The 96,610-nt window shown below is 55.9% G+C and carries 97 protein-coding genes and 1 tRNA gene (1 of these 98 running past the window's edge); 57 read left to right on the forward strand and 41 right to left on the reverse strand.

All coding sequences use genetic code 11. From position 1 onward, the window contains the following. The 5 genes from AC2TEM_RS09670 to miaB all read right to left on the reverse strand — a co-directional run. Positions 1-59, reverse strand: partial view of a hemolysin family protein gene (locus AC2TEM_RS09670; RefSeq protein ID WP_170424405.1) — the 5' portion only. 826 nt of this gene lie to the left of the window's left edge; 59 of the gene's 885 nt are visible here — the first part of the coding sequence; the start codon lies at positions 57-59; its stop codon lies beyond the left edge, outside the window. Between the two features lie 36 nt (positions 60-95). Further along, positions 96-590: an rRNA maturation RNase YbeY gene (gene ybeY, locus AC2TEM_RS09675; RefSeq protein ID WP_170424406.1), complete on the reverse strand. Its 495-nt coding sequence runs from the start codon at positions 588-590 to the stop codon at positions 96-98. Between the two features lie 41 nt (positions 591-631). After that, positions 632-1,654: a PhoH family protein gene (locus AC2TEM_RS09680; protein ID WP_170404555.1), complete on the reverse strand. Its 1,023-nt coding sequence runs from the start codon at positions 1,652-1,654 to the stop codon at positions 632-634. 146 nt (positions 1,655-1,800) lie between these two features. Next, complete coding sequence (locus tag AC2TEM_RS09685) at positions 1,801-2,565, reverse strand: outer membrane beta-barrel protein (RefSeq protein WP_170564561.1); 765 nt, start codon at positions 2,563-2,565, stop codon at positions 1,801-1,803. A 165-nt stretch (positions 2,566-2,730) separates the two neighbouring features. Continuing rightward, complete coding sequence (gene miaB / locus AC2TEM_RS09690) at positions 2,731-4,050, reverse strand: tRNA (N6-isopentenyl adenosine(37)-C2)-methylthiotransferase MiaB (protein ID WP_170609066.1); 1,320 nt, start codon at positions 4,048-4,050, stop codon at positions 2,731-2,733. A 120-nt stretch (positions 4,051-4,170) separates the two neighbouring features. Between miaB and AC2TEM_RS09695 the strand changes: the two genes are divergently transcribed. Next, positions 4,171-5,034, forward strand: coding sequence for a hypothetical protein (locus tag AC2TEM_RS09695; RefSeq protein ID WP_170609068.1), 864 nt, complete (start codon positions 4,171-4,173; stop codon positions 5,032-5,034). Positions 5,035-5,037: 3 nt separating this feature from the next. Here the strand turns inward: AC2TEM_RS09695 and AC2TEM_RS09700 are convergent, their stop codons facing one another. Beyond that, complete coding sequence (locus AC2TEM_RS09700; RefSeq protein WP_170511488.1) at positions 5,038-5,835, reverse strand: phytanoyl-CoA dioxygenase family protein; 798 nt, start codon at positions 5,833-5,835, stop codon at positions 5,038-5,040. Between the two features lie 85 nt (positions 5,836-5,920). Between AC2TEM_RS09700 and AC2TEM_RS09705 the strand changes: the two genes are divergently transcribed. Further along, positions 5,921-6,817 (forward strand): LysR family transcriptional regulator, encoded by an 897-nt coding sequence (locus AC2TEM_RS09705; protein WP_170609070.1) that lies wholly within the window; start codon positions 5,921-5,923, stop codon positions 6,815-6,817. Positions 6,818-6,820: 3 nt separating this feature from the next. Here AC2TEM_RS09705 and irrA read toward each other — a convergent pair whose 3' ends face one another. Continuing rightward, on the reverse strand, positions 6,821-7,237 hold the full coding sequence (irrA, locus tag AC2TEM_RS09710) for an iron response transcriptional regulator IrrA (protein WP_170397577.1): 417 nt from the start codon (positions 7,235-7,237) through the stop codon (positions 6,821-6,823). 187 nt (positions 7,238-7,424) lie between these two features. Between irrA and fabA the strand changes: the two genes are divergently transcribed. The 4 genes from fabA to AC2TEM_RS09730 are packed head-to-tail and all read left to right on the forward strand — an operon-like array spanning position 7,425 to position 10,239. Next, a complete protein-coding gene (fabA, locus tag AC2TEM_RS09715) occupies positions 7,425-7,934 on the forward strand; it encodes a bifunctional 3-hydroxydecanoyl-ACP dehydratase/trans-2-decenoyl-ACP isomerase (protein ID WP_480856155.1) in 510 nt (169 codons plus the stop codon). A 30-nt stretch (positions 7,935-7,964) separates the two neighbouring features. Continuing rightward, positions 7,965-9,194, forward strand: coding sequence for a beta-ketoacyl-ACP synthase I (gene fabB, locus AC2TEM_RS09720; RefSeq protein WP_170397584.1), 1,230 nt, complete (start codon positions 7,965-7,967; stop codon positions 9,192-9,194). Between the two features lie 5 nt (positions 9,195-9,199). Then, complete coding sequence (locus tag AC2TEM_RS09725) at positions 9,200-9,991, forward strand: enoyl-ACP reductase FabI (RefSeq protein ID WP_170397587.1); 792 nt, start codon at positions 9,200-9,202, stop codon at positions 9,989-9,991. A gap of 59 nt (positions 9,992-10,050) precedes the next feature. Then, positions 10,051-10,239, forward strand: coding sequence for a hypothetical protein (locus AC2TEM_RS09730; protein ID WP_170397589.1), 189 nt, complete (start codon positions 10,051-10,053; stop codon positions 10,237-10,239). Positions 10,240-10,250: 11 nt separating this feature from the next. On the opposite strand, the gene AC2TEM_RS09735 is transcribed toward AC2TEM_RS09730, so the two are convergent. Beyond that, positions 10,251-10,679 carry an FKBP-type peptidyl-prolyl cis-trans isomerase gene (locus AC2TEM_RS09735; protein WP_170424418.1) on the reverse strand — a complete coding sequence of 143 codons (429 nt, stop codon included), beginning with the start codon at positions 10,677-10,679 and terminating at the stop codon, positions 10,251-10,253. Between the two features lie 124 nt (positions 10,680-10,803). Between AC2TEM_RS09735 and AC2TEM_RS09740 the strand changes: the two genes are divergently transcribed. The 7 genes from AC2TEM_RS09740 to AC2TEM_RS09770 all read left to right on the forward strand — a co-directional run bounded on the left by AC2TEM_RS09740 (position 10,804) and on the right by AC2TEM_RS09770 (position 17,440). Next, entirely contained in the window at positions 10,804-11,490 is a 687-nt protein-coding gene (locus tag AC2TEM_RS09740) for a haloacid dehalogenase type II (RefSeq protein WP_480754604.1), read from the forward strand. Then, complete coding sequence (locus tag AC2TEM_RS09745) at positions 11,490-12,317, forward strand: alpha/beta fold hydrolase (RefSeq protein WP_480856156.1); 828 nt, start codon at positions 11,490-11,492, stop codon at positions 12,315-12,317. The genes AC2TEM_RS09740 and AC2TEM_RS09745 overlap by 1 nt, the downstream gene beginning before the upstream one ends. Then, a complete protein-coding gene (locus AC2TEM_RS09750; protein ID WP_170424423.1) occupies positions 12,314-13,288 on the forward strand; it encodes a threonine/serine dehydratase family protein in 975 nt (324 codons plus the stop codon). The genes AC2TEM_RS09745 and AC2TEM_RS09750 overlap by 4 nt, the downstream gene beginning before the upstream one ends. Positions 13,289-13,363: 75 nt before the next feature. Continuing rightward, positions 13,364-14,152 carry a 3-oxoadipate enol-lactonase gene (pcaD, locus tag AC2TEM_RS09755; protein WP_170424425.1) on the forward strand — a complete coding sequence of 263 codons (789 nt, stop codon included), beginning with the start codon at positions 13,364-13,366 and terminating at the stop codon, positions 14,150-14,152. A gap of 11 nt (positions 14,153-14,163) precedes the next feature. Then, positions 14,164-14,877, forward strand: coding sequence for an alpha/beta fold hydrolase (locus AC2TEM_RS09760; RefSeq protein WP_170397608.1), 714 nt, complete (start codon positions 14,164-14,166; stop codon positions 14,875-14,877). 214 nt (positions 14,878-15,091) lie between these two features. Next, entirely contained in the window at positions 15,092-16,186 is a 1,095-nt protein-coding gene (locus tag AC2TEM_RS09765) for a Zn-dependent alcohol dehydrogenase (RefSeq protein WP_170397613.1), read from the forward strand. Positions 16,187-16,207: 21 nt separating this feature from the next. Beyond that, positions 16,208-17,440, forward strand: coding sequence for a mandelate racemase/muconate lactonizing enzyme family protein (locus tag AC2TEM_RS09770; RefSeq protein WP_170424427.1), 1,233 nt, complete (start codon positions 16,208-16,210; stop codon positions 17,438-17,440). Between the two features lie 23 nt (positions 17,441-17,463). Here AC2TEM_RS09770 and AC2TEM_RS09775 read toward each other — a convergent pair whose 3' ends face one another. Then, positions 17,464-20,505, reverse strand: a complete 3,042-nt coding sequence (locus AC2TEM_RS09775; protein ID WP_170424429.1) for an ABC transporter transmembrane domain-containing protein — start codon at positions 20,503-20,505, stop codon at positions 17,464-17,466. Between the two features lie 169 nt (positions 20,506-20,674). Here AC2TEM_RS09775 and AC2TEM_RS09780 point away from each other — a divergent pair, with 169 nt between their 5' ends. Continuing rightward, the gene (locus tag AC2TEM_RS09780; RefSeq protein WP_170397621.1) at positions 20,675-21,064 is read left to right on the forward strand and encodes a DUF3307 domain-containing protein; all 390 of its coding nucleotides are present in this window, start codon (positions 20,675-20,677) and stop codon (positions 21,062-21,064) included. Positions 21,065-21,067: 3 nt separating this feature from the next. Here AC2TEM_RS09780 and AC2TEM_RS09785 read toward each other — a convergent pair whose 3' ends face one another. Next, positions 21,068-21,529 (reverse strand): Lrp/AsnC family transcriptional regulator, encoded by a 462-nt coding sequence (locus AC2TEM_RS09785; RefSeq protein WP_170424431.1) that lies wholly within the window; start codon positions 21,527-21,529, stop codon positions 21,068-21,070. Between the two features lie 146 nt (positions 21,530-21,675). Here AC2TEM_RS09785 and AC2TEM_RS09790 point away from each other — a divergent pair, with 146 nt between their 5' ends. Continuing rightward, positions 21,676-25,071 (forward strand): indolepyruvate ferredoxin oxidoreductase family protein, encoded by a 3,396-nt coding sequence (locus AC2TEM_RS09790; RefSeq protein ID WP_480856157.1) that lies wholly within the window; start codon positions 21,676-21,678, stop codon positions 25,069-25,071. On the opposite strand, the gene AC2TEM_RS09795 is transcribed toward AC2TEM_RS09790, so the two are convergent. From AC2TEM_RS09795 to AC2TEM_RS09820, 6 genes are all read right to left on the reverse strand, one after another. Next, a complete protein-coding gene (locus AC2TEM_RS09795) occupies positions 25,068-26,372 on the reverse strand; it encodes an FAD-dependent oxidoreductase (RefSeq protein WP_170799713.1) in 1,305 nt (434 codons plus the stop codon). The genes AC2TEM_RS09790 and AC2TEM_RS09795 overlap by 4 nt on opposite strands. Beyond that, positions 26,359-27,042, reverse strand: coding sequence for a TetR/AcrR family transcriptional regulator (locus AC2TEM_RS09800; RefSeq protein ID WP_170424436.1), 684 nt, complete (start codon positions 27,040-27,042; stop codon positions 26,359-26,361). Before AC2TEM_RS09800 ends, AC2TEM_RS09795 begins: the two co-directional genes overlap by 14 nt. Then, a complete protein-coding gene (locus AC2TEM_RS09805) occupies positions 27,043-28,587 on the reverse strand; it encodes a trimethylamine methyltransferase family protein (protein WP_170424438.1) in 1,545 nt (514 codons plus the stop codon). It abuts the gene before it with no gap. A 2-nt stretch (positions 28,588-28,589) separates the two neighbouring features. Then, positions 28,590-30,992, reverse strand: coding sequence for a GcvT family protein (locus AC2TEM_RS09810; protein WP_170424440.1), 2,403 nt, complete (start codon positions 30,990-30,992; stop codon positions 28,590-28,592). A 98-nt stretch (positions 30,993-31,090) separates the two neighbouring features. Continuing rightward, a complete protein-coding gene (locus tag AC2TEM_RS09815) occupies positions 31,091-31,720 on the reverse strand; it encodes a glutathione S-transferase (RefSeq protein ID WP_170511511.1) in 630 nt (209 codons plus the stop codon). A gap of 93 nt (positions 31,721-31,813) precedes the next feature. Next, entirely contained in the window at positions 31,814-32,311 is a 498-nt protein-coding gene (locus AC2TEM_RS09820; RefSeq protein ID WP_170424445.1) for a class I SAM-dependent methyltransferase, read from the reverse strand. A 228-nt stretch (positions 32,312-32,539) separates the two neighbouring features. Here AC2TEM_RS09820 and AC2TEM_RS09825 point away from each other — a divergent pair, with 228 nt between their 5' ends. Genes AC2TEM_RS09825 through AC2TEM_RS09845 form a run of 5 tightly spaced genes read left to right on the forward strand, consistent with a single transcriptional unit; the run spans position 32,540 to position 39,765 of the window. Next, positions 32,540-34,312 (forward strand): ABC transporter ATP-binding protein, encoded by a 1,773-nt coding sequence (locus AC2TEM_RS09825; protein WP_170404616.1) that lies wholly within the window; start codon positions 32,540-32,542, stop codon positions 34,310-34,312. Then, the gene (locus AC2TEM_RS09830; RefSeq protein WP_480856158.1) at positions 34,305-36,218 is read left to right on the forward strand and encodes an ABC transporter substrate-binding protein; all 1,914 of its coding nucleotides are present in this window, start codon (positions 34,305-34,307) and stop codon (positions 36,216-36,218) included. The genes AC2TEM_RS09825 and AC2TEM_RS09830 overlap by 8 nt, the downstream gene beginning before the upstream one ends. Positions 36,219-36,233: 15 nt before the next feature. After that, the gene (locus AC2TEM_RS09835; RefSeq protein WP_170397654.1) at positions 36,234-37,262 is read left to right on the forward strand and encodes an ABC transporter permease; all 1,029 of its coding nucleotides are present in this window, start codon (positions 36,234-36,236) and stop codon (positions 37,260-37,262) included. Continuing rightward, on the forward strand, positions 37,259-38,413 hold the full coding sequence (locus AC2TEM_RS09840; RefSeq protein ID WP_170397657.1) for an ABC transporter permease: 1,155 nt from the start codon (positions 37,259-37,261) through the stop codon (positions 38,411-38,413). Before AC2TEM_RS09835 ends, AC2TEM_RS09840 begins: the two co-directional genes overlap by 4 nt. Beyond that, a complete protein-coding gene (locus tag AC2TEM_RS09845; RefSeq protein WP_480856159.1) occupies positions 38,410-39,765 on the forward strand; it encodes a CoA transferase in 1,356 nt (451 codons plus the stop codon). Before AC2TEM_RS09840 ends, AC2TEM_RS09845 begins: the two co-directional genes overlap by 4 nt. Before the next feature lie 87 nt (positions 39,766-39,852). On the opposite strand, the gene AC2TEM_RS09850 is transcribed toward AC2TEM_RS09845, so the two are convergent. Further along, entirely contained in the window at positions 39,853-42,249 is a 2,397-nt protein-coding gene (locus AC2TEM_RS09850; protein ID WP_170424453.1) for a mechanosensitive ion channel family protein, read from the reverse strand. A 382-nt stretch (positions 42,250-42,631) separates the two neighbouring features. On the opposite strand from AC2TEM_RS09850, the gene AC2TEM_RS09855 reads away from it, so the two are divergent. The 8 genes from AC2TEM_RS09855 (at position 42,632) to rpe (ending at position 49,946) form a co-directional block, all read left to right on the forward strand. Continuing rightward, positions 42,632-43,846 (forward strand): hypothetical protein, encoded by a 1,215-nt coding sequence (locus tag AC2TEM_RS09855; RefSeq protein WP_170424455.1) that lies wholly within the window; start codon positions 42,632-42,634, stop codon positions 43,844-43,846. Next, positions 43,843-45,090, forward strand: coding sequence for a glycosyltransferase (locus AC2TEM_RS09860; protein ID WP_170424457.1), 1,248 nt, complete (start codon positions 43,843-43,845; stop codon positions 45,088-45,090). Before AC2TEM_RS09855 ends, AC2TEM_RS09860 begins: the two co-directional genes overlap by 4 nt. Continuing rightward, positions 45,090-46,166 (forward strand): glycosyltransferase, encoded by a 1,077-nt coding sequence (locus tag AC2TEM_RS09865; protein WP_170424459.1) that lies wholly within the window; start codon positions 45,090-45,092, stop codon positions 46,164-46,166. The genes AC2TEM_RS09860 and AC2TEM_RS09865 overlap by 1 nt, the downstream gene beginning before the upstream one ends. Beyond that, positions 46,163-46,741, forward strand: coding sequence for a histidine phosphatase family protein (locus AC2TEM_RS09870; protein WP_170424461.1), 579 nt, complete (start codon positions 46,163-46,165; stop codon positions 46,739-46,741). The genes AC2TEM_RS09865 and AC2TEM_RS09870 overlap by 4 nt, the downstream gene beginning before the upstream one ends. 2 nt (positions 46,742-46,743) lie before the next feature. Beyond that, positions 46,744-47,886: a glycosyltransferase gene (locus AC2TEM_RS09875; protein WP_170424463.1), complete on the forward strand. Its 1,143-nt coding sequence runs from the start codon at positions 46,744-46,746 to the stop codon at positions 47,884-47,886. Further along, complete coding sequence (locus AC2TEM_RS09880; RefSeq protein ID WP_170424465.1) at positions 47,883-48,635, forward strand: polysaccharide deacetylase family protein; 753 nt, start codon at positions 47,883-47,885, stop codon at positions 48,633-48,635. Before AC2TEM_RS09875 ends, AC2TEM_RS09880 begins: the two co-directional genes overlap by 4 nt. Positions 48,636-48,654: 19 nt before the next feature. Beyond that, positions 48,655-49,131 (forward strand): class I SAM-dependent methyltransferase, encoded by a 477-nt coding sequence (locus AC2TEM_RS09885; RefSeq protein ID WP_170397683.1) that lies wholly within the window; start codon positions 48,655-48,657, stop codon positions 49,129-49,131. Between the two features lie 125 nt (positions 49,132-49,256). Continuing rightward, positions 49,257-49,946 carry a ribulose-phosphate 3-epimerase gene (rpe, locus tag AC2TEM_RS09890; protein ID WP_170424467.1) on the forward strand — a complete coding sequence of 230 codons (690 nt, stop codon included), beginning with the start codon at positions 49,257-49,259 and terminating at the stop codon, positions 49,944-49,946. Between the two features lie 153 nt (positions 49,947-50,099). Here the strand turns inward: rpe and AC2TEM_RS09895 are convergent, their stop codons facing one another. Then, positions 50,100-52,193 carry a 3-hydroxyacyl-CoA dehydrogenase NAD-binding domain-containing protein gene (locus AC2TEM_RS09895; RefSeq protein WP_170424469.1) on the reverse strand — a complete coding sequence of 698 codons (2,094 nt, stop codon included), beginning with the start codon at positions 52,191-52,193 and terminating at the stop codon, positions 50,100-50,102. 567 nt (positions 52,194-52,760) lie between these two features. On the opposite strand from AC2TEM_RS09895, the gene AC2TEM_RS09900 reads away from it, so the two are divergent. The 8 genes from AC2TEM_RS09900 (at position 52,761) to AC2TEM_RS09935 (ending at position 57,282) form a co-directional block, all read left to right on the forward strand. Beyond that, positions 52,761-53,987 (forward strand): tyrosine-type recombinase/integrase, encoded by a 1,227-nt coding sequence (locus AC2TEM_RS09900; RefSeq protein ID WP_480790597.1) that lies wholly within the window; start codon positions 52,761-52,763, stop codon positions 53,985-53,987. Further along, on the forward strand, positions 53,980-54,678 hold the full coding sequence (locus tag AC2TEM_RS09905; protein WP_480790596.1) for a hypothetical protein: 699 nt from the start codon (positions 53,980-53,982) through the stop codon (positions 54,676-54,678). Before AC2TEM_RS09900 ends, AC2TEM_RS09905 begins: the two co-directional genes overlap by 8 nt. A gap of 73 nt (positions 54,679-54,751) precedes the next feature. Continuing rightward, entirely contained in the window at positions 54,752-54,955 is a 204-nt protein-coding gene (locus AC2TEM_RS09910) for a helix-turn-helix domain-containing protein (protein ID WP_480783467.1), read from the forward strand. Positions 54,956-55,267: 312 nt separating this feature from the next. Beyond that, positions 55,268-55,480, forward strand: coding sequence for a transcriptional coactivator p15/PC4 family protein (locus tag AC2TEM_RS09915; protein ID WP_480790595.1), 213 nt, complete (start codon positions 55,268-55,270; stop codon positions 55,478-55,480). Further along, on the forward strand, positions 55,480-56,004 hold the full coding sequence (locus tag AC2TEM_RS09920) for a hypothetical protein (RefSeq protein ID WP_480790594.1): 525 nt from the start codon (positions 55,480-55,482) through the stop codon (positions 56,002-56,004). The genes AC2TEM_RS09915 and AC2TEM_RS09920 overlap by 1 nt, the downstream gene beginning before the upstream one ends. 150 nt (positions 56,005-56,154) lie before the next feature. Further along, the gene (locus tag AC2TEM_RS09925) at positions 56,155-56,601 is read left to right on the forward strand and encodes a DUF5681 domain-containing protein (protein WP_480790593.1); all 447 of its coding nucleotides are present in this window, start codon (positions 56,155-56,157) and stop codon (positions 56,599-56,601) included. After that, positions 56,598-56,912 carry a hypothetical protein gene (locus tag AC2TEM_RS09930; protein ID WP_480790592.1) on the forward strand — a complete coding sequence of 105 codons (315 nt, stop codon included), beginning with the start codon at positions 56,598-56,600 and terminating at the stop codon, positions 56,910-56,912. Before AC2TEM_RS09925 ends, AC2TEM_RS09930 begins: the two co-directional genes overlap by 4 nt. 13 nt (positions 56,913-56,925) lie before the next feature. After that, positions 56,926-57,282, forward strand: a complete 357-nt coding sequence (locus AC2TEM_RS09935) for a hypothetical protein (protein ID WP_480856160.1) — start codon at positions 56,926-56,928, stop codon at positions 57,280-57,282. Between the two features lie 115 nt (positions 57,283-57,397). Here AC2TEM_RS09935 and AC2TEM_RS09940 read toward each other — a convergent pair whose 3' ends face one another. Together AC2TEM_RS09940 and AC2TEM_RS09945 are read right to left on the reverse strand one after the other, a co-directional pair. Then, positions 57,398-57,823 carry a CAP domain-containing protein gene (locus tag AC2TEM_RS09940; RefSeq protein ID WP_480856161.1) on the reverse strand — a complete coding sequence of 142 codons (426 nt, stop codon included), beginning with the start codon at positions 57,821-57,823 and terminating at the stop codon, positions 57,398-57,400. A gap of 689 nt (positions 57,824-58,512) precedes the next feature. Beyond that, entirely contained in the window at positions 58,513-59,856 is a 1,344-nt protein-coding gene (locus tag AC2TEM_RS09945; protein WP_170425476.1) for a tetratricopeptide repeat protein, read from the reverse strand. Positions 59,857-59,888: 32 nt separating this feature from the next. Here AC2TEM_RS09945 and AC2TEM_RS09950 point away from each other — a divergent pair, with 32 nt between their 5' ends. The 6 genes from AC2TEM_RS09950 to AC2TEM_RS09975 all read left to right on the forward strand — a co-directional run bounded on the left by AC2TEM_RS09950 (position 59,889) and on the right by AC2TEM_RS09975 (position 65,299). Next, a complete protein-coding gene (locus AC2TEM_RS09950) occupies positions 59,889-60,173 on the forward strand; it encodes a hypothetical protein (protein ID WP_170425473.1) in 285 nt (94 codons plus the stop codon). A 25-nt stretch (positions 60,174-60,198) separates the two neighbouring features. Beyond that, a complete protein-coding gene (gntH, locus tag AC2TEM_RS09955) occupies positions 60,199-61,665 on the forward strand; it encodes a guanitoxin biosynthesis MBL fold metallo-hydrolase GntH (protein ID WP_480439619.1) in 1,467 nt (488 codons plus the stop codon). A 14-nt stretch (positions 61,666-61,679) separates the two neighbouring features. Continuing rightward, positions 61,680-62,660, forward strand: a complete 981-nt coding sequence (locus tag AC2TEM_RS09960) for a CobW family GTP-binding protein (RefSeq protein ID WP_170425470.1) — start codon at positions 61,680-61,682, stop codon at positions 62,658-62,660. Between the two features lie 385 nt (positions 62,661-63,045). After that, complete coding sequence (locus AC2TEM_RS09965) at positions 63,046-64,155, forward strand: HlyD family secretion protein (protein WP_170425467.1); 1,110 nt, start codon at positions 63,046-63,048, stop codon at positions 64,153-64,155. Between the two features lie 119 nt (positions 64,156-64,274). After that, positions 64,275-64,967 carry an SOS response-associated peptidase gene (locus AC2TEM_RS09970; protein WP_170425465.1) on the forward strand — a complete coding sequence of 231 codons (693 nt, stop codon included), beginning with the start codon at positions 64,275-64,277 and terminating at the stop codon, positions 64,965-64,967. After that, a complete protein-coding gene (locus tag AC2TEM_RS09975) occupies positions 64,967-65,299 on the forward strand; it encodes a hypothetical protein (RefSeq protein WP_480856162.1) in 333 nt (110 codons plus the stop codon). Before AC2TEM_RS09970 ends, AC2TEM_RS09975 begins: the two co-directional genes overlap by 1 nt. On the opposite strand, the gene AC2TEM_RS09980 is transcribed toward AC2TEM_RS09975, so the two are convergent. Continuing rightward, positions 65,300-65,614 carry a hypothetical protein gene (locus AC2TEM_RS09980; protein WP_480572420.1) on the reverse strand — a complete coding sequence of 105 codons (315 nt, stop codon included), beginning with the start codon at positions 65,612-65,614 and terminating at the stop codon, positions 65,300-65,302. Positions 65,615-65,631: 17 nt separating this feature from the next. After that, positions 65,632-66,006 (reverse strand): thermonuclease family protein, encoded by a 375-nt coding sequence (locus tag AC2TEM_RS09985; RefSeq protein ID WP_480856163.1) that lies wholly within the window; start codon positions 66,004-66,006, stop codon positions 65,632-65,634. Positions 66,007-66,165: 159 nt separating this feature from the next. On the opposite strand from AC2TEM_RS09985, the gene AC2TEM_RS09990 reads away from it, so the two are divergent. Beyond that, entirely contained in the window at positions 66,166-66,819 is a 654-nt protein-coding gene (locus AC2TEM_RS09990) for a cysteine peptidase family C39 domain-containing protein (protein ID WP_480856164.1), read from the forward strand. A 53-nt stretch (positions 66,820-66,872) separates the two neighbouring features. On the opposite strand, the gene radC is transcribed toward AC2TEM_RS09990, so the two are convergent. Further along, the gene (gene radC, locus AC2TEM_RS09995; protein WP_480856165.1) at positions 66,873-67,814 is read right to left on the reverse strand and encodes a RadC family protein; all 942 of its coding nucleotides are present in this window, start codon (positions 67,812-67,814) and stop codon (positions 66,873-66,875) included. 671 nt (positions 67,815-68,485) lie between these two features. Further along, on the reverse strand, positions 68,486-69,013 hold the full coding sequence (locus tag AC2TEM_RS10000) for a hypothetical protein (RefSeq protein WP_480856166.1): 528 nt from the start codon (positions 69,011-69,013) through the stop codon (positions 68,486-68,488). Positions 69,014-69,275: 262 nt separating this feature from the next. On the opposite strand from AC2TEM_RS10000, the gene AC2TEM_RS10005 reads away from it, so the two are divergent. The 5 genes from AC2TEM_RS10005 (at position 69,276) to AC2TEM_RS10025 (ending at position 74,612) form a co-directional block, all read left to right on the forward strand. Then, the gene (locus AC2TEM_RS10005) at positions 69,276-69,539 is read left to right on the forward strand and encodes an HGGxSTG domain-containing protein (RefSeq protein ID WP_480856173.1); all 264 of its coding nucleotides are present in this window, start codon (positions 69,276-69,278) and stop codon (positions 69,537-69,539) included. Next, positions 69,536-69,769, forward strand: a complete 234-nt coding sequence (locus AC2TEM_RS10010) for a hypothetical protein (protein WP_480790582.1) — start codon at positions 69,536-69,538, stop codon at positions 69,767-69,769. The genes AC2TEM_RS10005 and AC2TEM_RS10010 overlap by 4 nt, the downstream gene beginning before the upstream one ends. A 14-nt stretch (positions 69,770-69,783) precedes the next feature. Continuing rightward, positions 69,784-70,962, forward strand: coding sequence for a hypothetical protein (locus tag AC2TEM_RS10015; protein ID WP_480856167.1), 1,179 nt, complete (start codon positions 69,784-69,786; stop codon positions 70,960-70,962). Beyond that, on the forward strand, positions 70,955-72,931 hold the full coding sequence (locus AC2TEM_RS10020) for a hypothetical protein (protein ID WP_480790580.1): 1,977 nt from the start codon (positions 70,955-70,957) through the stop codon (positions 72,929-72,931). Before AC2TEM_RS10015 ends, AC2TEM_RS10020 begins: the two co-directional genes overlap by 8 nt. Positions 72,932-73,373: 442 nt before the next feature. Beyond that, positions 73,374-74,612 (forward strand): zinc-dependent metalloprotease family protein, encoded by a 1,239-nt coding sequence (locus AC2TEM_RS10025; RefSeq protein WP_480856168.1) that lies wholly within the window; start codon positions 73,374-73,376, stop codon positions 74,610-74,612. A 142-nt stretch (positions 74,613-74,754) separates the two neighbouring features. On the opposite strand, the gene AC2TEM_RS10030 is transcribed toward AC2TEM_RS10025, so the two are convergent. Continuing rightward, positions 74,755-74,961 carry a hypothetical protein gene (locus AC2TEM_RS10030; RefSeq protein WP_170648244.1) on the reverse strand — a complete coding sequence of 69 codons (207 nt, stop codon included), beginning with the start codon at positions 74,959-74,961 and terminating at the stop codon, positions 74,755-74,757. A gap of 295 nt (positions 74,962-75,256) precedes the next feature. Here AC2TEM_RS10030 and AC2TEM_RS10035 point away from each other — a divergent pair, with 295 nt between their 5' ends. Next, positions 75,257-76,282, forward strand: a complete 1,026-nt coding sequence (locus tag AC2TEM_RS10035) for a Hint domain-containing protein (protein ID WP_480856169.1) — start codon at positions 75,257-75,259, stop codon at positions 76,280-76,282. 127 nt (positions 76,283-76,409) lie between these two features. Here the strand turns inward: AC2TEM_RS10035 and AC2TEM_RS10040 are convergent, their stop codons facing one another. Next, positions 76,410-76,670, reverse strand: a complete 261-nt coding sequence (locus tag AC2TEM_RS10040; RefSeq protein WP_170398010.1) for a helix-turn-helix domain-containing protein — start codon at positions 76,668-76,670, stop codon at positions 76,410-76,412. Between the two features lie 56 nt (positions 76,671-76,726). On the opposite strand from AC2TEM_RS10040, the gene AC2TEM_RS10045 reads away from it, so the two are divergent. From AC2TEM_RS10045 to AC2TEM_RS10055, 3 genes are read left to right on the forward strand one after another with little or no spacing between them, the layout of a single operon-like run. Then, entirely contained in the window at positions 76,727-76,990 is a 264-nt protein-coding gene (locus AC2TEM_RS10045) for a hypothetical protein (RefSeq protein ID WP_170648236.1), read from the forward strand. Then, entirely contained in the window at positions 76,987-77,418 is a 432-nt protein-coding gene (locus AC2TEM_RS10050) for a hypothetical protein (RefSeq protein ID WP_480790577.1), read from the forward strand. The genes AC2TEM_RS10045 and AC2TEM_RS10050 overlap by 4 nt, the downstream gene beginning before the upstream one ends. 59 nt (positions 77,419-77,477) lie before the next feature. Continuing rightward, the gene (locus AC2TEM_RS10055) at positions 77,478-77,969 is read left to right on the forward strand and encodes a hypothetical protein (protein WP_480856170.1); all 492 of its coding nucleotides are present in this window, start codon (positions 77,478-77,480) and stop codon (positions 77,967-77,969) included. Between the two features lie 234 nt (positions 77,970-78,203). On the opposite strand, the gene AC2TEM_RS10060 is transcribed toward AC2TEM_RS10055, so the two are convergent. The 8 genes from AC2TEM_RS10060 to AC2TEM_RS10095 form a co-directional block, all read right to left on the reverse strand. Continuing rightward, positions 78,204-78,890 carry a phage tail protein gene (locus AC2TEM_RS10060; protein ID WP_480790575.1) on the reverse strand — a complete coding sequence of 229 codons (687 nt, stop codon included), beginning with the start codon at positions 78,888-78,890 and terminating at the stop codon, positions 78,204-78,206. 502 nt (positions 78,891-79,392) lie between these two features. Next, positions 79,393-79,469: transfer RNA gene (locus tag AC2TEM_RS10065), tRNA-Met, on the reverse strand. An 82-nt stretch (positions 79,470-79,551) separates the two neighbouring features. Next, positions 79,552-80,523 carry an alpha/beta fold hydrolase gene (locus tag AC2TEM_RS10070; protein WP_170424486.1) on the reverse strand — a complete coding sequence of 324 codons (972 nt, stop codon included), beginning with the start codon at positions 80,521-80,523 and terminating at the stop codon, positions 79,552-79,554. Positions 80,524-80,725: 202 nt separating this feature from the next. Beyond that, the gene (locus tag AC2TEM_RS10075) at positions 80,726-81,529 is read right to left on the reverse strand and encodes a PaaX family transcriptional regulator C-terminal domain-containing protein (protein ID WP_170424488.1); all 804 of its coding nucleotides are present in this window, start codon (positions 81,527-81,529) and stop codon (positions 80,726-80,728) included. A gap of 52 nt (positions 81,530-81,581) precedes the next feature. Then, positions 81,582-83,606, reverse strand: a complete 2,025-nt coding sequence (gene paaZ / locus AC2TEM_RS10080; protein WP_480856171.1) for a phenylacetic acid degradation bifunctional protein PaaZ — start codon at positions 83,604-83,606, stop codon at positions 81,582-81,584. Positions 83,607-83,633: 27 nt separating this feature from the next. Next, positions 83,634-84,986: a TRAP transporter large permease gene (locus AC2TEM_RS10085; protein ID WP_170397698.1), complete on the reverse strand. Its 1,353-nt coding sequence runs from the start codon at positions 84,984-84,986 to the stop codon at positions 83,634-83,636. After that, a complete protein-coding gene (locus tag AC2TEM_RS10090; RefSeq protein ID WP_170397701.1) occupies positions 84,986-85,489 on the reverse strand; it encodes a TRAP transporter small permease in 504 nt (167 codons plus the stop codon). The genes AC2TEM_RS10085 and AC2TEM_RS10090 overlap by 1 nt, the downstream gene beginning before the upstream one ends. Before the next feature lie 54 nt (positions 85,490-85,543). After that, positions 85,544-86,563 carry a TRAP transporter substrate-binding protein gene (locus tag AC2TEM_RS10095; RefSeq protein ID WP_170424492.1) on the reverse strand — a complete coding sequence of 340 codons (1,020 nt, stop codon included), beginning with the start codon at positions 86,561-86,563 and terminating at the stop codon, positions 85,544-85,546. Between the two features lie 200 nt (positions 86,564-86,763). On the opposite strand from AC2TEM_RS10095, the gene paaG reads away from it, so the two are divergent. The 5 genes from paaG to AC2TEM_RS10120 all read left to right on the forward strand — a co-directional run bounded on the left by paaG (position 86,764) and on the right by AC2TEM_RS10120 (position 90,206). Then, the gene (gene paaG, locus AC2TEM_RS10100; protein ID WP_170424494.1) at positions 86,764-87,549 is read left to right on the forward strand and encodes a 2-(1,2-epoxy-1,2-dihydrophenyl)acetyl-CoA isomerase PaaG; all 786 of its coding nucleotides are present in this window, start codon (positions 86,764-86,766) and stop codon (positions 87,547-87,549) included. Between the two features lies 1 nt (position 87,550). After that, positions 87,551-87,979 carry a hydroxyphenylacetyl-CoA thioesterase PaaI gene (paaI, locus tag AC2TEM_RS10105; RefSeq protein WP_170397710.1) on the forward strand — a complete coding sequence of 143 codons (429 nt, stop codon included), beginning with the start codon at positions 87,551-87,553 and terminating at the stop codon, positions 87,977-87,979. 15 nt (positions 87,980-87,994) lie between these two features. Further along, the gene (gene paaK / locus AC2TEM_RS10110) at positions 87,995-89,302 is read left to right on the forward strand and encodes a phenylacetate--CoA ligase PaaK (RefSeq protein WP_170397713.1); all 1,308 of its coding nucleotides are present in this window, start codon (positions 87,995-87,997) and stop codon (positions 89,300-89,302) included. Between the two features lie 22 nt (positions 89,303-89,324). Beyond that, a complete protein-coding gene (locus AC2TEM_RS10115) occupies positions 89,325-89,921 on the forward strand; it encodes a TetR/AcrR family transcriptional regulator (RefSeq protein ID WP_170397716.1) in 597 nt (198 codons plus the stop codon). Between the two features lie 69 nt (positions 89,922-89,990). Beyond that, complete coding sequence (locus AC2TEM_RS10120; protein ID WP_170397719.1) at positions 89,991-90,206, forward strand: hypothetical protein; 216 nt, start codon at positions 89,991-89,993, stop codon at positions 90,204-90,206. A 3-nt stretch (positions 90,207-90,209) separates the two neighbouring features. Here the strand turns inward: AC2TEM_RS10120 and AC2TEM_RS10125 are convergent, their stop codons facing one another. From AC2TEM_RS10125 to pcaF, 7 genes are read right to left on the reverse strand one after another with little or no spacing between them, the layout of a single operon-like run. Next, on the reverse strand, positions 90,210-90,968 hold the full coding sequence (locus AC2TEM_RS10125; RefSeq protein ID WP_170397722.1) for a Phenylacetic acid catabolic protein: 759 nt from the start codon (positions 90,966-90,968) through the stop codon (positions 90,210-90,212). Positions 90,969-90,980: 12 nt separating this feature from the next. Next, positions 90,981-92,054: a 1,2-phenylacetyl-CoA epoxidase subunit PaaE gene (gene paaE, locus AC2TEM_RS10130; protein WP_170424496.1), complete on the reverse strand. Its 1,074-nt coding sequence runs from the start codon at positions 92,052-92,054 to the stop codon at positions 90,981-90,983. A gap of 14 nt (positions 92,055-92,068) precedes the next feature. After that, the gene (gene paaD / locus AC2TEM_RS10135; RefSeq protein ID WP_170397728.1) at positions 92,069-92,527 is read right to left on the reverse strand and encodes a 1,2-phenylacetyl-CoA epoxidase subunit PaaD; all 459 of its coding nucleotides are present in this window, start codon (positions 92,525-92,527) and stop codon (positions 92,069-92,071) included. Between the two features lie 6 nt (positions 92,528-92,533). Further along, a complete protein-coding gene (gene paaC, locus AC2TEM_RS10140; protein WP_170397730.1) occupies positions 92,534-93,301 on the reverse strand; it encodes a 1,2-phenylacetyl-CoA epoxidase subunit PaaC in 768 nt (255 codons plus the stop codon). Beyond that, positions 93,301-93,585: a 1,2-phenylacetyl-CoA epoxidase subunit PaaB gene (gene paaB / locus AC2TEM_RS10145; RefSeq protein ID WP_170404692.1), complete on the reverse strand. Its 285-nt coding sequence runs from the start codon at positions 93,583-93,585 to the stop codon at positions 93,301-93,303. Before paaB ends, paaC begins: the two co-directional genes overlap by 1 nt. A gap of 23 nt (positions 93,586-93,608) precedes the next feature. Beyond that, entirely contained in the window at positions 93,609-94,601 is a 993-nt protein-coding gene (paaA, locus tag AC2TEM_RS10150; RefSeq protein ID WP_170397736.1) for a 1,2-phenylacetyl-CoA epoxidase subunit PaaA, read from the reverse strand. A 15-nt stretch (positions 94,602-94,616) separates the two neighbouring features. Then, the gene (pcaF, locus tag AC2TEM_RS10155) at positions 94,617-95,819 is read right to left on the reverse strand and encodes a 3-oxoadipyl-CoA thiolase (RefSeq protein ID WP_170424500.1); all 1,203 of its coding nucleotides are present in this window, start codon (positions 95,817-95,819) and stop codon (positions 94,617-94,619) included. Between the last annotated feature and the right edge of the window lie 791 nt (positions 95,820-96,610).

The following is a 96,610-nucleotide window of genomic DNA, read 5'->3' on the forward strand; positions in this document are numbered from 1 at the left end:
CTGCTGTTCTGAGAATGCGCGCCATGCGCCGCCCTAGAACTGCCGTCTGTTTCGCCCATTATCCTGTTCCAAATGATCGGGCAAAGGTGCCCATGTCATACATTATATGGGTCATCTATACCCAGTTTGCCAAGTATCTCGACCTCGACCCTTTCCATCAAAGTGGCGTCGAGGTCACGAATGTGATCATACCCCAGCAAATGTAGTGTACCGTGAACGACCAGATGCGTCACGTGATCGTCGGTGCTTTTGCCGGCTTCAGCTGCTTCGCGCGCGCAGGTGTCATAAGAGATCGCAATGTCGCCCAGCGCAATTTCGCCAGTAAAGTCAGGTTGCGGAGCCGGCGGAATGTCGCCCTCCCGTTCCGGGGCCAGTTCTTCGGCAGGCCAGCTGAGGACGTTGGTCGGCGTGGATTTTTCACGAAATTCAGCATTCAATTCAGCGATCCGTGTATCATCGCAGCCCAGCAAGCTGATCTCGCATTGATCCGCCTCAAGATCGCAATACTCCAGAACAGCAGCAATTGCGCGCGTGGCCAAAGGCTCCAGCCCGCGCCAGCGATCATCCTCAAGCGTGATTTCCAGATTCATACCTTTGGCTCCGAGCCCAGCTTCAATCGGCGCCTTGAAAGTTATCCGGTTTCGCGCCCCGCATCGGCCTCATACGCCTCGATAATGGCGGCGACAAGCGGATGGCGGACGACATCTTTCGAGGTGAAATAGTTGAAGCTGATATTCGGGATCGTTTTCAGCAACCGTTCGGCATCCTTGAGACCCGACTGCACACCGCGCGGCAGATCAACCTGAGACCGGTCGCCGGTGATAACCATCCGGCTACCTTCACCAAGCCGTGTCAGGAACATCTTCATCTGCATCGTTGTGGCATTCTGCGCTTCGTCCAGCACCACAAATGCATTTGCCAGCGTACGACCGCGCATGAAGGCAAGCGGAGCAATCTCGATCCGCTTTTCTTCGATCAGCTTGGCAAGTTGTTTTCCGGGCAGGAAATCATTCAGCGCGTCATAAAGCGGCTGCATGTAGGGATCGACCTTATCCTTCATGTCACCGGGCAGGTAACCAAGCTTTTCACCGGCCTCGACCGCCGGACGGCTGAGAATGATGCGGTCAACGTGCCCGCCAATGAACATGGACACCCCGACCGCAACGGCCAGATAGGTTTTGCCGGTGCCCGCGGGTCCAATGCCAAAGGCCAGTTCGTTGTTGAACAGCGACTGCACATAGGCCTTCTGGGCGTCGGTGCGCGGCTCGACCAGTTTTTTGCGTGTCTTGATCTCGACCGTGCCACCCTTGAACATCTCAAGCTGGTCACCATCGCGCGTGCCAGTTCCGACCTCGGAATTGCCCATGCGCAACTCGCGGTCGACATCTGCGGCTTCCACATCACGCCCACCTTCGAGCCGTGTATAGAGGGCCTGTAGAACCTCAATCGCCTGCTTTTGCGAATCCTCGTCGCCCAGCACGACAAGCTGATTGCCGCGTCGCACAATCTGCACCGAGAGCTTCTGTTCGATATCGGTCAAGTTGCGGTCATACTCTCCGCACAAATCGATCAATAATCTGTTGTCTGGAAATTCAACAAGCGCCTCACGCTGGGGCATGTCATCTTGCGGTGGGGTCAGGGCACCGATGGCCAATCCGTTCTCCTGTCTTGGCGGTTCACCTTGAGCGTAGACAAACTGAAGAGGTAGACGCAAGCGGCAGTTTCAAAATTTGCACACCTCATGACAAATGCGCCGATGAACGCTGAAACAGCCAACTTTAAACGCCAATCGCGCGGATATCAGAATGTATAGTTCAACCCGATCCGCAGTCCGCGATAGCTTGGCGTCGATTTGGTCGAGAATGACGGACCCAGTTCGACCGTTTTTGATTCGAACTGCAGATACTCGATCTCGCCGGTGATCGACCAATTTTCGTTCAGTTTGTGTTCAGCGCCCAAGCTGGCCGAGAAACCTTGTCGGCGGTCCTCGCTCTCAAATCGGCTTGTCCCGCTTGCATCAGTTAGTGAGCCTGACGTGGTGATATCGCCGCGGACATAACCCACAGTCACGAAATAGAGGACACTGCCGCTGCGGTTGGTAAGCCCGTTCCGCAGGCGGATGGACAATACATCCGATATCGCGGATCTGCCGCTGACCTCTGCCCCACCGGACCGGGAGGACGTGCTGTCATCGAGCGTGCCAAAGTCATAACCGACTTCCAGCCCATACACATAGTCGCGCCCACCTCTGGCTGGCAGAATGCCGCGCCAGCCACCGCGAAAACCTGCGAAATTTCCGCTTGGCTTAAGGTCGCCCGCAGCAAACGTGTCTCCGTCGTTCACGCGCAGGCCAAACTCGTCCGAACCGCCCGAGGCATGTCCGGCGCTGACCCCCAGATAGAACGCATTGACGTCGCGCGCGAAACGCTGAGACGAGATTACGTCGGGCTCAGTGACTTCCCCGACGACATCGCCGGCCAAAGTCGGGGCAGCGCAAGATAGCAACACGACAGTCGCCGACAAAACACGGGAAAGGTTTACACTCGGAAAACGTATCCAGCTCACTACTCGTACCCTCCGCAAAGGCGGGCCGTCAGGCGGGGTCGGTGCGTTTGTCGACACCCAAAATTCGGCCCAGAAAAATCTAGCCTTCCTCGGAACATAGTTCCAAGCCATAAATCAAGGGTTAAATTTCAAGGCGAAAACCCTTTGCGGGCAAGCCACAAGGGATCAGACCAACTCACCACCCAGCGAGTTCGCGCCAGACGATTTTATCCTTACCTTACGTAAGTCGCCGCTCGCGATATCAGCGTCCGCGACGTGAACCGCATGCAGATACTCGGATTTTCCAACCATCTGGCCCGGTTGCCGCCCAGGCTTTTCAAACAGGACATTAACTGTCTTTCCGACCATCGAGTCCTGAATCTCGCGCTGGTGGCGCGTGATCAACCCTTGCAAGCGCTGCAGGCGTGCATCCGCCACTTCGGCCTCGACCTGTGGCCGTTCTGCTGCAGGTGTGCCGGGTCGCGTCGAGTATTTGAAGGAATAGGCGTAGCCGTATTTGACCTCGTCGACCAAATCCAGAGTAGCCTGAAAATCCTCTTCCGTTTCTTCCGGGAAGCCCACGATGAAATCGCCGGACATCAGAATATCGGGGCGCGCTTCTCGGATACGCTCGATCAATCGCAGATAGCTTTCAGCAGTATGGCTGCGGTTCATCCGCTTCAGAATTTTGTCCGACCCCGACTGCACCGGCAAATGCAGATATGGCATCAACTTCTCACAGGTGCCATGCGCTTCGATCAGCGCATCATCCATGTCGTTCGGGTGCGAGGTGGTAAAGCGTATGCGCTCTAGCCCGTCGACCTTGTTCAATTCCCAGATCAGACCGGCAAGGGTCATGTCTCCGTCCGGTCCAGCCCCGTGATAGGCATTGACGTTCTGCCCCAGCAGCGTGATCTCACGCACACCGCGCTCAACCAGATCGCGGGCCTCACGCAGGATGCGATCTGCCGGGCGGCTGACCTCGGCCCCGCGTGTATAGGGCACAACGCAGAAGGCACAGAACTTGTCACACCCCTCCTGCACGGTCAGAAATGCCGTCGGTCCGCGCTTGGCCTTGGGGCGGTTCTTGAGCTTTTCGAATTTGTCTTCTTCGGGGAACTCGGTATCAAGCGCCTTTTCACCCGCGCGCGTCTTCGCCTCCATCTCGGGCAGGCGATGATAGCTTTGCGGCCCCACCACCAGATCGACAAGCGGCTGGCGGCGGATGATTTCCTCGCCTTCGGCCTGAGCGACGCAACCCGCGACACCGATTTTAAGGTCCGGCTTTTCCGCCTTGAGGCCCTTGAAACGGCCCAGTTCGGAATAGACTTTCTCAGCTGCCTTTTCTCGAATGTGGCAGGTATTGAGCAGGATCATATCCGCATCATCGGGCGATTTGGTCTCGACATAGCCCTGTCCGCCCAGTGCTTCGGCCATGCGTTCGCTGTCATAGACGTTCATCTGACAGCCATAGGTCTTGATAAACAGCTTTTTCGGTTCAGACATGGGTTGGCCTTTGCAGTCGCTGGATCGGCGTCGTCTATACGTATCGAACGCCGCTTGCAATGCTGGCGCAATTACCCGAATTTGGCGGGAATTTCCAGCAAGGCGGCAACGAAACCAACGATGCAGTACGAATCCCTTGATCACCTTCTGAAATCCGATCGGTCGATCCTGAGCAAGGGACCCGTGGCACTGATATTTGCCGAAGATAATGTCGAGCTAGAAGGGACGCTGCACCATCATTTGAAGCTGGGGTTCAAATCCGTGATCACATTCCTGCCCCAGGAATTCACGCTGGATGAAGCGCTGGGGGAAAGAGTTCATCGAGTGACGATGACCTGCGCGCCCAGAACCGTCGTATTTGAGGCCGTCAATCGGATCATTCAGGCGGCTCAAGGCACATGGGTATACTACTGCTACAACTCTGAATATCTGTTCTACCCTTTCTGCGAGACCCGCTCGGTCGGAGAGTTACTGGCCTTCCATTCTGAAGAACGGCGCCAGGCCATGCTGACCCATGTGATCGATCTTTATGCGAATGATCTGACGGCCTATCCAAACGGAGTGGCCCCCGATCACGCAATGCTGGACAAGACCGGATACTACGCCCACACGCGGCATGACGCATCTGGCAAGCCGCTAGAGCGGCAACTGGATATGTCCGGTGGTCTGCGTTGGCGGTTCGAAGATCATATCCCGTATGAACGACGCCGTATCGATCGGATTTCGCTGTTCAAAGCAAAAGCCGATCTGAAACTTCTGCCTGATCACACTTTCAATGAACCGGAATACAATACCTATGCCTGCCCGTGGCACAACAACCTGACCGCCGCGATCTGTTCGTTCCGGGCGGCCAAAGCATTGAAGACGAACGCCGGATCGACGTTTGATATCTCCAACTTCTGCTGGAACCATTCAACTCCGTTCGAGTGGGATTCGCGCCAATTGCTGGATCTGGGCCTGATCGAATCGGGCCAGTGGTTCTAGGTTCTAACGCTGTAACAGAACTGGGAACCAGTCCTCGCGCAGCCGCTGCCCCGGCACCATTTCATGTCCCGGAAATGGCGGCGAAGTCCGGCCTGGACGCTCGACATAACGTGCATCATCACCAACCAATCGCAGCGAAAATGCCCTGCGTCGGCCATCGGAAGTATTGCCTCGGGCCCCGTGTAGCGTGCGATAGTTGAAGGCCACTGCGTCACCGGGCTCCATTTCAAATTCTACAATCTTCATCCCTTCGGCATCTGGGTCCGGAATCGGCATGTACTGCCCCTCGTCGGGGAAGAAACCTTCTTCCGAGACCCAGCGGGTTGGTAGCACTTCTTTTTCCCAGCGGTGCGAACCGGCAACGCAGCGCAAGGTCGCTTGTTTCACCGGGTCCAACGGTGACCAGAAGCTGATATTCTGTTGACCATCAACAAAATAGTACGGCCCATCCTGATGCCACGGCGTTGCCATCGAGGTTCCGGGCTCCTTCACCAGAACATGGTCATGGAACATTTGCACGGATTGCGACTGCATGAGATCGGCCGCTACTTCAGCAGCAGGAGATTTTTCGATCACTTCACGAAACTGCGGGATACGGGACCAGTTGCAATAGTCGTCAAAAAAACGGCCGGTTTCGCCATCTTTCCTGTTCTCCGAAGCATAAGGACCCGGCTCGGCCATATTCGCGGCAACCCCGGCCCGCAGGGTTTCAATATGATCGGCGAACAGGCCTTTGACCAACACAACGCCGTCCGTCTGGAAGTTGTCGATCATGGCCTGAGAAACAAGAGGGTGAGTCATTGCGGTCTCCTTAGATTTGTCGCCCGATCTGCGCATGAATAAGACATCTGTTCAAATCATATCTTTCAATTTAGGTATTAACTCTATGTTATACCTCACTCTGCGCCAGTACGAATATGTTTGCGCCATCGGTCGGCATGGCAGCCTGTCTGCTGCGGCACAACGCCTAAATGTATCGCAACCTGCCTTGTCCAATGCGCTGACCCGGGTCGAATCACGTTTGGGATATCCACTGTTTGCCCGAAGACGGGGTGCCGCGATGGCGCTGACCCCGCAGGGCCGCAAATTCATCGAAGAGGCCGAGACCTTGTTGAAGCGAGCAGCGCTTTTGGAACAGTCAAAGCAGCCGATAACCGGCGAGCGCCGATTGCGCCTGGGATGCTTTGTCGATCTGGCACCCTTTCTTCTGGCCCAATCTCTGCACCGCCTGCAAGAAGCTTTGCCCGACGTCGTCCTGACACACGGGGTTGAGACGTTCGAAGGCCTGATTTCCGGCTTGATCGATGGCAGATACGATTTTGCACTCACCTATGACCTCGGCATGGATGCCGGTTTTTCCTGCAAGAAGTTGTTCGACAGCACCCCACACGCACTGCTTTCACCTGATCATACACTGGCGGCGGCCAATCAGGTCACCCTGACCGAGCTAGCGTCATATCCACTGATTCTGTCTAAAGAGGGTTTGTCTGCACAGCATGTACTCGCGCTTTTCAGACGCAAAGGTCTGAACCCCACAATCTCGCACCGAGCGGAATCATTGGAGCTTTCGCGCAGTCTGGCCGCTCATGGGGAAGGCATCGGGATAAGCTATACCAGCCCTAAAAACGGCTTCAGTTATGATCAGGTCCGCGTGATAAGCCTGCCGATCACCGATCCAGACGCAACCGAATCTGTTGTATTGGCACGGCATGGCACGGGGCCGGCTGATCCGCTGATCACGCAGGCTGAGCATGCGTTGGTTACGTTGTTATGTAAGGATTAGAGGTTACTTCTTCCGCAGGCGGATCACCACATCGACCGATGCGATTTCGACGCCTTCAGGAGCTTCCGGCAATTGTTGGATTACCAATTGATCGGATGGTGCATCGCTCAGACGGCTTTCGTCTTCCCAATAGAAATGCGGATGGTCATGCGTGTTGGTGTCGAAATAGCTTTTGGACCCGTCAACAGTGATCTCTTGAAGCACCCCGGCATCGCAAAACGCCCGCAATGTGTTGTATACGGTCGCCAGCGAAACCGCGTCACCTTTGGCTTTTGCGGATTCAAACAGGCTTTCCGCTGTCACATGACGATGCAGACCGTCGCCCACAAGCAATTCGGCCAAAGCAACCCTTTGGCGCGTGGGGCGCAAACCTGCGTCAACCAACCAATTTGCAGCGATCTCACGGCTCTGAGGTGTCATGAATCCGATACCTGTGTTTTGCTGCCCTTAATATAAGTGCGCCCTGCCTGCAATTTCAAATGAAATTCATTCGCAAAGAATATTGTAGTCACAACAAGATATGGAGTGCTGGTCTTGCAGGACCTTGCATACGGGTGATAGACGAGGCCAGATGTAATAAACGGACCCAGGCAGGAGAGGCGGCAGAATGGCCCAATTCCCGAGCAGTTTTGACAAGGACGATCTGCTGAAATGCGCCCGCGGCGAACTATTTGGCCCTGGCAACGCGCAGTTGCCGGCTCCGCCGATGTTGATGATGGACCGCATTATCGAGATTTCCGGCGACGGTGGAGCGCATGGCAAGGGTCATGTGCTGGCCGAATTCGATATCACACCTGAGCTTTGGTTCTTTGACTGCCATTTCCCTGGCAATCCGATCATGCCCGGCTGCCTGGGCCTGGACGGTTTGTGGCAACTGACCGGCTTCAACCTCGGCTGGCGCGGCTGGCAAGGACGTGGCATGGCCGTTGGCGTCGGAGAGGTCAAGTTGACCGGCATGGTGCGCCCGGACCGGAAGATGCTGACCTATAAGATTGATTTCAAAAAGGCGATCCAGACGCGCCGCCTGACCATGGGTGTGGCAGATGGCATCGTCGAAGCCGATGGCGAATTGATATACGACGTCAAGGATATGAAGGTCGTTCTGTCAGACGCCTGAGCCTGACCGGCCGCAATAAGGAGTACGCACATGCGTCGAGTAGTCGTCACCGGTCTGGGGGTTGTGTCCTCGATCGGGAACAATGCCGAAGAGGTGCTCGCCTCGCTCAAAGCAGGCAAATCCGGCATCGTAGCAAGCGAACAGATGGTCGAGCACGGCTTTCGCAGCCAGATCGCCGGTTCGCTGAAAATCGATGTGGCCGATCACGTGGACAAGCGGACCCTGCGGTTCATGGGTCCGGGTGCTGCCTATGCCCATATCGCGATGAATCAGGCCATCGCGGACGCCGGGCTGACCGAAGATCAGGTGGTCAATCCGCGCACAGGTCTGGTGGCAGGTTCGGGTGGACCATCGACCAGCGCGATGTTGACTGCGCACCAAACCGTGCTGAAAACCGGCGCAACCAAACGGATCGGCCCGTTTGCAGTGCCAAAGTGCATGTGTTCGACGATTTCTGCGAACTTGGCGACCGCGTTCAAAATCAAAGGTATCAACTACTCGATCACCTCGGCCTGCTCGACCTCGCTGCACTGCATCGGCAATGCGGCTGAACAGATCATGCTGGGAAAGCAGGATGTGATGTTCGCAGGTGGAGGAGAAGAGCTGGACTGGACCCTGTCCTGCCTGTTCGACGCGATGGGTGCGATGTCGTCCAAGTACAACGACACACCTGATAAAGCCTCGCGCGCATTCGATCAGAACCGCGACGGATTTGTGATTTCCGGCGGTGGCGGCATCGTGGTTCTGGAAGACCTCGAGCATGCGCTGGCGCGCGGTGCGAAAATCTATGCCGAAGTAACCGGCTATGCCGCGACATCTGATGGGCACGACATGGTGGCACCATCCGGCGAAGGCGGCGAGCGCGCGATGCGTCTGGCGCTGTCGACCGTGCCCGAAGGCCGCAAGGTCGGCTATATCAATGCCCACGGCACCTCGACCCCAGTGGGCGACGTCGGAGAAGTCGAAGCCGTACGCCGTATCTTTGGTGAAGGCAGTGTGCCTCCGATTTCATCGACAAAATCGATGACCGGTCACGCGCAAGGCGCAGCGGGGGCGCTTGAGGCGATCTTCTGCCTGCTCATGCTGGAACATGATTTCATTACTCCGTCGATCAATGTCGACACACTTGCCGACGGCATCCTGCCCGGTGAAATTGCAACTCAAGTGGTTGAAAACGCAGGCTTGGACAGCGTGATGACCAATAGCTTCGGCTTTGGCGGCACCAACGGATCCATGGTTCTGTCGAAGTATAACGGGTGAACAAGATGTCGGATATTCTCAAGGGTAAACGCGGCCTGATCATGGGCGTGGCTAATGACCGCTCTATCGCGTGGGGCATCGCCAAAGCCATGCACGAAGCGGGCGCTGAGCTGGCTTTCACCTATCAGGGCGAGGCATTTGGCAAACGGCTCGAACCGCTGGCCCAAAGCTTGGGCAGCGACTTCATGGTCGATGCGGATGTGACCGATGATGATTCACTGGATCGCGCGTTTGGCGAGTTGTCCGCCCGCTGGCCAACAATAGATTTTGTTGTCCACGCTATCGCTTATTCGGACAAGTCCGAACTGACCGGTCGATTCTTGAACACCACGCGGGCAAACTTCAAACACTCGCTGGATGTGTCGGCCTATTCGTTCATCGAAGTTGCCCGTCGCGCTTATCCGCTGATGAAGGACAATGGCGGCACGTTGTTGACCCTGACCTATCAGGGGTCGAACAAGGTTGTACCAAACTACAATGTCATGGGCGTCGCCAAGGCTGCGCTGGAATCGGCGACGCGCTATCTGGCGAACGATCTGGGCCCCGAGGGTATTCGCGTGAACGCCATCTCGCCCGGCCCGATGAAAACATTGGCAGGTGCGGCTATTGGTGGTGCACGCAAGACCTACAAGTTCTGCGACCAGAACGCACCTATGCGTTCGAATGCCACGCTGGAGGCCGTCGGAGGCACCGCCGTGTATCTTGCGTCCGACGCCGGCAGCTATACTTCGGGTGAGATCATCCGCGTCGATGGCGGGTATCATATTCTGGGCATGCCCCAGCCAGAGGCCATGTGACCATATCTTTCCCTGCGGCTGCCAAGATTTGAACATCTTTGCCCCGCAGGGATTACGATATGAGCAAACTTGAACAGATCCTTGCGAGCAACACGCGCTCGCCAGCTTTGAAACGCAAATCAGGAAGCGGACGTGCGCGTCTTTTGCTGCTGATTCTCACATCGCTGCTGATTGCCTTTGTGTTTCTGACCCAACCGCCCGTGCGCGATGCGATTGAGCCGTTGTTGTCACATATCCCGGGCCTTTGATCCAATCAGCATCAGTTGATCGAAACGATTTCGATCTCGAAGACCAGATCTTGCCCCGCTAGTGGATGATTTGCATCCAAGGTCACTGTCGCCTCATCTACCTCGACGACAGTCACTGGCAATGCCTGACCGTCAGGAGTTTGCATCTGTAACTGCGTGCCCGGTTCAAGCGGAATGTCATCCGGGATGCCTTCACGCGGGATCTGCTGCCGCATGCCCGGATTGATCGGGCCATAGGCGTCAACGCAATCGATCTCGACACGCTTCTTCTCGCCAATCTCCATGCCCGGCAGGGCAGCGTCCAGACCGGGTATGATCTGCCCGGAACCAACCGCAAACTCCAACGGATCGCGCCCCTCGGAACTGTCGAAGACTTTGCCGTCCAGCAGAGTTCCGGTGTAGTGGATGCGAACCGTGTCGCCTTGTTTGATTGCGGTCATGATGGCCTCCGGCCTGAAAAGAAATGAACGGCGCAGCCTAGAGGCTGACACAGCATTGTAAACCCTGCCCTCTTTAACCCCGGAACCGGTTGTGATTACCTGCGCCCGATCAGGGGAGGATCGGATGGCTATCACCACGTGTGTATTCGACGCTTATGGCACTCTGTTTGACGTGGCCGCCGCCGCAAGGCAGGCCGCAGCAGAACCGGAGTTCGAAACGTTGGCTGATAAATGGCCCGAGTTGGCCAATCACTGGCGTTTAAAGCAACTGCAATATACTTGGTTGCGTGCTGTCGCTGATGCGCATTGTGACTTTTGGGATGTCACGCAAGATGGGCTGGATTGGGCCTTGGAAGCGGTTGGCCTTCAGGGGGATAACACCCTTCGGCAGCGTCTGCTAGATTTGTATTGGGAATTGCAGGCCTATCCCGAGGTCCCCGATATGTTGAAGGCGCTGAAGGCCGGTGGGTTGCAGACCGCCATCCTATCCAACGGTTCACCCCCGATGCTGAACGGGGCGGTGCAGTCTGCCGGGATCGGTGATGTGCTGGATGATGTTCTGTCGGTCGAAAGCGTGGGGGTCTTCAAACCCCATGCCAGCGTATACGACCTGGTGCAGAACCGCTTCGGCTGCGCGCGCGATGAAGTGCTGTTCGTCAGCTCAAACGGGTGGGACGCTGCCGGGGCCAGTGGCTATGGATTTGTCACAGCTTGGGTCAACCGCGCTGGCGAGCCAATGGACCGTCTGCCGTGGAAACCTGCACATGTGCTGCCAGACCTGACGACGATCCCGCAATTGGCAGGGCTTTGATGGCATATTTCACCACCTCGGACGGCAAACGCCTGTACTATGAAGATTCCGGCACGGGCCATCCTCTGCTTTGCTTGGCTGGCTTGACGCGCAACTGCCGCGACTTTTCATTTCTTGCGCCACATATGCGTGATCTTCGTATGATTGCGATGGATTATCGCGGGCGCGGCAAGTCCGATTTTGATGCGAACTACATGAATTACAACATCCTGCGCGAGGGGCTGGATGCGGTTGATCTGCTGGATCAACTGGGCTTGAAGAAAGTGACCCTGTTGGGCACATCACGCGGGGGGCTGATCGCCATGGCCTTGGCCGCCAGCCATCCTGACCGGCTGGCAGGTGTGATATTAAATGACGTTGGCCCGGTAATCGAACCCGCCGGCATTGCCAAGATTATGGACTTTGTCGGCAATCCCCCAAGTTCACAATCCTATGATGAGGCTGCGCAGGTCCTGCAAACGATGATGGCGCCACAGTTCCCGAGCATCGCTCAGGACGTCTGGAAACTGCAGGTAGAACATCAATACATTCAAACCGATACCGGGCTACAGCTGCGTTATGACCCCGCATTGCGACAAGCGCTGATCGAGCAGGCCGCCATCACCCCGGCACCGGACCTGTGGCCTTTGTTCGACGCCCTGCGTACGATCCCCACCGGTGTGATCCGCGGCGCAAATTCCGACTTGTTGAGCAAAGCCACGGTGCAGAAGATGCACGCACACCACCCCGAATTGATCTCGACCGAAGTGCCGGACCGAGGACATGTCCCGTTCCTGAACGAGCCTCAATCCCTAGACCTGATCCGCAAAATACTGGACGCCAAATGAGCAACATAGACATGATCGAAGCCGCCGCCGAGCGGCTGAAAGGTCACGTGCGCGAGACGCCGCTTCTGTCATCACCCTTCCTGGATGAAATCGCGGGTCGCCGCGTTCTGATCAAACCCGAATGCCTGCAACACACCGGCAGCTTCAAATTTCGCGGCGCGTGGTCAGCTATTTCGGCACTGGATGAGGCGGCGCGCAACCGGGGCGTCATCGCCTACTCCTCGGGCAATCACGCACAGGGTGTTGCCTATGCAGCGGCTCAACATGGAATCTCGTCCGTCATCGTCATGCCCTCGGATGCGCCGAAGCTGAAGATTGAAAACACCCGCGCGCTGGGCGGTGAGGTCGTCCTTTATGACCGCGCCAGCGAAAGCCGCGAAGACATCGGCGAGGCATTGGCTGCCGAGCGCGGTTTGACCTTGATCCGGCCTTATGACGAACCGCAAGTGATCGCTGGCCAGGGAACAACGGGACTGGAGCTGGCACGTCAGGCACGGGCGCTGGGCGTGACCGAAGGTGACGTTCTGATCTGCTGTGGCGGCGGCGGGCTGACATCTGGTATCGCGCTGGCGTTAGAGCGTCACGCGCCCGGTCTGCGCCCTCGTCCATGCGAGCCTGAAGGGTTCGAAGACGTGAAACGCTCGCTGGCAAGCGGGACGATCCAAAGCAACGACGCTACTTCGGGAAACATCTGCGACGCAATCCTGACGCCACAGCCGGGGCAGATAACCTTTCCCATCCTGCAGCGGCTTTGCGGCCCTGGTCTGTCGGTATCTGAACAGGAATCCCTACGCGCCATGGCCTTTGCGTTTCTGCGTCTGAAGATCGTGCTGGAACCGGGCGGAGCGGTTTCGCTGGCCTCTGCCCTGTTTCGCAAGGATCAGATTGATGGGAATGCGGTGATCGTAGTCGCCTCGGGCGGCAACGTGGATCCGCAGATCTTTGAACGGGCGTTGGAATTCCTTACCTGACAATCGCTTACAGCCGGTGCAAAATCCGGTCGTAGTCGTTTTAATCGACACCCTGAGCAGACGGGGACGCTAAACATGCATATCGCTGACCTCAAAGATATTCGGATACACTACCGAATTGATGGCGACGCCGCTGGCGCCCCCATCGTGTTTGCTAATTCACTGGGCACGGATATGCGGCTGTGGGACCCGATATTGCCGCTACTGCCCAAAGGCCTGCGCATCATTAGGTACGACAAACGCGGGCACGGATTGTCAACAGCACCCTCAGCGCCCTATTCCATGGGAAATCTGGTGCGCGACGCCGAGCAATTGCTGGATTATCTAGAGGTCAAGGATTGCGTATTCGTGGGTCTGTCCGTCGGTGGCATGATTGCGCAGGGTCTGGCGGTCAAGCGTATGGATCAGATCCGCGCGCTGGTGCTGTCGAATACGGCCGCCAAGATCGGCACTCCCAAGATGTGGCAGCAGCGTATGGATGCTGTCCGTAAAGGTGGGATCGAGGCACTGGCGGATGCCACCATGGATCGGTGGTTCTCGAAATCATTCCGGGCCAGCGCCGAGATGACGCTTTGGCGCAACATGATGGTCCGACAACCGGTCGATGGCTATCTGGGCTGCTGCGCTGCAATCTCTGGCACCGATTTCTATACGCCAACCAGCGGATTGCGCCTGCCGACCTTGGGGATTGCGGGCAGCGAAGACGGCTCAACCCCGCCCGATCTGGTGCGCGAAACGGTCGATCTGATCCCTGGTTCAGGCTTTGCGCTGATCCGAAAGGCAGGCCACCTGCCCTGCGTCGAGCGCCCTCAGGACTTTGCCCAATTGATTGGTGATTTTCTGACCGAGATCGGACATATTTGAAGGAGGGATTGTTGGCAGATTTCTTGCTTGTACATGGCTCGTGGCACGGTGCCTGGTGCTGGCGCGATCTGATCCCGGAATTGACCACATTCGGACATACCGCCCGCGCCATCGATATGCCAAGCCACGGCTCGGACCCGACGCCTATCCGCGATGTAACCCTTGGAACGTGCAGAGATGCCGTGCTGAAGGCTTCGACACCAAAGACCATCATCTTAGGGCACTCGTGGGGTGGATATCCCGTAAGTGCGGCTGCCGAGACCGACCCGAACGCCATGCGTGGTGTGATTTATCTAAGTGCCTATGTTCCGAAATCCGGGCTATCTATGGTCGAAATGCGCAAACGAGCCCCACGCCAACTGATCGGAAATGCCGTCGAAGTATCCGGCGACGGGTTGTCGTATTCGGTGGTACCGGATCAGGTGCACGACCTGCTTTATCACGACTGCGCGCGCGAGGTGGTTGCCTATGCATTCGCGCGCCTGTGCCCCCAGGCGATTGCACCGCAGACTACCCCCCTAGACGTCGGCGATAACTTCGCGCGCGTTCCGAAAGGGTACATCAGAACTACCGATGACCGAATCGTTCCGACCGAATATCAGGCCGAGATGGCGGGCTGCGCGGACCCTGATATGCACCTTACGATAGACAGCTCTCATTCGCCGTTTTTTTCGCATCCTGAGCATCTTGCCGGGTTGATGCACCAGATCTCGCAACGAATGTAGCCAGCCACCGTCGATGTCCCGACCCCGATACGCCGTGCGCCGATCTGTTTGGTTGTCGCACACTGAACCGATGACCCACACAATGCTTATCAATAGGTGGATTCTTTTGCGTCTACCCCACTTTGGCAGAACAACGACACATCCGTGACGGTTTCCACCTTGCAGGTCCCGCCGGGACGGGTCACCGTGATCCCGTTAGGGAGCGGGAAAACACATGCAAACCATCAAAGCAGCCGTATGCCGGGCCTTCGGCGAACCTCTGGTCATCGAAGACATCCTGATTGCACCACCCGGCATGGGCGAGGTCGAGGTCACGCTGGATGCAGTGGCGATTTGCCATTCGGACATTTCCTTTGCAAGCGGCGCATGGGGCGGCCACTTGCCCGCGGTTTACGGGCACGAAGCGGCTGGCATCGTTTCTGCTGTTGGTGAAGGCGCAGGGGATTTCAAACTTGGTGATCCCGTTGTGGTAACCTTGATCCGCGCCTGCGGGTCCTGCCCGTCCTGTGCCGGTGGCATGCCCACCATTTGTGAAACACCTTATGACACGGTGAAAGGTCCGCTGCAGACTGCCGACGGTGATGCGCTGGAACAGGCCATGGCATGCGGGGCCTTTGCCGAAAAGGTAGTTGTCAGCCACCGACAAATCGTCCGCATTCCCGAAACGCTGCCCAAGGACCTTGCCAGCCTGCTGTCCTGCGGGGTGATCACCGGTGTTGGTGCAGCAGTCAACGCCGCCCAGCTTCGCCCCGGGCAGGACGTGGTTGTCATCGGCGCCGGGGGCGTCGGCTTGAACGCAATCCAAGGCGCACGTATCGCCGGAGCTCGCCGTATCGTTGCGGTCGATATGACACAGGATAAGCTGGATATCGCAATGGAGTTCGGCGCGACCCATGGTGTTTTGGCCAGCCAGAAAGAGCCGTGGAAAGCCGCCTACAAGGCGCTGGGCGGACGTGGCGCAGACGCCGTCTTGATTACTGTTGGTGCAATCCCCGCCTATGATCAGGCCCCGCGTTATCTTGGTCGGGGCGGTAAGGCGATCATGATCGGGATGCCCCATTCTGGTGACATGTCCAGCTACGAACCCGTGGTGCTGGCCGCGCTTGGCCAGGGCATGGTGGGCTCAAAAATGGGCGATGTAGTGATCCAGCGAGACATCCCCTGGATGATCGATCTGTATGAACAGGGGCGGCTGAAACTGGACGAGTTGATCTCGGGTCGCTGGACCCTGTCACAGATCAATGAGGCCATCGAAGACACCAAGTCCGGTGCGGCCAAACGCAATGTAATCTTGTTTGATCGCGACTGAACCCCGCAAAAGGAACACCCGATGAAACTGCAAGATCTCGATGTCATTGTCACCGCGCCTCCGGCACCGGGTTGGGGTGGGCGCTATTGGATTTTGGTCAAGGTCACCACGGATACGGGCGTGATCGGTTGGGGGGAATGCTACGCGTCCTCGGTTGGTCCCGAAGCCATGACCCATGTCATTCGCGATGTATTCGAACGGCACATGCAGGGCGAAAACCCCGAGAATATCGAGTTGATGTTCCGCCGCGCCTATTCCAGCGGCTTCACTCAGCGACCAGACCTGACCGTCATGGGTGCGTTCTCAGGGCTCGAAATTGCCTGCTGGGACATTTTGGGCAAGGATCGTGATCGTCCGGTCTATGCGCTGCTGGGTGGGCGGATGAACGACCGTATCCGGGCGTACACCTATCTCTACCCACTTCCTCAGCATAACCTGACGGACTTCTGGACTTCACCTGAGCAGGCCGGAGAAAGTGCTGCTGAAATGGTCCGGCGCGGCTATACCGCCGTCAAGTTTGATCCCGCCGGGCCTTATACAATCCGCGGCGGGCACATGCCCGCGATGTCCGATATCTCAATGTCGATAGCGTTTTGCAAAGCGATCCGTGAGGCAGTTGGAGAGAAGGCCGATCTGCTGTTCGGTACTCATGGCCAGTTCAACACAGCCGGAGCTATACGTCTGGGCCAAGCGCTGGAACCCTTTTCGCCGCTGTGGTTCGAAGAACCCACACCCCCCGACATGATCGAGGATATGGCCCGTGTGGCGCGCAATGTCCGTATCCCTGTCGCGACCGGTGAACGGATGACAACCAAAGCGGAATTTGGCACGGTCCTGCGCGCCGGGGCCGCCGAAATCCTTCAGCCTGCGTTGGGACGCGCTGGTGGTATCTGGGAGATGAAGAAAGTCGCCGCGATGGCCGAGGTTTTCAACGCCCAGATGGCACCCCATCTGTATGCGGGACCGATCGAGTGGGCGGCGAATATTCATCTGGCGGCGTCGATCCCGAACCTGCTGCTGCTTGAAAGCATCGAGACCCCATTCCACGATCAACTGATAAAGGGAAGCATCCGCGTCGAGAAGGGGTTCGTCACTCCTCCGACCGAGCCCGGCCTTGGTATCGAGGTCGATGAAGGCCTTGCCCGAGCCCATCCCTACAAAGGTGACGGGCTGCACCTACAGATGCAGGAAACCCCATGTGACTATGCAAATGGGAATGCGTTTCAAGGCGGGGCACCCGCAACCGAAGGGTAACAATCGACAGGCGAGCAAGCCGATCAGTTCGAGACATACCCCGCGATGACCTGCAACAGTTTAAAGGCTGTGGCTGCATCGTTCTCGACGACCGCCAGAAATTCCTCCTCACCGATCCGTAGGCAGGACAGTTCCGTTTCAGCCACCATGCTCAACGCCCGAGGCTCTTTTCGGATCAACCCCAGCTCTCCCACCAACGCGCCCGCACCAACCGTTGTGATCAATTGATCGGCCTCGCCCGAACGCGGCAGGTACAATCCTGCCTCGCCCTCAAGGATGACATAGGCGCCATCGGTTGGCTGATCATCCTTCAGAAACACCACCTGGCCAGGTTTCGCTTCGAACCAGCGCGCACCAAAGGCCAGCAGTCGAAGCTGGCGACGGTCGAGCCCAGAGAACAACGGGGTCTGCTCAAGCGCACGCAATTTGCGTACCAGATCGGCAGACGCCGCACCGTCGCCGTCGACGTCGGTTGGGCCTTCACCCGTCACGACCCGGCCCTGACGGATTTCAACATACATGTCGAAAACATCTGGATTTTCGAACGCATCATTTAGATAGATTACAGTAGTTTCGGGCAGCAATTCACGCAGATTTTTATAAACTGCGACCTGTGTCTCCATATCATAGCTGGCAAGCGCGGTTTCCAGGATCAGAATATCTGGCTTTTTGATCGCAGCGCGGGTAAAGGCCAGCGGTTCGGCAAATACGGCAGGCAAGTTCTGGCCGCCAATCGAGACCGGAACATCATAGATCAGTTCCACCACCATCGGTCGCGCCCCGTTTTCAGCCAGAACATCGACGATCAGTTTGCGCGCCTCGTCGGTCCGCGCACCGCCGATCTGGCTGACCTTGCCAAACAGTGCGTTTTCCATAACCGTCAAACCGGGTGCAAAGGCATTTTCGTCCAACGGGACGAATACATCGTGCAAGGGTTCCAGCAATTTGGCCGAATGGCTGTGGCGAAGCTCAAGAATGCGGTTCTTCAGCTCATCCGAAAACGCCGGGCCAATCTGCTCGGCCGAGATCACAAATGGCACCGAAAGCAAGCTAGCCAATTGTTCGTCATCCAGCCCGTTTGCGCCTTCCTTCCGGGTTTGCTCGACCAATTCAACCGCGGCCTCGTAGGTCTGGGCCTCAAGCCCCAGCTTGCGAAACAAAGGATGATCTGTTCCATCAAGCCCAAATATCTGGCGCAGCATCTCAATTACGTCGCGTGTCAGGCTGATCAGGGTTTCATCCAACCCCAACTCGCGCAACTGGCCCAGAAACACGGTCTGCTGTGCCAGCAATTGTCGCGTCACCGGAACGCAGGGGGTGGCAAACAACAGGTTCTCAGCAACGGGTAGCGCAGGGTTATACGCGCAGCGATCGAAAATCAGCGCCTGCTGATCAAGCCCGGCCTCGCGCACCGCCTTCTGAACCCGAGGGCGCAATTCGACCAGCTTTGCTGCCAGTTCCGGGCGCTCATTCGCATCAAACACCTGCTCGGCACCGCGCTGAAACAACGCCGCGCCCGAGCCCATGCCATCGATCAGTTTCAGCCACCAATCGCGCAGCCGCGCCGTATCGTCAAAACCCGCCATTCCGGGGTCAAGCCATTCGGCGTTGAATGGATCAGCACTATTGCCTGCCCTCAGCGTCTCGGGGAAATCCGGATCCTCGGTGGACTTGGACAATGGATGTGACCGCATCGGCATCATCACATTTTCACCCAACGTGCCCTGAAACATTATGGGGCGCGAGGTTGCTAGACCTATTCGTTGGGCAACAACGCTTTGATGCAGGCCAGCCATATTGATGCCGCCGATTTCAATACGGCCAGAGGTTGGCAGTATCTCGCGGGTCAGCAACTCGGTCAGCGCATGGCGATCTTCCTCGCTGGTGGCCGAAATGCCGACCGTTTTACCTGCTGGGAACGTCAGGTCCAGATCATCCAAAACCTGATTGCCGTCGATATCACGAACCGAGACTTGATTCAGTACGATATCGCCATTCAGATGTGGACGATCCGCTGGCTCTCCGTCAAACAGGGCCTCATCAATCATTCCATCCGGTGCGAAACGATCAATCACAACATCCCATCGCAGCGACATGTCCTGCGTTTGATTATAATAGGTCAGCAGTTCTTTCCAGGGTGAGCTCAAGTCTTTGTAAGCCGCCAGCGCAGCCACCAGAGCACCCAGCGAAACAGACCCCTGCAACACCAGCAGGCCACCGACAAGGTAGAACATGAATGGCGTCAGCTGCGATATGAAGTTGTTGATGAACTTCATAAAGAACTTCTTCTGATAGATCTCAAAGCGGATGGCGAACAGGCGCCCCAGCTGATCCGAGATCATCGCCCGCCGATAACGCCAACCGCCATTGGCGCGCAGGGTCGAAGCACCGGCAGCGTTCTCGCCGATCTGGGCAGCCAAAACGCGGACCTCTTGAATGCGCTTCTTGTTCAGAAGATTGATCTGGCGTTGCAATCGCGGGATCAGCCAGGCCTGCAGCGGGATCAACGCCACCGCGGCCAGTCCGAACCAAACGCTTTGGAGGAACAGAAAGGACAGGATCGTGATCATTTGTCCGGCCTGCAGCACGGGCTGACTGATCGCATCCCCCATCAGCCCACCCATCGGTTCGCTTTCAGCGGTTATCATCGAGACCATTTCGCCCTGACTGACCCGCTCAAAATATGGTTGTGGGAAGCGAAGCGCGCGGTTGATCAACTGATAGCGAAAGCGACGCAGCATACGCTCGCTCAGAACACCCTTCATGGTGTTGATACGCATCTTCATCAGCCCGTGCGCCAGCACCGCAGCCAGAAAGGCAAAGCACAGGATCATCAGAAAAGTGGTCTGCGTCAGGCTATAACCCCAGACATCGACAATCTGACTTGTCGCGCCGATTGCGTCATTGATGATGCGCTTGGGCAGCTCCAACGTCAGGTAAAGCAAAGGAAACAAGGTCGACGTCACGGCCAGCAAAATCAACTGGTCGCGCTTCGAGTATTTCCAGATGAACTGAAAGATCGATCGTTCTATTGAACCCGCCCCTACTAACGATCCGCCGCTCAAATCACTGATTTTGGCGTGAATACAACGGGCCGAATTTACCGCAATCGTATCCTCGGAAGCAAATGAATTTCCGATTTGCGCCTAATTTGCGTTGTGTGAACAAGTTCATTTGCGCGTTTCGCGTTTACCCCCTAATCTCCTGATTCAGGACGATATCGGGAGGATTCATTTGCCTGCCAGCTTTGGCGCTGTGTTTCTGTTGCTGTGCCTGCTTCAGATCAAACACATGTTCGCCGACTATTATTTACAGACGCCCAAGATGCTTTCCGGGCGAGGCACGTATTTCCACATGGGGCGCGCGCAACATGCTGCTGTGCATGTTGTGGGTTCGGTCGTGATTTTCGCGCTCTTTCGCGCCCCGATTGAATTCATACTGATCATCGCTGCGTTGGAATGGATCGTGCATTTCCACATCGACTTTGCCAAAGCCAACTATTCTGACCGCAAACAGTTGCAACCCAATCAGGCCGCTTTTTGGCGTGCCGCTGGTCTGGATCAGTTGTTTCACAACCTTACTTATATTGGCATGGCCTGGGCTTGGGTGGCTTTCGCGGCTTAAGCTTCAGGGTACCACCGGTCGGTTCCGCTTGATCGTCCGCAGCACGACATTCGTTTGCGCGCTGGCGACGGCGGGCAATCGAAACAAGAAATCTTCCAGAAACGTGTTGTAAGCAGACAGATTCCTGCACAAGACACGCAGATGATAATCGGCCTGACCAGTCGTGGCGTAGCATTCCTGCACTTCGGGGCTGATCTCGACGGCCCGGATGAAGTCGACAATCTTGTCCGGGTCATGCCGGGTCAGGTGAACATGCACGATTGCTTCGAACGTCAACCCCATCTCGGCAGGATTCACCAAAGCGCCGTACCGTTCGATCACCCCAGCCTCTTCCAGCGCGCGCACCCTGCGCCATAGGGCTGAGGCCGACATGCCGACTGCATCTGCCAATTCGGCATTTGAAACCCGGCTGTCATTTTGAAGCAGCGTCAGAATGCGGCGGTCCCGATCATCAAGAGCGGTCATCTTGGAAAGATTCATCCGTAATTTTAACTAAATCTGGTGAATCCTATCATATTTTGCAGAACTCGCACAAACTCTGAAACAGAAATTCACCTGCGGGGGGTTAAAATAACCGAACACCAAGGACAAAAACCCATGGACGCGCAGCAATGAGCCACCACGAACCCTCTCCCCGCACCTATCGGCTTGAAGACCGCTATACCCTGACGCAGGGCCGGGTTTTTCTAACAGGCACGCAAGCCTTGGCGCGGATTATGATGGACCAGGCCCGACGCGACCGTCAGGCCGGGCTGAACACGGCGGGGTTTGTCTCGGGCTATCGCGGATCGCCACTGGGCGGGCTGGATCTTGAGCTATGGCGCGCAAAGGACCGGCTGAAGACGGATCGCATCACGTTCATGCCCGCCGTGAACGAAGACCTCGGCGCAACGGCGGTTCTTGGTGCGCAACAGGCCATTTTGGACCCGCATTGCGAGGTCGAGGGCATCTTTTCGATGTGGTACGGTAAAGGCCCCGGTGTCGACCGATCAGGCGATGCATTGAAACATGGAAACGCATATGGGTCTGCGCCAAAAGGTGGCGTGCTAGTCGTGGCAGGCGATGATCATGGTTGCGTCAGTTCTTCGATGCCGCATCAGTCGGATGTGGCCTTCATGTCGTGGTTCATGCCGACATTGAACCCAGCCTCGGTCGAGGAATATTTGGAATTCGGCGAGTACGGGTTCGCTCTGTCCCGTTTCTCAGGCACCTGGGTCGGGTTCAAGGCGGTCTCGGAAACGGTCGAAAGCGCACGGTCCGTCGATCTGCACCCGGATCGCAGCTTTTCCCTGCCGCAGATCGACTTGCCCGAACGCGGCTTGCACGTCCGCACCGCCGATTTGCCCTCGCCCGAGATCGAGACCCGCATCCAACACAAGTTGCGCGCCGTTCGGGCCTTTGCCGAAGAAAACCCCATCGACCGGCGTATTTATGACATCGACAACGCGAAGTTCGGCTTCGTGACCACCGGCAAGGGGCACCTCGATCTGATGGAGGCGCTGCGTTTGCTGGACCTTGATGAAGCCGCCTGTCGCCGCTTGGGGATCGACATCTACAAGGTTGGCATGGTCTGGCCGCTGGCCCGTCGCAACGCGTTGCGCTTTGTGAAAGGCAAGGCCGAAGTTCTGGTCGTCGAGGAAAAGCGCGGCATCATCGAAAGCCAGTTCAAAGAATATTTCTATGACTGGCCCGGCGACAAACCCCAAAAGATGGTAGGAAAATATGACAGCCATGGCGAACCGCTGATCCCATGGACCGGGGAACTCAGCCCTTTGATGCTGGCCCCTATTGTTGCCGCCCGACTTAACACGTTCTTCCCTGAAGAAAACCTGCCTGCCAAAGCGCGTGCACTGACTGAGACAGAACCGCCCGTGATCAATGTCCCGGGCGCAACACGGACACCCTATTTCTGCTCGGGCTGCCCGCACAATACATCAACCAAAGTTCCAGAAGGCTCTACCGCTGCCAGCGGCATTGGTTGCCACGTAATGGCATCTTGGATGGATCGCGAGACGGTCGGGTATGCACAGATGGGAGGCGAAGGCGTACCCCATGTGGTGGCCTCACAATTCAATGGCGGAAAGCATATCTTCCAGAACCTTGGCGAAGGGACGTGGTACCATTCTGGATCACTCGCGATCCGTCAGGCGGTCGCGGCAGGGACAAATATCACCTATAAAATCCTCTACAATGATGCGGTCGCAATGACCGGAGGGCAACCAGTGGATGGACCTGTCAGCGTTGCAGGCATTGCCCAAACCTGCCGGGCTGAAGGCGTTGCGCGGATCGCGCTGGTCTCGGACAACATTGCCAAGTTTCACCGATCCGATTTCCCGGCTGGCACCACATTCCACGACCGGGCAAAGATGGACAGCCTGCAACGCGAACTGCGCGACATACCCGGAGTCACGGTCCTGATCTATGAACAGACGTGCGCCACCGAGAAACGCCGCCGCCGCAAGCGTGGGACAATGGAGGACCCCTCGACGTTCGTCTGGATCAATGATCTTGTCTGCGAAGGTTGCGGCGATTGTTCGGTCGCATCGAATTGCCTGAGCGTTGAGCCGCGAGAAACCCCGCTGGGGCGCAAGCGCAAGATCAATCTAAGTTCGTGCAACAAGGATTTTTCGTGCTTGAACGGGTTCTGTCCGAGTTTTGTGACCGTTGAGGGCGCAACCCGACGAAAGCGCGCCATCGAAATGGACTTCAATGCGCTTGAAACAGGCCTGCCGGACCCAAAGCTTCCATCTTTGGATACACCGTTTGATCTGCTTGTGACAGGCGTGGGTGGCACTGGGGTTGTCACGGTTGGGGCCCTGATCACTATGGCCGCGCACCTGGAAGGCAAAGGTGCCTCGGTCCTGGATTTCACCGGATTTGCGCAGAAATTCGGCACGGTACTCAGTTATATCCGCCTTGGCGCAGCTCCGGATGCGCTTAACCAAGTACGCATAGATCAAGGCGCTGCGGATGCGGTGATTGGCTGTGATGTGGTGGTGAGTTCGGCCCCCAAAGCCTCAGCTCATTATGCCCGCGGGACACGCGTTGTGCTGAACAGGGCTGAGATGCCCACCGGCGATCTTGTCCTGCGTCGCGATGCCCAATTGCGGGTCGATAAGCGGGAACAGGCGATCGCAGATGTGGTTGGGGTGGACAATCTCGCCAGCCTTGACGCAAATGCAATAGCTGAGGCGCTACTGGGGGATTCCGTCTTCGCCAACGTCATTTTGCTGGGTTATGCATGGCAAAACGAGCTGGTTCCGGTGTCGCATCTTGCATTGGCTCAGGCCATCTTGCTTAACGGTGTTGCCGTCGAAAAAAACCGGCTGGCCTTTGCTCTTGGGCGTTGTCTGGCGGCTGACCCCGACCGCATTCACGCGCTGGCACTACCCGAAGAGGCAAACGGCACCTTGGATCAGGTGATTGCGCGTCGGGTGGCGTTTTTGACAGATTATCAGGATGCCGCATATGCGGATCGCTATGCGCAACAGCTTGAAGCAATCCGCGCGTCAAACCCGAAAATATCCGACGATATTCTAGAATCCGTAGCCCGCAACCTGTTCCGTTTTATGGCCTATAAGGACGAGTTCGAAGTGGCCCGGCTGCAAACGTCCCAAAACTTCGACAACGAACTGAAGCAACAGTTCGAGGGAGATTTCAAAACCAGTTACCACTTCGCCCCGCCAATGCTCAGCTGGCGCAAGGACGAACGGGGCCGCCCCCTCAAGTTTGCACTGGGCCCATGGATGCGCCCGGTTCTGCGGGGACTGTCCCGTCTACGTGGTTTGCGCGGCTCGGTCCTGAACCCCTTCGGCTATCACGCCGAAGCGCGACTGCATCGAGATATCCTAAACTGGTACCAATCGCTGTTGGACATGTATCTGACAAACCCCTCCGCCCATTCCGAGGCCGAGTGGCTGGACGTGCTGTCAGCTGCAGACCAGATACGCGGTTTCGGTCCAGTACGGGAAGAAAGCTATGAGAACGCGCGCGCGATGGCGCGTTAACCAAGCACCGAGAAACTGCTATCGGTATTGACCGGTCGCTTGCGGGAATAGAAACCGGTGTCGATTGTGCGCCCAATGTAAGGCAGTTCAAACTGCATCGGCTTGTCGTCATGATCCGCACCGCCTTCGACGTAGTCGATCAGCGCAGCCATCATTTTGCCCGCAATCGGCGCGTTCTTGTATTGGTTACCGCTGGTGCCGCAGGCCATGTAAAACCCCGGCAGGCTGGACTTGTCATAGATCGGAATCCAGTCAGTCGAGGCATCATACAAATCCACCACTCCACGGGTTCTGGAGGGTATCCCCAAGCTAGGGATCCGTTGGGCATAACGCATGGCCTGCGTGGTCCATTGATCCGTAAAATCGTGGTTATAGCTTACATCATCTTCGCACCATTGATGCGGATCACAAGCCGGATCCTCGGAACCGATCAGAATATGATTGCCATGTTCTGGACGGCAATACAGCGCGATATCACTATCCGAGACAATTGTTCCTTGCGTTTCGAAATCAAATCCTTCGGGCGCGGGTACATGCACCACCTCCTGCCGCAGCGGGCGGGTCCGAATTGTCATGTCGCCCAGAACCCCGGCCATTTCGTTGACAAGCGCTGACCCGGGACCGGCAACATTCACCACCACTTTGGCGTGGATTTCTTCACCAGAGGCAAGTCTGACACCTGCGACGCGCCCCTGCTGCGACAGGATTTCGCGCACGTCTGCGCCCGTTCGCACTTCGGCACCATGCAGCTTGGCGGCATCCATCAGGTTTTGCGCCGACAAGGCCGGATCTGTCACATAGCCTGCTTTCGGCCAGAACACTGCGCCCTGAATCCGATCTCCGTTCGGTTGGCCGAACTCCGGATCATCCATGCGCCGCGCCGGGGCAAAGCTGTCCAGAGAATAGATCGGCAGACGTTCGGTAATCCGCTCAGGTGTCCATTCTTCAAACGGACAATCCAGTTCGGCGCTGTATTTCTTATGTTTCTCAAGAAACCCATTGGCCTCGGTCTTGACGACCAAACAACCGGTCTCACGAAACTGCGCCAAATCGGCTGTGTCGGGCAAGCCCAGATAGTTCGCCCAATCACGCCAATAGTGATAGCCTTCCCAAGCGAACGCGGTTCCATCGAGGGTCGAATAATGCATCCGAATTATCGCGCAAGAGCCTGCGGTCGAGCCATGCCCAACCTGCGCATTGCGATCCAACGACAGAGTTTTCCAACCGGCCTTGGACATCTCGAACGCGATGGCGGCTCCGATCACACCGGTGCCAATGATGATTGCGTCAGGTTGGTTCATGTCCTGCCCCTTCCCAGAGACGTTTCGCATACGCGCTGAATTCGGTGATTTCCTCGGGTCGCGGTTCGACCCCTGTAAAAACATAAAGGTAGTGTGGAACCATCGACAGCCTGATCGCCAATGGTTCGTTTAACTGCGCCAGATCATATCCGATCTGCATATAATATAGCACCCGCGCCCGCGTCTCTGCCTCGGTCTCATCATAGTTGAACCGGATGAACATCGCGCGCAGCGCGGCCAGGCGACGGGCATCGGACTGGTCCAGCATACGCCGCACCTTTCCCGATCTTCGTGCCCAATCCCGCACAGCAAAATCAAGCGCCGTTTCGAATAGTTCGGTATTCACAACGCAGCGCTGAACATTGCAAACCGCAGCCGTGATCGTTTCAGCAGGCAATTCGGATTGAGCGATCAAGGCCGCCGTATTTGTCGCCTGCCATCGCGCCAGCAGCGCATCCAGTAATTCCTGCCGCGACTTGAAGTACCAGTAGAATGATGAGCGCGAGACCGCCATCCGCTCGGCAAGGTTCATGACTTTCACCTGCTCGACCCCGTCCGAAATCAGGACGTCCATGGCCACGTTCAGCCAATCATCGCGCGTGACCTTGACGTTACCAATCAGTGGTTCAGCTTCGGGATCGTCCCGGTGCAGGATGGGTTTGGTGTTCATTCAACTCTCCGGCGGTGCGCCGCCCTCTTCTGTACGGCGCGCTATGAAATCCTTCAACGCACCAAGGCGATCCGTATCTGATGCCGGTGCTTTGAAATTTGCCAGGATTTCCTTCCAAACACCGGTCGCGCGGTGGTTGGCGTCGATCGCACCACGCTCGGTCCAGGTGCCGAAATTGGCGTAGTCATGCAGGTGCGGTTCATAAAACGCGGTATTATAGCGCTCCATTGTCTGGCTCGTGGCGAAGAAATGTCCGCTGGGTTCAACCTCGCTCAGCGCTGAGTCAAAGCCGATCTCAGCCCCACGGGCCTGTGCCCCTGCACAAAGCTCGGCCACCATGTTCAACACTTCGGCATCGCAGATCATCTTCTCGAAAGATACGGTCAGGCCACCTTCGAGCCATCCGGCCGAATGAATGATCACCGTCGCCCCGGCCATCAGGCAGCCCCACAGGCCGAACTGGTTTTCATTGGCGGCCTGAACGTCGTTGATATTTGCCGCAGACCCCGCCGCAGACCGCCAGGGCAGGCCCAGATACCGGGCCAACTGGCCCGCCGCCAAAGACGCCTGAAAATGCGAGGGTGTCCCGAATGCAGGCGCCCCTGATTTCATGTCGACATTGCTGGTAAAGGTCCCATAGCACACCGGCGCACCGGGGTTGGTCAGCTGGGTCAGCGTCAAGGCCGCAAGCGCCTCGGCATGGGACAGCGTGATGGCCCCGGCCACCGTGATCGGAGCCATTGCGCCCATCAGGGTAAAGGGTGTGATGATCGACATCTGACCATGGCGCGCAAAGTCGATCAGCCCCTGAGCCATTGGAATATCCAGCGTCCGCGGGCTGTTGGTGTTGATAATCGTGTAACAATGGGCGTTAGCGCGGAACTCCTTGTCAGACAGACCTCGCGCCGTCGAGAGCATCTCGAAGCAGTCCATCACTTGCGGCGTGCCTCGCGAGAAGAAGAACGGGAACTTATCCGTCAGCTCCATCTGCGCTTGTGTGGTGAAATAGTGCCGCACATTGGTTGGCACGTCCTGCGGTTCGACCTGCGGTGAGATCATCTGGAAGACATCAAAGTGATGAGTGAGCTTTAGGAACTCCAGATAATCCTGCCCACTCGCTGGCCGCCGACCGCGTTCCAGATCGGTCGCGTTTGGAGCGCCAGCCCCGGGTTGGAACACCAAAGAGCCCAGCTCCAAAGTGAAATCCCGGTGCCGCGCGCCCGCCCGGCAGCCGATGGATTTCGGAGCTGAGGCCACCGCAGCCTCAACCATATCCCGCCCGATGAAGACCATTTCGCTGTCTTCATCCACGCGGGCGCCACCCTGCGCGTAGATTCGCCGCGCTTCGGGCAATAGAACTTTCACGCCCAACTCTTCCAGTGTGCGCAATGCGGTGTCGTGCATATCTGCAATCTGATCCGTCGGGAACACTTCCATCTGTGGAAACGGATTGCGCAACTGGCGATAATTCACCTCGCGACTAGATTGCGGGGCGGCATCGGTCCCGCGCCCGCGCCGTCGGCGTCTTTGGCCCAAGTCCGACATGGTCAACCTCGCATCGCTTTGCCCAGCGGGTCATAAGGCGACGGCGCAATTACGCGGGCGGGTCGTTCCACACCGACCACATGCACCGACAACTCGGTGCCCGGTTCAGCCTTGTCGCGGTTGACCAAAGCCATGGCCAGCGACTTGCCCGTGTAGTGGCCATAGCCACCCGAAGTCACAAATCCAACGCGCTCATCCCCAGCCCAGATCGGTTCATACCCACTGGCATCTGCGTCCAGCGCATCAACCTCAAGCGTCACTTGAACTTGCGCCGGACCGTTGCCATCGCGTTCAGCCAGCGCAGCCTCTTTGCCAACGAAATCCTTGTTCCAGTCGATCCAGCGATCCATTCCGGTCATGCCTGGCGTGTAAAGCTGAGTGAATTCTGCAGACCAGATACCAAAGCTCTTCTCAAGCCGCGTCGACAGCATCGCGTTGAATCCGCATTCGCGGATACCGTCCCCGGCCCCAGCCTCAAGCAGCATCCGGCGCAGTTTGATGTGGTCGCCATAGCGGCAGTTTATCTCATACCCTTTTTCGCCCGTCACCGACATACGCGCCACACGGGCACGCACCAGACCGATATCAAAGTCGCCGCAGCCCATGAATTTCAGGCCTGAGATATCCTGTTCTGCCAGTTTCTCGACCACAGCCTGCGATTTCGGCCCAACCACGGCAAAACCGCAATATTCTTCGCCCAGATCGCGGATATTCACGGCGTCCATCATGTGATCATTGAACCAGCGCATATGCCATGCGCGCAGATAATAGCTGCCCATGATCCACCAGGTCCCGTCGCCCCAGTTCAGCACGGTCAGATCACCCTTGAGGCGGCCGTTTTCACCCAGCATCGGAGCCAGTTTGGCACGCCCCGGTGCAGGCAGTTCCGACGCCATGATCCTATCCAGCCAAGCCTCGGCATTTGGCCCTGTGACCTCGAAGCGCGAAAAGCCCGAGATATCCAGTAGTCCCACGCCTTCGCGGATGGTTTTGCACTCCTCAGCCACGATGTCGTGCGCGTTCGAGCGTTTCAGCGTCGGCGTCTCTTCAAAGCCTTCGGGCGCAAAGTAAAGCGGCACTTCCAGATCCCAACTGACGCCCCATTTGCACCCCGCCTCGGTCATTGCATCATGGGCTGGGGCCATCTTCAGCGGGCGACCTGCGGGCAGTTGCTCGTTCGGGTAAGTCATCACGAAACGACGGGAATAGAACTGACCGGTTGTTTCGCGGATGTAGCGTTTGTTCTGAGCGAAATCGCCATAGCGCGCCACGTCCATAGGCCATGCGTCGGCCTCAGGCTCGCCATGAATCATCCACTCGGCCAGCGTCTTACCGACGCCGCCACCCTGCAGGAATCCGGCCATCACCGCACAGGCTGACCAATAACCGCGCTTGCCTGGGACCGGACCGACCAGCGGGTTACCATCGGGTGAGAAGGTGAACGCGCCGTTCACCCATGTTTTGATGCCAACATTCTGGATCGACGGGTACCGTTCAAAGCCCAGCGTCAGCTCGTTCTCGATCCGGTCGAGCTGTTCCTGGAACAATTCTTCACCGTAATTCCACGGCGCACCGTCCATAGCCCAGTGCTCGTGATCGACCTCGTAGATGCCCACCAGAACGCCCTTCTGGTCCTGTCGCATATAGGTGAAGCCTTCAAGATCAACCGTCATCGGCATCTCGAAATCCGCCTCGGCCACCTCAGGCACCGTATCGGTGATCAGATAGTGGTGTTTCAGCGGCGAAACCGGCAGCTCCACTCCGGCCATGCGCCCCACCTGTTTGGCCCAGAGGCCAGCGGCGTTGACCACATGTTCACAAGTGATAGTGCCTTTGTCGGTCACAACTTCCCAACCATCCGCAGTCTGCGTCAGGCTTTCGACCTTGGTTTCTTCGTAGTATTCCGCGCCACGTTTCTTGGCCGCTGTTGCATAAGCCTGAACCGTACCGGTTGTATCGATGTAACCTTCGCGATCCGCCCACATTGCGCCCAGCACGCCGTCGGTGGACATGATCGGGCAGCGTTTCTGCGCCTCCTCTGGCGACAACAACTCACAGTCGTCGATGCCGATAGACTGGAAAATGCGGTAGTTGGCCTGCAGCCACTCCCACCGTTCGGGCGTGCCCGCCAGCGTCAGGCCGCCGGTCATGTGCAGGCCGATATTTTGGCCCGATTCTTTTTCGATCTCGCTCAGCAGATCGATCGTATAGGCCTGCAGCGACGCCATGTTCGGATCTGCGTTCAGCGCATGGATGCCTCCCGCCGCGTGCCACGAAGACCCCGAGGCCAAACGCCGCCTCTCCAGCATGACCACATCTGACCAGCCAAACTTGGCGAGATGGTACAGAACCGAGGCGCCGACAACGCCGCCACCGATGACTACGACACGATACTGAGATTTCATCCTGCGCTCCCCTGCATGACTCGCAGAGGACGCTAGAGGCACTGTTCACTTCTGTCTAGACATTTCTGTACAGTTCGAGGGACAGCACCCGGATCAGCTTAAAGCCGGGCGCTCGGGCGTGTCTGAACGGCATCAAACCAGGCGCGTGTGGCCGTGTTCTTTTCTGGGATACGCATCTTGATGACACGTGCGAAATCGACAAACACAAATGTGGTGATGTCGGCCAGAGAGAACATATCACCCGCAACGAAACCGCTGACTTGCAGACGGGCTTCTAGCAAATCGAAGAAGGCGCGCACCCGCTCAGCCCCCCGCTGCGCTAGTTCAGGGATTTGGGCGTGGTTTGCAGGCCCGGTAATCGCGCGGTCTCTGAACGAAGGATGGGTGTTGCGCAAAGTTTCCGCGATTGGTGCGCCACATTGCTGTTCGGCGATGGCATTCCACATCAGAATTTCGCCTTTTTCATCCGGCGTATGCCCCATCAAGGCAGGTTCCGGAAAGCGCGCTTCGAGATAGGCGGCGATGCCAAGATTTTCGGTCAGCGTGGTGCCTTCATCCGTGACAAGAACAGGGATCGTTGCACCGGGGTTCACGGCCCGGAAGGCATCGCTAAACTGTTCACCTTTGGCGATTGAGATATCGCGGGTTTCAATCTCCAGCCCCTTTTCCGCAATAAACATCCGGGCACGGCGCGGGCTTGGCGCGGTTGAGCAATCGTAGAACAACATATTTGACGGTCCCCTCCAAAGCATCACACCTCAGACGTTAGACCGGCCCGGCACTACAGCGCGAGTCGGATCACACAGTGACCCTACGGCAGATCAACGCCGGTAGATGAAACAGCGCCCCTCCACCGCGCCTGCAGGCAGCGGCACTTCGGTCAGCGTTTCAAAATACATGCGATCGCTGGATACCATCAGCCCGCCCTGCGCCAGAAGCGGTTCGATCAAAGGTGAGACGAGGCGGGCAAAAGCATCATTCTTTTGCCGGTTGTGTCCCCCAAGATCGGCATGGATCAGACTGGCTGACGCGCCAAATCGCGTAACCGAAGCAGGCAATGTTTCGCGCACATCACCGAGAATCACCAGATCATCGGGCGGAGTCGAATCGGGATGAGACGCAACGGCCCGTTCAAAAACATAAACAGGACGGTCCTGAATGTGCTTAACCATGTGGTGATATGTGCGCCCATTTCCCAATCCCAGCTCAAAAACCGGACCGGGCTGCCCCGTGGTCTGCGCGATGGCAAAGTCCAGACAAGCACGTTGCGAGACCATTCGGTCAATGAACAGATCCAATCGGCTTTGTTGCTCGGACACGGGGCACCTCTTTCAAAATCATTCGACACCAGTCGGGGGGCGATTGCGCCTTTGATGGCAAAAACTCAAGACTTTGTGTAGCCATACGGCCCGAGTTTCACGATTCCGCGACAATTCGGGTGAAGAAGGTGTTTGACTACGCCGCCCCAACCGCGCGAAACTGCTCAAAAAAGACAGGGAGTTCACAAAGCCGATGTTTTTTAGCGGCCAGACGGGTGGAAAACCCGCATGAGTGCGTTGTTGTCCGTTCGGGATCTCAGCATCGGCTTTGGCACGGGTCCATCCGTTGTCCAAGATGTCAGCTTCGAGGTCGAACCCGGGCAGACACTTGCATTGGTTGGAGAATCCGGTTCGGGCAAAACGATTTCCTGTCGCGCTGCACTGCGTATTCTGCCGCGTACCGCCCAGATCCGTAGCGGAACGATCACGCTGAACGATTCCAAAGGCACCGCTAATCTGATCGAACTGAGTGAAAGACAGATGCGTGGTATTCGCGGCAATCGGGTTTCTATGATTTTTCAGGAACCGATGCGATCTCTGTCACCGCTTCACAAAATCGGAAATCAGGTCAGCGAAGTTCTTTGGTTGCATCGCGGCGCATCCGATGCACAGGCCCGCAAAGAAGTTCTGACCCAGTTTGAGAGGGTTGGTTTCCCCGACCCTGCCCGCGCCTACGACAGCTATCCGTTCGAGCTGTCCGGCGGCATGCGCCAGCGTGCCATGATTGCCATGGCCATGGTGTCCAAGCCTGAATTGCTCATCGCGGACGAGCCGACAACAGCGCTGGATGTTACCACCCAAGCGCAGGTTCTTGGGCTGATCAAAGAGCTGCAGCGCGAGACCGGTATGGCGCTGATCCTTGTCACCCATGATCTGGGTGTAGTTGCTAACATGGCCGAGCGGGTGGTCGTCATGCACAAAGGCCGCGTGATGGAAGCTGGCCCGGCAGCACCAATTCTGAACGATCCGGCGCACCCCTATACGCAGCAGCTGTTCGACGCTGCGCCTGAGATACCCGATCAGGATGCCGTCGGCATACCGATGCCCGATGAGGACCTAATTCTGCAGATGACCGGGGTCTCAAAGACCTACACGATGCGATCGAGCAAAGGTTGGAAAGCCGACAAACTGATCCATGCCTGCCGGGGCGTAGATATGAAGCTGGCGCGCGGCAAGACGCTTGCAATCGTTGGCGAAAGCGGGTCTGGCAAGACAACCGCCGCCAGAATCGCTCTGGGCGCTGAACTGCCCGACCCGGGCGGCGAAGTTCTGTTCAGAACAACAAGGGATTCCGAACCGATAACGGTTCACAGTATGACACGGACCGAACGCACCGCGTTTCAGCGCAAGGCGCAAATGGTGTTTCAGGATCCCTACAGCTCTCTTAGCCCCCGTATGCGCATTCAGGATGCCATGACCGAGCCGTTGGAGATACACCGCCTCGGCACCGTGGCAGAGCAGCGCGACAAAGCGGCCGCGATGTTGCAGCGGGTCGGGCTGAATGCCGATATGCTCAAACGCTATCCGCATGCGTTTTCTGGAGGACAACGACAGCGCCTATCTATCGCCCGCGCGATGATGCTGGACCCGGCGCTGATCGTTTGTGACGAGCCAACCTCGGCACTGGATGTATCCGTTCAAGAGCAAATTTTGACCCTGCTCGAAGAACTGCAGGACAGTCTGAACCTGTCTTACCTGTTCATCTCGCATGATCTGGCCGTCGTCGCACGCATTGCCGACGAGGTCGCCGTCATGCGCCGGGGTCTTGTGGTGGAACAAGCCCCACCCGAAACCCTGTTCTACAATCCACGTCATCCCTATACCAAGGCACTGATTGCCGCCCAGCCCGAACCGGATATCAATCGCCCGATTGATCTGAAACTGGTTGCGCTTGGTGCCGGTTCACCCGACAGTTGGGATGACGCCTTTCGATTTTCCGACTCCGTGATACCTTCTTTGATAGAGTTGGAGCCCGGCCATAAGGTACGTTGCCATGTTTGAGACCACTCACCGATTGATTTTGGCCGCGACGCTGGCCTTCGCAGGAATGCTGCCCGCTGCGGCAGAAATTCCGTCTAATCTTCAGGAAAACGCGTTCTGGCAAACCGAGGTTGAAAGCGGCGACCTGCCACCGGTTGCTGAACGTATTCCGCAAGATCCGCTGATCGTGGACTTAGCCGCCAAAGGTCGCGAATTCGGCGTACCCGGCGGTACACTGCGCACGATGGTCACCCGGTCCAAAGACATTCGGCAAATGGTGGTCTATGGCTACGCAAGGCTTGTGGGCTTCGATCAGGATTACAACATCGTCCCGGATTTGCTGGCTTCTTTCGAAAACGAAGACAATCGCAAATTTACTTTGAACCTGCGACCCGGCCACAAATGGTCAAACGGATCCGCGTTCACATCCGAAGACTTCCGGTATTGGTGGGAGGATGTGGCCAACAACGAATTGCTCAGCCCTTCAGGCCCACCAGATTTCCTGCTGGTTGAAGGCAGAACACCCACCGTCACCTTCCCCGACGAAACAACAGTTGTATTCGAATGGGATGACCCCAACCCGAATTTCCTGCAATCACTTGCTCAGGCGCGGCCGCCCTTTATCTATCGACCGTCTGAGTTCCTTAAGCAATATCACGAGAAGTTTGCAGACCCCGAAGAACTGGCATTCAAGGTCGAAGATGCGCGGGTAAAAAGCTGGGCGGCGCTGCATAACAAGTTGGACAATCTATATAAGTACGACAATCATGAACTGCCGACGTTGCAGCCATGGCTCAACGCAAGTTCGGGCAAGAAAATCCGGCACAACTTTGTCCGTAACCCTTATTACCATCGGGTGGATTCAAATGGGGTTCAGCTGCCCTATATCGACGTAGTCGAAATGGAAATCGTCGCACCGGGTTTGGTCGCGGCCAAAGCAAATGCGGGTGAAACCGACTTGCAAGGTCGCGGATTGGCATTCCGCGATGCCTCGATCTTGAAAAAGGGCGAGGCTGAAGGTGGATACAAGACGCTTTTGTGGAAAACAGGCGTCGCGTCGCAGATCGCGATTTATCCCAATTTGAACTACACTGACGATGCGTGGCGCGAGGTTCTGCGCGATGTACGTGTACGCAGGGCACTGTCGCTCGCCATTGATCGCAAGACGATCAATCAGGCGCTCTATTTCAAGCTGGCCCAACCCGGCGCGATGTCGGTTCTGCCCGCATCGCCCTTCTACGACGAAGCGAATGCGCAGGCTTGGGCACAGTATGACATCGACAAGGCGAATGCTCTGCTTGATGAGGCTGGGCTGACCGAGCGTGACAAAGATGGTATCCGATTGTTGCCCGACGGGCGTCCGATGGAGCTGATCATCGAAACCGCAGGTGAGCGGCAAGAGGTTGAAAATGCCCTGCAGATCGTCACGGATACCTGGCGTGAGATCGGAGTCGAACTGGTCATGCGACCATTGGATCGAGACATTCTGCGCAACCGGGTCTTCTCGGGCAATACAATGGCGTCGGTCTGGTTCGGCTGGGATGACGGCATTCCGCAAAGCCACACATCGCCGGCCTATCTCGCCCCGACCGATCAGGTCTTTCTGGCGTGGCCTAAATGGGGCCAATACTATCAGACAAATGGAGGGTCGGGCGAACCACCAGACATGCCCGAGGCCGAACTTCTCATGAAGCTTGCCCACGATTGGGAAATCGCCTCCACGGATGAAGAACGCAGAGCTGTTTGGTCTGAGATGCTAAAAATTCACGCCGACCAGCTTTATGCGATCGGCATCCTGAACGGTGCACCGCAGCCTATTGTCGTATCGAACCGCCTGCGCAATGTGCCTGAGCAGGCCATGTGGGCATGGGAACCCGGCGCACACTTCGGCATTCACCGTCCCGACGAGTTCTTCTTCGCCGACTGATTCAGGAGCAGCTAAATGGTCATGCTGCGCTACGCGGTGTATCGCTTTTTCACGATGCTGCTGACATTGCTGGTGGTGTCGGTTCTGATTTTCGTGATCATCAACCTGCCCCCCGGCGACTATCTCAGCAACCAGATCGCCGAACTGCAGGCTTCGGGACAGTCCGCCGGTGTCGCCAAGGCCGAGTTTCTGCGCAAGGAATACTCATTGGACCGGTCGTTGCCCGAGCAGTACCTGATCTGGATGGGCTTCTGGCCCGGACCGCATGGGTTCGAAGGCTTGTTACAGGGCAATTATGGCTGGTCCTTCGAATTTGACCGCCCCGTGCGCGAGATCGTGGGCGATACGCTGTGGTTGACGGTTGTGGTCAATCTGGCTGCCATTCTATTCGTCTATGCCGTTGCTCTGCCATTGGGGGTCATCGCTGCGGCCAGATCACGGACGTGGATTGACTATACCTCGGCCTTTGTAGGCTATCTGGGTCTTGCGACCCCGAACTTCCTGTTGGCGCTGATCCTGTTCTACTATGGCCATCGCTATTTCAACCTGCCCATCGGCGGACTGATGGACCCTTCCTTTGAGGGACAACCGATGAGTTGGGACAAGTTGAAATCCATCCTTGTCCACCTGATCGTTCCGACCTTCGTCATCGGAACCTCGGGTGCTTCGGCCATGATGCAGCGCCTGCGCGCCAATATGCTGGATGAACTAGGGAAACCTTATGTCGAAACAGCAATCGCCAAGGGCATGTCCCCATCGCGGATGCTGACGAAATACCCATTGCGCGTGGCCTTCAACCCGTTTGTCGCCGACATTGGAAACCTGCTGCCCTCGATGGTTTCCGGGTCGGTTTTGGTCTCGGTGGTTCTGGGTCTGCAAACAATCGGCCCGACCCTGCTGACTGCCTTGAAAACGCAGGACCAGTTCCTGTCGGCCTTCATTCTTATGTTCGTGGCTCTGCTGACGCTGATCGGCACCATGATTTCCGATATCCTGCTGGTCATGCTTGATCCGCGCATTCGTTACGAGGGGCGCGAAGCATGACCGATAAACCCGATGGTCGCTATGTCGACGACGCACCATTTGACCCGCAGGCCTCTATTCAGCAGCTTGAGCGCGCAGATCTCGATGCCCCTAATTGGGTGCTGGTCTGGCGCAAGTTCAGGACCCACAAGCTGGGTCTGATTTCTGGCCTCTTCTTACTGCTCTGCTACTTGATGCTGCCTTTTGCGGGCTTTATTGCCCCCTACGGCCCCAATGATCGGAACGGAGAGCACCTGTATGCTCCACCCCAGTCGGTCAACTGGTTTCATGAGGGGAAGTTCATCGGCCCCTACGTTTATCCAATAGTTGCAGAGGCGGACCTTGAAACTTTCCAGTGGAAATTCGTCGCTGACACGGAAGACCCGCGCCCAATCCGGTTCTTCTGCGAAGGGTCAGAATACAAACTCGCAGGCCTGATAAAATCCGATACGCACCTGTTTTGCGCACCCGAAGGGGCCACGCTGTTTCTGTGGGGCTCGGACCGTCTGGGCCGCGATGTATTCAGCCGCATCCTATATGGCGCGCAACTGTCGCTGACAGTGGGCCTGATCGGCATTTCGGTATCCTTCTTCCTCGGCATCCTGTTCGGGTCAATGGCCGGGTATTTCGGAGGGCGCATCGACTGGACCATCAACCGTGTGATCGAAATCTTGCGCTCTCTGCCGGAACTTCCCCTCTGGCTGGCCTTATCCGCCGCGGTGCCATCAAATTGGAGCCCGGTCGCGGTATTCTTCATCATCTCGATCATCCTCGGTATTCTCGATTGGCCAGGCCTTGCCCGATCTGTCCGCGCAAAATTCCTGTCTCTCAGGGAAGAGGAATACGTACGTGCGGCCGAGATGATGGGCGCAAGTTCCGGTCGTGTGATCCGAAAGCACCTGCTACCCAATTTCATGTCGCATCTGATTGCCTCGGCCACGCTATCAATCCCTGCGATGATCTTGGGCGAAACCGCCCTCAGCTTCCTTGGCCTTGGACTGCGGGCCCCGGCGGTCAGTTGGGGCGTGATGCTGAACGATGCGCAGAACCTCGCCTCAATCGAAATCTATCCATGGACCGCGATCCCGATGCTGCCAATCATCGTCGTCGTGCTGGCCTTCAACTTCCTTGGCGACGGGTTGCGCGACAGCCTTGATCCCTATCAGCAATGAGCTTGCTGTCCGCCCTCCCCTCACCTGACACCTACAGGGTCAATGGGGCGGGTGCGCGGCCCAGCGCCTTTGCGGTCTCGGAACTGGCGACGGCCAGTTTTGCGGCAGTCGGGCAGGAGCTGTCGCGCCTTGTGACAGCCTTGAACCTGGCGCCAGCGCCTCCGGAGGTGGCCGTAGATCATCGACTGGCCTCCTTGTGGTATGGCTTTTCCTTCAAACCCGAAGGGTGGGATATGCCCAGCCTTTGGGACGCGATTGCTGGCGACTATCAGGCCTCTGATGGGTGGATCAGGCTGCACACCAACCTGCCCAGTCATCGCGCCGCCGCCCTGAACGTTTTGCAAGTCGCGTCGGACCGTGCGCTGGTATCGCGCGCGGTTCGGGATTGGAGCATCTCTGAACTGGAAGCCGCGATTGTCGCCGAGGGCGGCGTCGCTGCCGCAATGCGCAGCCGCTCTGAGTGGCATGACCATCCGCAAGGACGCATATTGGCCCGCGAGCCGTTGATCGGATGGCAGGGGCCACGCAATATTCAACTACGTGATCGGCCTCAGGCGACTGCCGCGCGACCTCTTGCTGGGCTGCGTGTGCTCGATCTGACCCGCATTCTGGCCGGGCCAGTCTCGACACGAACACTTGCGGGTTTTGGCGCCGAGGTCCTGAGGATCGATCCACCCGGCTGGGATGAACCTGGCGTCATTCCTGACATTTCTCTCGGCAAGCACTGCGCCTATCTGAACCTGAAATCACCCGATGGAAAATTAAAACTGCAAGAGCTGCTGGCCCAAGCGGACATATTTGTCCACGGGTATCGGCCCGGCGCTTTGGACGCACTCGGTCTGGGCAAAAACACGCGGGATCAGCTTGCCCCCAACAGGGTTGAAGTCACGCTCGACGCTTATGGCTGGCAAGGACCATGGGCAGCGCGCCGCGGTTTTGACAGCCTTGTACAGATGAGTTCCGGAATCGCACATGCAGGGATGGGTTGGGCGGGGGTCGACAAGCCAACTCCGTTGCCTGTTCAGGCACTGGATCACGCAACTGGCTACTTGATGGCAGCCGCCCTGCTCTCGGCGCTCGCCGAAGCCGCATCCGGTCAGGCCGTCATGGATGCCCGGCTCTCGCTGGCGCGCACCGCCGAATTGCTGGCCACCCTCGCCAAGAGCGAGCCCGGTGACGAAATTACCGAGTCGCTGCCTGTCGATTATGCGGATGCGCTCGAACCTTCCGGGTGGGGGCCCGGCTATCGATTGAAGCCGGCGCTAACCGTTGGATCCGCAAAGATGCACTGGGCTTTGCCTGCGTCCAAACTGGGAACTTCGCAGCCCACTTGGCCGTCACTTACCGCTTAAAGCTGCCGCCGCGCGGGACGCGCGGCCCGGCCCAACGCTTTGGTTGACGTCTCGCCAGAGACGCAAACCAAAGGGGCGGGAGCCCTCCTAGCGATCATCACCACCGCCGGGGCCGATATCGTCCAGATAGTCTTCGTCAATCGCGGCCTGAACGGCCCCTGTGACAGCCTCGCGTTGTTTGGGAGTCAGGTCCTCGGCCTCTTTGTCATCCGCCAGTCGCACGGTGACTTCCCGATGCGCAAACCGGATGCCTTCACGGGCAAACAGCTCACGAATATCCTGATAGACTTTCTTGCGCACCAGCCACTGATCACCCGGTTTGGTCATGAACTTGACCCGGATAATCATCGCCGAATCCTGCATCTCGATCACACCCTGCGATTTCAGCGGCTGAATGAAGTTATCACCAATCACCGGATCGCTCAGCAGCTCTTGACCCAGCTTCTTGATCAGCTTCCGCACCTTTTCGACATCGGTGTCATAGGTCACCCGCAACGGCAGCTTCATGATTACCCAGTCGCGGGAATAGTTTGTCAGAACCTTGATCTCTCCAAATGGGATCGTGTTGAGCGCACCAAGGTGGTGGCGCAGTTGGAAGGACCGGACCGATATCTTTTCGACCGTCCCTTTCACATCACCAATGTCGATGTATTCACCCTTTCGGAAAGCATCATCCATCAGGAAGAACGCACCCGAGAAGATGTCGCGGACCAGGGTTTGCGACCCGAAACCAACGGCCAGACCCACAACACCTGCACCGGCAAACAGCGGGCTGACATTGATCCCCAGTTCCATCAATACAATCAGCGCGATGGTCACAACGACCACAGCCAGAATGGCCCCGCGGAACAGAGGCAACAAAGTTGCAAGACGGCTCTGCCCACCTTCGCCTCCTTCGTCGCCCAGCTCGGCTTCAGCACCGCCGTCATCCGTCTCTTCCGCGATCTTGCTATCGATCCAGACGCGGAAGAAGTGAAACAGAATGTAACCCATAAACAGGATCACCATCACATCCAGCGCCCGCTCGATCGGCAAGTCATCCGACCAATTGGCCTGCGGGTTCCAGATCACTACCAGCGCATAGAGACCCACCACAAAGGCCAGAATGCCTGCCACACGACGGGCAAGGTCTTCGTACGTCAGAATGGCGTGTTTGCGCTTTTCGGCCTGCGGCGTATCAGCCACCAGCTCATCCTCGATCTGCTCAGCCGCTTCTGCGTCGGCATTCATCACCTCAATTCTGCGATTGCGATCAAAATACCTTTCAAGCAGATAGTTCATCGCGCCGTAGGCCACGACGACGGACATAAAGATGGCATAGCTGCTGGCCACGATCGGGATCGAATCCTGAACCTCGAGCACCAGATCAACGGCCAGTTTGAACCAGCTGAACACCATATAAAGCACCAGAACCGGCGCCCAGGCGAAAGAGATGAACTTCAGTATCCAAGACACCTGATCCGGAGCACGCCCGCCACGAATAGCGTTCGAGATCGCGCGTGCATTGAACAGGATCATCAGTATGTTGCCCAGCGCCCCGATCAGCGTCAGGCTACCATAGACCATGGCATAGACGTTATAGTTCAGCCCAAAATCCGCGACCCATGTCGAGAACAGAACAACCGAGATGTCATAGGTCGCCAGTGCTGACGCCCAAACATACAGGCGCTTGGCGTCCCGGTCTGAAAAAGGCGGCAAGCGATACTGGCTGAGGTAAGGCGACAGAACCATCCGCCACAAGTCCGAGACAGTGCGCGAAAGGAAAAATGCGGTAAAGATTGCCGTAACGGTAAACTGGATTGATATGTCTTCCGCTTCACCAAAGAACAGATAGCCAACGATCAGCGCCATAAGCATGGCAAAGATCGTTCCGCCAATGCCCATCACGAAACGATACACAAGGAAAGGCATCTTTTCACGATAGCCAACCGGGTTTTCCTTGATGCGCGCAACCACCAAACGCTTCGCGATGCGCTTGCCGTAGATTTCGATCGACAACCAACGCCCCAGCAAAAGGAACAACACGTTCAGGACCAACACCTCGACATAGGTCTGGATCCGCCCGTCCGGACTGGTCTGTCTGAGGATGTATTGCACCTCAAAGACCGAATAGGGCAGCGCCTCCATCCGCGAGCGCACGGAATCCCGGAACTTTGAGAACCGCTCTTGCGCCTTCATCAGCTGAGAACCCTCAGCCATGTGATCAATGCTATCTGCCTCTGGCGTCGCGTCGGCGCTATTGCCCGCTGCCGATACAACCTGCCCGGCGCTGTCGATTACGATTACGCTTGCGCCCGCCTCGGAAGCGGATCGAATGGCCGCCGCCAGATCGCTGTCAGCGGCAGAGCTTGAAGAACCGGTTTCCTCGCTTGATCCTATTGGGTATCCCGGAATAAGCGAAGTTTGCGCAACCGCGTCGGTTGCACTGGCCAGCATCGCCGCCCAAATCACCAAAATCAGCCCGGCCAGAACATTCGTTTTCATCGTATATCGCATCCAATTCGTAGCTGCGTCCAAGACTATAGAACCTCAGAAGGCTGTTCAAATCATCCGCACACGCGGTGTCAACATCGTGAGAGCCCGTGTTCCTGACGCAATGGATGGGATAAAGTGTTTCCAAGACAACAAAAATTGAATATGACCACCTAAGGCGTCCAGCCTCCGAATTGGCTTGTGCATGAAGAACCATCGGCCTGCATATCGCAAGGTGCGCCTGTTGCCGGCGGTGGCATTATGCTGTTGCCAATTCGCAATGTTTGGCGCATTTGGACGGCGGAATCTGTGCCATTGGCAAGAAGGTCTGGCAGAATTACGATAATCAGGTGCAGACGCGCGGAGTTGCACCGGAACCGAAACAGGCGAAGGCATGAGCCTAGGGATCAAAAACGAAAATCACGGCCGCGCACCGCGCATCCTGCTATATAGTCACGACACGTTCGGCCTGGGTCACCTGCGCCGGTCACGCGCGCTGGCTGCGGCCATAACACAAGCCGATCAACGCGCTTCGGCCCTCATATTGACCGGTTCACCCATTGCCGGACGGTTTACTTTTCCGCGTCGCGTTGACCATGTCCGTCTACCCGGGGTCACCAAACGCGCCGACGGCTCGTATGCTTCGCAGACCATCGGCATGGGCATCGATGATGTGACCGAGTTGCGCGCAAGCCTGATCCAGACATCTGTCGAACAGTTCGACCCCGATGTGCTGATCGTCGACAAAGAGCCTACCGGTTTTCGCGGTGAGTTGCTGCCGACGCTTGAGTATCTTGAAAACTCCTGCTCAACCAAATTGGTTCTGGGCCTGCGCGACGTTCTGGATGAGCCCGAAGTACTGGCCGCCGAATGGGAGCGTAAGGACGCGATCTCGGCGACTGAACGATTCTATGATGAGATCTGGGTATATGGGTTGCGATCGGTCTACGATCCTACACAAGGCCTTCCCCTCAGCCCGGCGACGCAACAGCGCATTCATTGGACAGGGTATCTACGTCGCGATCTTGGGCCGGTTGGTGAGCCACCAGAACAACCGTATATCCTGATCACCCCTGGTGGCGGCGGCGATGGCAAGGCGATGGTCAATTTGGTGCTGTCCGCATATGAAAAAGACCCGGATCTGTCACCCCGCGCTGTGCTGGTCTATGGGCCCTTCCTGTCAGGCGAACTACGCGAAGATTTTGAAACCCGTGTCGCCGCCCTAAATGGCCGTGTGACCGCCGTTGGCTTTGAATCGCAGATCGAAACGCTGTTCGCGGGCGCTGCCGGTGTGGTCTGCATGGGCGGGTACAATACCTTCTGCGAGGTTTTGTCCTTCGACAAACGCGCCGTCATTGTTCCGCGCACGACGCCGCGGCTGGAGCAATGGATTCGTGCCTCGCGCGCCGAGGATCTGGGTCTGGTACGCATGCTGGATGAAAACCGTGACGGTCTGACAGCGGATGCAATGATCCGCGCGATCCGCGCCTTGCCCCATCAGCCGCTGCCTTCGCAGGCCATTCGCGCAGGGTTGTTGGACGGGCTAAGCTACGTCACTCATCGCATAAACGCGCTGCTAGGCGCGGAACAAGAGCGCGCCACCGGATGACGCGCGAACCCCCCAAGCTGGCGGTGCTGGTCAAAGGCTGGCCGCGCCTGTCCGAGACGTTCATCGCGCAAGAATTGGTGGCCTTGCAGGAGGCAGGGCACAGCTTCGATATCTGGTCGTTGCGCCACCCGACCGATACCAAGCGCCATCCTCTGCACGATCGCTTCATGGGGCAGGTGCATTACCTGCCGGAATACCTTTATGACGAGCCCGCACGGCTGGTGGCTGCGCGCAAGATTGCCTCTCGTCTGTCGGGATACGCCCAAGCCTATCAGGTCTGGCGGCAAGACCTTCGCCGAGACCCGACTCACAACCGAATTCGCCGGTTTGGCCAGGCTTGCGTGTTGGCCGCAGAGCTGCCCGATCAAACGCAGGCGCTATACGCGCATTTCATGCACACACCGTCTTCGGTCGCCCGCTATGCGTCTATCATGCGCGGCCTGCCCTGGAGTTTTTCGGCGCATGCCAAAGATATCTGGACCTCACCAGACTGGGAAAAGCGGGAAAAGCTGCAACTGGCCTCTCACGGCGCCATCTTCGGGGCAACCTGTACTGCCATTGGTGCCGCACATCTGCGCGAACTGGCTGATGATCCTGCGCGGGTAGAACTGATCTATCATGGGCTGGACCTGTCGCGGTTTCCTGCACCTCCCCAGCAGTGTTCGCGTGCAGAGGATGCACCCTTTCACATGCTGTCAGTCGGGCGTCTTGTCGAAAAGAAGGGCTTTGACCGGCTTCTCCAAGCTTTCGCGCTACTCCCCAGATCGCTGAATTGGCATTGGACCCATATCGGCGGCGGAAATCTGGGCGATGAGTTGAGCGCACAAGCCGATGCCGCAGGGATTTCCGATCGGATCACGTGGATGGGGGCTTGCGATCAACCGGAAGTCATTGCCGAGATGCGCCGCTCTGATCTGTTTGTCCTGCCCAGCAGAATTGCTGCCGACGGCGACCGCGATGGTTTACCCAATGTTTTGATGGAAGCCGCGTCCCAGCGCCTCCCGATCCTGTCAACGCCGGTGTCAGCCATCCCGGAGTTCATTGAATCCGGTATTCACGGTCAGTTGTCAGCAGATGACCCGACCTCTCTTGCCTCGGCTATTGCGGATCTCGCCCGGAACCCGACCAGAACGGCCGAGATGGCTGAGGCCGCGTATAACCGGTTGATCGCCGACTTCCGGATGGACCCGGGCATACGTCGCTTGTCCGAGCGGCTCAGCGCCTTGTGCGCGGACGAGCCCTGATGGCGCAGGTGGCTTTCTATGCACCGATGAAGTCCCCCGACAGTCCCAAGCCCTCGGGTGATCGCGAAATGGCCCGCAACCTGATGCAGGCCCTCGGCGCTCAGGGAGACATTGTTGAGCTGGCCTCGCAATTGCGGATTTACGACAAGGCAGGCGACCGGGCACTTCAGGACGAATTACGTCGTAAAGCAACGACCGAGGCTGCACGACTGGCTGAGGAACTGCCCTCTGACACGAACCTGTGGGTGACTTATCACAACTACTATAAGGCCCCCGATCTGCTCGGCCCGGCCGTGAGCCGCGCAAGAGACATCCCGTATGTGCAGCTGGAAAGTACCCGCGCCACCAGCCGGCTTGCAGGCCCATGGGCTGATTTTGCGCAAGCGGCGCATGACGCGTGCGACAGCGCGCAGGTGATTTTCTACCACACTGCCAACGACCTGATCACGTTAGAACGGGAAAGGTTCGGTACGCAGGCGTTGGTGGAACTGCCTCCGTTTCTTCCCATCACGGAATTGCCCCCTGTTTCGACCCGTGATGGGCCGATGCTGACCGTGGGCATGATGCGGCCGGGGGACAAGCTGGCCTCGTACGCCATTCTGGCCGACACGCTGGAACATCTGACAGGGGATTGGGCGTTGGACGTGGTAGGCGATGGCCCGGCCCGATTGGAAGTCGAGGCGCTGATGGCGCGGTTCGGACCTCGTGTCCGGTTTCTGGGTCAGCTGGATCGGGACACGTTGAAGGTCCAGTACCGCCAGGCGTCCTTGTTCGTTTGGCCCGGGGTCAACGAAGCCTATGGAATGGTCTATCTTGAGGCCCAGGCCTGCGGCGTTCCCGTCGCAGCACAAGATCGCCCCGGTGTTCGTGATGTGCTGATGCCTTCGGATCATCCCGGCGTCGGATCGGGTGCCAAAGGGTTGGCCGCGCGTATACAGAGGTTTCTGGACCATCCCGACCTGAGCCAGTCTGAGGGCAATCGTGCCCGCGCCTATGTCGCGCACCGCCATCTGATGCCATCCGCCACCGAGCGGTTCTGGACCACTGTGCGCCCATTGTTGGAGAAAAACCGATGACCCGCCTCGCCCTTCTGCGACATGGACACACGGATTGGAATCGCGCGGGTCGCATTCAAGGGCGCAGCGACATTCCGCTGGATGCCGACGCCCGGGCTGAACTTGCGGGGTATTGCCTTCCTTCGCCATGGAACGCCGCATCAATCTGGTCCAGCCCGCTAAGCCGCGCGTCTGAAACAGCGCAGTTGGTATCGGATAAAGCGCCCAAAACATCTCAGGCCCTGACCGAGATGAATTGGGGCGAATGGGAGGGACAGCGCGGTGCTGAGCTGATCGAGACACCCGATAGCGGTTACCGCCACATCGAAGACTGGGGCTGGGATTATCGGCCACCGGGCGGTGAAAGCCCGGCTGAATTATGGGCAAGGCTTAATCCATGGTTGACCGAGTTGCAGGGAGACAATCTTGCTGTCTGCCACATCGGAATCATGAGGGTAATAATGGCCAAGGCCTGGGGCTGGAATTTTGCCGGACCCGCACCGTTTAAGATCAAGCGTAACAGACTGTTTATCGTAAACCTGGACGAAATGCGGCCTGAACCCGAACCCGTTCGATTGATTGCGCGTGAGGTTTGACCATGAAGGTGATGATCGTTGTTACCCATCTGTTGGGCACCGGGCATCTGAGCCGAGCCCTCACATTGGGGCGCGCATTCGCCGAACAGGACCATGAAGTGTTTATGGTCTCGGGCGGAATGCCGGCGCCACAGCTTGACACACGTGGGTTGTCATTTCTGAACTTACCGCCGCTGCGGTCTGACGGCACCGATTTCACCCGCCTGCTTGATCAGAGTGGTACTGTTGCTGACCCGGCCTATTTCGCTGCGCGCACCAACGCTCTGACGCAGGCGGTCCGCAGCTTTGGGCCACAAATATTGATCACCGAGCTTTATCCGTTCGGGCGGCGCTCCTTGGCCGCAGAATTCCGATCTGCGTTGGAAGCCGCGCGGAACCTACCTCAGCCGCCCATCATCCTGGGTTCGATCCGTGACATTCTTGCACCGCCATCGAAGTCTGCAAAAGTAACCCAAACGGATGAGGTTATCGCAGAGTTTTACGACGGCGTTCTGGTCCATTCCGACCCCAAGATCACCGAACTTGAAGTCAGTTGGCCTGTCTCGGATCAACTGGCATCGCGCCTTCATTACACCGGTTTCGTCGCCCCAAGTGCTGCGCCAAGTCATCCAGACGGCATAGGCCAAGGCGAGATCGTGGTCAGCGCGGGTGGCGGATCTGTCGGCCAGCCGATCTTTCGAGCGGCCATCGAGGCCGCCCGAAAGATGCCCAACAGGCGCTGGCGCCTGTTGGTGGGCGGGCAGGATGCCAATGCGCGGATTGCCGAGCTTTCGCAAATGACCGAGGGTTCATCGGTTCTTCTTGAAACCGTCCGCCCTGATTTTCGCCAAATGCTGCCGCTTGCCGCCGCCTCGGTCAGCATGTGCGGTTACAATACTGCTATGGACCTGCTGCAAAGCGGTACCCCGGCGGTTCTGATCCCCTTCGATGATGGAAAAGAGGTTGAACAGACTTTGCGCGCGAGATCTCTGTCTCAGTTGAACGGGATCGAGGTGCTTAACAGTTCTGACCTGACCGCCGACTCGCTGGCCAATGCGGTGGGTCGCGTCATGTCCGGCACCTCACGCCCGGCTATGGACAACGGGTTTGATGGTGCACGCCGGTCGGTGGAAATTGCAGTGAGCTTGCACGAGGCTAGCCGATGAGGCCTGATTGGCACACATTGCAATCCGAGTTGCAGCGGTGGCAGGACGCAGGATTGACCCTGCCCTTGTGGTGGCGTGATGACGATGCAGTTGCGGTGACACCGCAGCTTGAAAAGCTATCCGCCATGTCGGGCGCGCTGGGCCTACCCGTCCATCTGGCTGTGATCCCGTGTGATGCGCAAACGGCCCTTGCAGAGTATGTGTCAGATCAGTCTGTTTTGATCCCGGTTGTGCATGGCTGGGCGCATCAGAACCACGCGCCTGCAGACGAGAAGAAAGCCGAATTTCGCCTGCACCGGCCCCTTGAAGCGGTAGTTGCAGATGCCGAGGCTGGATTGTCCCGGCTGCGAGGTTTGTTCGGTGACAACTTGCGTCCGATGTTTGTGCCCCCGTGGAATCGGATCGACTCCAAAGTCGCCATGCAGCTTCACGGGCTGGGCTATCGGATACTGTCGACGGCGACCCCCCGAAAGATACCGCTCGCGGCGCCCGGCCTCGCGCAGATAAACACACATCTCGATCCAATCGACTGGCGCGGGACGCGCGGTTTAATCGACCCTGACAGACTGATCGCACAGACAGTTGAGCTGCTGCATGACCGACGCACCGGTCGCGCAGACAATGCCGAAGCATTTGGGGTGTTGACGCATCATCTGGTCCATGATCAGGACATCTGGACGTTTACACAGGATCTGTTGCACAGGCTGCTTGATGGACCGGGCACACCCTGGACCGCACCACGCAACTGAACTCGCAAGGAGAGCCCGAATGAGCCGACTGGATTCCATGCTGCGCCGCCTGACGGCGCAACGCGACGGGCTAAACTGGGCCGCCGCACAGATCGGCACCATGGAAGGGGACGTTCTGGACCTGGGGCTAGGTAACGGACGTACCTATGATCATCTGCGTGAAATCCTGCCTTCTCGGCGTATATGGGTGATGGATCGCGTCTTGCAGTGTCATCCCGACAGCACGCCACCGGCACAGGATTTCCTGCAGGGTGAGGCCGAGCCGATGTTGCGTAAACTGGCGGACGCAGGCCAAACAATCGCGCTGGCGCACTACGATTTCGGCCGCGGGATCAAGTCCGAAGATGTTGCGGAAGCGGCGCGCCTCAGCCCTCTGATCAAACAGGTCATGCGACCCGGTGGGTTGTTGATTTCAGGGCAACCGTTGACGGGTTTTGCTCAGATTGAAGGCCCCGAGACCATCGCGCCAGATCGATATCTTTTCTATCGCGCCTGAGCAGGCTTTGAACTGGCGGGTTTGTATATTGAATCTATCGATCAGATTCACCGCAGTCAGGCCTATGCATTGACGCGAGTCGAGGGTATACGCCACCGCAACAGCACACCCACATGAGGCCAGTCATGAGCTTTGACCGTTCCATCAAGATCGCTCCCTCGATCCTGTCAGCCGATTTCGCAAATTTCGGACAGGAGATTCAGGCCATCGAAGCGCAAGGGGCGGATTGGGTTCATGTGGACGTGATGGACGGCCACTTTGTCCCAAACCTCACTTTTGGTCCCCCAGCGGTCAAAGCGTTTCGCCCACATGTTAAGACCGTCATGGATGTGCATTTGATGATCACTCCGGTCGATCCTTATATTCAAGCCTATGCCGATGCGGGCGCTGATGTGCTGACCGCGCACGTCGAAGCGGGGCCGCATTCGCACCGCACGCTGCAGGCGATACGCGCTGCGGGAATGAAAGCAGGGATCGCGTTGAATCCCGGGACGCCCGCCGAGGCCGTCGAACATCTGTTGGACATGACTGATCTGGTGTGCGTCATGACCGTCAACCCCGGCTTCGGGGGGCAAAAATTCATCGACATGACCGCAAAAGTGCAACGTTTGCGCGAGATGATCGGCGACCGGCCGGTGCATATCGAAATCGACGGCGGTGTTGATCCCAAAACAGCGCCTCTGGTGGCCGCTGCAGGCGCTGACGTGTTGGTCGCCGGATCAGCAGTTTTTAAAGGCGGGTCAGTTTCAAACCCGTCAGTCTATGGCGACAATATTCGCGCTGTGCGGACTGCTGCCGAAGGTGCACTGGGTTAACAACAAACCCTCCCGCCAGTCGTCTACATTTCTTACGAAACGCCTCCTCCTGTTGGGCCCGGCATTGCGCTTTGCGCGATGCCGGGCCCAAGGCGGCTAGCAATATTGGCGCAGCCAATGTTGCGCAGGCACGGGAGCCTTTGCCCCGAGGCTTCAGGCATCTTTGTTGAGATCATCAAAGCAGCGGTTCTCGGCCACCAGTTGTTCGAGCAGGGGTGCAGGTTGCCAGAAATAGGCATCTTCTTCAGCCCACTTGCGGATATCGTTCAATACGCCCGGCAAACCTTGCAAATCTGCCCATTTCAGCGGCCCACCCCAGTAGCGCGGAAAACCGTAGCCATAGAGCAGCGTAACGTCCACATCCAGCGGTCTACGCGCGATGCCGTCGCCTACCACCTTCGCCGCCTCATTCACCATCGCGACCATATAGCGACGTATGATCTCCTCATCCGTAAACGCGCGTGGAGTTATGTTCTGAGCCGCACGCTCGGCTTCGATCAATGATGTCAGCTCGGGGTTCGGCTCTCCACCCCGCTTGCCATTTTCATATATGTAATAGCCTTTGCCGGTTTTCTGGCCGAAATGTCCGGCCTCGCACAGCTTGTCGGCATAGAAACTGTCGCGAACGCGTGGATCCTGGCCTGCGGCCCGTTTCCGCTTGCGCGCCGCCCAGCCAATGTCCAATCCGGCCAAATCTGACACTGCATAGGGTCCCATCGCAAAGCCAAACCCTGTTAGCGCTTTATCGATCTGGAACGGGCTCGCTCCATCCAGCACCATGTGATCAGCACAGGCCCGATATGTGCCCAAAATCCGATTTCCTATGAACCCGTCGCACACACCTGCCCGAACGGCCACTTTGCCCAACCTCTTGCCCAACGCGAAACCCGTTGCCACAACTTCGGGCGCGGTGTGGTCCGCCACCACGATCTCAAGCAGTTTCATCACATGTGCTGGGGAGAAGAAATGCAGACCGATGACATCCCGTGACCTTTCGGTCGATCCGGCAATTTCGTTGATATCAAGGTATGAGGTATTGGTCGCCAATACCGCACCGCTTTTGCAGACCGCATCCAGTTGCGCAAAAACCTTTTTCTTCACTGCCATGTCTTCAAACACGGCTTCGATCACCAGATCGACGCCACTCAGTGCGTTGTAGTCCGTGGCCAGGGTCAGCCGGTTCTGCAGAATATCATCATGTTTGTCCTGGCTCAGCTTTCCGCGCCTCACGGCGCCAGCCAGATTTGCCGCGATACGATCTTTAGCGGACCGCGCTGCCTCGTGTGACATCTCAAGCAGCACGACAGGAAGCCCCGCCAGCAGAACTGAGGTGGCAATCCCTGCGCCCATCGTGCCGCCGCCGATGACGCCGACCTGTTGCAGGTCCCGCGGCTCGACCCCATTCAACTCGGGCAATTTTGCAACCGCACGTTCCGCAAAGAATGCGTGGATCAACCCTTTGCGCTGATCCGAGCCCATCAGGTCCATGAACAATTCCCGTTCGCGAGCCAAACCGGATGCAAAATCCTCGGCCTCGCAACTGGCTTGTATTGCCCGCACTGCTATCGCAGGCGACAATTGGCCCCGGGCCTTCTTCAGCACCGCGTTATAGGCCGCATCAAAATCGATTGGGGCGGGCCGGGCCATATCGCAAACAGGGCGCCGAGCTGCATCAGTTGCAAGCAGCTCTCTGACATAGGCCAGGCCGATCTCGCGCGGATCACCATCCTGAACTCTGTCCAGCACACCCATCTCAAGCGCTTCTGGAGCTCGGACGTGCCGCCCCGTCGTGATCATGTCCAATGCAGCCTCGACTCCGGCAACACGCGGCAAGCGCTGGGTGCCGCCAGCGCCAGGAATGATACCAAGATTAACCTCGGGCAACCCCACCTTCGCAGACGGCACGGCAACGCGATAATGACAGGATAAAGCAACCTCAAGCCCACCACCAAGCGCGGTTCCATGCAACGCAGAAACCACCAGCAAGGGCGACGCCTCAATCCGATCACAGAGTGCGGGCAGCCACGGATCCTGTGGCGGCTTGCCAAACTCGCGAATATCTGCGCCTGCGAAATAAGTCCGCCCCTCACCATAGATCAAAACCGCGCGCGCGCCCTCTGTTTCGGCGCGTTCGATCGCCGACAACAAACCCCGGCGCACATCCACGCCCAGCGCGTTAACGGGTGGGTTCTCAGCCGACAAAACGGCGATATCGCCCACTTTCTCATACCCGATGACTTGGGTCATATGATCGTGCCTCCTCAGACGAAATGCGATGCCAGTAGTAAATCGGGGAATCCCCGGACACGGCGCGATCAAAGACTGGCCCGGTCTGCGTTCGTATTCAACTATATTTTCGACCGATCGTTCGGTTTATTTGATTTTCTCGGATTTAGTACCATAATCACGCGGTTCATGCCCGAAACCAACCTTTTACGTTGCGGTAGAACTTGCTTCGCGGCCTCAGAGCAACGAAGCGCAAAGAACTGCAGTGCTTGGTCGGAACTCGCACGGAACCCGAGGGCGCGATCCAAATGGAAACGCAGCTAACAGGGCCTTAGCACTTGTTTGGGAAGTTCTGGTAGCGGAGGAGGGACTTGAACCCCCGACACGCGGATTATGATTCCGTTTACCTTCTAACTTAGCTGGAAGTCTCTCACGGTCTATGGCTGTCCATAATTATCCGGCCCTACCTTATTTTACTGTTTAAAATCTGGCCCCTCATATTGTCCCCCGAATAATTATTGTCTACTATCATCCATAACCGTCCGCCACAATCCAGTTGATTTTGTCCCCCATGAGTCCCCCAGAGCGATGAAGAGGAAATTGACTAACAGATACCTTGAAAGCCTTACCCCGCCCGAGACGGGGCGTCTTGAGGTGTCTGACACAGAGCGCAAAGGGTTGAGGTTCCGGCTTTCCTCTACTGGCAAGGCAGTATGGATGTATGAAAAACGGGTGAAAGGCGGGCCAAAGCGCAAACATACGCTTGGCCAGTGGCCCAAGCCTGTCGGTTTATCAGAAGCCCGCAAGATGGCATTGGAGATTGAAGCCGAGGCTGCGCAGGGAATTGACCGCATCGCGAACGCAGAGGCAGAGAGGCGAGAAAAGAAGCGTACGCAGGCATCAACACTGAACGTATCGCAGGTGCTGGATATCTATGACACCATCCATCTATCCAGCCTCAGAACGCGTGACGAAAGGCTTCGCCAGTTGCGCCAATCCCTATCTGAGCATCTGGATAACCCAATCACTGACTTGACGCGAAGCGATATTCAAAGTGCCGTGGACGCAAAAGCGTCGGCTGGCCGAAAGGCATACGCTAATCGTATTCGGGCTGCGTTGTCTGCGTTTTCAAATTGGGCATGGGTGCGCGGCTACATCTCCGAGAATATAGCCAGCGGCGTTGCGAAAGCGACAACCGAACATGCGCGAGAGCGGGTTCTATCGATTGGCGAAATAAGGACAATCTGGAAGGCTACGTTTCAGATGGGCCCTGTCTGGGGTCCGGTGTTTCGGCTTTTGCTGCTCACCTGTCAGCGTAGGGGGGAAATCCTGGGCCTTAAATGGGAGGAAATCACATTCGACACGGCGCGAATGACTAAGCCGGGATCTCAGACAAAGAATAAGAAGCCGCACATCACCCACCTTTCCAATCCAGCTTTGAAGGAATTGAAGGGGCTTCATTCCGAAGACACCGATACCGGCTTTGTGTTCACGACGACTGGCGAGACCCCTATTTCAGGGATCGGAAAAGCAAAGGCACGACTGGACAAACTTCTGCCAGATGATTTTGAGCATTGGCGGATACATGACATCCGAACCGGATTTGCCACAAAGATGGCTGATGCAGGGGAAAACGAGGCTGTTGTGGATCGCATATTGAATCACTCGGCAACGGCATCGGCCCCAACGCTCGTTGGACGCGTTTACAATCAAGCTCAATTGCTGGATCAGCGCGCCGTTGCATTAGATAAGTGGGCTGAACTTGTAACGCAAGAAAGTGCAGACGTTGTTGCGATTGGGGGCCGGGGTGACTGACGAAATGTCGGAACGTAGAACCTTACTTATTACGGCCATCAAAAGGATGTCCAACTCCACTAGTGATGATGATGCGCAGGCACACGCAGAGGCGTTAGAGCAGTGCTACAGCCTTGCGTCCAGTCTACAATCTGTTGAGCGCACAGACCGAGAGCCCCAAAAAGACGTTGAAGACATCAAAAAAGCCGCAAAGTCATTGGCTTCTGCTGCCAAGCAACTAGAGCGGGTCGGATGGCACGGGAGCAAGACGTTTCCACAGGTTCTTAGGTGCTTCTTTCCTGACGCTGAAGCCGATTCTATTGCGCCGACACCCAACCTGTTGGCTCAAAAAGAGCTAGTGGAATCCCTGAATGTAATGAGTGACATTTTGAACTCAGCGGCGGCGTCAGTAAATCCAAACGCTCTTTCCTTGAATAGCGCGTTCAGCGACAGACCGGAATTCGCAGTCGTCAACAAAAACAAACCAACCGAAACCGCCGCAATGCTGCTTGCATTGGAGTGCTCAAAGACTTTCTACGCAATTACCAGTTCAATGCCGATTGTTAGCACAAATCCTCATGAACGAGGAAACCCAGCCTACGGCCCGTTTCTTGACTTTGTGACTGCAGTCTTCGCAGCGATGGGAACCAAAGCCAGTCCGGAAACTTGGGCGCGCGCAGCAGGTAAGGGTTTTTCCCCACCAGCCGATTAAGAAAGCTCCTTTATACCTCGGCGGGCAGTCTCCGTACGTTCTTTCGCATCAACACGGATACGGAGAAACGAACATGGATATCGTTGGAAATCACAACACGCGCCCACGGGCAACGGATGTATCCGGGGCGGTAACCTACACCGGCATGTCCCGGAGTACGCTCTATGAGGAAATGAAGGCCGGACGGCTCAAGTACGTCAAAATCGGCAACTCCACCCGGTTAGAGTACGACGAGTTGGATCGTTGGTTCAATCAAGTCGCTGAACCCGCAGCCTAATCAAAACCCGCACCCAGAAACAGGGCGCGGGCGGTATGCAATTGCGGCTGGTGGAATAGTTGTAATTGTAACCGTTTCTCGCCCTTGGTGCAATAACCAAGGAGCAGAAAATGAGTACTCAGCAGAAACCAGACACCGGACGCCAGAAGTTCGGTATCTATTTCCTCGCCACCAAAGTCGAGCTGATCCAAGCGAGCGAGGTAGCGGTATGAGAACTGTTGACCTCCAAATCCACACCCTTCGTCGCAAGCACGGCCTCTCTGAGGCCGCTGCACGTGTCGTTGCCGCCCTGTATTATGGGGGGCGTCGTTCATGAGTGTCGTCATTCAGAAAAATGCTCAGGAGGAAATCCGCGTTTCACGTGAGGAATACATGGGCCGCGACATTGTTAACATGCGTGTCTGGTATCTCGCGAAAGACGGGGAAAAACACCCAACGAAAAAGGGGGTGGCGTTCAGCGCCACCCTTCTCCCTGACTTTCAGACAGCACTGGCAAAACTGGTAGACCAGAATGGTGGTGCTTGATGGGGCGTGACAAGAAAAATGAGCGCCGGAGTGAGCATTGGACAAAGCTCATTCGCAACATGATGGAGGAGCCCGCATGGCGGGCCCTCTCGACAACTGCGCAAGCATTGTATCCGTGGCTAAGGCTGGAATGGCGTGGAGTTGGTAACAATAACAACGGCAAGATATGCTTGAGCGTCAGACAAGCCGCTGAGCGTCTGGGCGTATCGTATAATACCGCAGCCAAAGGGTTCCGTGAACTTCAAGCGAAGGGCTTCATCGCCGTCACACGCCCTCCAAAACTAGGCACCAGCGGAGTCGCATCCTCTCCGCTGTTCGAACTGACCGAAATTTCATTGCCGACTGCACACGGTGAGTCTGGCCGCAGATTGTACAAACAGTGGTCAAAAGGCTCAGATTTCCCGGTCGTAAAAGCCCCTGTTCACAACCCAACTGGCAAAGGCGGAAAAACAAAACCCTGTCTTAAAAACTGCGACGAGACCGTCGTAAATTTTGCGACGAGAAAAACGGAGGCGACGCAATAAATGCGACGGGCCGTATCAATACTTGCGACGAAATCGGGTGATTTCGGCAAGTCCTCCGTCGCAATATTTAAGACATCCTTAATCTACCAGGGGGTCTGGGGGAAACGGGCACCTTCTGCACCAACTATCCAACACAATGAGGCAAGAGAAATGACGGATGAACCTGACCGTAAAAACGGAACGAATACGGACGAGAGAAACCCGGATGGAACCTTTGCTACCGGCAATCCCGGCAAGCCCAGAGGAACCCGGCACAGGGTCACACGGGCAGTTGAGGAACTGCTTGAGGGCCAGTCTGAGCAAATCACCCAGAAGGCTGTTGAAATGGCACTTGAGGGCGACAGCACGGCCCTTCGTCTTTGCCTGGAACGGATAGCGCCCACCAGAAAGGACGCACCAGTCAACTTCGAGCTTCCACCTATCAGCACTGCTAGCGAGGCCTCGAAAACCTCGCAGGCGGTGCTGAAGGCGGTTTCCGATGGTGAGATTACTCCGCTGGAGGGAGCAACGGTCATGGGGCTCGTAGAGCAATACAGGCGTGTTCTTGAGACGACCGATTTGGAGAAACGTATTGCGGCATTGGAGGCAAAGAAATGAGTATCAAAAACCGCGTCAGCAAACTGGAAGAAAAATCAGACAACAAGTTCAAGGTCGCCATCGTGAAAGGCGAATTCTTTGACAAGTGTGGCGAACCAATTTCAACAGATGGCGAGTATCCTCGAAATCTTGCAGAGCGGGTCCACAGTGCAATCGTTGGCGTTTCGGATTCAGAAGAAACCGTCACATTAGAGCGTGAGGAAAGTGAGACTGGTGCCGAGTTCATGCGCCGTTTCGATCAGGCTGGCAACCTTTTAGGCAAAGGCGCTGGGGCCACCGTAACTCTGCGCTGGGATGTCAAATGGATTTGATGGGAAGCACAAAATGAGCGTTCGCAAAAGACTAGAAAAGCTTGAGCAAGTATCTGCAAAAGGCCCAATCTTGGTTTTGCCTGATATAGAGTTTTACCCCCATATGGGCGACTGGTGCATAGCGTCTCGGGTTTTTGTCGTGCACCTGATGATTTCTCGGAAAGGCTGGAACCTGACATTTTCTTTTCCACAGCCAAAATCGATGGGTTGGAAGACATCAAGGTCGAGCGACTTGATGACGAAGAGTTTAGAGACTTCAGCCATCGGATTGATGATGCGTGCCAGACGGTGCTCAGCACTGAAAACAAAAGTCGGTTTTTGCCCGCTGTTGGTTGGCAATTTGCTTGGCACTGAACACTGTGGGGTCTAGGAAATGTGGAAAGCCACCAATGAGCACGTTCGAATGATGCGTTCAATGGAACGGTTTTTGAAAACGAAAGTTAGTGAATCGCTTATTACGTTGTTCGCCAATCCTCATGACAACGCTACCGGCAGGGTGCGGCTAGAACCATCACCCAGGTACGATCCGCAGCCTCGTACAGCGCAAACTCCTGGGCCCTGCGTGACAGCATACTGGCACGATGCCCCCGTGACTGCGCCCAAGCCGACATCACAGCGTCCAGACCATTTTGACCTTTGGCAATGTTCTCAGCAACGAAACACCAATCATAGCCTGCCTTGCGCACCCGCTTACCCACGTCAGACCCGTTGGAGCCGGTATGCGAAAAGAACCCCTTCTTCACCATGTCTTCAGCATGAGACTTGGCGGCTTTCTCCAACTTCCGACTGTAGACTAACCCTTGAAGACCTTGGCTTTTTCGAAACGTGTTCAGTTCGTCAGTCGCTGTGGGGTTTGCAGCGAGTGGCGCGGGCAAAAGAAACGCCAGAATTAACAACAAACGCGTCAGCATTTTTCCACCAGGTTTTGCCTAGAATGGTTCACACGGATCCATAGATAGCATGTTGAATTCCCACCGGTCTTGATGAAACAACAATATCGCACCAAGGATTCTATTTGCATAGATAATAGCTTCACTGATTGGAGGTACGACGCGCCAAACTCGTACCCCCTCATAGAAATCGCTAATCCCATCACGACGCGCCGCACCTGCTTGGTATCGGTGCAGCGTGTTTGAATTGTGTCTGAGATAAGAAAATAAGGGGCCTACGGGAATCCCCCAATTTCGGACAAGGCGCTAACGGGGTAGATTGGGTTTAACGGAACAACACTACCACTCCGGATACCCCCTCAAGAGAGAGGGGCTGGCTAAGACCCCCTCATCCAGCCCCTCACCACCTTCACTCTCAATCATTTGTGAGACGGTGGGTTCTTCCCCTTCTCCCAAACCGGGAGGCTTGCATAGTATAGCACAAAATCCCCGCCATATTCAGCCCGCTATAAATGGGGGGTGTTCGGCAGGCCTATTGTCAGCAAATTTCGAGTTCTGCACTAACACATCGACTTGGTCGGATGTCGGCTGCGAGCCCAGTGCGGACATATCCTTTGGAAAAAAATAACATGTCCGCGGCATCACTGGGACGCGTTGAAAATCGGCTGCGCAAGCAAATGTGATATTGGTTGGAGGTGCCAACTAGGACTTTATCCGGGCTGATAACGACTCAGTGTATCCAGTATTGCATTCCGGGTAATGTCATCGTTGTGGAAAATCCTGTCGGCGAGAAACTCGGACGGAAACTCAGGCCATGTCCTGCGCATTTCAGCAACGAGCCGTCGTGCTTTTTCTGAATTTCCCAACTGATCGTGCGCAACGGCTTGGAATAAGAGCGAAGGAGCACTGACTGGCGCCCCGGCAGCTGGCGCTCCCTGAAAGGCTTCAACAACATTTTCGTAGTTCCCGAGCATAAGTTGCGAAACGCCCCAGATGTTTCTCGCACCAAACCTACCAGAGCCTGATTTGGGCCTCTCCGGGTTGCTAACCTCGGCAGCAAGTTCCGGGGCGTTAGCCAAGATGGCGGTGATACCTGCAAGGTCGAGAATATGGCCATCATTCGGCGCCAGTTCGACGGACATTCTTGCGTACTTCAATGCCTCGTTTGGCTGGTTTTTGACAGCCAGCACCCAACCATTTGCGCTGTTTGCCCACGCGTCGGCCGGGGACAATTGAAGCGCTTTTTCAGACATTTCTGAAGCTTGATTGGAGAAATCATCCCTTTGTGATTCATCCGGCGACAACACCGCTAAGATCGCCAGGACCTGCGCTGATCCGGCATAGCCGTCGGACAGAGCCGGGTCGAGTTCCATCGCGTGCTGGAACATTCCCAGTGCTATCTGCTGACGTTTGACATCAAAAACGGGAAAAAACATGCCTCGGGCTTGGTCTGCAATGTTGGCCGCCTGGAGTCTCGTCAATGATTGTTCACCAAGCGCCACACGTTCTGCTTTCTCGATGGATCGAGTTGTCGGCACAACCTCCCTGTTATCCTGGCTCATCCAGATGCCAAGCACAGCGACTAATGCAACAACACCTAGTCCACCAGGCAGCAGTTGCCGCGAACGCCAACGGCCAACTGGATTGTCGCTCTTCAGTTCACTTGATGTACGGTCTTCGATTGTAGATTCGTATGAAAACCGCGGCTTGTATCCGCCGGGATCAACAAAAATGCGAACTCCGTTGCCGTCCCAGTGATCTTCGTAGAACTGATGTAAAAGACGACGCAGTCGCCTAGCCTCAACGCGAACCAGGTTTTGACCACCAGTACCATCTATGCGCCGCCCATAGACCTCAACAGCGATAGCTTTGCCTCTAATCTGAGCGCTTCGACCAGATAGAGTTTCCTCGACTATATAGGTGAGAAACTGCGTGAGTCGGGGTGAAGCTTGAAACCCGTCGCTTGATACAATTCGACTCAGAGCTTCCCGGATGAGCTCCGGAGAAGGCTGTCCAACATGTTGATTTATTGGTAATTCGTTGGATTTGTTCAATGTCAACTCACCCCCAACTCACGGTGACTCACTTGGCCTTTGCGGTCAACCGCACTCATCTTGATTTGAGAATAGATAGTGGGTTTCGGGATTTTCCAGTGACGGTGGACCTGATTGAAGAAATTCCAGAACTTTCCGATGTGCTGTCGAGGCGCATCGAAACGGACGCGCTTCTCGGCGAGGTCATCGAAGACCTGAAGAAAGCATCTGCGTTTTCGAAAGACGCATCGATCACGGCCTCAGAGCGCGCCGAATGGGCCCACATCAAATCTGAACTCATCAACGAGCTTCGCCGGATATTGAAGCGCAAACTGTGAGATACTTTTAACTGAGGACCAATCCATGACCAAGGAAGACAATAGAAAAGACCAGGACGACAAACAGGCTCAGGCGTCAGACCAAATTGAAGACCCGTCGCGGCGGAGTGTTCTAAAGGGCTTGGCTACTGGAGCAGCTGCGACAGGGGCAGCTGGGTTTGCAGCAGGAAGCGCCGAGGCCCACGAAGGAGACGGCCCTCTAGGAGAAACACTCAAAAACCCATATGGTGGTCGACCCGCAGGCGGCATATCTTTGCCGGAGTACTTCCGTCCTACGAAATACATGACTGGTTCAAACGCGAACTATTTTCCACTGAGTGAGGAGTTGGGGCCAGATGAGATGCGCATCTCATTCTGTGGCTCAACACCATATCCGCCGCGCGAAGATCAAGCGGGCACCTGTATTATGGTCGAGCTGGGTAACGGAAAAAGGTTCTTCTTCGATTTTGGATCCGGTTGTGTGCGCAATATCATTGCCATGCAAGTGCCGGGGCAGCTGATCAACGACATCTTCATCTCTCACCTTCATGTCGACCACTACGCCGATATTCCTTATATTTATCCGTTCCGTGCTTGGTCGGGTGGTTACACGCCACTACGCATCCATGGTCCCTCTGGTCGGACACCCGAACTTGGGACAGCTGGAATGGTCAAAGGCATGCAGCAGATGCTCAAGTGGCATCTGGAGGCCTTTGATGTGTTCCCGATTGGGGACGGCTACGAGATCGAAGTCAACGAGTTTGATTTCCGTCAGGAAGGCGGAATCGTTTATGACGAAGATGGCGTGACTGTTCGGTCTTGGCCTCGAAGCCATGCCAAGGACGGTGCGGTTGGCTATCGGCTCGATTGGAACGGGCTGAGCTTTGTATGGACCGGCGATGGTCGCCCGGATGAGCTTTCACGGAAATACGGCGAAGGCGTTGATGTCTTTGTAACCGAAATGTCGGGACAGGATATTGGTCAGTTGATGACCTACAAATACGGTATCCCACAGGATCTCTTTAACTACACTATCGATACGCATCACACCTCCCACTATGCCGTGGGTAAGCTCTTTGCTGACACAAGGCCGCGTTTGGGAATGGTGACACACTATACCCAGGACGAAGACATCGATGCAGAAATGCTGGCTGGTATTCGCGCCCACTACGACGGTCTTTTCCAATGGGGTCTCGATGTTGCCGTTGTGAATGTGACCAAGGATGCAATCTGGTACAGAAAAGCTGCACTGCCCGGAAAATCCGGCACTGTACCACCGTTTCGCGAACTGGCTGCGGCAGCCGAGGCCGGGCGTATTGAGCTTCCGGATGAAATAACACTACCGAATCCGAGGCTCACCCGAGCAGATCAGCAAGACCAGAAGTACCGTGATATGGAGATCGATCCACGCGAATACTATCCAACTGACGTTTTCCGAGCACCCGGCGGGGACTGGCCGCAGGACTTTACCATCAAAGTTTCGGATGTAATCGGCTCGCGTGATGAAGATTGAGAGGAGATCGAACAATGATTGAATTTGGTTCGATTTCTGCGATCCCTGTCACGATCCTTACCGGCTTTCTTGGAGCCGGTAAGACAACACTTTTGAACCGGATCCTAACAGGCAATCACGGGTTGCGGGTTGCGGTTCTTGTAAATGACTTTGGATCCATAAACGTCGATGCAGACTTGGTGGTCGGCCTCGAAGATGACGTTATGAGCCTGGCAAATGGGTGCGTTTGCTGCTCGATACGAGATGACTTGATCGAAACGGTGGAAGCCGTTCTCGCCCGGCCCGAGAAACCGGAATACATCGTCCTTGAAGCAAGTGGAGTGTCGGATCCGTCATCAATTGCGATGACATTTACCGATCAGAAGTTTCGGGACATGATCCGCTTGGACAGCCTTATGTGTCTGGTCGATGCGGATCAGCTATTTGCTGCGCCGGAACAAATGGAACTAAAGCTCCGTCAAATTGCGTTCTCGGACATGGTTATTTTGAACAAGGTCGACCTCGTCGACAGGGCGGCTGTTCAAAGGGTGCACGATTGGCTCGGGTCTCGCTTCCGTCGCTATCGTTTGGTCGAAGCTGTCAATGCGGACGTCCCACTGGATATACTTCTTTCAGTCGGTCGCTTTGCCGCCGAACAGCTCGAAACAGAAATACCCGATCATCACGAACATGGACCGGATTGTGGTTGCCACCACTCTGATCACTCGGACAGCTTCTCAACAACTATGATGAAAACTGAACGCCCGATAAGCTTATCTTCTCTCCGAAGCGCAATTCGAAAGCTTCCGGGCGATGTGTATCGCCTCAAGGGTTTTGTTTTTAGTGAGGAGGATCCAGATCATCGCATCCTCGTTCAGGTCGTTGGAAAACGTATGGACATCGCACGTGATGGCGCTTGGGGTGACCGCAAACCCGAAACAAGGCTTGTCGCAATAGGTGCTCCGGGGGTGCTCTCCGAGGATGTACTTTCGGACACGCTTATGGAGACAGTCTGAAAGCCAGGTTCGTCCAAGTATTTTGGCTATGAATCAACCGTGCTGGACAATTTCATCCAGTTCGGCGGGGGACGGTAAGTGAGTGGACCGTTCCCCAACTTATGGCACCGAACCTATTGGATGGGCTTAGCTTCAGGAAGCGGCGAAATTACAAATCGCACCGAAAATAAACGCCTACCTTGTTTGCACCGCGGTCACTAAAACTATTTCCTGGAATAAGTGGGCTGAGCTGGAAATGGACTTTCAGAATTACTTGAACGAGGCGGTTTCACAGAAGGCCGCTGGCACGGAAACAATATGTTTCGAGACGTCTATGCCTTATAATTCGAGTTCTTTGGCGTTTGTAAATGCGATAGCGAACTGGCGTTGTTTCGGAGGTTAACTGATGCTCATCGTCTTAAGTCTTTACTTCGGCTTGATTTGGTTGGTGTTTTCTAAACTTAAGTGGCTCCCGTGGAACGGGTTCTGGAAAACGGTTATCTACGCTGGCGCAGCAGTGATTGCTCTTGTCGTAATAGGAGCTCTCAATCACACGACACCCACTGGTCCAGTTTCAGTTCAAGGGATTGAGACAAACATTGCACCTAACGTATCGGGAACAGTTGTCGAGGTAGCTGTTGAGGCCAATCAATCGGTTAGCGAAGGCGATTTACTCTTCAAAATTGACCCTGATGTATTTGCCTCTGAAGTATCACGCCTTGAGGCTTCTCTAGAAACGGCTAAGTCTTCGGCAGACCAATTAGTGACTGACCTCGCCGCAGCCGAGGCAGAAATCGAGTCTTTGAATGCCCAGCTTCTCTTCGGGCAGCAGAGGCGTGATGATATCATTCAATTAGAAGAACGAGGCGCATCGACAACCTTTCAACTTCAAGAAGCTGTCGCAACGATTGATCAACTGACCGCCAATATCCGAGCAGCTGAAGCGCGCAAGAAGGGACTAGAGCGTCGAATTTCTGCTACTATTGATGGTCGAGACGCCGCAATTGTCGAAGCTGAAATGGCGTTGGAACAAGCCAAATGGAGTCTTGAAGAGACTGAGGTTCACTCACCAGGAAATGGTGTCGTTTCTGCTGTGACACTAAGGCCAGGAAACCGCGCCACCACTTTCCAAGGTGCGATAACCTTTATTGACCCATCGGATTTCGCCATTGTGGCCTCCCTCCCGCAATCTAGTCGTCAAAACGTCAATATCGGAGATGAAATCAGGTTGGCGCTGCGTACGCAGCCCGGCACGGAACTCTCCGGCATCATTGTTGCTATGCCGGTCGGATCTGCCGAGGGCACACTGGATCTGCGTTCAGGCCTTCCTTCAATACGAGAGCTAGCCGGTATTTCTAGTTTCCCGGTGTTGATCGAGTTAACTGACGGTTCCGATTTTGAAGCTCTACCTTTTGGTACATCTGGAACAGCATTGGTAATGACTGAAAAAGCAGGCGCAATCGGGGTTCTTGCCGAAATCCTGTTTTGGGTAACTAAACAGATGAATTATTTGTAACTGGTAATGGGTGCCATGCTGCAAAGAATGGCAGCATTGTCCGCACAACTGTCATTAATCTCGTCGCCAACCATCAAAAAGTTCACCAAACGTTCCCTTGATTTCGCTATGCTCGCCGAATGTGCGGACGACTCGGCAGACCTGAAATGACATGGGCGGAACTCTATGCCCTGCAGAACTGGATCGTGAACGGCGTTCCTATCCCAACTGAGCGCGATCCAAACGCCCAAGACCTTTCAATGAGCTGGAACGTGAAGCCCACTCAGATGTTGGATTTGGCGTTCATCCATGGCGATCGACTGATAAGCTCTACGGCACGCTGGTGGCTTGTACCGCACTGGTTCAAAGAAGACTTGAAACAATGGAAGCCCACCACTTTCAACGCGAAGATAGAAACGGCACATAAGCTAGGTTCGTTCCGAGTTGCTTGGAAGAGCAGCAGATGCATTATCCCGGCCAGTTTCTACTATGAATGGACAGGCCCAAAGGGGGCCAAACAGCCTTGGGTTATCAAGACAGATACCAATGACCCCTGCATGTATTTCGCAGGCCTCTACTCGCGCCTCTCGTCTGGTCTGAACACCTGCACAATTCTCACCCGCCCTGCGTTGCATCAAATCGAACACATACATGCACGGTCACCGGTAATTCTAACGAACGAGAACCTGGTGCCGTGGATGTCAGGCGAGATTGACCACGACGAAGCGCAGAACTTGGGCACAGAATGGGATGGACGTATGCGTTATCACAAGGTCGCACCGATTGGCCGCGATGATGACGGGCCGGGGTTAATCGACGTTATCGAGGCGTAATGGTCACGCGCAGCAGATCCCCGAAGAAAGCAGCAGATGAAAAATACTTCCCTATCAGGGTGCGTGTGCAGGTTCCTGAAGAAGGGTTCGGATATCGGCTTCATGAGATCCACAATTGGCTAGATGCCCATGCCGGTCGGGGACGTTGGGGTTGGAATGCGGATAGTGTGCTATCACGCGGATCCCGGGATGCGACGGCGTTTTATCTGCTGGACGAGCAATTGATTGCACCGTTCATTGAGGCATTCGACCTGGAGCTTGCGCAAGGTGAGGCGGACCTTTGCGGTAGTGGGTCTTTCAATCTCATGGCAGCTATGAGTCGAAAGCGATAGTCACTCGTAGTCGTTTTCCAAATTCCATTTGACTATCTTCAAGCACGCTCGGGTCTGCGCATCGAGCCAAGGTTTTTCTGGATCATGGCCCGAAGCATCTAAATCAATCGGTTTGAAGCCCTCTATCGGTCCATCAGAAACAGCGCCTTCAGGAGGTGCAAACTTCTCGCATGCTTGAAAAGCCGTTATGAAATTGGCTGTTCTATCTAGGTCGCGTGCTTTGGTTTCTGAGATGTAAATTACGACAGGAACCACAGCAAGAAGTGCAGCAATGATGACCACAATGCGTTCAATAGCTTCAAGCTTCTTTAACAATGGCTCTCTCCAGAAATTCACCTACAATACTTGGCCCGTCTGAGCCGTGATTTAGCCGCTGGTGTCTCTAAATGCCTGTAGCGACCCCCACTGTACCTACGGCAATCTAGGGCATGTCCTGCGACGATTACAGCGGCCCCTATGTCTTCACCGTCAGCGTAACAGACACCAACATACCTATCATGGGTGCGCTCACCGTTCAGTTTGCATTCGATGGATTTGCCGCGAAGGTAGTTGACCATCCAGCGCTTGGCTTTCTGACCCGACTGTGTGCCGAGTTCGGGTGCATCAACGCCGTTCAATCGAACAGGTGTGCCATCTACTACAATGGTATCAGCATCACGGACATGCAGCCCACCTGCGATTGCTGAGGTAGCGAGCGAGATGGCCATGAATGCGAAAAATGTTCTTATCAAAATATCCGTATACCCTTGCTGCTGCAAATCACTGACTATTCTGATAAGATGATCCAATAGAACGAGCGAATTTAGAACCTATGAACTTCCTAATATCTTTGTAGTCAAACATTTTAGTCAAGCTGGAGACATACAATGGACCGGCGATGCACAATAAAACGATTAGCAGCTTTTTCTGCATTCGGACTTTCAAATTCAATTGGAGCAAACGAGGCCCTCGCAGAGTACATTTGTGGTGACGCCTTCCCGTATAATGGAGGGATGGTGCGACAATGTAGTGTCGGGTTCCGTATCAATCGCGTTACTGCTCTACAAGAATGTGACCAGTGGTGCTGGGCTGCCTGCATCGAATCCGCGTTCGAACTTTATGGATTTAGAGTTTCCCAAGAAGATATTGTGCAGAAGGTCTACGGACCAAGTGTTCCCTGTCTTCCGAGTGTTGGCCCAAACATCGCTAGAGCTGTAGAGGGATACTGGACTGACGAGCGCGGTGATGAGTTTTACGCTGAACTTGAAACACACACCGATGTTCAGTTTGGGATTCATGACCCCTTTGCCCTTCAGCACGCCTCACGCTATCTGGCAGACGATATTCCAGTAATAATCGGTTCTCTCGGGCACGCTACGCTTTTAACAAGTATGACCTGGCTCGAGGACAACTTCGGGCAACAAAGACTCACGGAGATTGTCGTTCGAGATCCTTGGCCCTACCGACAAAACAAACGGCTGCTTACTGCTCAAGAGCTTTACGGCGCTACCTACCTTGCTGCAGTTTTCGTTGACTACTAGTCAGAGCATATCGCTTTCCCAATAGCGGCGTTGTCTATCATCCCCAATCCTGCTCAAGACCTAGGCAAGTAACCATTTGCACTAAAGGAATACTCATCTTTTTTTCCGATAATAACATGGTCATGAATGAGAATACCTAGGGTGTCGCAGGCGTCCTTTATCCGCTCAGTCATGACAATATCGGAGTTACTGGGCGTCGGGTCGCCAGAAGGGTGATTGTGGACGAGGATGAGCGAGCTAGCGTTCAATTCCAGAGCCCGTTTCACGACTTCACGCGGGTATACCGGTACGTGGTCAACAGTGCCCTTGGCCTGTTCCTCATCAGCAATCAGAACATTCTTCCGATCCATGTAGAGAACCCGGAATTGCTCAACCTCGCGATGCGCCATAGCGGTTCGGCAGTAGGTCACCAAGTCTTCCCACGACGACACAACATCCCGCTTCATTATCTGTGCCTGCGCCATTCTGTGCCCGAAGGCTTCAACAACGCGCAGGTGATAGAAAACCCATTCGTTAGCCCCATCTACCTTCAGAATACGATGCTTTGAGGCCGCGATAACACCGTTTAGGTCGCCGAACTCAGCCAGTAGACGTTTTGCCAACGGCTTTACATCAATCCTCGGGATTGCGTTGAACAGCAGCAGTTCCAAAAGCTCATATTCCGGCATTGGATCGTGACCGCCTTTGAGAAAGCGTTGCCGCAGTCGCTCACGATGCCCCCAATAGTGAGGACGGTTAGCCCCATCGTCGTCTTTAATCAGGCCACCGCCAGCAGCATTCTTTCGTGAAAGTCGGTCTCGATACACATACGATGGAGAGTGTGCTGGTTCAGTGATGGCGTCGGGTGGAGCGGAGCGCGCATACAGCTCTTTTAGTCCCTTCAATTCTTCCTCTGAAAAGCCACGTTGCCCATCGTGCTTAACTAGCTTGCCGAACCTCTTCTTATCGCGGCCTATGACCTCTTTGAGATTGTCCAGTATCGCCGACTTTTTCATGGTTACCGCTCCATGCACCAATCCTAGGACCATGCCCAAAAGTTGGTTAACGAGTGGTAAAAACGTCAGATGTAGTCTGAAATGGAACCCATGTCTCAAGCACGCTGATTAAAGATAAACTCATCTACTAGCATGAACGGCTTCAGTTCGAAGCGCCCGCTATCTGTCGCGCTTTTTGATTGCGACTTCCGGCGCTCAATCTCGTTCAACAGAAAAAAGACACCGGCAGGCTTACCAACGAGGTCACGTGGAACCTCGATCCCTTTGAGCGTTGACCTTGCCTCAGAGTACCCTGCCACATTAGCCCTCGTCGCTTCGATCCTGCACCAGTTCAGACGCAATATCGCGTGGGAATGCTACGCAACCTCTAAAGAAAAAAGCAATGCCAAGCAGTTAGTCACAAAAACCATGCGCTAATTTTGCCGCTATTGGGGACTCCACCCTAAGATTACCCTAAGGTTTGCGCCGCCCTTCCTTTCCACAATGCAGGAAACAAGTTTGACCTTCCACAGGTTGTTGTTGCGTTTCGTGGGTCCGACAGCGAAGGTCAGGTCGTTTCTCACAGCGAGGGGCGCTAAACAAAGTAATCAGCACGGATGACGACAACCTGGCCACTCCGTCAACTTACCCGAAGCAGTCCCATTCATGGGCTCCTCACCAGGCCAATGCAATCAGATGTGAGCGTCTCTCTCAAAAGTCGCGGCTTCTCTTTTGAGATAGCGGCAATGGCTTATGAAGGCCGCTACGAATAAGAGCAGTGAAAACGCAACCAGATAGCTGTTTGATTCTGTTGCGGAAAGGTTCTCCAATCTGGCTACTACAATTGTTAAGAGACCTAGGACGGATGAAACATACATGAAGTGAATTTGCGATGCCCATTCAGATAAGTATTTCTGCAAGTTTCCATTTTTGGCGAGGTTTTCCCATCGAGTAATATCCATATCGTGTGGCGTCGAGTCGCTCCCCACAATGCGCACGGCACAATAAAGTAAGCCGGGGTAAAGTAATGCGCGATACATGGAATATGAAGCAGAGCCGATTAAGAAGGAAATCAAAAACATACCCGCCAGAGCTATGCTTGGGGCATTCTCTTGTAGCAAGTAATTTAGAGGTTCTTTGAATCCAATCACCAAATAGATTGGAGGAATAGCGCCCGTGGCCAAGTACCTCAGAATTTCATTTAACTTAAGTGAATCCATAGCGTTCGCACCTAGTCAGCTTCTTAAGGTTTGGCCGATGCCCCAACTTGGATTTATTCAACAACAGGCTCAACGGGATCCTGCCTCAAATTTGGTTCGTACCGGCCACATCCTATTTCCCCGAAACCTAATTAAACTTCTCGTTGAAAACAAAGGTAAATTTCTAAAAGTCGTTAAGTGCTATTTTACCTCACGTTTGCGTGGATGTTCCTGTCCCGTTCTTGCCTTTCTTGGGGTAATATAGTACCTTATATTGAAAGATATGCAGGCGAAACGGACAGAAAAAGGCGAGCAGATGGAAGGTAAAAAGACACTCACAGTCACCCGCTGCGGCGCGCGAACCACTAACGGCATCTGTGAGCAATTGCCAATCAATGGCACAGGCCGTTGCCGCCTGCATGGTGGGCTATCGACTGGCTCAAAAACGCCAGAAGGTCGCAAGCGTCAGTCTGAAGCACAAATTGTTCGTTGGGGCATCCTTCGCGCCGCTCTGAACGCTTACGAAGCGACGGAGGGCGCACAATGACAGTTACTAACTTCGAGCTCACAGATGAAATGAAAACGCGGGCTGCAGCCACGCAGTTGGTAGCCATGGCCTGCGACCGCTACCCGCCCGATATCATCGCTTGGGCACCTTGGCTGGATACATTCATTGAATCCAACTTAGACCCGCAAATCACAATGGCGGCAATCAGAGCCTACGCCAAACTTCACTGGCAGCTTGAGGCGCATTGCTCGGTCTACGGCCCTCACTAAGAAGGAGTTTGTTGATGGAATTTACAGAAGCAAAAGCGATGCAACGAAAGGGCCTGTTCGGAAACATGTCTCCCCGAACCGTAACAGCCTTGCAAGGCATTGGACTGGGTTTGGCGCAACTGGACGCGGGTCGAACACCTAACCTGTCACCGATGTACGCGCGACTAGAGGAACAGGACCGCCAGAAGCAAATGCAGCAGGCCATTGGTCCAGCGTTAGAGCGCATGGACCCTGCATATCGGCAAGTCCTGGCTTCCATGCCCCCGGCTTTGGCGGCACCGTACATCATGAAGCTGATGGAACCGAAGGAGCCAAAACAACGTCGCATCATCACCGGGGCTGATGGGTTCAACTACTTTGAAGACGGAACTCGGGTTCTGCCGAATGTGGTGGCCCCACCGACAGAACAAGATGGCTGGAAGCAGTTGTCACCAGAAGAAGCAGCGGCAACGGGCCTCGACCCACAAAAGGTATGGCAGCAAGGCTTGAGCGGCGCGAACACTGGCAAGGTTCAGGAGGTTGGCGGCGCAGGGGTTCAAGTTAATCTGCCCGGCGACAACACTTGGGATAAAGAGCAAGCCAAATGGTCGGCGACATTCCTTGGTGGGTTGACTGAACAGGGCTCTCAGGCAGCAGCCGAACTCGGTCAAATCAATGTCATCTCTGACCTTCTGAATACCGGGGTTGGTGGAACCGCAGACGCCTGGAAAAGCTGGGCGCAAAATAGCTTGGGTATCAACGTCGCCGGGGGAAACGTAGAGGCGTTGAATGCAGCGATTTCAAAGCTGGTGCCATTGCAACGACCGCCCGGTTCCGGGCAGATGTCGGACCGGGATCTTCAACTGTTTCGCGAAAGCCTTCCACAACTGGTTAATAGCCCGGAAGGCAACCGTATCATCGTTGATACGATGCGCGGGCTTGCCGAACACAAGCGTAGAATGGGTGAGATAGCCTCTCAGGCTATGCTTGGGCAGGTTTCCCGTGAAAATGCGTTGGAACAAATTTACGCGCTCCCCGACCCACTTGCAGGACTATCCGCCCGCATCCAAGCCGCGTCTAGTGCTATGCCTGTAGGCTTCGCAACATCACCAGAAATCGTGTCTACGCTAGAAAAATACAGGGACCGAGGCCTCACGGCTCAATCACTGTGGGACGCAATGACCGAAGAAGAAAGGGCTCCGTTCCATGAGTGAATTCGACACCATTGCGGAACGCGCGTTGGGGCAGAACCCCACCTATGCAGACGCCAAGCAAGGCGAGCATGCGCGCGAGGTATTGCAGGGGCTAGAAAATCAAGGTGACGCCACACCGGCAGAGGTGGCGGCGCTCAGGGCTTTGAACCTGAACCGCACAGTGGACCAAGAGGAAATCGGGGCAACCGACGCTACCTATCGCGGCGCAGCTCAAGGGGTCACTCTAAGTGCGCACGATGAACTGGCGGGTGTCTTGGGTTGGTTGGCTGGCGGCATGTCACAGCATGCCTACACAACAGCACGGGATGGAAGCCGGCAATTGGATGAAGCGGCCCAACGAGGCTTTCCCGAGGAATTCTCTTCGGGGAAGGCTGCAGGCAACATCGGCACTATGGCAATTCCCGGTGGCGCAGCTCTAAAGGCGACAAAAGGAATGGGTTTGCTTGGTAAATCGCTTGTTAGTGGCCTGACTATGGGAACGGCTGCCGGAACCGATGGTTTCATGGGTGGCGAAGGCTTTGAAAACCGTATTGAGAACGCCAAGGCTCCAGCAATGATAGGGGCAGGAATTGGAATTCTAGCTCCGGGAGCTGGCTACCTCGCGGGTCGTGGTGTTCGTGGACTTCAGAACATGCGGCGCAACATACCGGGCTTTGGTCCGGCTGCGACCAACCGGGTCGCGCGGTCGCTAAACTCACGCAGACTGGGCGATGCTGCCGATATTGAGGCTTACCTAGCCGGGCTTGGTGATGAGGCAATGTTAGCGGATGTTCCCGGCGCTCCCAGAAAGCTTGCACAGGGCGTAGCGGCCATGCCGGGTAAAGGGGGAGACATTCTTCAGGACGCCATCGAAAGCCGGACCTATGGGACCTCTGAGCGCGTCGCACGCGTTGTAGACGATACGCTCGGACAGGCAGATGAAGCATTTGATGCGCGTCGTGCGTTGGCGAATGAGAGAAGCTCAAAACTTGGCCCTGAATACGATGCCGCACTGACCTTTGATAAGCCAATCGATGTAAGTGGCATACAGTCGGCAGTCGCACTGCAAGCGGGTGAAAGTGCCGGATCTGTTAAGTCATCCCTTCGTCGCCTCCTGAGCGACCTCGGAGACAGGAACGTAAGCGCCATCAGGTTGCACAACATCCGGTCTGAACTCAGTGATGCCATGAACAAGGCGCAAATATCGGGGGCAAAGAAGTTCAGCCGGCAGATGGACCCGTTTCTCAAAATGATTGACGACAAGCTGGATGCTGTTCCCGGTTATCGCGATGCCCGTCTAGGCTACGGCGCAAACAAGGCCCTCGATGATGCAATTGAAAATGGGCGCAAGGTCTTCAGCGGAAGCGCCGTCTCGGCAATGAGCCCCACCGAATTGCGTGAGACAATGGCGAAGATGTCGCCCGCGCAAAAGGACGCATTCCGAAAGGGTGCAAGAGAATGGGTGTCTGCCTTAATGGGAACTAGCCGGAACGACTCCTCCGCAGCGTGGGGGGCGTTTGAAAAGGGATGGAACGACCAGAAGCTGCGCCTTGTTCTGGGGAATGAAGCAGCGGAAAAGGTTATCAAGCGCCTTCGTGCTGAAAGCGCGTTCTCAAAGACACGTGGAGACGTTTTAGCGGGATCACAGACGCAGTTTCGCGATGAGGCGGCGGGGGCACTGGTGGACCTTCGTGATACGGACACAGGCAGGCGTCCAGGGCCGCTCTCACGGGCGAAACGGGCTATAGACGACGTGGGCAATGCCGCAGTCGATTCCATCCTCTACGGGCCGCGCAGGCGCAACGCCAATGCCGAGATTGGCGGCATCCTGTCTCTTCAAGGTAGGGCACGCGATGAAGTCGTCAGGGGATTGCTTCAGGAGGCGCTTGTTCTTCAGCAGTCAACACGTGCGGAAAACGTGACTTCCGGCTTACTCGATTTCGTCTTGAGAACGGGCGGAACGGGCCTCGTCGCGGGCAGCATGCCCTGATGCAAAGTACCACACGGTTCCGACCAGCAATGTCAGCATCACCGCAGGCGAAAGCCAGTTCACGACCGACGCGGGTAGAACGTCAACGACGAACCAGGACCAAACTAGGTACCACAGGTACATTAGTCCGCCCCAGATGGCCAAAAACAACAAGCGCCAGAATACAGGTTCCATTTGATTAATGTACGTACCGGCGTCCGACGCTTCAAGAAGCTCAGAGTACTGATGATCCATAATGTGGAAACGACTAAACATCGTCGACTGATGGCCCTGGCAAAGTCTTATGATCAAACAACACTCAAACCTTTGCAATAGTCAGACTAACGCGGCATAATCAACACCGTTTTTACCAACTAAATAATAACCGAGAATTTTCTGAACTCGCGCATGCATAAAAATACCTTGGGTTGTTCCGAATTCTCTGCAGTTCTGGGGGTTTTCCGTGGATTGGAAGCGTAGATTTAGAAACGGAGCAGTACTTTTGCTCTTGTGTCCACTAGCGTTCGCATCATGTCAAACTGATCCGACTGAACAGATTACCGTATTTAAGTTTCTCGATAGAGATACTGTGACCAAAACTTCCGAGGATTTTTGGGTAGACCGACACTTAGTCCAAGTGTCCCCAGAATTATTTGAATTGATGAAGCGCTCTAGTCTCTTCTCAGTGGGATCACCCCAACCACCATTGGTTTTCAATACCCAAGATGACGATCCACTGACTCTGTCCGAATATGAAATCGCCAAGGAAGGTGGAATTGCGGTACTCACTTCAGTACAGAACGGTGTTTACGCAGAAATTTGGCTTGACGAGCCGGTGATCTATGGTCGGTTCACTTTGGAAGACAGAACATACGTTTTTGACTCAACGAATGTACCGGATGAATTCAACCTTTCAAGCTATGAGGGGAACTTCCCCGAAACAGAAGACGACTGGACCACACCTCCTCTTTTGGAAGTGCCCGATGGCGTAAAGCCACTAAGGGAGTGCGATTCAAACCCCTATAATTTGCCAATTGGTAAGCCGCGCGCGATAATAAATGTGGGTGTTGTTTATAGCGCTTCGGCTCAGGCAAGAATGCCATCTATTGAATTAGCTATTCGTTCCTCAGTGCGTCGTATGCAGGCAGCAATGGCCACGCCAAACTATTACTTGAGGTTTAATATATCGAATCTTTCGCTCACAAGTATCTCCGAGACCACATCAACCGCGACCGACCTCAACAACCTGCGAAACTCCAGCGCAATCGCGCAGCTACGTGATCGCACAAAATCAGACGTTATAGCATTTGTCGGTAACTATTCGGGTACCTGCGGACGTGGGTATCTGAATGAAAACGTACATCCCGGTCATGCAAGCTACGCTTTTTCAGTCACAAGCTATCAGTGTCTAACTAATGAGACGCTCGCACACGAAGTTGGTCACAATTTTGGGTTAAGGCACGATTATGCTACAGACAGTAGAGGTAGTCTAAACCACGGATACATTTCACACCGCGCAAAAAAGCGCAGCATAATGGCTTACAACAATCCGTGTGCTGCTAAGGGTTACTATTGCTCAAGAATCAGCCGGTTTTCCAGCCCAAAGTATCCGATAACAAAGTCAGAAAACTTTGGCGACACCAGGTCGAACAATCTTGAAGTTATCTGTCTGGCGGCACAGACAATTGCGAGCTTCCGGTAGTTTCATTGAGATAATAATGCGGGAAAGTTACTGCTGGTATTCTGACACACCTTCATGCCCGAACCGAGAAGCGCCGTAACGACCTGCACCCGTTGTGGTCACTATTCTAAAGCCTCACTCGTGTTTTGGGAGGTGTTCCATTTCATCTCTTTGTCGTAGAAAGAGGATCTCGTGTTTTGAGCTTCTCGGCCCAGATGTCAGCATGTTCCTGCAAAAGCTCTGAGCGCCTGTCATAAAGCGCCGTAAGCTGACAACCCGCCCACATTGCCATGCTTTTTTCCTGGTCATTGGCGGCCAGTTCGTACGCATGGACAACGACTGATTGGGCGGTTGCGGGGATAAACTTCATGTGGAGATCACCTTGTCACTCATTCACTGCACTCAAACACCATAGCTGTCCGCAGTAAGTGAAATTGGGCACTCAAGAGACGTTCTAGCGGCAAAATTATAAATTACACCTGCGCCGGTTAGCAGGTTTAGCGGTTATAGTAGAAGTCAGGTCCAAATCTGAGTTTCTAGTTGGCCTTTCCCTACGGCACGTTCCAAAGCAACGTCGGTACCGTAACAGAGCTTTATCTTTTCTCCATAAGGTTGCATTCTTCTATTTGAGCTATTGGTTGGGTTGTATATCGAGGGATAGCGCTTTGGCTTTCATTACGATTCTTGAAATTGACAATGATCCGTTAAGCTTCACAGACGTCACCGTGCTTAACTCTTATCAGGTAGAGATTATTGATAATGATGATGCGCTTGAAGATCCTGATGCTGATGGAAGCCAGCAGCTCGACGTTTCGGGGGTACCTAGTTTCTTAGGTGACTCTACAAACTTTCAAACGTTTGAAACCTATAGCGGTGACATAGGTGGGCAACCTGTAACATTCACATTGGTTCAGTTTTCCAACCCCCAGTACATCATTGTTACATCTGGCGATGTGGATGTCGGTGACACGATAGAAAACACAAACAACAGCATTGTTACTGCGCCTCCTTCAGATTACGACACTTTGCCCTCCTTTGTATGCTTCACACTGGGGTCGATGGTTTTGACACCTCTGGGCTCACAACCAATTGAGACCTTGCAACCCGGCGACCTAGTGACAGTTTTCGATGGAACGGCAAAGCCTGTTCGCTGGATCGGCAAACGACGCCTCACTGTTGGCGACTTACGGCAAAGTCCGCATCTCTGTCCGGTTCGCTTTCGTGCAGGTAGTTTCTCACGCAAATGCCCGACACGGGATCTGACGGTTTCGCCACAACACCGAATTGCTGTTACCTCGCCAGACATGCAGCTGTGTTTCGGTGAAAGCTTGATGCTAGCGCCAGCCAAAGGCTTACTGGATGGTGAAATGGTTTTCCAACTCCCACCCGAGCAAGAAGTTCATTATATCCACGTTCTCTTTGACCAACATGAGCTAATTTGTGTTGAAGGCGTATGGTCCGAGTCCTTTTTCCCCGGCGATACTTCTCTAGACGCGATGGATCGCGCAACGCTGCGTGAGGTTTTCGAGCTATTTCCCGAGCTACGTCAGAGAAAAGGACGATTTGCCGAAACCGTCCTGCCCACACTGAAACCATACGAGGCAGTCTTACTGCGCGAAAGTCTCTATTCGCCCGATGAGATGGCCTACTCTGTCAGACCCGAGCACAGGGGCCAGCAGTTTCATCTATGAATACCAGCAAAAAAATGTTTCTGAACAGCGTGTGCTAGTTAGAATCCTGATCGTTCAGTACTTGCTTTGAAATTGGTTTATCCAACCAAGCCAGGAAGTCGTCAAAGAACTCCAAGTGTTCTTTTCATCAGTCACCTTTATTGACCAAAACCACTCCGACCCCGTTAGCCGTATCACCTGCATCCAGGAATTGGATGCCTTGGGCTTCGAGCGTTGCACGTATTGCTCTGGCAGTGTCTTTTCGCCCGCCTACGGGGCCGTCTTTGGTCTCAAGTCGCGCTATTGTCGGATATGACACCCCAGAACGCTCTGCGAGGTCCATTTGAGACCAAGCCAACAAAGCTCTTGCCGCTTTGATTTGCCTAATTGATAGAATTTCTATTGACATTTGCGCTGCTCGTTATGATATGTTTTCTATCAATACCACAACCGGAGGAAACAGCAATGACTGAACAACGCGTTTGCGCGAACGGGGAAAGTGTGTCTGGGCCTATCTTTGACGTTACTTCGTCGCCCGACACCTACGACAAGGCTCTCAAGATTCTGGCGCTGGCTCGTACTGGCGTCGCGGCCTCCGACAGCGCGATGAACATCGACCTGACAGTGAGGGGGTACGGCGAATTGCTTGAAGTGATTGGGCAACTCGCCTCCGACATCCTCGACATGCAGCCCGGCTTTGAGCCGCCAAAACCAGGAGAAATGCAATGAACGCTGAGACCAAATCAACTGAACTGGACGCAAACCCAGACATCTTTGTCACAGACTTTTCTGACTTGATTACCTGCCAGCAGCGCGTAACCGCCTTCTGCCGATGGTTCGACCTGCCGGACCCTGGTCTGAGTTTCGATGAGGATGGCGATATTCTCGTAGAGGATGTCTTTCTGCAGTGGTGCAAAGAAGAAGGCATTTCTATCGACTGGCTGGCGTGCGGCGATCCGAAAGGAATGGCAGCGGCGTTCCGCAAGTCTCAAAAAGATGAGCATCAGTTCTCAGAAAATCTGAAACTGCTTGATGACCAAGAAATTCGAGCAATCGAGATTGGTATGAAGGCCTACATCGAGGGTTTGGCTCCGATGGAGCAGACAATCAAGGCGGCAAAACAGGCATTGAAGGAAGTCAAAGAAGAAGCCGCGTAACCGGCTCAAATTAAGGGCGCGGTATTCTCTGCGCCCCTTTTTCTTTTCAGAGATTTGATATGAGCTATTACAGCGTCAACCGTCACTGGTCCGACCAGTTCCTGCCTGAGATAAAGAGCATCATCGGCAGTCATATCTTGCAGACTGCGCCAGATCCGCTGGACCACTTCCAAGCCACGGATTTGTTGATGCTGGATGCCAAGGATATGCGCATAGCAGCCAGGGTGAGGCGTTACGGGTATGCCACGAGATACTCCCACCAGTTCACAATACGAGCCAAGCTGCCAACCGGGGCTGAAACTGAGCTATCCAAGATTGTGAACGGGCACGGAGACTGGATGTTCTACGGTCATGCGGGGCCGGATGGGCAGACTATACTGAACTGGTGGTTGATTGACCTGCGGGCGTTTAGGGCGGCGCTGATCCGGCACAGAACAGCAGGTTCTTTCCTGCATATGGGCGACAAACGCAACGCGGATGGGACGTGCTTCAAATGGTTCGATATCCGGTCGTTTCCGAAGGAGCCGCCATTGGTGGTGGCGAGTGGTTAAGTCGCTAGAGAACTACAGGCAAAAGCAAATGATGCGCTCTATCCGTGCCGGTTTGTCTGGCCTGTCAGCAAATCAGGGCACGCCAGCCCTTAAGGTAATAGGCGCGAGTTAACCCCAGCCACCCACCACCGCCGTGGGAAGCCGCTCCTTGAACCCGGGCGGCATACCTTAAGCTACGGTCGTTTTCATTGTTACATATTGGGCCAACATGATGGTGAGGCGCGAGAATCGAGATTACATCTTCCTGCAGAAATACAGTGCGATGTATGGTGGCATATTGTTGTGCGGCAGTCCTCGACCCTCTTCTGAAACGAGCACATCTTCTTCCCGTATGTTACGGTCGGTTGACTTTCGGCCTCTATCAAACCAGTGCGTTGTGCTATTGTCTGTGGCTTGTCCCTGGCTAATTCCAGCAGGAAATTCATGACTGTGTTTGGGCATCTCCTCAGGCAATAGTGTATGAATTTCTGCTCCGCCGGTTTCACCTATTTCATAGTCAGTCAACTGCTCACCATTGGAGTCCTTGTTTGAGTGGGGGCTCCCAGCACCAATTATGAAACGGCCCCGAAGTTCGCGCTGAGTACTCCAGCCTTCTGGACAGGTCTGTGGTATAGTCGGGGAAAAATCAAAAGCAACGACCGCGCCACTTGGAAACTCACCGCCATCAATGCCGTCCCGGCCCGGCGCGCCATCAGATCCGTCTTGCCCCCTCAGAACAGCAACCGCTGAGGGATCACTCAAGATTGCGGTTTTAAGTTCTTCCACCGTCGGTGGAGTTTGCATCTCTCGTTCAAGATGAGTCTCGTGTTCAAGATGAGTCTCAAAGCTTGTGTACAGACTACTCAGGTACCAAGCAGCGCCGATTGCAGGAATTACGGCTCCCACTATTCCACCAAAGACTGCGCTTTTCCAATCTGCCATCGCAATAGTCCTCAACAATTTATGTAAATATCTTGCTCAATGTACGGAACTTCGTACGACCGAGTTTAAACACCCTGACGCAGACAGCAAATTGATTGGACAGCATTGGTTGAAAGGCAGCGCTTTCCGGCAACTAGTGATAGCCCCACCTTTCAGGCGGGTTATGTGCGGGTCCAGGATCAACCGTGCTTTCCGTTATGCAGGAAAGGCGAATAGCAGAAATAGCAGGAATAGCAGCCCGGTTGTGATTTTCTAAGCGCGTAGACGTTTCGCGGGATTCGCAAATGCTATCCATACTATGGAGCCCCCTTCCCACAGATTGAGGGAAAGCTTCACCTTTTAATAATGGTGGAAAATGGAGCGCTGGGCACGGAATCACATTGTGGGACCTGAGGCTCAGCCAGTGGCACAAAATCGAGCACTTTGTCCCCCATATGTCCCCCAGAAATCAGCGCAGGGAGTGCGGGTAGTATCAATTTTTTAGGTAAGTGATTGATTTTAATGGTAGCGGAGGAGGGACTTGAACCCCCGACACGCGGATTATGATTCCGCTGCTCTAACCAACTGAGCTACTCCGCCACGAGTGAGAGGCGATTTAAGCGAGGGGCCGGGGAGGGTCAAGAGGGAAAAGCGTGCCTGCCGAGATTCTTTATTGCGTTATTCAATGCGCGTCCTGCTCTGTCAGCCGGGTGCGGGAATTCTCGGCGATCTGGCGGATGAAACGCGCGCAGACTTCGGGTTCTGTGATGAGTATCATGTGACCCCGGTGTTCCATGACCTCAAAAGCCAGGCCGAATTTCGTCATTGTGGCACCGTGTAGCTCGGCGAACAGGATCGGGTCCTCTGTCCCGAACAGAATGCCTCCGGGCACGCGCAGATCGTTATAGCGTGAAGTCAGGGCACCCATGCTGGCCTCTACCCCGACAACATCCTGTGAGGCGGTGATAAAGGCCGAGGGGCGAAGACCAAGGGCACCCCCAGCACGGTTCAGGAAGTCTGAGGGCGCGGGCTCGGGTGCGAAGACGTCTTTCAGCACGAGGGGTGCGGTTTTTCGGGCCATCGGGACGGCGATTGTATTGCCAATAAGGTTGCGCAGCCACTCGGTACGGATTTCAAGTGGTTTGAAAACGGCGGGCGGTTCCGGCATTTGTCGCGTCAAGGGGGCCAGAAGCGCCAACGCCGCCGTGTTGTCGGGATAATCCAGTGCCATCGCAAGAGACACGGCGCCGCCTAGAGAATGACCGACCAGTGTGGCTTGATCGACGTTCTTTATTTCCAGAAACTCGTGAATCATGCGGGCTTGTTCGGGCAATTCCGCCAACTGGGCAGCATCGCGCGTGGAATAGCCACAGCCCGGACGGTCAACCGCGAGAACGTGATAATCCTGAGCAAGATCATCCACCAACGCATACGTAAAATGCTGCAATTGGCCTGTTAGGCCATGGATCATGACAATTGTCGGGTTGGAAGGGTCGCCTTTTTCGACATAGTGAATGCTGCCACCGTGAACGGGCACGATCCGCCCCAGTTGCGGCACCATTTCGGTGCCCTGCCGCGTTAGGCGACGAGTCCAGATGTGCATCCCCAGCAAAAGGGACATCAGCAACAAGACAATCGTTAGCAAAATCGACATCACGGTTCTCCGGCAGGTTTGCACAGGCGATGGTATTGCCCGGAGCCCGATTGCACCATGCGTTTTCTGAACGGCTGAATTGGCAGGCAGATAACCGCAACCTAATTAATGGTGTGTAAATTGGTATGACTTGGTCAGAAAAGCTCCCAGCACCCGGTATGTGCGCCGCACTGATAATATGGTTGAACAGACCGCTCAGCGTTCAACCACTTCCGCTCAACACATCAGCTGACGGTCGTGGCAGCAAATCAAGCAGCCCGAACACGCTATCGCGACAAGCAGGGCCAGCCCAATCAACAGGATAAAAAGCCAAAGGTAAGTCCGGCTGGCGTAGCACGACGCGCCGCCACCGATGCACCAGCAGGGTGCGCAGTGTTGCGCTCTGCAAGGGGGTTGGCGCCCAGCCTTCGGGACGGGACTTCGCGGCGCGTTCGACCGCGCCCAGAAGAGCCTTGCAAGAGGCGCGCAATTCGGGTGGACACAACCGATCCTGCACCCATTTGGGAGCTGCGTGCGGAGAGATGTCCAAGGCCAGCAAACCGTCCGACTGATCGGGCACAGGCCCCGCACCCATCGCTACGTTGCGCCCAATAGGGATATAGTCGTCGCTGAGCATCACGTCTTCAAGCACTTGTGTGCCCGATCCATCCTCGGCGATCAGAAGATGCCAATTTTCAATGGGCGAAGGACCGCGCGCATATATGCGCGGCGTGACGGCGGCGGATTGCGTCCGGCCGAATTCCGAGAGGACATGGCGCGAGACGCGTCCAATCCGGTCACTTTCAATCCAGCCGTCCTTGCGCAGCCGGTGCAGAGCGACGCGGATCGCTTCGGGTTTGATGCCCATCGGCTCAATTATCCGGGTCAGAACACCGCCCGAGATTTGCGCGCCGGGCTCTTGTGCCATGTCACCAAACAGCGAGACGATAATCGACCAGACCCGCTGGTCTTGCGGGTCCGCCAGTTCGGCCACAGCCGTTTCGAACCACGAACTCTTTTCGGTCATGGACCCAGTTTAACCCATTAGGCCCAATAAGAAAAACAGGTAGTACAGCGGGTCAGCGGGCGTTCATGGTCAGAAGCTCGTATTCTGCGACCGGTTCGTCATCTTGATTGGTCAGGGACACGTGCCAGCGAACCTCACCATAGTCGTCATTGCGTGGGGTTTTCTGCTTTACCGTCAGGCGCACCTTGATGCTGTCGCCAGCAACAACGGGCTTCATGAACCGCAGCCCGTCCAGCCCGGTATTGGCCAGCACCGGCCCCTCGTTCGGCTCGACAAACAGACCAGCCGCAAAGCTGAGCAACAAATAACCATGCGCCACACGACCGGGGAAGAACGGATTTCGCGCCGCCGCGTCCTCGTCCATATGCGCATAAAAGGTATCGCCGGTGAAATTGGCGAAGTGTTCGATGTCCTCCAGCGTGATGGTTCGCAAGGCTGTGTGCAGCGTCTCGCCGACCTGCAACTCACCAAATTTACGGGTGAACGGATGTGCCGGACCTTGGATTTCGGGCGCTCCTGGCACCCATTTGGTGCTGATACCACTAAGCATGCGCGGGGAGCCCTGAATGGCCGTGCGCTGCATATAGTGTTTCACTCCGCGCACGCCGCCCATTTCCTCACCGCCGCCCGCACGGCCCGGCCCACCATGCACCATATGGGGCAGCGGAGATCCGTGGCCGGTCGATTCAGCCATCGAGTCGCGGTCGTTGATGTAAATCCGCCCGTTATAGGCTGCGGTCCCCATCACTACGTTGTGCGCGACGTTTGTGTCGTGAGTGATCAGCGACGTGACCAGAGATCCCTGCCCGCGATTGGCAAGTGCCACCGCATGATCCAGATCGCGGTAGCCCATGAGGGTCGAAACTGGGCCGAAGGCCTCGGTATCGTGCACGCGCTGCGCTTTGTCGGGGTCAGCACAGTAAAACAGCATCGGGGGAACGAATGCGCCGGTCTCAGGGCCGTGCAGGTCGAACGCGTCGGGGTTGCCATAAACCCGTTCAGCCTCTTGCCCGATCAGAGCTGCCTTTTCCAGAACGTCGGCTTTCTGCCCGTTCGACACCAGCGCGCCCATGCGAGTGGTGTCGGAACGGGGGTCGCCGATGGTGATCCTTGCCAATCGGTCAGACAGCGCGGCAATTATGGCGTCGACCTGCGGCTGGGGCGCGATGATGCGTCGGATGGCAGTGCATTTCTGGCCCGCCTTTGTGGTCATCTCGCGCGAGACTTCCTTGACGAACAGGTCAAATTCGGGCGTGCCGGGCGTGGCATCGGGCCCGAGGATGGAAGCGTTCAAGCTGTCCTGCTCGGCCACAAACCGGACCGAGTTCTGCAAGATCGCAGGCGTCTGCCGCAGCTTCAACGCGGTGTTCGCCGAGCCTGTGAAGCTGACCACATCCTGACAATCCAAGTGATCGAGCATGTCGCCCAACCCGCCCGAGACCAGCTGTAGCGCACCGGCAGGCAGGATGCCGCTATCCAGCATGATCCGCACTGCCAGTTCGGTGACGTAGCAACTGTTGGTAGCCGGCTTGACGATTGCAGGCACGCCAGCCAGCAGCGTCGGGGCCAGCTTTTCCAGCATCCCCCAGACCGGGAAGTTGAAGGCGTTGATATGAACCGCGACCCCTTGCAAGGGCGTGCAGATATGCTGCCCCAAAAAGGTGCCATTGCGTGACAACTGCTCGATTTCGCCGTCCAGATAAACCTGCGCATCCGGCATCTCGCGCCGGCCTTTTGAGGTAAAGACAAACATCGTGCCGATGCCACCATCGATATCGATCAGGTGGTCCTTCTGCGTGGCTCCGGTTTCGAAACTCAGGTCGTAAAGGGTTTGTTTATGCGCCGAAAGCTCTTGCGCCAGCGCCTTGAGCATCCGGGCACGATCGTGGAACGTTAACTTGCGCAGCGCGGGGCCACCGGTATTGCGCGCATAGTCAAGCATCGCCTGTACGTCGAGCGCGGCATTGCCAGCGCTGGCAAATGGTGCGCCGGTGATGGCGGATGCGATGGTGCGTGCGCCTTCGCCAGGCGCGACCCAAGTACCAGCGGCGAAGCTGGAAATCTGATGCAGGGACATGGTGTTCTCCTGTTTGATGCGGTGGGACTAGTGTCCCAAAGCGCCCATTTGCTGCGGCAGATACAGCACCACGATGGGCACCAGCACGATCAGCGCGAGGCGGAAGATATCGGCGATCCAGAACGGAGTGACGCCACGAAATATGGTGCCGGTCGAGACGTCACCCACCACGCCTTTCAGAATGAAGACGTTCAGGCCTACGGGTGGAGTGATCAGCGAGATTTCGGTGACAACCACGACGACGATGCCAAACCAGATTGGGTCATAGCCCAGAGACGTGACCAACGGGAAGAAGATCGGAACCGTCAGCAACAGCATCGAGAGAGATTCGAAGACGCAACCCAGAATGATGTAGATACCAAGGATCATCAGGATCACGACAAACGGAGCCACATCATAGGCGGTCACCATCGCGATCAGGGCTTCGGGCAAACCGGCCAGATTGATGAAATTTGAGAATATCTGCGCACCAATCAACACCGCGAACAAGGCAGACGCGGTAAAGCAGGTCTCTTTCAGCACCTCGAATGTCGAGCCAACCGTGAGACCCCCACGAAAGAGTGCAATCAGAAAGGCCCCAGCGGCCCCCATACCTGCGGCCTCGGTGGGTGAGAATGTCAGGTTTAGGGGCTCAAAATCGAAGGCTCCATAAAGCCCGCCAATCACTAGGAAGAACAACAACAGCACCGCCCAAACCGAACCCAGCGCACGGATGCGTTCGGACCATGTGGCACGCTCTCCGGCTGGGCCGGCCTCGGGGTTGCGCCAGACGGTCCAGCGCACGGCGAAGAGGTAGAACAGAATGCCGAGGATGCCAGGGATGATGCCCGCCATGAACAGTTTCCCGATCGAGGTCTCGGTCAGCAACCCGTAGATGACCAGAATGACCGATGGTGGGATCAGAATGCCCAATGTACCACCGGCGGCAATCGAGGCGGTCGAGAGTTCATCGGAATAGCCGTAACGCCGCATCTGCGGCATCGCGACCTTTGACATCGTGGCGGCGGTCGCCAGCGACGATCCGCAGATAGCCGAAAATCCGCCACAGGCCGCAACCGTTGCCATGGCAATACCACCGCGCATGTGGCCAAGAAAGGCGTTGGACACCGCATAAAGCTCGCGCGCCATGCCGCCCTTATTCACGAACAGGCCCATCAGGATGAACAGCGGCACAACCGACAGACCATAGTCCTGCGCAGTGTCGGTGATCTGTCGGCCCACCATGGACATGGCAGCCTTCATCCCGCGCTCATCAAAGATTGAGCCGCCACGCTCATAGGCAAATCCCAATGTGCCGACCAGACCCATGGCAAAGACGATAGGAAGGCGCACCAGCACCAAGATCAATACAATCGCAAATCCGATTAGCGCTGCGGTCATTACATAGGCTCCGACAGTGTATTTGGGGCGAAGGCCTTTAGCAGCCCAGTGGCGATCATCACCAGCGCAGTGATGGCAACAGACAGGGTAATGAACCAGCCGATCAGGTAGGTGGGGATTGAAAGATATTCGGTTACATCCCCATAATCCCGCGCTCGCTCGGCCAGGACCCAAACGCGCTGGACCGGCCAGAACAGCATGATGCCGCTGACCACATAGATCACAACGTCCCGCGCACGCGACAGATGCAGACGGTGGAAGAACCCGTCTGTCAGATCGACCGCGATATGGCCATTGGTGGTGGAGACGATCGGGAGGACAGAAAACACCAGAATTGCCATCAGAATGCGCGTCAGCTCGGTGGCGGCCTCAATGGGCGCATTGAAGACCGAACGCAGGATCACGTCGCAAAAGGTCATTACCATCAGGATAAACAGTGCAATGCAGGCCACGATCACGGGAAGGGCGCTGGCACGGCGCACAAGCTGAATAATAGGGGTCATGGGAAACTCGCGCAGGGTAAGTCAGGGCGGCGCAAGAGCCGCCCTGCAGTCGGATCAGTTGGAGGACATTTCCGATTTGATCATGTCATATGCGGCCTGAGCGTCGACACCTGTTGCGTCAACCTCGGCGATGACCTTGCCGCGGATGTCTTCGGCGATGGCCGAGAACTTCTCCATATCCGCATCTGTGGCAGCGTTGATCGCATTGCCCTCCGCCGCCTCGGTTGCCTCACGTCCAGTGGCGTCGATCTCATCCCATATTTTGCCGATCTCACGGCTCAGCGGTTCGCCGAACACGTTTTCTTCCAGCGCCGCCTGCAGCTCTGCAGGCAGATCAGCAAAGGTGTCTTCGTTCATGATGAAGGCAAACGAACCACGATAGAGGCCACCGGGCATCTCATAGACGTTCTGCGCAACCTCGGTCAGCTTGAAACCCTTGCGCGATTCCAGTGGCATGACCACGCCGTCAGCGGCTTTCGATGCCAGTGTTTCATAGACTTTCGGAGCGGGCACCTGAATGCCGGTCGCGCCAAGCGCCGCACCAACGTCTCCGCCAACGCCACCCGGGATACGTACTTTCAGGCCCGAAACCTCATCCAGAGTGGTTACTGGCGCGCTGGAATGCAGCTGCGCGGGTCCATGCGTGTGCAAGGCGATGACTTTGACACCACGATGCTCGTCAGCAGCTTTCAAGTACTTGTCGTAGGCGCGCCAGTAAGCAACCGAAGCGTCCTCGGCCGAGCCTTCGTAACCAGGCAGTTCGATCAGCTTGGTGGTGACGAAGCGTCCCGGTTGATAGCCGTGAAAGATAATCGAGGCATCGGCCGCGCCATCCATAATCAGGTCCATCTGCGCAGGCGGTGGAGCGATACCCAGCTTAAGCTCTGCGGTGACCTGCCCGTCAGTGGCCTCCTCTACCATTTCGACGAATTTGGGCCACATCTTTGCGTTGATGCCGTGGGTGGGTGGGGCCCAGCTGGAAATTGTCAGGGTGTAGTCAGCCGCAAAAGCAATGGTGCCGGACACCGCCAAGGTTGCAGACGCCAACAATGTGGTGAGCTTGGTGAATTTCATGACCGGGTCTCCTCCTCAAAATCGCAAGTCGTGAATGTGTTAATGGTACGTTTTGTAACTATCAACGACGAGAAATGCTGTTCCGCCCGCTGGCCAAAGTGCATTTCCGATCGCCGAGTCACAAACGGCTATAGAATTTATTGACCAACCGTTCGGTTTATGCAAGAAGTTTGTTGTAACTTATGAAAAGCGAACCGGGCATGTCCGACACGATTATTTCGCAGAATATGGGTCAATGGGTTGAAATTACACTCAATCGCCCTGATCGCCTGAACAGTTTCACGGATGAGATGCACTATGCCCTGCGCGCTGCACTTGAGGCCGCGCGTGACGGTGGTGCCCGAGCGGTGCTGTTAACCGGCGCGGGGCGCGGGTTCTGCGCAGGGCAGGATTTGGGCGATCGAAACCCTGCCACGATGGAGGGTCCGCCGGATTTGGGCTATACAGTTCGCACCTTCTACGCGCCTTTGGTCCGCCTGATCAGGTCCTTGGAATTACCTGTTGTCTGCGCCGTCAATGGCGTTGCCGCCGGGGCGGGTGCGAATCTAGCCCTGGCTTGTGATGTGGTACTTGCCGCTGACTCCGCCAAGTTTATCCAATCATTTTCCAAAGTGGGCCTGATACCTGATACCGGCGGCAGTTGGCATCTGCCCCGTTTGCTGGGTGAAGCCCGAGCCAAAGGGCTGGCCCTGACTGGGCAACCCCTGCCAGCAAAGCAGGCTGCGGATTGGGGGCTGATCTGGAAAGCAATTCCAGACGCTGAACTAATGACCGAGGCGCGCGCACTAACGGAACAGTTCGCCAATGGTCCAACGCTGGGACTTGGCCTGACGAAACAGACGATACAGGCGGCTGCCACGAATACCCTGACCGATCATCTCGAGATTGAGGCGGACGCAATGAAAACCTGCGGCGAAAGCGTCGACTATGCCGAGGGCGTTACTGCGTTTCTGGAAAAGCGCGCGCCAGTATTTCGGGGAGAATGAGATGACGCCGAAGGAACGCGCCCAGAAAGCCGCTGCTGCCATGTGGGGGCGGGACAATGCCTCGAAATGGGCAGGCATGGAACTGGTCGAGATGGATGAAGGCGCTGCGACGCTGGCGTTGCAGGTGGCTGACCATCACTGCAACGGGCACGGGATCTGCCATGGCGGCGTGACATTCATGTTGGCCGACAGCGCCTTTGCCTTTGCCTGCAATAGTCGCAACCAGTCCACGGTCGCCCAGCACAATGTGATCAGCTACGTCGCGCCCGCGCGATCCGGTGATCTGCTGACGGCCCGCGCAACGGAACTGAGCCTGACAGGGCGCAGCGGTATCTATGACGTATCCATAACCAACCAAGCCGGACAAAAGATCGCAGAATTTCGGGGCTTTTCCCGCGCGGTCAAAGGTCCGGTGTTTGACGAGACCTGAGATGAGGGGGATGGCATGAAGGATCTTACTCCGAACAAGGCGGATCTTGATCCGATCGAGATCGCCTCGATTGATGAAATCCGCAACCTACAGTTGGATCGGCTGAAATGGTCGCTGCGCCATGCTTATGACAACGTGCCTATGTACCGGCAGCGGTTTGATGAGGCCGGTGTGCATCCTGACGACCTTCAGTCCCTCAGTGATCTGGCACGGTTTCCGTTTACCTACAAAAACGATCTGAGGGAAAACTATCCCTTTGGTCTGTTTGCAGTCCCGCGTGAGCAGATCATTCGTGTTCATGCCTCGTCGGGAACCACGGGCAAGCCAACCGTCGTGGGGTATACGCAAGGCGATATCGATAATTGGGCGGATCTGGTGGCGCGGTCGTTGCGTGCCAGCGGCTTGCGCCGGGGCGACATGGTGCACAACGCCTATGGCTATGGCCTGTTCACCGGCGGTCTGGGCGCGCATTATGGAATCGAACGTCTGGGGGCCACGGTCGTCCCGATGAGCGGTGGGCAGACCGGCAAGCAGGTCGACCTGATCACTGACTTCAAACCTGACGGGATTATGGTAACACCATCCTATATGCTGAACATTCTTGAGCAGTATCACAAGATTGGACTCGATCCGCGCGAAAGTTCCTTGGCTGTCGGCGTCTTTGGCGCTGAACCTTGGACGGATTCGATGCGCTCCGAGGTTGAACAAGCATTCGATATGCATGCCGTCGATATCTACGGCCTGTCCGAGATCATGGGACCGGGCGTCGCCAATGAGTGCGTCGAAACCAAAGACGGGCCCGTGATCTGGGAAGACCACTTCTACCCCGAAATCATCGACCCGCAGACCGGCGAGGTCATGCCTGATGGTGAGATTGGTGAACTGGTCTTTACCACGCTGACCAAAGAAGGTCTTCCGATGATCCGCTATCGCACCCGTGACCTGACGCGGCTTTTGCCCGGCACGGCGCGGTCGATGCGTCGGATGGAAAAGATCACGGGCCGCTCGGATGACATGATCATTCTGCGGGGTGTCAACGTCTTCCCCAGTCAGATCGAGGAGCAGGTTCTGGCAACCGGCGGTCTGGCGCCCTACTACCAGATCGAACTTTATAAAGCTGGCCGGATGGACGCGATGCGCGTGCATGTCGAAGCAACGCCGGATGCAGCCGATGAGCTGAGCAAAACCGCCGCTGCTCGGATGCTATCTCGCCGGATTAAAGAGGTGGTTGGCATCTCGACCGAGATCGATATAGGCGAGCCGGGCGAGGTTGAACGCTCACAGGGCAAGGCCCGGCGCGTGATTGACAATCGGGACAGCTAAGCGACAGACGGAGGGTCAGGATTTGGCGCGCACGATAGCAAAAGACCACGACCATAAACGAACACGCATCCTGAAATGCGCCGCCCGCGTCTTCGCGCAGGAAGGATTTGATCGGGCGTCAATGTCTCAGCTGGCGCGGGAGTGCGGGATATCCAAGGCCAATATCTATCACTACTACGACAGCAAGGACGCCATTCTGTTTGATATTCTCGACAGTTACCTGCTGCAATTGCGTGACCAGGTTTGCGGCTTGGACCTTGACGGGATGGAACCCGCGGATCGCTTGAAACGGGTGGTGCGGGAAATCCTACTGGCCTATCAAGGCGTGGATGATGAGCATCGCGTGCAAACCAGCGGCATGTCCGCATTGCCCGAAGAGCAGCAGAATCTGCTGCGTGGCTATCAGCGGGATCTGGTTGTGTTCGTCAGTGACATCATCGCCAGCATCTCGCCTGCAACTTTCAAGGATGATGCGGCCAAGCTTCGGGCCACGACCATGTCCGTTTTCGGAATGTTGAACTGGTTCTACATGTGGAATGCCGGGGCGGATGCCAACGCGCGCAGCGATTACGCCGCGTTGGTAAGCAATCTGACATTATCAGGTGTTGATGGCCTTTGAACCCTTGTTGGCACAGAGTTGATTTGGCTCTGCGGTCAGGATGAGGTTCAATAAGGGCGGAGGTTACCCATGCAACGCCCTGATCGTTTCGATAAATTCTATTTCGCCAAAGTAGGTCTGGGCGAAGCCTGTGGCTGCGCCGAGCGGGTGATTGACGTTTTTGAGTTCAATCGGAAATGTGGTGCTAAAGCCCGGCAGTCATTGAAGAAAGATCGGCGAAAGCGTCGCACGCTTCGCGGTTTGGCCGTGAAGTATGGGTTGTTGAGCCGTAAACGCCAACCTTGAAAGCTAGGGTACTTCAAGTCCCAGCTTTTCGACCTGTTCGGTCGCTTTTACTGTCCACTGATCTTTCATCTCAATCCCGGTTAATTGCCGCAGCCCCAGCTTGCGGAGCGTTTCGGTTTTCTCGGCTGTGCCCGCCCCAAAACTTGCCGCGACCCGGGGCCACCAATAGTCGACCGACGCTTGCATTTCTGCAGCCTTTCCCTGTTCGATCAGCTTGCCCGCACCCTCAAGCGCAAGCTCCCCATGGCGCGCCTCGATCGGGGAAATCTCGCGGAAGGCCTCGGCCAGAGGCTGATAGGATATCTGCGAAAACTGGGCGAGTTGGACGTCAACCGCCTGGCTCATCAGCAGGTTCATAACCACGGCATCTTCCCATCCTTCGATCGGATAGTTGAATACAGCAAGGCGCATGTCGTGTTCGGACCGCGTAGCCCCGATATCCGCATCACGATCCAGACGTGTGGTCCAGGGATGGTGATTTGCATAGCGGTCAGTGTTGGCTCCGAACTCGCCCATGATTTTCAGGACACGATCTGCGTTGTCGGTCTTTTCCAGCACAATCTTGGCCGCCGCGATGCGTTCCTTGATGCCCGGGCCCAGATTTATGATGTCGGCAAAGCCCGCTGCGCCGGCCAGTTCGCTGTCCACGAAGGTCGCCATCAGTTTCATGAGCTCTGCACGATAGCGCGGAGGCACGTTGGTTGGATTACTCAGGACACCACCCGCTGCCAAATAGCTCTCGATTGTCATGTCTTCAGCCATCATTCCCTCCGTCTACTGATCGTAGTCCACGACAACGGTGTCGGTCATCGGATAGGCCTGACAGCTCAGGACGTATCCTTTCTCGACTTCGTAGTCTTCCAATGCGTGATTGGCGACCATCTCGACCTCGCCTTCAAGCACTCGGCAGCGGCAGGTTGAACAGACCCCGGCCTTACAGGCGTAAGGCGCGTCCATCGCATTCTCCAACGCGGCATCGAGAATCGATTGATCCTTCGACATGGTGATCGTTTGCGTTGCCCCGTCCATGGTGATTGATGTTTTGGTCTGGTTGTCCTGAGACGCCGTGTCCGCCCCGCTCACTTTGCGCTTGACCCGACCGGGTTGAGCGCTGGCGAAGAGTTCAAACTTGATCTGCCCGTCGTTCAGCCCATGCGCCCGCAGGGCTGAGGCAATGCCCAGCATCATCGGCTCGGGGCCGCAGATAAACGCCGTGTCGACGTTCTGAATATCGATCCAGTGTTCAAAAAGTTCGGCACATTTGTCTTGCGTGACCAGACCGGTAAAAAGCTCGATTTCCTGCGCGTCTGTTTCCAGAATATGGATCACGTTCAGACGCCCCATATAGAGGTTCTTGAGGTCCTCAAGCTCCTCTCGGAACATGATCGTGTTCACGCCCTTGTTGGCATATACCAATGTGAACCGCGAATGTGGTTCTCGGGCAAGCGTCGTCTTCAGGATCGAGAGAACCGGCGTGATGCCCGACCCACCCGCAAAGCCCAGATAATGCTTTTCGGCGGAGGGATCGATTGCGGTGTAAAAGCTGCCCATCGGCGGCATCGCCTGCACCGTATCGCCCACCTTTAGATCGGAGTTGGCCCAGGTCGAGAACGCGCCGCCATCCACGCGCTTGATCCCCACCTGCAGAATGCCCTCATCCTTTCCCGCGCAGATCGAATAGGACCGGCGCAGTTCTTCCCCGTCGAAATCGCGGCGGAAGGTCAGGTACTGGCCTTGGGTAAAGTCGAATTCATCGGCTGAACCGTTTACAGGTTTCAACGTCACGACCACCGCATCGCGGATGGTTTTGTGAACATCGGTAACTTCCAGATCATGAAAGCGTGCCATCCGGTGATCCTCCCTCAGATGCACTTGAAATAGTCAAAAGGTTCCAGGCAGTCGGTGCAGCGCCAATGGGCCTTGCAAGGGGTCGAGCCAAACTGGCTGACCTTTTCAACCGCCTTGCTACCGCAATGTGGGCAGCGTTCAGGTCCACCTGCAGGCTGCGGCGGGGCGATGCCGTAATCCTCGAGCCGAGCACGGCCCTTGTCGCTGAGCCAATCGGTGGTCCAAGCCGGTGCGATACTTGTCTCGATCCGCAGATCGTCGATTCCATGATCACGCAGCGCAGTTTCGATATCCATGCTGATGACCGAGGTCGCCGGGCAGCCTGAATAGGTCGGCGTGACGGTAACCGTCAGAGTGTTTTCATCCCATCGCACATCGCGTACAATGCCCAGATCGACGACCGAGATCACCGGAATCTCAGGGTCTGGTACAGCGTCCAGCCATTCCCAAACCTGATCCGTTGAAGCCCGCATTGATCCTTACCACTTCGCGCCGGGATATGCGCGCTGCAACCACTGCATCTGTGTCAGAAGATGGCCCAGATGCTCGGTATGCATGCGACCGTCGCGCCCGCCCTTATGGGCAAAGCGGCTTTCGGGAATGGTTAGTGTCGCCTCGGACAGCACACGCTCGATCAGAGCGTCATATTCTGCGCGCAGATCTGCCGGGTTCGGGGCAATCCTCGCCGCAACCATTTCTGCATCAACATCGTCACTGGCAAACATCTCGCCGACATATGGCCAGAGATAGTCCAGCGCCTCTTGCATGCGGGCATGACTTTCCTCGGTCCCATCGCCGAGGCCAACAACCGTGTCGCCCGAGCGTTCGAGGTGGTAGGTGACCTCTTTGCTGGCCTTGGCGGCAATCGCCGCGACCCGGTCGTCAGAGGATGTCATCAGACGCCCCAGCATGATCGAATGCCACGCATCGAACAGGAACTGACGCATCAGCGTGCGGCCGAAGTCGCCGTTCGGCACTTCGACCAGCAGCACATTGCGGAAATCCCAGGCGTCGCGCAGAAAGGCCAGATCATCGGCGGATTTGCCGCCGTCGATCTCACCCGCAAGACCTAGCCACATCTGAGTCTGACCGATCAGGTCCAGCGCGGTATTGGCCAGCGCGATGTCTTCCTCCAGCACAGGCGCATGACCGCACCATTCGCTGACGCGATGGCCGAGGATCAAGGTATTGTCCCCCATCCGAAGCAGAAACTGCAGCAAAGCGTCATTGGAAACCGGAACACTCATTACATCGCCCCCACTTCTTCGGGAATATCGAAGAAGGTTGGATGGCGATACACTTTGCTTTCGCTGGGCTCGTACAGCGGACCTTTGTCGCTGGGCGATGAGGCCGAGATGTTGTTGGCCTCAACCACCCAGATCGAAACGCCTTCGTTGCGGCGCGTGTAGACATCGCGCGCGTTCTTGATCGCCATTTCCGCGTCCGGGGCGTGTAACGACCCAACATGGCGGTGGCTCATGCCATGTTGTCCGCGGATGAAGATTTCCCACAGGGGCCATTCGTTGTTCATTTGGTATCCTCCTCAGGGCAGTCTTATTCTGCAGCCAGATTTGCGGCGCGTTTCTTGCGGGCATGAGCCAGCAGTCCGTCGCGAACCCATTTACCGTCGTCCCACGCCTTGTTACGCGCGGCCAGCCGGTCGACATTGCAGGGGCCGTTGCCCTTGATCACATCGAAAAACTCGGACCAGTCCGGGTCGGTGTAATCATAATGGCCCCGTTCTTCGTTCCATTTCAGGTCCGGGTCAGGGATACTCAGACCCAGATATTCGGCCTGAGGCACGGTCTGATCCACGAATTTCTGGCGCAGCTCGTCATTGGTGTTGATCTTGATCTTCCACGCCATGGATTGCGCCGAATGCACGCTTTCCTTGTCCGACGGCCCGAACATCATCAGCGACGGGTACCACAGTCGATTTATTGCATCCTGCGCCATCTTACGCTGCTCTGGCGTACCCTCTGCCATCTTGCGGATCGCATCATAGCCCTGGCGCTGGTGAAAGCTCTCTTCTTTACAGATGCGGATCATTGCGCGCGAGTATGGTCCGAAGGACGTCCGCTGCAGCGGAACCTGGTTCATGATCGCAGCGCCATCGACCAGCCATCCGACCGCGCCTATATCGGCCCAGTTCAGTGTCGGGTAGTTGAAGATCGACGAATACTTCATGCGCCCGTCCAGCAGCATCTCGGTGATCTCATCCCGGCTGACACCCAGCGTTTCTGCCGCGCAATAGAGATACAGCCCATGCCCGGCCTCATCCTGCACCTTGGCCAGCAGGATCGCCTTGCGCTCCAGCGTTGGCGCTCGGGTGATCCAGTTTCCTTCGGGCAGCTGGCCTACGATTTCAGAATGTGCGTGCTGGCCAATTTGACGGATCAGTGTCGCGCGATAGTCGTCGGGCATCCAATCCTTGGGCTCGATCTTGATATCGGCGTCGATCTTGTCCTGAAACGCGCGCTCCTGCTCGGTCATCTCCTCGCGGGATTTCACGCCGGATCCGGCTGTTTTAATCATCTGAGCGTACATGTGAGGTCTCCTCCCTTACACACGTTCAAGAATAAGTGCGGCACCCTGCCCTACCCCGACACACATGGTGCAGAGCGCGTAGCGGCCTCCGGTGCGGCGCAGTTGATAGGCAGCAGTCATCACTAGCCGCGCACCGCTCATTCCAAGCGGGTGGCCAATGGCGATCGCCCCGCCATTTGGGTTCACATGCGGCGCATCATCGGGCACCCCGAGTTCGCGCAGCGTGGCTAGGCCCTGCGAGGCAAACGCCTCGTTCAATTCTATCACATCCATCTGATCAATGCTGAGCCCAGCCCGTGCAAGCACCTTACGGCTGGCTGGAACCGGGCCGATGCCCATCACGCGCGGCTCCACCCCAGCAACGGACATGCCAACCACACGGGCAATCGGGATCAGATCGTTCTTTGCCGCAGCAGATTCATTCGCCATCAGGATCGCCGCCGCGCCGTCGTTAACACCCGAGGCGTTTCCAGCGGTCACAGTCTTGTCCACCCCGTTGATGCCCTTTAGGCCAGACAGTTTCTCTGCTGTAGTCCCCGGACGTGGATGCTCGTCCGTATCGACCACCACCGGGTCACCTTTGCGCTGTGGGATTGTGACCGGGGTGATCTCCTCCTGAAACACCCCGGTCTGGTGCGCCGCGGCCCAGCGGGCCTGGCTGCGTTCGGCAAACGCGTCCTGATCGGAGCGACTGATACCATAAGCTTCCGCTACGTTATCCGCTGTTTCGGGCATCGAGTCGATACCAAATTCCTTTTCCATTTTCGGGTTCACAAAGCGCCAGCCGATCGTGGTGTCGTAAATGGCATTGGCACGAGTAAAGGCGGATGTTGCCTTGGGCATCACAAATGGCGCACGCGACATGCTTTCGACCCCACCCGCGATCGCCATGTCATAATCCTCAGCCTTGATGGCGCGCGCAGCCATGCCCACCGCATCCATGCCAGACGCGCAGAGCCGATTGATTGTCGTTCCCGGTACATCCACCGGCAGCCCTGCCAGCAACGCCGCCATCCGCGCCACATTGCGGTTGCTTTCACCGGCTTGGTTCGCATCGCCATAAATCACGTCGTCCAGACTGGACCAATCCACCTGTGGGTTACGCGCGACAAGCGAAGCGATTGGCAGGGCGGCAAGATCATCTGTGCGCACCTGGCTTAGTCCACCGCCATATCGTCCGATCGGGGTGCGCTGGGCGTCGCAGATAAAGGCGTCCATAGGTCGATTACTCCGAATTTGAATTCACATCATTAAGTGACCGATAGGTCGGTTAATAAGCCTCTCATCGATTCGCAGCAAGCATTATGTTACTTCAACTACGTTTTCTTGATTTTTCCGTAACGCATTGACTCGCTGCGAGTAACTTGGTCGTGTGAAGTGTAGTCTCTGCCGGCTTACCACCTGCGCCAATACCGTCTCAGACCTTTGATAAGGGTTCCTTCAACACAAAATTTGACAAATCGAAAGCGTACTTAGACCGCTTCGAATAGGCAGTTTGAAATGTTGCCATTCTGAGATTGGAGTTCCGGTAAACGTTTGTATCTGCGGCAGACATCGCACCAGATTGTCTGGTTTTGACCTGTAGCGTTTAATGAATGACACTTAACAACTTTCGTCCCAAAAGCCGCCTTCAGTCATCGACAATCATCAAGTTAACTTTGAAAAGAAGCGTTGAATGCTCAATGCGCAGAAGCCGAGACGACATCCATCATTCGCCGCTGTCTATCGGAGATCAAGTTGATCCCGTTAGAACGGAAGTATGCGATTAAACTTGTTGAGGAACTGTCGGTGTATTTGCGTTGGTTGAGATTCAAAACGAACAAAGCCGCCCTGCGGCGGTCTGTTCGGTGCTTTGTTCGACCCAATTGCTTGCGGGAGTAGGATTTGAACCTACGGCCTTCATGTTATGAGCCTGACGAGGTTTGATCGTTAATCGAACAGTCCGGTGGACTGTTTGTAGTCTGCACGGGCTGCTCTGGGATTTTCTAAAGTTGGTTGCGGGAGCAGGA

This window comes from Ruegeria sp. HKCCD3925 (assembly GCF_057221175.1).

What these genes read in the sequence shown, in the direction of transcription:
- ybeY (WP_170424406.1), bottom strand. Translation starts at nt 590, where the DNA reads ATGAATCTGGAAATCACGCTTGAGGATGATCGCTGGCGCGGGCTGGAG.
- miaB (WP_170609066.1), bottom strand. Translation starts at nt 4,050, where the DNA reads ATGTCTGAACCGAAAAAGCTGTTTATCAAGACCTATGGCTGTCAGATG.
- AC2TEM_RS09695 (WP_170609068.1), top strand. Translation starts at nt 4,171, where the DNA reads ATGCAGTACGAATCCCTTGATCACCTTCTGAAATCCGATCGGTCGATC.
- AC2TEM_RS09700 (WP_170511488.1), bottom strand. Translation starts at nt 5,835, where the DNA reads ATGACTCACCCTCTTGTTTCTCAGGCCATGATCGACAACTTCCAGACG.
- AC2TEM_RS09705 (WP_170609070.1), top strand. Translation starts at nt 5,921, where the DNA reads ATGTTATACCTCACTCTGCGCCAGTACGAATATGTTTGCGCCATCGGT.
- irrA (WP_170397577.1), bottom strand. Translation starts at nt 7,237, where the DNA reads ATGACACCTCAGAGCCGTGAGATCGCTGCAAATTGGTTGGTTGACGCA.
- fabA (WP_480856155.1), top strand. Translation starts at nt 7,425, where the DNA reads ATGGCCCAATTCCCGAGCAGTTTTGACAAGGACGATCTGCTGAAATGC.
- fabB (WP_170397584.1), top strand. Translation starts at nt 7,965, where the DNA reads ATGCGTCGAGTAGTCGTCACCGGTCTGGGGGTTGTGTCCTCGATCGGG.
- AC2TEM_RS09725 (WP_170397587.1), top strand. Translation starts at nt 9,200, where the DNA reads ATGTCGGATATTCTCAAGGGTAAACGCGGCCTGATCATGGGCGTGGCT.
- AC2TEM_RS09730 (WP_170397589.1), top strand. Translation starts at nt 10,051, where the DNA reads ATGAGCAAACTTGAACAGATCCTTGCGAGCAACACGCGCTCGCCAGCT.
- AC2TEM_RS09735 (WP_170424418.1), bottom strand. Translation starts at nt 10,679, where the DNA reads ATGACCGCAATCAAACAAGGCGACACGGTTCGCATCCACTACACCGGA.
- AC2TEM_RS09740 (WP_480754604.1), top strand. Translation starts at nt 10,804, where the DNA reads ATGGCTATCACCACGTGTGTATTCGACGCTTATGGCACTCTGTTTGAC.
- AC2TEM_RS09745 (WP_480856156.1), top strand. Translation starts at nt 11,490, where the DNA reads ATGGCATATTTCACCACCTCGGACGGCAAACGCCTGTACTATGAAGAT.
- AC2TEM_RS09750 (WP_170424423.1), top strand. Translation starts at nt 12,314, where the DNA reads ATGAGCAACATAGACATGATCGAAGCCGCCGCCGAGCGGCTGAAAGGT.
- pcaD (WP_170424425.1), top strand. Translation starts at nt 13,364, where the DNA reads ATGCATATCGCTGACCTCAAAGATATTCGGATACACTACCGAATTGAT.
- AC2TEM_RS09765 (WP_170397613.1), top strand. Translation starts at nt 15,092, where the DNA reads ATGCAAACCATCAAAGCAGCCGTATGCCGGGCCTTCGGCGAACCTCTG.
- AC2TEM_RS09770 (WP_170424427.1), top strand. Translation starts at nt 16,208, where the DNA reads ATGAAACTGCAAGATCTCGATGTCATTGTCACCGCGCCTCCGGCACCG.
- AC2TEM_RS09785 (WP_170424431.1), bottom strand. Translation starts at nt 21,529, where the DNA reads ATGACCGCTCTTGATGATCGGGACCGCCGCATTCTGACGCTGCTTCAA.
- AC2TEM_RS09790 (WP_480856157.1), top strand. Translation starts at nt 21,676, where the DNA reads ATGAGCCACCACGAACCCTCTCCCCGCACCTATCGGCTTGAAGACCGC.
- AC2TEM_RS09795 (WP_170799713.1), bottom strand. Translation starts at nt 26,372, where the DNA reads ATGAACCAACCTGACGCAATCATCATTGGCACCGGTGTGATCGGAGCC.
- AC2TEM_RS09800 (WP_170424436.1), bottom strand. Translation starts at nt 27,042, where the DNA reads ATGAACACCAAACCCATCCTGCACCGGGACGATCCCGAAGCTGAACCA.
- AC2TEM_RS09805 (WP_170424438.1), bottom strand. Translation starts at nt 28,587, where the DNA reads ATGTCGGACTTGGGCCAAAGACGCCGACGGCGCGGGCGCGGGACCGAT.
- AC2TEM_RS09810 (WP_170424440.1), bottom strand. Translation starts at nt 30,992, where the DNA reads ATGAAATCTCAGTATCGTGTCGTAGTCATCGGTGGCGGCGTTGTCGGC.
- AC2TEM_RS09815 (WP_170511511.1), bottom strand. Translation starts at nt 31,720, where the DNA reads ATGTTGTTCTACGATTGCTCAACCGCGCCAAGCCCGCGCCGTGCCCGG.
- AC2TEM_RS09825 (WP_170404616.1), top strand. Translation starts at nt 32,540, where the DNA reads ATGAGTGCGTTGTTGTCCGTTCGGGATCTCAGCATCGGCTTTGGCACG.
- AC2TEM_RS09830 (WP_480856158.1), top strand. Translation starts at nt 34,305, where the DNA reads ATGTTTGAGACCACTCACCGATTGATTTTGGCCGCGACGCTGGCCTTC.
- AC2TEM_RS09835 (WP_170397654.1), top strand. Translation starts at nt 36,234, where the DNA reads ATGGTCATGCTGCGCTACGCGGTGTATCGCTTTTTCACGATGCTGCTG.
- AC2TEM_RS09840 (WP_170397657.1), top strand. Translation starts at nt 37,259, where the DNA reads ATGACCGATAAACCCGATGGTCGCTATGTCGACGACGCACCATTTGAC.
- AC2TEM_RS09845 (WP_480856159.1), top strand. Translation starts at nt 38,410, where the DNA reads ATGAGCTTGCTGTCCGCCCTCCCCTCACCTGACACCTACAGGGTCAAT.
- AC2TEM_RS09850 (WP_170424453.1), bottom strand. Translation starts at nt 42,249, where the DNA reads ATGAAAACGAATGTTCTGGCCGGGCTGATTTTGGTGATTTGGGCGGCG.
- AC2TEM_RS09855 (WP_170424455.1), top strand. Translation starts at nt 42,632, where the DNA reads ATGAGCCTAGGGATCAAAAACGAAAATCACGGCCGCGCACCGCGCATC.
- AC2TEM_RS09860 (WP_170424457.1), top strand. Translation starts at nt 43,843, where the DNA reads ATGACGCGCGAACCCCCCAAGCTGGCGGTGCTGGTCAAAGGCTGGCCG.
- AC2TEM_RS09865 (WP_170424459.1), top strand. Translation starts at nt 45,090, where the DNA reads ATGGCGCAGGTGGCTTTCTATGCACCGATGAAGTCCCCCGACAGTCCC.
- AC2TEM_RS09870 (WP_170424461.1), top strand. Translation starts at nt 46,163, where the DNA reads ATGACCCGCCTCGCCCTTCTGCGACATGGACACACGGATTGGAATCGC.
- AC2TEM_RS09875 (WP_170424463.1), top strand. Translation starts at nt 46,744, where the DNA reads ATGAAGGTGATGATCGTTGTTACCCATCTGTTGGGCACCGGGCATCTG.
- AC2TEM_RS09880 (WP_170424465.1), top strand. Translation starts at nt 47,883, where the DNA reads ATGAGGCCTGATTGGCACACATTGCAATCCGAGTTGCAGCGGTGGCAG.
- AC2TEM_RS09885 (WP_170397683.1), top strand. Translation starts at nt 48,655, where the DNA reads ATGAGCCGACTGGATTCCATGCTGCGCCGCCTGACGGCGCAACGCGAC.
- rpe (WP_170424467.1), top strand. Translation starts at nt 49,257, where the DNA reads ATGAGCTTTGACCGTTCCATCAAGATCGCTCCCTCGATCCTGTCAGCC.
- AC2TEM_RS09895 (WP_170424469.1), bottom strand. Translation starts at nt 52,193, where the DNA reads ATGACCCAAGTCATCGGGTATGAGAAAGTGGGCGATATCGCCGTTTTG.
- AC2TEM_RS09900 (WP_480790597.1), top strand. Translation starts at nt 52,761, where the DNA reads ATGAAGAGGAAATTGACTAACAGATACCTTGAAAGCCTTACCCCGCCC.
- AC2TEM_RS09910 (WP_480783467.1), top strand. Translation starts at nt 54,752, where the DNA reads ATGGATATCGTTGGAAATCACAACACGCGCCCACGGGCAACGGATGTA.
- AC2TEM_RS09915 (WP_480790595.1), top strand. Translation starts at nt 55,268, where the DNA reads ATGAGTGTCGTCATTCAGAAAAATGCTCAGGAGGAAATCCGCGTTTCA.
- AC2TEM_RS09920 (WP_480790594.1), top strand. Translation starts at nt 55,480, where the DNA reads ATGGGGCGTGACAAGAAAAATGAGCGCCGGAGTGAGCATTGGACAAAG.
- AC2TEM_RS09925 (WP_480790593.1), top strand. Translation starts at nt 56,155, where the DNA reads ATGACGGATGAACCTGACCGTAAAAACGGAACGAATACGGACGAGAGA.
- AC2TEM_RS09930 (WP_480790592.1), top strand. Translation starts at nt 56,598, where the DNA reads ATGAGTATCAAAAACCGCGTCAGCAAACTGGAAGAAAAATCAGACAAC.
- AC2TEM_RS09935 (WP_480856160.1), top strand. Translation starts at nt 56,926, where the DNA reads ATGAGCGTTCGCAAAAGACTAGAAAAGCTTGAGCAAGTATCTGCAAAA.
- AC2TEM_RS09940 (WP_480856161.1), bottom strand. Translation starts at nt 57,823, where the DNA reads ATGCTGACGCGTTTGTTGTTAATTCTGGCGTTTCTTTTGCCCGCGCCA.
- gntH (WP_480439619.1), top strand. Translation starts at nt 60,199, where the DNA reads ATGACCAAGGAAGACAATAGAAAAGACCAGGACGACAAACAGGCTCAG.
- AC2TEM_RS09960 (WP_170425470.1), top strand. Translation starts at nt 61,680, where the DNA reads ATGATTGAATTTGGTTCGATTTCTGCGATCCCTGTCACGATCCTTACC.
- AC2TEM_RS09965 (WP_170425467.1), top strand. Translation starts at nt 63,046, where the DNA reads ATGCTCATCGTCTTAAGTCTTTACTTCGGCTTGATTTGGTTGGTGTTT.
- AC2TEM_RS09970 (WP_170425465.1), top strand. Translation starts at nt 64,275, where the DNA reads ATGTGCGGACGACTCGGCAGACCTGAAATGACATGGGCGGAACTCTAT.
- AC2TEM_RS09975 (WP_480856162.1), top strand. Translation starts at nt 64,967, where the DNA reads ATGGTCACGCGCAGCAGATCCCCGAAGAAAGCAGCAGATGAAAAATAC.
- AC2TEM_RS09985 (WP_480856163.1), bottom strand. Translation starts at nt 66,006, where the DNA reads ATGGCCATCTCGCTCGCTACCTCAGCAATCGCAGGTGGGCTGCATGTC.
- AC2TEM_RS09990 (WP_480856164.1), top strand. Translation starts at nt 66,166, where the DNA reads ATGGACCGGCGATGCACAATAAAACGATTAGCAGCTTTTTCTGCATTC.
- radC (WP_480856165.1), bottom strand. Translation starts at nt 67,814, where the DNA reads ATGAAAAAGTCGGCGATACTGGACAATCTCAAAGAGGTCATAGGCCGC.
- AC2TEM_RS10000 (WP_480856166.1), bottom strand. Translation starts at nt 69,013, where the DNA reads ATGGATTCACTTAAGTTAAATGAAATTCTGAGGTACTTGGCCACGGGC.
- AC2TEM_RS10005 (WP_480856173.1), top strand. Translation starts at nt 69,276, where the DNA reads ATGCAGGCGAAACGGACAGAAAAAGGCGAGCAGATGGAAGGTAAAAAG.
- AC2TEM_RS10010 (WP_480790582.1), top strand. Translation starts at nt 69,536, where the DNA reads ATGACAGTTACTAACTTCGAGCTCACAGATGAAATGAAAACGCGGGCT.
- AC2TEM_RS10015 (WP_480856167.1), top strand. Translation starts at nt 69,784, where the DNA reads ATGGAATTTACAGAAGCAAAAGCGATGCAACGAAAGGGCCTGTTCGGA.
- AC2TEM_RS10020 (WP_480790580.1), top strand. Translation starts at nt 70,955, where the DNA reads ATGAGTGAATTCGACACCATTGCGGAACGCGCGTTGGGGCAGAACCCC.
- AC2TEM_RS10030 (WP_170648244.1), bottom strand. Translation starts at nt 74,961, where the DNA reads ATGAAGTTTATCCCCGCAACCGCCCAATCAGTCGTTGTCCATGCGTAC.
- AC2TEM_RS10040 (WP_170398010.1), bottom strand. Translation starts at nt 76,670, where the DNA reads ATGTCAATAGAAATTCTATCAATTAGGCAAATCAAAGCGGCAAGAGCT.
- AC2TEM_RS10045 (WP_170648236.1), top strand. Translation starts at nt 76,727, where the DNA reads ATGACTGAACAACGCGTTTGCGCGAACGGGGAAAGTGTGTCTGGGCCT.
- AC2TEM_RS10050 (WP_480790577.1), top strand. Translation starts at nt 76,987, where the DNA reads ATGAACGCTGAGACCAAATCAACTGAACTGGACGCAAACCCAGACATC.
- AC2TEM_RS10055 (WP_480856170.1), top strand. Translation starts at nt 77,478, where the DNA reads ATGAGCTATTACAGCGTCAACCGTCACTGGTCCGACCAGTTCCTGCCT.
- AC2TEM_RS10060 (WP_480790575.1), bottom strand. Translation starts at nt 78,890, where the DNA reads ATGGCAGATTGGAAAAGCGCAGTCTTTGGTGGAATAGTGGGAGCCGTA.
- AC2TEM_RS10070 (WP_170424486.1), bottom strand. Translation starts at nt 80,523, where the DNA reads ATGTCGATTTTGCTAACGATTGTCTTGTTGCTGATGTCCCTTTTGCTG.
- AC2TEM_RS10075 (WP_170424488.1), bottom strand. Translation starts at nt 81,529, where the DNA reads ATGACCGAAAAGAGTTCGTGGTTCGAAACGGCTGTGGCCGAACTGGCG.
- paaZ (WP_480856171.1), bottom strand. Translation starts at nt 83,606, where the DNA reads ATGTCCCTGCATCAGATTTCCAGCTTCGCCGCTGGTACTTGGGTCGCG.
- AC2TEM_RS10085 (WP_170397698.1), bottom strand. Translation starts at nt 84,986, where the DNA reads ATGACCGCAGCGCTAATCGGATTTGCGATTGTATTGATCTTGGTGCTG.
- AC2TEM_RS10090 (WP_170397701.1), bottom strand. Translation starts at nt 85,489, where the DNA reads ATGACCCCTATTATTCAGCTTGTGCGCCGTGCCAGCGCCCTTCCCGTG.
- AC2TEM_RS10095 (WP_170424492.1), bottom strand. Translation starts at nt 86,563, where the DNA reads ATGAAATTCACCAAGCTCACCACATTGTTGGCGTCTGCAACCTTGGCG.
- paaG (WP_170424494.1), top strand. Translation starts at nt 86,764, where the DNA reads ATGTCCGACACGATTATTTCGCAGAATATGGGTCAATGGGTTGAAATT.
- paaI (WP_170397710.1), top strand. Translation starts at nt 87,551, where the DNA reads ATGACGCCGAAGGAACGCGCCCAGAAAGCCGCTGCTGCCATGTGGGGG.
- paaK (WP_170397713.1), top strand. Translation starts at nt 87,995, where the DNA reads ATGAAGGATCTTACTCCGAACAAGGCGGATCTTGATCCGATCGAGATC.
- AC2TEM_RS10120 (WP_170397719.1), top strand. Translation starts at nt 89,991, where the DNA reads ATGCAACGCCCTGATCGTTTCGATAAATTCTATTTCGCCAAAGTAGGT.
- AC2TEM_RS10125 (WP_170397722.1), bottom strand. Translation starts at nt 90,968, where the DNA reads ATGGCTGAAGACATGACAATCGAGAGCTATTTGGCAGCGGGTGGTGTC.
- paaE (WP_170424496.1), bottom strand. Translation starts at nt 92,054, where the DNA reads ATGGCACGCTTTCATGATCTGGAAGTTACCGATGTTCACAAAACCATC.
- paaD (WP_170397728.1), bottom strand. Translation starts at nt 92,527, where the DNA reads ATGCGGGCTTCAACGGATCAGGTTTGGGAATGGCTGGACGCTGTACCA.
- paaC (WP_170397730.1), bottom strand. Translation starts at nt 93,301, where the DNA reads ATGAGTGTTCCGGTTTCCAATGACGCTTTGCTGCAGTTTCTGCTTCGG.
- paaB (WP_170404692.1), bottom strand. Translation starts at nt 93,585, where the DNA reads ATGAACAACGAATGGCCCCTGTGGGAAATCTTCATCCGCGGACAACAT.
- paaA (WP_170397736.1), bottom strand. Translation starts at nt 94,601, where the DNA reads ATGTACGCTCAGATGATTAAAACAGCCGGATCCGGCGTGAAATCCCGC.
- pcaF (WP_170424500.1), bottom strand. Translation starts at nt 95,819, where the DNA reads ATGGACGCCTTTATCTGCGACGCCCAGCGCACCCCGATCGGACGATAT.